The organism is Glaciihabitans sp. INWT7 (genome assembly GCF_014217685.1).
GTDB lineage: Bacteria > Actinomycetota > Actinomycetes > Actinomycetales > Microbacteriaceae > Lacisediminihabitans.
Map to the genome: position 1 here is coordinate 335,788 of NZ_CP043653.1, position 115,343 is coordinate 451,130.

98 protein-coding genes, 1 tRNA gene, 1 other RNA gene and 1 pseudogene (2 of these 101 only partly in view) are annotated in these 115,343 nt (G+C 65.7%); 76 read left to right on the top strand and 25 right to left on the bottom strand.

Features of this window, described 5'->3' with window-relative positions; all coding sequences use genetic code 11:
- On the top strand, nucleotides 1-983 hold the 3' portion of the coding sequence (locus tag F1C58_RS01730) for a sugar phosphate isomerase/epimerase (RefSeq protein ID WP_185202318.1). The gene continues 34 nt to the left of window position 1, outside the view; 983 of the gene's 1,017 nt are visible here — the last part of the coding sequence; its start codon lies beyond the left edge, outside the window; its stop codon occupies nucleotides 981-983.
- Here the strand turns inward: F1C58_RS01730 and F1C58_RS01735 are convergent.
- Both F1C58_RS01735 and F1C58_RS01740 read right to left on the bottom strand, forming a co-directional pair.
- Nucleotides 980-1,645, bottom strand: coding sequence for a DUF5666 domain-containing protein (locus F1C58_RS01735; RefSeq protein WP_185202319.1), 666 nt, complete (start codon nucleotides 1,643-1,645; stop codon nucleotides 980-982). The genes F1C58_RS01730 and F1C58_RS01735 overlap by 4 nt on opposite strands.
- 187 nt (nucleotides 1,646-1,832) lie before the next feature.
- Nucleotides 1,833-2,612, bottom strand: a complete 780-nt coding sequence (locus F1C58_RS01740) for an alpha/beta fold hydrolase (RefSeq protein ID WP_185202320.1) — start codon at nucleotides 2,610-2,612, stop codon at nucleotides 1,833-1,835.
- Nucleotides 2,613-2,761: 149 nt separating this feature from the next.
- Here F1C58_RS01740 and F1C58_RS01745 point away from each other — a divergent pair, with 149 nt between their 5' ends.
- The 6 genes from F1C58_RS01745 to rplL all read left to right on the top strand — a co-directional run bounded on the left by F1C58_RS01745 (nucleotide 2,762) and on the right by rplL (nucleotide 9,461).
- Nucleotides 2,762-3,517, top strand: coding sequence for a response regulator transcription factor (locus tag F1C58_RS01745; RefSeq protein ID WP_185202321.1), 756 nt, complete (start codon nucleotides 2,762-2,764; stop codon nucleotides 3,515-3,517).
- Entirely contained in the window at nucleotides 3,514-5,049 is a 1,536-nt protein-coding gene (locus F1C58_RS01750; RefSeq protein ID WP_219732015.1) for a cell wall metabolism sensor histidine kinase WalK, read from the top strand. The genes F1C58_RS01745 and F1C58_RS01750 overlap by 4 nt, the downstream gene beginning before the upstream one ends.
- Before the next feature lie 70 nt (nucleotides 5,050-5,119).
- Entirely contained in the window at nucleotides 5,120-5,965 is an 846-nt protein-coding gene (locus F1C58_RS01755; protein WP_185202322.1) for an NAD(P)-dependent oxidoreductase, read from the top strand.
- Nucleotides 5,958-7,574 carry a hypothetical protein gene (locus tag F1C58_RS01760; RefSeq protein ID WP_185202323.1) on the top strand — a complete coding sequence of 539 codons (1,617 nt, stop codon included), beginning with the start codon at nucleotides 5,958-5,960 and terminating at the stop codon, nucleotides 7,572-7,574. The genes F1C58_RS01755 and F1C58_RS01760 overlap by 8 nt, the downstream gene beginning before the upstream one ends.
- Before the next feature lie 931 nt (nucleotides 7,575-8,505).
- A complete protein-coding gene (gene rplJ / locus F1C58_RS01765) occupies nucleotides 8,506-9,021 on the top strand; it encodes a 50S ribosomal protein L10 (protein ID WP_185202324.1) in 516 nt (171 codons plus the stop codon).
- A 56-nt stretch (nucleotides 9,022-9,077) separates the two neighbouring features.
- Nucleotides 9,078-9,461: a 50S ribosomal protein L7/L12 gene (gene rplL, locus F1C58_RS01770; RefSeq protein ID WP_185202325.1), complete on the top strand. Its 384-nt coding sequence runs from the start codon at nucleotides 9,078-9,080 to the stop codon at nucleotides 9,459-9,461.
- A gap of 427 nt (nucleotides 9,462-9,888) precedes the next feature.
- Here rplL and F1C58_RS01775 read toward each other — a convergent pair whose 3' ends face one another.
- Nucleotides 9,889-10,902: a LacI family DNA-binding transcriptional regulator gene (locus F1C58_RS01775; RefSeq protein WP_185202326.1), complete on the bottom strand. Its 1,014-nt coding sequence runs from the start codon at nucleotides 10,900-10,902 to the stop codon at nucleotides 9,889-9,891.
- A gap of 306 nt (nucleotides 10,903-11,208) precedes the next feature.
- Between F1C58_RS01775 and F1C58_RS01780 the strand changes: the two genes are divergently transcribed.
- The 21 genes from F1C58_RS01780 (at nucleotide 11,209) to F1C58_RS01880 (ending at nucleotide 39,937) form a co-directional block, all read left to right on the top strand.
- The gene (locus F1C58_RS01780) at nucleotides 11,209-12,585 is read left to right on the top strand and encodes an ABC transporter substrate-binding protein (RefSeq protein WP_185202327.1); all 1,377 of its coding nucleotides are present in this window, start codon (nucleotides 11,209-11,211) and stop codon (nucleotides 12,583-12,585) included.
- A gap of 138 nt (nucleotides 12,586-12,723) precedes the next feature.
- Nucleotides 12,724-13,857, top strand: a complete 1,134-nt coding sequence (locus F1C58_RS01785; protein WP_185202328.1) for a carbohydrate ABC transporter permease — start codon at nucleotides 12,724-12,726, stop codon at nucleotides 13,855-13,857.
- A complete protein-coding gene (locus F1C58_RS01790) occupies nucleotides 13,854-14,831 on the top strand; it encodes a carbohydrate ABC transporter permease (RefSeq protein ID WP_185202329.1) in 978 nt (325 codons plus the stop codon). The genes F1C58_RS01785 and F1C58_RS01790 overlap by 4 nt, the downstream gene beginning before the upstream one ends.
- Before the next feature lie 228 nt (nucleotides 14,832-15,059).
- Entirely contained in the window at nucleotides 15,060-16,898 is a 1,839-nt protein-coding gene (locus tag F1C58_RS01795; protein WP_185202330.1) for an ABC transporter ATP-binding protein, read from the top strand.
- A gap of 108 nt (nucleotides 16,899-17,006) precedes the next feature.
- The gene (locus F1C58_RS01800; RefSeq protein ID WP_185202331.1) at nucleotides 17,007-18,371 is read left to right on the top strand and encodes a cystathionine beta-synthase; all 1,365 of its coding nucleotides are present in this window, start codon (nucleotides 17,007-17,009) and stop codon (nucleotides 18,369-18,371) included.
- A gap of 22 nt (nucleotides 18,372-18,393) precedes the next feature.
- Complete coding sequence (locus tag F1C58_RS01805; RefSeq protein ID WP_370543680.1) at nucleotides 18,394-19,545, top strand: cystathionine gamma-synthase; 1,152 nt, start codon at nucleotides 18,394-18,396, stop codon at nucleotides 19,543-19,545.
- Nucleotides 19,546-19,613: 68 nt separating this feature from the next.
- Nucleotides 19,614-20,849 (top strand): bifunctional glycosyltransferase family 2/GtrA family protein, encoded by a 1,236-nt coding sequence (locus tag F1C58_RS01810; RefSeq protein ID WP_185202332.1) that lies wholly within the window; start codon nucleotides 19,614-19,616, stop codon nucleotides 20,847-20,849.
- Nucleotides 20,846-22,846 (top strand): glycosyltransferase family 39 protein, encoded by a 2,001-nt coding sequence (locus F1C58_RS01815; protein ID WP_185202333.1) that lies wholly within the window; start codon nucleotides 20,846-20,848, stop codon nucleotides 22,844-22,846. The genes F1C58_RS01810 and F1C58_RS01815 overlap by 4 nt, the downstream gene beginning before the upstream one ends.
- Nucleotides 22,847-22,925: 79 nt before the next feature.
- Nucleotides 22,926-23,588: a cyclase family protein gene (locus F1C58_RS01820; protein ID WP_185202334.1), complete on the top strand. Its 663-nt coding sequence runs from the start codon at nucleotides 22,926-22,928 to the stop codon at nucleotides 23,586-23,588.
- A gap of 96 nt (nucleotides 23,589-23,684) precedes the next feature.
- Nucleotides 23,685-24,698 carry a LacI family DNA-binding transcriptional regulator gene (locus tag F1C58_RS01825; RefSeq protein WP_185202335.1) on the top strand — a complete coding sequence of 338 codons (1,014 nt, stop codon included), beginning with the start codon at nucleotides 23,685-23,687 and terminating at the stop codon, nucleotides 24,696-24,698.
- Between the two features lie 204 nt (nucleotides 24,699-24,902).
- The gene (locus F1C58_RS01830; protein WP_185202336.1) at nucleotides 24,903-26,087 is read left to right on the top strand and encodes an ROK family transcriptional regulator; all 1,185 of its coding nucleotides are present in this window, start codon (nucleotides 24,903-24,905) and stop codon (nucleotides 26,085-26,087) included.
- Nucleotides 26,088-26,287: 200 nt separating this feature from the next.
- Nucleotides 26,288-27,835 (top strand): multiple monosaccharide ABC transporter ATP-binding protein, encoded by a 1,548-nt coding sequence (gene mmsA, locus F1C58_RS01835; RefSeq protein ID WP_185202337.1) that lies wholly within the window; start codon nucleotides 26,288-26,290, stop codon nucleotides 27,833-27,835.
- A complete protein-coding gene (gene mmsB, locus F1C58_RS01840; RefSeq protein ID WP_185202338.1) occupies nucleotides 27,835-29,202 on the top strand; it encodes a multiple monosaccharide ABC transporter permease in 1,368 nt (455 codons plus the stop codon). Before mmsA (F1C58_RS01835) ends, mmsB (F1C58_RS01840) begins: the two co-directional genes overlap by 1 nt.
- A gap of 84 nt (nucleotides 29,203-29,286) precedes the next feature.
- Nucleotides 29,287-30,393 carry a sugar-binding protein gene (locus tag F1C58_RS01845; protein WP_185202339.1) on the top strand — a complete coding sequence of 369 codons (1,107 nt, stop codon included), beginning with the start codon at nucleotides 29,287-29,289 and terminating at the stop codon, nucleotides 30,391-30,393.
- A gap of 486 nt (nucleotides 30,394-30,879) precedes the next feature.
- Nucleotides 30,880-32,604 (top strand): ribulokinase, encoded by a 1,725-nt coding sequence (araB, locus tag F1C58_RS01850; protein ID WP_185202340.1) that lies wholly within the window; start codon nucleotides 30,880-30,882, stop codon nucleotides 32,602-32,604.
- Complete coding sequence (locus F1C58_RS01855) at nucleotides 32,601-33,278, top strand: L-ribulose-5-phosphate 4-epimerase (RefSeq protein WP_185202341.1); 678 nt, start codon at nucleotides 32,601-32,603, stop codon at nucleotides 33,276-33,278. The genes araB and F1C58_RS01855 overlap by 4 nt, the downstream gene beginning before the upstream one ends.
- Nucleotides 33,275-34,795: an L-arabinose isomerase gene (gene araA / locus F1C58_RS01860; RefSeq protein ID WP_185202342.1), complete on the top strand. Its 1,521-nt coding sequence runs from the start codon at nucleotides 33,275-33,277 to the stop codon at nucleotides 34,793-34,795. The genes F1C58_RS01855 and araA overlap by 4 nt, the downstream gene beginning before the upstream one ends.
- Nucleotides 34,796-34,919: 124 nt before the next feature.
- The gene (gene chvE / locus F1C58_RS01865) at nucleotides 34,920-36,041 is read left to right on the top strand and encodes a multiple monosaccharide ABC transporter substrate-binding protein (RefSeq protein ID WP_185202343.1); all 1,122 of its coding nucleotides are present in this window, start codon (nucleotides 34,920-34,922) and stop codon (nucleotides 36,039-36,041) included.
- 90 nt (nucleotides 36,042-36,131) lie between these two features.
- Nucleotides 36,132-37,673, top strand: coding sequence for a multiple monosaccharide ABC transporter ATP-binding protein (mmsA, locus tag F1C58_RS01870; protein ID WP_185202344.1), 1,542 nt, complete (start codon nucleotides 36,132-36,134; stop codon nucleotides 37,671-37,673).
- Nucleotides 37,670-38,884 carry a multiple monosaccharide ABC transporter permease gene (mmsB, locus tag F1C58_RS01875; protein WP_185202345.1) on the top strand — a complete coding sequence of 405 codons (1,215 nt, stop codon included), beginning with the start codon at nucleotides 37,670-37,672 and terminating at the stop codon, nucleotides 38,882-38,884. Before mmsA (F1C58_RS01870) ends, mmsB (F1C58_RS01875) begins: the two co-directional genes overlap by 4 nt.
- Nucleotides 38,885-38,950: 66 nt before the next feature.
- Complete coding sequence (locus F1C58_RS01880; RefSeq protein WP_219732016.1) at nucleotides 38,951-39,937, top strand: LacI family DNA-binding transcriptional regulator; 987 nt, start codon at nucleotides 38,951-38,953, stop codon at nucleotides 39,935-39,937.
- A 12-nt stretch (nucleotides 39,938-39,949) separates the two neighbouring features.
- Here F1C58_RS01880 and F1C58_RS01885 read toward each other — a convergent pair whose 3' ends face one another.
- From F1C58_RS01885 to F1C58_RS01895, 3 genes are all read right to left on the bottom strand, one after another.
- The gene (locus F1C58_RS01885) at nucleotides 39,950-40,840 is read right to left on the bottom strand and encodes a carbohydrate ABC transporter permease (protein ID WP_185202346.1); all 891 of its coding nucleotides are present in this window, start codon (nucleotides 40,838-40,840) and stop codon (nucleotides 39,950-39,952) included.
- A complete protein-coding gene (locus F1C58_RS01890) occupies nucleotides 40,837-41,799 on the bottom strand; it encodes a carbohydrate ABC transporter permease (RefSeq protein WP_185202347.1) in 963 nt (320 codons plus the stop codon). The genes F1C58_RS01885 and F1C58_RS01890 overlap by 4 nt, the downstream gene beginning before the upstream one ends.
- A 73-nt stretch (nucleotides 41,800-41,872) precedes the next feature.
- Nucleotides 41,873-43,192 (bottom strand): ABC transporter substrate-binding protein, encoded by a 1,320-nt coding sequence (locus F1C58_RS01895; RefSeq protein ID WP_185202348.1) that lies wholly within the window; start codon nucleotides 43,190-43,192, stop codon nucleotides 41,873-41,875.
- 204 nt (nucleotides 43,193-43,396) lie between these two features.
- Here F1C58_RS01895 and F1C58_RS01900 point away from each other — a divergent pair, with 204 nt between their 5' ends.
- The 5 genes from F1C58_RS01900 (at nucleotide 43,397) to F1C58_RS01920 (ending at nucleotide 48,807) form a co-directional block, all read left to right on the top strand.
- On the top strand, nucleotides 43,397-44,419 hold the full coding sequence (locus tag F1C58_RS01900; protein WP_185202349.1) for a LacI family DNA-binding transcriptional regulator: 1,023 nt from the start codon (nucleotides 43,397-43,399) through the stop codon (nucleotides 44,417-44,419).
- A 138-nt stretch (nucleotides 44,420-44,557) separates the two neighbouring features.
- Nucleotides 44,558-45,751, top strand: coding sequence for a Gfo/Idh/MocA family protein (locus F1C58_RS01905; protein WP_185202350.1), 1,194 nt, complete (start codon nucleotides 44,558-44,560; stop codon nucleotides 45,749-45,751).
- Between the two features lie 31 nt (nucleotides 45,752-45,782).
- Nucleotides 45,783-46,493 carry a ThuA domain-containing protein gene (locus F1C58_RS01910; RefSeq protein WP_185202351.1) on the top strand — a complete coding sequence of 237 codons (711 nt, stop codon included), beginning with the start codon at nucleotides 45,783-45,785 and terminating at the stop codon, nucleotides 46,491-46,493.
- The gene (locus F1C58_RS01915; protein ID WP_255461209.1) at nucleotides 46,478-47,575 is read left to right on the top strand and encodes a Gfo/Idh/MocA family protein; all 1,098 of its coding nucleotides are present in this window, start codon (nucleotides 46,478-46,480) and stop codon (nucleotides 47,573-47,575) included. Before F1C58_RS01910 ends, F1C58_RS01915 begins: the two co-directional genes overlap by 16 nt.
- A 332-nt stretch (nucleotides 47,576-47,907) precedes the next feature.
- Nucleotides 47,908-48,807 (top strand): ice-binding family protein, encoded by a 900-nt coding sequence (locus F1C58_RS01920; RefSeq protein ID WP_185202353.1) that lies wholly within the window; start codon nucleotides 47,908-47,910, stop codon nucleotides 48,805-48,807.
- A gap of 151 nt (nucleotides 48,808-48,958) precedes the next feature.
- On the opposite strand, the gene F1C58_RS01925 is transcribed toward F1C58_RS01920, so the two are convergent.
- The gene (locus tag F1C58_RS01925) at nucleotides 48,959-49,408 is read right to left on the bottom strand and encodes an HTH domain-containing protein (protein WP_185202354.1); all 450 of its coding nucleotides are present in this window, start codon (nucleotides 49,406-49,408) and stop codon (nucleotides 48,959-48,961) included.
- Nucleotides 49,409-49,519: 111 nt separating this feature from the next.
- Nucleotides 49,520-49,886, bottom strand: a pseudogene (locus tag F1C58_RS01930) (VOC family protein).
- 62 nt (nucleotides 49,887-49,948) lie between these two features.
- Here F1C58_RS01930 and F1C58_RS01935 point away from each other — a divergent pair.
- The gene (locus F1C58_RS01935) at nucleotides 49,949-50,404 is read left to right on the top strand and encodes a MarR family winged helix-turn-helix transcriptional regulator (RefSeq protein WP_185202355.1); all 456 of its coding nucleotides are present in this window, start codon (nucleotides 49,949-49,951) and stop codon (nucleotides 50,402-50,404) included.
- 121 nt (nucleotides 50,405-50,525) lie between these two features.
- On the opposite strand, the gene F1C58_RS01940 is transcribed toward F1C58_RS01935, so the two are convergent.
- Both F1C58_RS01940 and F1C58_RS01945 read right to left on the bottom strand, forming a co-directional pair.
- Entirely contained in the window at nucleotides 50,526-50,942 is a 417-nt protein-coding gene (locus F1C58_RS01940; protein WP_185202356.1) for a GNAT family acetyltransferase, read from the bottom strand.
- Nucleotides 50,943-51,191: 249 nt separating this feature from the next.
- On the bottom strand, nucleotides 51,192-51,698 hold the full coding sequence (locus F1C58_RS01945; RefSeq protein WP_185202357.1) for a hypothetical protein: 507 nt from the start codon (nucleotides 51,696-51,698) through the stop codon (nucleotides 51,192-51,194).
- 88 nt (nucleotides 51,699-51,786) lie between these two features.
- Between F1C58_RS01945 and F1C58_RS01950 the strand changes: the two genes are divergently transcribed.
- Entirely contained in the window at nucleotides 51,787-52,086 is a 300-nt protein-coding gene (locus F1C58_RS01950) for a DUF1905 domain-containing protein (RefSeq protein ID WP_185202358.1), read from the top strand.
- Between the two features lie 14 nt (nucleotides 52,087-52,100).
- Here F1C58_RS01950 and xylB read toward each other — a convergent pair whose 3' ends face one another.
- The 3 genes from xylB to F1C58_RS01965 form a co-directional block, all read right to left on the bottom strand.
- Complete coding sequence (gene xylB, locus F1C58_RS01955; protein ID WP_185202359.1) at nucleotides 52,101-53,519, bottom strand: xylulokinase; 1,419 nt, start codon at nucleotides 53,517-53,519, stop codon at nucleotides 52,101-52,103.
- Nucleotides 53,520-53,655: 136 nt separating this feature from the next.
- Complete coding sequence (gene xylA, locus F1C58_RS01960; RefSeq protein ID WP_185202360.1) at nucleotides 53,656-54,846, bottom strand: xylose isomerase; 1,191 nt, start codon at nucleotides 54,844-54,846, stop codon at nucleotides 53,656-53,658.
- Nucleotides 54,847-54,979: 133 nt separating this feature from the next.
- Nucleotides 54,980-56,185 (bottom strand): ROK family transcriptional regulator, encoded by a 1,206-nt coding sequence (locus F1C58_RS01965; RefSeq protein WP_185202361.1) that lies wholly within the window; start codon nucleotides 56,183-56,185, stop codon nucleotides 54,980-54,982.
- 191 nt (nucleotides 56,186-56,376) lie between these two features.
- On the opposite strand from F1C58_RS01965, the gene F1C58_RS01970 reads away from it, so the two are divergent.
- The 8 genes from F1C58_RS01970 (at nucleotide 56,377) to F1C58_RS02005 (ending at nucleotide 66,882) form a co-directional block, all read left to right on the top strand.
- Nucleotides 56,377-57,456, top strand: coding sequence for a sugar ABC transporter substrate-binding protein (locus F1C58_RS01970; protein WP_185202362.1), 1,080 nt, complete (start codon nucleotides 56,377-56,379; stop codon nucleotides 57,454-57,456).
- Between the two features lie 155 nt (nucleotides 57,457-57,611).
- Nucleotides 57,612-58,364, top strand: a complete 753-nt coding sequence (locus F1C58_RS01975; protein ID WP_185202363.1) for an ATP-binding cassette domain-containing protein — start codon at nucleotides 57,612-57,614, stop codon at nucleotides 58,362-58,364.
- Nucleotides 58,361-59,644 (top strand): sugar ABC transporter permease, encoded by a 1,284-nt coding sequence (locus F1C58_RS01980; protein ID WP_255461211.1) that lies wholly within the window; start codon nucleotides 58,361-58,363, stop codon nucleotides 59,642-59,644. The genes F1C58_RS01975 and F1C58_RS01980 overlap by 4 nt, the downstream gene beginning before the upstream one ends.
- Before the next feature lie 100 nt (nucleotides 59,645-59,744).
- The gene (locus F1C58_RS01985) at nucleotides 59,745-60,974 is read left to right on the top strand and encodes a multidrug effflux MFS transporter (protein ID WP_185202364.1); all 1,230 of its coding nucleotides are present in this window, start codon (nucleotides 59,745-59,747) and stop codon (nucleotides 60,972-60,974) included.
- A gap of 48 nt (nucleotides 60,975-61,022) precedes the next feature.
- Entirely contained in the window at nucleotides 61,023-61,736 is a 714-nt protein-coding gene (locus F1C58_RS01990; protein ID WP_185202365.1) for a phosphatase PAP2 family protein, read from the top strand.
- Nucleotides 61,737-61,745: 9 nt separating this feature from the next.
- The gene (locus F1C58_RS01995; RefSeq protein WP_185202366.1) at nucleotides 61,746-63,023 is read left to right on the top strand and encodes a saccharopine dehydrogenase family protein; all 1,278 of its coding nucleotides are present in this window, start codon (nucleotides 61,746-61,748) and stop codon (nucleotides 63,021-63,023) included.
- Nucleotides 63,020-64,132: an o-succinylbenzoate synthase gene (gene menC, locus F1C58_RS02000; RefSeq protein ID WP_185202367.1), complete on the top strand. Its 1,113-nt coding sequence runs from the start codon at nucleotides 63,020-63,022 to the stop codon at nucleotides 64,130-64,132. Before F1C58_RS01995 ends, menC begins: the two co-directional genes overlap by 4 nt.
- Nucleotides 64,133-64,974: 842 nt before the next feature.
- Nucleotides 64,975-66,882 carry a helicase HerA-like domain-containing protein gene (locus tag F1C58_RS02005; RefSeq protein WP_185202368.1) on the top strand — a complete coding sequence of 636 codons (1,908 nt, stop codon included), beginning with the start codon at nucleotides 64,975-64,977 and terminating at the stop codon, nucleotides 66,880-66,882.
- A gap of 18 nt (nucleotides 66,883-66,900) precedes the next feature.
- Here the strand turns inward: F1C58_RS02005 and F1C58_RS02010 are convergent, their stop codons facing one another.
- Together F1C58_RS02010 and F1C58_RS02015 are read right to left on the bottom strand one after the other, a co-directional pair.
- The gene (locus tag F1C58_RS02010) at nucleotides 66,901-67,533 is read right to left on the bottom strand and encodes a hypothetical protein (RefSeq protein WP_185202369.1); all 633 of its coding nucleotides are present in this window, start codon (nucleotides 67,531-67,533) and stop codon (nucleotides 66,901-66,903) included.
- Between the two features lie 117 nt (nucleotides 67,534-67,650).
- A tRNA-Ser gene (locus F1C58_RS02015) sits at nucleotides 67,651-67,735 on the bottom strand.
- Between the two features lie 314 nt (nucleotides 67,736-68,049).
- On the opposite strand from F1C58_RS02015, the gene F1C58_RS02020 reads away from it, so the two are divergent.
- The 5 genes from F1C58_RS02020 to F1C58_RS02040 all read left to right on the top strand — a co-directional run bounded on the left by F1C58_RS02020 (nucleotide 68,050) and on the right by F1C58_RS02040 (nucleotide 74,638).
- Nucleotides 68,050-69,069: an ABC transporter permease gene (locus F1C58_RS02020; RefSeq protein WP_185202370.1), complete on the top strand. Its 1,020-nt coding sequence runs from the start codon at nucleotides 68,050-68,052 to the stop codon at nucleotides 69,067-69,069.
- Nucleotides 69,070-69,152: 83 nt separating this feature from the next.
- The gene (locus F1C58_RS02025) at nucleotides 69,153-70,259 is read left to right on the top strand and encodes a substrate-binding domain-containing protein (protein WP_219732018.1); all 1,107 of its coding nucleotides are present in this window, start codon (nucleotides 69,153-69,155) and stop codon (nucleotides 70,257-70,259) included.
- A 90-nt stretch (nucleotides 70,260-70,349) separates the two neighbouring features.
- Complete coding sequence (locus tag F1C58_RS02030) at nucleotides 70,350-72,884, top strand: ATP-binding cassette domain-containing protein (RefSeq protein WP_255461213.1); 2,535 nt, start codon at nucleotides 70,350-70,352, stop codon at nucleotides 72,882-72,884.
- Between the two features lie 24 nt (nucleotides 72,885-72,908).
- On the top strand, nucleotides 72,909-73,562 hold the full coding sequence (locus F1C58_RS02035; RefSeq protein WP_185202371.1) for a helix-turn-helix domain-containing protein: 654 nt from the start codon (nucleotides 72,909-72,911) through the stop codon (nucleotides 73,560-73,562).
- 17 nt (nucleotides 73,563-73,579) lie between these two features.
- A complete protein-coding gene (locus tag F1C58_RS02040) occupies nucleotides 73,580-74,638 on the top strand; it encodes a 2,3-butanediol dehydrogenase (protein WP_185202372.1) in 1,059 nt (352 codons plus the stop codon).
- Nucleotides 74,639-74,687: 49 nt separating this feature from the next.
- Here the strand turns inward: F1C58_RS02040 and F1C58_RS02045 are convergent, their stop codons facing one another.
- Complete coding sequence (locus F1C58_RS02045) at nucleotides 74,688-75,137, bottom strand: VOC family protein (RefSeq protein ID WP_185202373.1); 450 nt, start codon at nucleotides 75,135-75,137, stop codon at nucleotides 74,688-74,690.
- Nucleotides 75,138-75,328: 191 nt separating this feature from the next.
- Here F1C58_RS02045 and F1C58_RS02050 point away from each other — a divergent pair, with 191 nt between their 5' ends.
- Genes F1C58_RS02050 through F1C58_RS02065 form a run of 4 tightly spaced genes read left to right on the top strand, consistent with a single transcriptional unit; the run spans nucleotide 75,329 to nucleotide 79,627 of the window.
- Nucleotides 75,329-76,108 carry an SDR family NAD(P)-dependent oxidoreductase gene (locus F1C58_RS02050; protein ID WP_185202374.1) on the top strand — a complete coding sequence of 260 codons (780 nt, stop codon included), beginning with the start codon at nucleotides 75,329-75,331 and terminating at the stop codon, nucleotides 76,106-76,108.
- Between the two features lie 40 nt (nucleotides 76,109-76,148).
- Nucleotides 76,149-77,531 carry a Xaa-Pro peptidase family protein gene (locus F1C58_RS02055; protein ID WP_185202375.1) on the top strand — a complete coding sequence of 461 codons (1,383 nt, stop codon included), beginning with the start codon at nucleotides 76,149-76,151 and terminating at the stop codon, nucleotides 77,529-77,531.
- A gap of 33 nt (nucleotides 77,532-77,564) precedes the next feature.
- A complete protein-coding gene (locus F1C58_RS02060; RefSeq protein ID WP_185202376.1) occupies nucleotides 77,565-78,629 on the top strand; it encodes a zinc-binding dehydrogenase in 1,065 nt (354 codons plus the stop codon).
- Between the two features lie 17 nt (nucleotides 78,630-78,646).
- On the top strand, nucleotides 78,647-79,627 hold the full coding sequence (locus F1C58_RS02065; protein ID WP_185202377.1) for a zinc-binding dehydrogenase: 981 nt from the start codon (nucleotides 78,647-78,649) through the stop codon (nucleotides 79,625-79,627).
- A gap of 62 nt (nucleotides 79,628-79,689) precedes the next feature.
- On the opposite strand, the gene F1C58_RS02070 is transcribed toward F1C58_RS02065, so the two are convergent.
- The 3 genes from F1C58_RS02070 to F1C58_RS02080 are packed head-to-tail and all read right to left on the bottom strand — an operon-like array spanning nucleotide 79,690 to nucleotide 83,087.
- Nucleotides 79,690-80,772 (bottom strand): SDR family oxidoreductase, encoded by a 1,083-nt coding sequence (locus tag F1C58_RS02070; protein ID WP_185202378.1) that lies wholly within the window; start codon nucleotides 80,770-80,772, stop codon nucleotides 79,690-79,692.
- Nucleotides 80,773-80,829: 57 nt separating this feature from the next.
- Nucleotides 80,830-81,714, bottom strand: coding sequence for an NAD(P)-dependent oxidoreductase (locus tag F1C58_RS02075; RefSeq protein ID WP_255461214.1), 885 nt, complete (start codon nucleotides 81,712-81,714; stop codon nucleotides 80,830-80,832).
- Nucleotides 81,711-83,087, bottom strand: coding sequence for an NADP-dependent succinic semialdehyde dehydrogenase (locus F1C58_RS02080; protein ID WP_185202379.1), 1,377 nt, complete (start codon nucleotides 83,085-83,087; stop codon nucleotides 81,711-81,713). The genes F1C58_RS02075 and F1C58_RS02080 overlap by 4 nt, the downstream gene beginning before the upstream one ends.
- Nucleotides 83,088-83,338: 251 nt before the next feature.
- Here F1C58_RS02080 and F1C58_RS02085 point away from each other — a divergent pair, with 251 nt between their 5' ends.
- Entirely contained in the window at nucleotides 83,339-83,980 is a 642-nt protein-coding gene (locus tag F1C58_RS02085; RefSeq protein WP_255461215.1) for a helix-turn-helix domain-containing protein, read from the top strand.
- Nucleotides 83,981-83,987: 7 nt separating this feature from the next.
- Here F1C58_RS02085 and F1C58_RS02090 read toward each other — a convergent pair whose 3' ends face one another.
- Entirely contained in the window at nucleotides 83,988-84,614 is a 627-nt protein-coding gene (locus F1C58_RS02090) for a cupin domain-containing protein (protein WP_185202381.1), read from the bottom strand.
- A 181-nt stretch (nucleotides 84,615-84,795) separates the two neighbouring features.
- Here F1C58_RS02090 and eboE point away from each other — a divergent pair, with 181 nt between their 5' ends.
- Genes eboE through F1C58_RS02105 form a run of 3 tightly spaced genes read left to right on the top strand, consistent with a single transcriptional unit; the run spans nucleotide 84,796 to nucleotide 88,104 of the window.
- Nucleotides 84,796-86,004 carry a metabolite traffic protein EboE gene (gene eboE / locus F1C58_RS02095; RefSeq protein WP_185202382.1) on the top strand — a complete coding sequence of 403 codons (1,209 nt, stop codon included), beginning with the start codon at nucleotides 84,796-84,798 and terminating at the stop codon, nucleotides 86,002-86,004.
- Nucleotides 86,001-87,065, top strand: coding sequence for a 2,3-butanediol dehydrogenase (locus F1C58_RS02100; protein ID WP_185202383.1), 1,065 nt, complete (start codon nucleotides 86,001-86,003; stop codon nucleotides 87,063-87,065). Before eboE ends, F1C58_RS02100 begins: the two co-directional genes overlap by 4 nt.
- Nucleotides 87,066-87,081: 16 nt before the next feature.
- Complete coding sequence (locus tag F1C58_RS02105; protein ID WP_185202384.1) at nucleotides 87,082-88,104, top strand: ketopantoate reductase family protein; 1,023 nt, start codon at nucleotides 87,082-87,084, stop codon at nucleotides 88,102-88,104.
- Here F1C58_RS02105 and F1C58_RS02110 read toward each other — a convergent pair.
- Both F1C58_RS02110 and F1C58_RS02115 read right to left on the bottom strand, forming a co-directional pair.
- On the bottom strand, nucleotides 88,101-88,766 hold the full coding sequence (locus F1C58_RS02110; protein WP_185202385.1) for a GntR family transcriptional regulator: 666 nt from the start codon (nucleotides 88,764-88,766) through the stop codon (nucleotides 88,101-88,103). The genes F1C58_RS02105 and F1C58_RS02110 overlap by 4 nt on opposite strands.
- 27 nt (nucleotides 88,767-88,793) lie before the next feature.
- Nucleotides 88,794-89,327, bottom strand: a complete 534-nt coding sequence (locus tag F1C58_RS02115) for a VOC family protein (protein ID WP_185202386.1) — start codon at nucleotides 89,325-89,327, stop codon at nucleotides 88,794-88,796.
- A 162-nt stretch (nucleotides 89,328-89,489) separates the two neighbouring features.
- Between F1C58_RS02115 and F1C58_RS02120 the strand changes: the two genes are divergently transcribed.
- From F1C58_RS02120 to F1C58_RS02140, 5 genes are all read left to right on the top strand, one after another.
- A complete protein-coding gene (locus tag F1C58_RS02120) occupies nucleotides 89,490-91,679 on the top strand; it encodes a thiamine pyrophosphate-dependent enzyme (protein ID WP_185202387.1) in 2,190 nt (729 codons plus the stop codon).
- Entirely contained in the window at nucleotides 91,679-93,103 is a 1,425-nt protein-coding gene (locus F1C58_RS02125; protein WP_185202388.1) for a pyruvate dehydrogenase complex dihydrolipoamide acetyltransferase, read from the top strand. The genes F1C58_RS02120 and F1C58_RS02125 overlap by 1 nt, the downstream gene beginning before the upstream one ends.
- 14 nt (nucleotides 93,104-93,117) lie before the next feature.
- Nucleotides 93,118-93,214: signal recognition particle sRNA small type (ffs, locus tag F1C58_RS02130), an RNA gene on the top strand.
- A 46-nt stretch (nucleotides 93,215-93,260) separates the two neighbouring features.
- Nucleotides 93,261-95,360, top strand: coding sequence for a phosphate acetyltransferase (gene pta, locus F1C58_RS02135; RefSeq protein WP_185202389.1), 2,100 nt, complete (start codon nucleotides 93,261-93,263; stop codon nucleotides 95,358-95,360).
- A gap of 43 nt (nucleotides 95,361-95,403) precedes the next feature.
- Nucleotides 95,404-96,531 carry an acetate/propionate family kinase gene (locus tag F1C58_RS02140; RefSeq protein WP_185202390.1) on the top strand — a complete coding sequence of 376 codons (1,128 nt, stop codon included), beginning with the start codon at nucleotides 95,404-95,406 and terminating at the stop codon, nucleotides 96,529-96,531.
- A gap of 63 nt (nucleotides 96,532-96,594) precedes the next feature.
- On the opposite strand, the gene F1C58_RS02145 is transcribed toward F1C58_RS02140, so the two are convergent.
- Nucleotides 96,595-97,242: an SDR family oxidoreductase gene (locus F1C58_RS02145; RefSeq protein WP_185202391.1), complete on the bottom strand. Its 648-nt coding sequence runs from the start codon at nucleotides 97,240-97,242 to the stop codon at nucleotides 96,595-96,597.
- Nucleotides 97,243-97,528: 286 nt separating this feature from the next.
- Here F1C58_RS02145 and F1C58_RS02150 point away from each other — a divergent pair, with 286 nt between their 5' ends.
- The 9 genes from F1C58_RS02150 to F1C58_RS02190 all read left to right on the top strand — a co-directional run bounded on the left by F1C58_RS02150 (nucleotide 97,529) and on the right by F1C58_RS02190 (nucleotide 106,608).
- Nucleotides 97,529-99,679 (top strand): DNA polymerase III subunit gamma and tau, encoded by a 2,151-nt coding sequence (locus tag F1C58_RS02150; RefSeq protein WP_185202392.1) that lies wholly within the window; start codon nucleotides 97,529-97,531, stop codon nucleotides 99,677-99,679.
- Between the two features lie 2 nt (nucleotides 99,680-99,681).
- Nucleotides 99,682-100,281 carry a recombination mediator RecR gene (gene recR, locus F1C58_RS02155; RefSeq protein WP_185202393.1) on the top strand — a complete coding sequence of 200 codons (600 nt, stop codon included), beginning with the start codon at nucleotides 99,682-99,684 and terminating at the stop codon, nucleotides 100,279-100,281.
- 120 nt (nucleotides 100,282-100,401) lie between these two features.
- On the top strand, nucleotides 100,402-101,667 hold the full coding sequence (locus tag F1C58_RS02160; protein ID WP_185202394.1) for an aspartate kinase: 1,266 nt from the start codon (nucleotides 100,402-100,404) through the stop codon (nucleotides 101,665-101,667).
- Nucleotides 101,664-102,719 carry an aspartate-semialdehyde dehydrogenase gene (locus F1C58_RS02165; RefSeq protein WP_185202395.1) on the top strand — a complete coding sequence of 352 codons (1,056 nt, stop codon included), beginning with the start codon at nucleotides 101,664-101,666 and terminating at the stop codon, nucleotides 102,717-102,719. The genes F1C58_RS02160 and F1C58_RS02165 overlap by 4 nt, the downstream gene beginning before the upstream one ends.
- Before the next feature lie 49 nt (nucleotides 102,720-102,768).
- Nucleotides 102,769-103,446 carry an SGNH/GDSL hydrolase family protein gene (locus F1C58_RS02170; RefSeq protein ID WP_185202396.1) on the top strand — a complete coding sequence of 226 codons (678 nt, stop codon included), beginning with the start codon at nucleotides 102,769-102,771 and terminating at the stop codon, nucleotides 103,444-103,446.
- 78 nt (nucleotides 103,447-103,524) lie between these two features.
- Entirely contained in the window at nucleotides 103,525-103,830 is a 306-nt protein-coding gene (locus F1C58_RS02175) for a putative quinol monooxygenase (RefSeq protein WP_185202397.1), read from the top strand.
- Nucleotides 103,831-103,993: 163 nt separating this feature from the next.
- Nucleotides 103,994-105,424, top strand: a complete 1,431-nt coding sequence (locus F1C58_RS02180) for a malate:quinone oxidoreductase (RefSeq protein ID WP_185203945.1) — start codon at nucleotides 103,994-103,996, stop codon at nucleotides 105,422-105,424.
- Between the two features lie 156 nt (nucleotides 105,425-105,580).
- Entirely contained in the window at nucleotides 105,581-105,787 is a 207-nt protein-coding gene (locus F1C58_RS02185) for an antitoxin VbhA family protein (RefSeq protein WP_185202398.1), read from the top strand.
- 2 nt (nucleotides 105,788-105,789) lie between these two features.
- Nucleotides 105,790-106,608, top strand: a complete 819-nt coding sequence (locus F1C58_RS02190; RefSeq protein ID WP_185202399.1) for a Fic family protein — start codon at nucleotides 105,790-105,792, stop codon at nucleotides 106,606-106,608.
- Nucleotides 106,609-106,741: 133 nt separating this feature from the next.
- Here F1C58_RS02190 and F1C58_RS02195 read toward each other — a convergent pair.
- Nucleotides 106,742-107,886 (bottom strand): IS3 family transposase gene (locus tag F1C58_RS02195; RefSeq protein ID WP_185200817.1). Its coding sequence is split into 2 segments (ribosomal slippage): nucleotides 106,742-107,607 and nucleotides 107,607-107,886, totalling 1,146 coding nucleotides; the frame shifts between segments, so codons are not numbered across the junction.
- Nucleotides 107,887-107,953: 67 nt separating this feature from the next.
- Nucleotides 107,954-109,249: a hypothetical protein gene (locus tag F1C58_RS02200; protein WP_185202400.1), complete on the bottom strand. Its 1,296-nt coding sequence runs from the start codon at nucleotides 109,247-109,249 to the stop codon at nucleotides 107,954-107,956.
- An 80-nt stretch (nucleotides 109,250-109,329) separates the two neighbouring features.
- Here F1C58_RS02200 and F1C58_RS02205 point away from each other — a divergent pair, with 80 nt between their 5' ends.
- The 6 genes from F1C58_RS02205 to F1C58_RS02230 all read left to right on the top strand — a co-directional run.
- Entirely contained in the window at nucleotides 109,330-110,448 is a 1,119-nt protein-coding gene (locus tag F1C58_RS02205) for an Rv2578c family radical SAM protein (protein WP_185202401.1), read from the top strand.
- Nucleotides 110,449-110,636: 188 nt separating this feature from the next.
- A complete protein-coding gene (locus F1C58_RS02210) occupies nucleotides 110,637-111,815 on the top strand; it encodes a sensor histidine kinase (RefSeq protein ID WP_185202402.1) in 1,179 nt (392 codons plus the stop codon).
- Nucleotides 111,812-113,002 (top strand): hypothetical protein, encoded by a 1,191-nt coding sequence (locus F1C58_RS02215; protein ID WP_185202403.1) that lies wholly within the window; start codon nucleotides 111,812-111,814, stop codon nucleotides 113,000-113,002. The genes F1C58_RS02210 and F1C58_RS02215 overlap by 4 nt, the downstream gene beginning before the upstream one ends.
- Nucleotides 112,989-113,663 (top strand): response regulator, encoded by a 675-nt coding sequence (locus F1C58_RS02220; RefSeq protein WP_185202404.1) that lies wholly within the window; start codon nucleotides 112,989-112,991, stop codon nucleotides 113,661-113,663. Before F1C58_RS02215 ends, F1C58_RS02220 begins: the two co-directional genes overlap by 14 nt.
- Complete coding sequence (locus tag F1C58_RS02225; RefSeq protein WP_185202405.1) at nucleotides 113,663-114,343, top strand: thymidine kinase; 681 nt, start codon at nucleotides 113,663-113,665, stop codon at nucleotides 114,341-114,343. The genes F1C58_RS02220 and F1C58_RS02225 overlap by 1 nt, the downstream gene beginning before the upstream one ends.
- A gap of 542 nt (nucleotides 114,344-114,885) precedes the next feature.
- A protein-coding gene (locus F1C58_RS02230) for an aminotransferase class V-fold PLP-dependent enzyme (protein WP_185202406.1) crosses the window boundary here: on the top strand, nucleotides 114,886-115,343 show its start. Its footprint extends 697 nt past the window's final position; only the first 458 of its 1,155 coding nucleotides appear in the window; the start codon lies at nucleotides 114,886-114,888; the stop codon falls past the right edge of the window.

Sequence of the window (115,343 nt, forward strand, 5' to 3'; positions counted from 1 at the left end):
CCGGCCAGTGGGCCGACCTCACCCTCGAGGAGGTGGCGCGGCTCGCGTCGGGCTGGGGCTACGACGGGCTCGAGATCGCGGCATCCGGAGAGCACCTCGACATCGCGCGTGCCGCCGAAGACGACGCGTATCTGCAGGGTCGCCTCGATATCCTCGATCGCTACGGCCTGAAAGCCTGGGCGATCTCCAACCATCTCACGGGCCAGGCCGTGTGTGACGATCCGATCGATTTCCGTCACCAGGCGATCATCCGTCCCGCGGTCTGGGGCGACGGCGATGCCGAAGGGGTACGCCAACGCGCCGCGGAGGAGTTGAAACTCACCGCCGTCGTGGCGCGAAAGATGGGGATCGACACTGTCGTCGGGTTCACCGGATCGAAGATCTGGCAGTACGTGGCGATGTTCCCGCCGGTTCCCGCTTCGGCCATCGATGCCGGTTACCAGGACTTCGCCGACCGGTGGAATCCGATCCTCGACGTATTCGACTCGGAGGGCGTGCGGTTCGCGCACGAGGTGCATCCCTCGGAGATCGCTTACGACTACTGGTCGAGCGTGCGTTCGCTCGAAGCCATCGATCATCGAGCGGCCTTCGGCTTCAACTGGGACCCGAGCCACATGATGTGGCAGGGCATCGATCCGGTCTCGTTCATCACCGAGTTCGCGGACCGGATCTATCACGTCGACTGCAAAGACACCCGGCTGCGCACACCCAACGGGCGCTACGGAATCCTGGGGTCACACCTGCCCTGGGGCGATCCGCATCGCGGCTGGGACTTCGTCTCGACCGGACACGGGGATGTGCCGTGGGAGGACTCCTTCCGCGCGCTGCGGTCGATCGGCTACGGCGGGCCCATCTCGGTCGAGTGGGAGGATGCCGGCATGGACCGGCTCCACGGCGCGGCCGAAGCCATCGGTTTCGTGCGCTCTCTGCTCTGGGAGCTGCCGGCGCAGTCCTTCGACGCCGCCTTCAGCAACCAGGGTTAGCCGTTCGCGCCGGGCCTCGGCGCGAACAGTGGGTTCGCACCCTCGGAGATGGATGTCGCGGAGACGCTGCCGCTGCCGTCTCTCGCCCCGCGAACGGTGATCGTCTCGCCCGCCTTGAGGTCGGCGACCGTACTCGTGGCGCTCTTCGTCACCGTGGTCGTGTCGGTGGTCTTCACCGTGACTGTCGACCCGTCGCGCAGTTTCACCGTGACGGTGTCGCCGTCGACCGACTGGATGGTGCCGGCGGTGATGCCACCGAAGCCGCCGGGCCTGGTCGCGTTGCCCTGCTGGCCGGGGCCGCCCGGTGGCCCTCCCTTGCCTCCGTTCTGACCGCCGTTCTGACCGCCGCCCCGAGGTCCGTTCTGCGGCCCCTGACCGTTCTGCAGCTGCCCGCCGGGCCGGTTGAAACCGGCAGCCTGACCCGCACCCGTGTGCTGGCCGATGAGGATGCCGCCGAAGAGGAAGATGACCGCGACGGCGAGAAAAGCCAGAGTGGGGGTGAGCCAGCGCAGCACGCTGCCCCGCGCCGGGGTTGCCACGACGGGAGCCGCGGGGCCGGCGGAGGAGGGGCCGGTCGAAGCCGGAGCGGGCGGCACCGGATTCAACACCTCGGTCGGTTCGGGGCCGGTGGTCTGATCGCTGGATTCGTCAGGGGTGGTCATGGTGTCTTCCTCGCCGTCATGGATACTGCGCGCGGTCGGGCCGGTCATCCAGCGCGTCGGAGCCCGGGCATCGCCGCGGCAGAGAACGCCCTGGTGCGCCAACCGTGACAGCAGAAGCTATGGAATCCATATGGAAAGGCTGGGTGTGCGGCCCCAATCCCGGTGGCGTTCGTCAGACCGGGGTCGGCTAGGCCGCGTCGAGGAATCGCAGGATCTCCCGTGCAAGGCGCGGGTTGCGAGAGGTGCCGAGGTGGCCGGCGCCCGGATACAGGGCGAGGCGTGCGTTCGGCATCCGCCGGGACGCGTGCTCGAAGAGCTCCGCGGAGTAGAAACGATCGCGTTGACCCCCGGCGATGAGCGTGCGCGCCGCGATGGTGTCGAGGCGGGCATCCAGGTCGAAGCCGTCTTCGGCATCCAGGGTGATGAGCAGGTCGAGATCGCCCCGACCGACGACGGAGCGCGGGGCGAGAAGCCCTGCCACCGAGCGAATCGCGTTACCCAGCGGAGAGGCGCCCGTGTTGCCCAGGAACATCGCCGCTGCACGCCGGTCTTGGCCGGCCCGCAGAAGCTCGGCGACCGATCGCTGCGTCGCTCGTCCGTGCTCGCTCAAGCGGTGGGCGGATGACACGAGCACGAGTCGCCTCAGCAGCTCGGGATGATCCGCGGCCAGCTGCAGCGCGATAGTGCCCCCGGTGGAGATTCCCATGATGTCGACAGGCTCGTCGAACAGCGCGCCGATGGTGCGGGCATACTCCGCCGCGATGTCCGCGATCGATGTTCCGGGCTCGAGGTTGTACCGCCGATCGATGCTGACGACGGTGCGGTCTCCGATGAAGCCGGCGATCTCCTCGTGCTTCATCCAGGTGCGGAGCGCGGCCGGTGAACCCGCACGACCGGAAAGCCCGGGCACCACCACGAGCGGCGCCCCGGCGCCCTTGCGCAGTTGCGGCAGCTCTCCTGAAACCATCCTCCAAGGCAAGCACGGAAATATTGCGGCGAGATGACCATCGTGTGTGGATCCGGTAAGAGCGTTCCGACTCGCCCTCACGGGCAGTGTTCAGGCAAGGTTTGGGTGAAACATAGGCAGTTCATAGGAATGTCGCGATAGTAGGGAGTGTGACCTCCAACAACCACAGTTCCGCAGCCCCCACCACCGGCCCGAAGCTCCGCCGGGCGGACGGCTCACCCGTGCGCGTCGTCGTCGTCGACGACGAAGCGACGCTCAGCGACCTGCTCAGCATGGCGCTGCGGTACGAGGGGTGGGACGTGAGGACCGCGGCCGAGGGCCGAACCGCCATCCAGTTGATCCGCGAATTCCAGCCTGATGTCGTCGTGCTCGACGTGATGCTTCCCGACATCGACGGCCTGGCCGTACTCAAGCGACTGCGGGACGACGGCCAAGACACGCCCATCCTCTTCCTCACCGCGAAGGACGCCCTCGACGACCGCATCGCCGGCCTCACCGCCGGTGGTGACGACTATGTGACCAAACCCTTCAGCCTCGAAGAACTCGTCGCCCGGCTGCGCGGGCTCATCCGCCGCTCGTCTGTAGTGGTCGCGGACTCCTCCGATCCGCTGCTGCGCGTCGGCGACCTGGTGCTCGACGAAGAGAGCTACGAGGTACGTCGAGAAGGACGCCTCATCGAACTGACCGCGACCGAATTCGAGTTGCTGCGCTTCCTCATGCGCAACCCCCGACGCGTGATGAGCAAGGCGCAGATCCTCGACCGCGTCTGGAGCTACGACTTCGGAGGCCGCTCGTCGATCGTCGAGATCTACATCTCCTACCTGCGCAAGAAGATCGACGCGGGGGAGGCCCCGATGATCCATACCGTTCGCGGGGTCGGATACATGATCAAGGCCGCCGGATGACGATTCCGTCGATTCGGCTGGCCAGACCCCGGTGGTCGTTGCGCCGGCGTCTCGTCCTCGCCGTCGTCGGACTGCTGGCGATCGTCGCCATCGTCATCGGCTCGATCAGTGTGCTCGCGCTGCAGGGCTTCCTCATGAATCGTCTGGATGACCAGCTCAGTGCGGCCAACGGCCGATCCCAGACAGGGTTCGGTCCACCCGGCAGTCAGCCGGGGGATGCACCGTCTGACCCATTCACCAACCAGCAACTGCAACGGACTTTCGATCGCCAGGCGCCGGAGACCGTCATCGGTATCATCGCTGGCTCCACCGTCGCCGGGGTGAGGAAGGACCAGAGCGGCACCCCGGTGAACCTCAGCACAGCCCAGAGCAAGCCCCTCGCGACCGTCCCCTCGACCGGATTCGCGACCACGGTCAGTCTGGGAAACGGTCTCGGTTCGTATCGGGCGATTGCCGTGGAATACGCCAACGGGGTTCGTGTCGTCACGGCGCTTCCTCTGGGTGAAGTGCAGACGACTCTGCTGCAGCTCGGACTCATCATCGCCATCGTCACCGCGGCCGGGCTCGTGCTCGCCGCATTCCTCGCCCTCTGGATCGTGCGGGTCGCTCTGAGGCCGCTCGAACGGGTCGTCTCCACGGCCACCCGCGTAGCCGAGCTGCCCCTCGACCGCGGAGAGGTCGCCCTCGGGGTGCGGGTGCCCGACCAGGACTCGGATCCGCGAACGGAAGTCGGGCAGGTCGGGGCCGCGATCAACCGCATGCTCGGGCACGTCGCATCCGCCCTCACCGCCCGCCAGGCCAGTGAGAACAAAGTGCGCCAGTTCGTCGCGGATGCCAGCCATGAGCTGCGCACCCCGCTCGCGGCGATCCGCGGCTATGCCGAGCTCACGAGACGGGGCGACTACGACCTTCCCGACGACGTCGTGCATTCGCTCGGGCGGGTCGAGTCGGAGGCTACCCGAATGACTTCTCTGGTCGAAGACCTGCTGTTGCTCGCCCGCCTCGATGAGGGTCGTGACCTCGAGAGCGACCCGCTCGACCTCTCCCGGCTGCTGATCGATGCCGTGAGCGACGCCCATGCCGCGGGCCCGGAACACGGGTGGTCGCTCGAACTGCCGGAGGAGCCAGTCACGATCCACGGTGACGACGCCCGCCTCCACCAGGTGTTCGCCAACATCCTGGCTAATGCCCGCGTCCACACTCCCGCGGGCACGGATGTTGTCACCGCGGTCGCGATCGATGGCACGAACGCCGTGGTGACCGTGACGGATGACGGCCCGGGCATCCCTCCCGACCTGCTGCCTGTGCTGTTCGAGCGCTTCGCGCGTGCCGACAGCTCCCGTTCCCGCGCCGCGGGCAGCACGGGGCTCGGACTGGCGATAGTCGCCGCCGTCGTCGAAGGTCACGGGGGCGCTGTCGAGGTGCAGAGTGAGCCGGGCAGCACCAGCTTCCGGGTCATCCTGCCCATCACGGCGCCGGTCGACCCCCGACCGGAAGTCGTTCCGATTACTGCGGAGCCGGTCGCGCGCTGAGCGTGCCACTGCCAGAACGGCGCGCAGAGGGATGTCAGACTGGAGACCCCCCCAGTTGTTAGGAAGTCTCGTGCGAATTGCAGTCACAGGCGCCAGCGGGAAGCTCGGACGCGCCGTCGTCGAGCGTCTCCGTGCGTCCGGAAACGCCGTCCATGCCCTCGATGTGGTCGGAGAACGCGGCCCCGGATTCACCCGGGTCGACTTCACCGACTACGGCCAGACCGTGGATGCACTGTTCGGTATCGACGACCGTCACGATGGCCTCGACGCGGTCGTGCATCTCGCCGCGGCGCCGGCTGGCGGAATCCTGCCCGACTCGCAGACCTTCCACAACAACATGTCGGCGACTTTCAACGTGTTCCAGGGCGCTCGACGTGCCGGAATCAAGACCATCGTCTACGCGTCGAGCGAGACGGTACTCGGCATCCCCTTCGAGACACCCCCGCCGTACATCCCCCTCGACGAGGAGTACGACACCCGCCCCGAGAGCATCTACTCGGTCACCAAGCACCTCGAGGAGCAGCTGGCTCAGAAACTGGTGCGCTGGGATCCCGAACTGAGCATCGCCGCGCTGCGGTTCTCCAACGTGATGGACGTCGCCGACTACGCGCCGTTCCCGTCCTTCGACGCCGGTGCCGGCATCCGCAAGTGGAATCTCTGGGGCTACATCGATGCCCGGGATGGCGCCCAGGCCGTCGAGCGCGCTCTGAAGCTCGCCCGGCCGGGCTTCGAGGCCTACATCATCGCTGCGGCCGACACCGTCATGTCCCGCTCGAGTGCGAGCCTCGCCGCCGAGGTCTTCCCCTCCGCCACCATCACTCGCGAACTCGGCGAGCACGAGACGCTGCTGTCCATCGAGAAAGCCCGCCGGGTGCTCGGCTTCGAGCCGGAGCATTCCTGGCGGGACCATGCGTAATGCCGGTCTCGCGCTGAGAAAGGCTGTCGTCGTCGTCGTCCTGGCGGCGGCATCGCTCTTCGCCTCGGTGGGCCCCGCCAGCGCCCTCGATGAACCGCGGGTTCCCGAGAACATCAGCCAGTATTTCGCGGTCAGCCTCGTGCCCCGTCTCGTCGACCTGTTCGGCGCGAAGGCCGGCGCCGAGGTCGTATTCGACGGCACGGCGAAAGTGGGAGCGATCCATCGGGTGCTGTCGTGGACCACGGGCTTCCTCTCCGGTGCGAAGACCGACGAACCGACCCAGATCACCAACACCTGGGTCGCCCCGATCACGGCGGCGGATGGCACGGTAGCCGGTGTCGCCACGGTCTGGATCAATCCCGCGAGCGACCAGCCCGAACTCGCCGACTTCTCCTCCGGTCCGGCCCTGGCAACCGCTCTCGCGACGGCACCGACCGGAACCCTGCTGATCCGGGACGACCCTCACGCGGCCTGGTTCGCCACCGACGGCACGACCCTCACCCCACTGGTGAGCGGCTCTTCCGGGGTCGCCGCACCGACGACTCCGGATGCCTACCAGCGGAAGTTCACCCTCGCCGCGCCAGGCCCCGTCGTGTCATCCCCCAACAGCGGCTTGCTGATCGCGGTGCTCGTGCTCGGCGTCGTTGTCGTCTTGCTCGCCGTGTTCGTGCTGCTCCCGGACCGCCGCCGTCGTGCGGCGGCGGCGGTGCCGGAACAGTCGGGCAACCCCGCCCCTCCCGGTGATGCGACCGACGGGTCGTCGGCGGAATCTTCCGAGGGCGTGCCTTCGCCGGCCGGCGCCGACGATGCGCCGTTTGCGGAAGAGGTGCCTGCGGTGGTGGAGCCTGCGGTTGGGTCTGCGGCCGAGACGCCTGCGGTGGTGGAGCCTGCGGTTGAGTCTGCGGCAGAGACGCTTGCGGTGGTGGAGCCTGCGGTTGGGAAGGTTGCGACGCCGGCAGTGGCGAAGCCTGCGGTGGGGAAGGTTGCGACTGCGAAGCGCGCGGTTGCGAAGTCTGCGGTTGTGAAGTCTGCGGTTGCGAAGCCTCCCGTAGCTCAGCCGGTGATCGTGAACCCGTTAGTCGAGAAGCCTTCGTCGGGACAACCTGCCGCCGCGGAACCGTCTGCCCCGCGCCCCATTCCCGCTAAACGAGCATCCTCCAAGCCCCCAGCTGCGAAGCCGGCGGCGACGAAGCCGAACCCCGCGACGCCGGCGACCGTGGAGCCTCCCGCTGCAAAAATTGCTGCCGCTCCCGCGGAGGCTGCGTCCGGTCGCGTGGCATCCACGAAGCCGGCGGCACCCAAGTCGAGGGCTGCGACCATGAAGCCTCCCGCCGCGAAGCGTGTGGCTACGAAGCCTGGTCTTGTGGGAACTGCTGCCGTGGAACCGGCTTCCGTGGAAGCTGCTGCCGTGGAACCGGCTGCCCCGGGACCTGCTGCCGTGGAAGCTGCTCTAGGGAATCCTGCGTCCGCTCGACCGGCATCCACGAAGCCGGCGACACCCAAGTCGAAGGCTGCGACATCCGCGACAGTGGCCCCGCCTGCGGCGAGCCCGACCACCGCGAAGTCCACGGCAGCGAAGCGTCAGCCGGCTCCCAAGCAGACTCCGTAGGGCAACCGCACCTCAGGGTCGTTCTGCCAGCGTGAAGCTACGTGATCGTTTAGCGGCTTCTCGCCGGGAAGTAGAACGTCTTCTGGCCGGTCCAGAGGGCGCCACCCGTCAGAAAGAGCTTTCTCAGAGGACCGGGCCAGCCGTATGTGACGGGCGGGGGCGGGGCTATCGACGAGGTGCCCCGGGGAGGTGCGGCCACTTGGCCAAAGTGTCCCGCTGGGCGTACGTTGCCGAATGTTCCCTTCGGAGGCGCCCGACCGTCAGAAACTGCCCTGTCGGGGGACCGGGCCAGCCGTATGTGACGGGTGGGCCCCGGCGGAGCGCCGTTTCGCCGGGGTGCCCCGGGATGTCGTTCGCCACCCAGCCACGGCGCCCTGCGAAGCGCGTCCATCCGTCACAGACTGCTGCCAGGGACCGATGGGTCAGCCGAATTTGACGGGTCGCCAGGTCGAGGTCGGCGCCCGCGCCTTGACCACGCCACCACGCGCGGCGCGACCGCGAGGCGACCGCGCCGCCCGCGCGCCGCCCACGCGGCGCGCGGTCGCCCCGCCGCACCGCGACCGCGGCCCCGGGCCACGCCCGCATCGCGACCGCCCCGCCGCACCGCGACCGCCCCGCCCGCACCGAGACCGCCCCCCGCGTCCGCCCGGCCATGGGGCTACCACCCCGTGACTTGCACCGACCCGACACATCCCGTACTCTGAACAGAGCCAAAGACCGCCGGTTATCGGTGTGCCGCGATTCAGCAATGATGAGTAGCCCCGATCGAAGGTTCGAAACATCTGTAGCGGATGCGACGAAAACCTGCGCAGGTGTATTGAGAAGTCCCTTCCGGGTTTTGCTCCGTGCGCTTGCGCCGGAGCCTTTTGCGTTTAATGCGCCGCGGTCCAGGTCGAAGACATAATGCACCACCAATCCACCTAGGAGCCACATGGCGAACAAGGAAGCTTCGGTTGCCGAGCTCACGGACAAGTTCCGCGACTCGACCGCCGTACTGCTCACCGAGTACCGCGGGCTCACTGTTGCTCAGCTGAAGACGCTGCGCACCACCCTCAGTGAGCACGCCACGTATGCCGTGGTGAAGAACACGCTGACCAAGATTGCGGCCAACAACGCGGGGATCTCGTCATTCGACGAGGACCTCGTCGGTCCGTCCGCAATCGCATTCGTACACGGCGACCCGGTCACCGTTGCGAAGGGTCTTCGCGACTTCGCCAAGGCAAACCCCCTGCTCGTGATCAAGGGAGGTTACTTCGACGGTAACCCCCTCACGCCGGCAGAGGTCATCAAGCTCGCCGATCTCGAGACCCGAGAGGTGCTGCTGGGCAAACTGGCCGGCGCCTTCAAGGCTTCGCTGTTCGGTGCTGCCTACATGTTCAACGCACCGCTCGCCAAGGCCGTTCGCACGGTCGACGCGCTGCGCGAGAAGCAGGATTCCGCCTCCTAATTCCCTCACCGGATTAGACAGTGCGGCTTAAACACGAAACAACAAGGAGAAAAATCATGGCAAAGCTTTCAGGCGACGACCTCATCGAAGCATTCAAGGAGCTCACGCTCATTGAGCTCAGCGAGTTCGTCAAGAAGTTCGAAGAGGTCTTCGAGGTCACCGCTGCCGCCCCCGTCGCGGCTGCCGCTGCCGGTGGCGCTGCTGCCGTCGTCGAAGAGGTCGAGGAGAAGGATTCCTTCGACGTCGTCCTCGAGTCGATCGGTGACAAGAAGATCCAGGTCATCAAGGAGGTCCGTGCCCTCACGAGCCTCGGCCTCGGCGAGGCCAAGGCCGTCGTGGACAACGCCCCCGGCGTCGTGCTCGAGGGTGTCAACAAGGAGACCGCCGAGAAGGCCAAGGCTCAGCTCGAAGAGGCCGGCGCCACCGTCACCCTCAAGTAGTCATCCCCGGATGACGCCCCGCGCGGCGTTCTCCGGAGCAGGATAGCGACGGCCCCCGTGCCCGCCCTCGAGGCGCACACGGGGGCCGTTCTTCGTGCCGCGGCAACCAAGATCCGCATAAGTGAGCGTAGTTGCGGTTTCTCGCGGTGTCCACCATAATGAGGACTCGTAAGGGCCGTATCCTTGGGCCTGCGCACCGCACAGAAATCTTTTTGTACCCCACGAAATCTTCATTCTGGACAGCCTTACCCTCTGGCCAGCACACGGATGATCTCGAGAAACCAGCCTCGCGGCGGATGCTCCACAGCAGGTTCTCCGCGGGAGGGGACACGACCACCGTGCACACAGACAGCCCGCGATGGGTGCCCTCGACGAGAGGGCGCCCCTCACCGGTGTCGCGCTGCCGGATGCGAGCGGCGCTTCAGGATCAGTGGGGCGGGGCGGTCGTGCTGCGGCGCACAACGAAGTCGATCGCTACCCCGATCCGCTCGTCGACCGCGAGTGCGGCTTCCGGTCCCAGTCGTTCGAGGATCAGCTGAACGGCATGCGCGCCCTGCTCCCCCGGGTGCTGCTCGAGGGTCGTGAGCCCGAACATCTCGGCGAGGTTGTGCCCGTCGATTCCCACGACCGACAGCTGCGCAGGCACGGCGATCCCGAGCTGGCGCGCGGCGAGGATCACCCCGATCGCGATCTCATCGCAGCCCGCGACGATCGCCGTCGGTCGCGTGGCGGGGTTGGAGAGCACCGCGAGCGCCCCGGAATAGCCCCCCGGAATCGAATAGGGCACGGCGCGAAAGTCGTCGGGATGAGACAGTCCCGCGGCAGCGAGAGCCCGGCGCACACCGGCCAGGCGCCGGGAGTGGACGGCGAAATCCATCTGGTGGTTCTGATCTCCGCCGAGATGCATGATGCGCGTGTGACCGAGGCTCACCAGGTGCTCGGTGAGAAACTGGGTCGCGGCCTCGTCGTCGATGCTCAGGGTCGAGATCGCCGGTATCTCCCCTCCGATCCCCACAATGGGTTTGCCGAGACCCTTCAGCGATCGCACCTCGTGGGCGCTGAGCGAGATGCCGATGGCGATCACGGCATCCACCCGTTTGCGCGCGAGGAAGTAGTCGAACACCCGCTGTCGTCGCACGGGGTCGTCGTGCAGCTGATAGAGCGTGAGGTCGTAGCCCGCCGTGATCAGCGCACTCTCGATTCCTTCGAGCACCTCGGCGAAGAACCAGCGGTTGACGAAGGGGATGACGACCCCGACGGTGCGGGTGAGGCCGGTCGCGAGCCCAGAGGCGATGGATGACGGCACGAAGCCGATCTCGGCCGCGGCGTGCTCGACGCGAGTGCGCGTCTCTTCCGAGACATAGCCGTTGCCGCTGAGCGCGCGCGACGCCGTGGACTTCGACACGCCAGCGAGGCGAGCGACATCAGCGATTGCGCTCAAGAGGACCTCGAATTCGACAACATTGACGAGCGATGGCTCATCCTATGCACACAGGTGCCGTTGTGGGAAACGCACCACATTTCCATGGGTGCGCTCCCACGCTCGATCCCTGTAATGACGGGCTTCGAGGAGAGCGTGACTAAAACGTTAGGTTCTAGCACGGAACAAGCGCTTGCATAACGATCCCATCGCCCGTACCTTGTCCAATGGAACCGGTTCCCCATGGCGAGCGTCCGAGCGTCGATCTCGAAGCGGACTGGATCCACCCGTATGGCCCAATCCCAACCCTCAACGAGGAGGAGTCACATGAGTCCCACCCTGCTCCGCAGCGCAGCACACAGCAAGAAACTCCATCGCCGCATCACCGCACCGATCGTGTTCTTCACGATCGCCGGCCTCGCACTCGCGGGCTGCTCATCGTCCGGCGGGGGAACCGATACCTCCTCCAAGGGCCCCGGCGACGCCGGCAAGGCCGACGGAGTCGTGACCATCTACGGCACGATCGTCGACACCGAGGCAGAGCTCCTGCAGAAGTCCTGGGCGGACTGGGAGAAGAAGAACAAGATCACCATCAAGTACGAGGGCTCCAAGGAGTTCGAGACGCAGATCAGCGTTCGTGCACAGGGTGGTAACGCTCCCGACATCGCGATCTTCCCGCAGCCAGGCCTCCTCAAGGACCTCGCCTCGCGTGACTACATCCAGCCGGAGCCCACTGAAGCAGCGGCCAACGTGAAGAAGAACTGGTCGAAGGACTGGGCCGGCTACGCCTCCTCCGGCGGCACGCTCTACGCGTCGCCGCTCATGGCGAGCGTCAAGGGCTTCATCTGGTACTCCCCGGCGAAGTTCGCCGAGTGGGGCGTTGAAGTTCCCAAGACGTGGGACGAGCTCCTCACCCTGACCAAGACCATCCAGGAGAAGACCGGCACCGCACCGTGGTGCGCCGGCTTCGGATCGGATGCAGCAACGGGATGGCCCGGAACGGACTGGGTGGAAGACCTCGTTCTCCGCCAGGCCGGTGCGGCGACCTACGACAAGTGGGTCAACCACACGATCCCCTTCACCGATCCCGCCATCAAGAAGGCCTTCGACTCGGTCGGGGACATCCTCCTCAACCCGAAGTACGTGAACGCGGGTCTTGGTGACGTCAAGTCGATCAACTCCACGCCGTTCGGCGATGTTGCCCGGGTCATCGGAAACGGCCAGTGCGCAATGACCCACCAGGCATCCTTCTTCGACGGGTTCATCCAGGACCCGAAGAACGGCAACGCGACTGTCGGACCGGACAAGCAGGTCTGGGCCTTCATCACTCCGCCGATCGATGCCAGTGCAGGCCCGGCCGTCACCGGTGGTGGCGAGATGGTTGCCGCGTTCTCCAACGACGCAGACACCAAGAAGGTGCAGGCTTATCTGTCGAGCGGTGACTGGGCGAACAGCCGCGTCAAGCTCGGTGGTGTGATCAGCGCCAACAAGGGACTCGACCCGGCCAACGCGTCGAGCCCGATCCTGCAGGAAGCCATCAAGACGCTTCAGGACCCGAAGACCACCTTCCGCTTCGACGCATCAGACCTGATGCCCGGTGTGGTCGGTGCTGGTTCGTTCTGGACCGGAATGGTCGACTGGATCAACGGCAAGTCGACGGACGAGGTCTTGAAGACCATCGACGCGTCGTGGCCGTCCAAATAGCAGTTCTCGTCATCTAGGTAGTACCCAGCGCGAAAGGCCGGCAGAGAAAACTCTTTGTCGGCCTTTCCGCGCCCCATAGCTCCGGTGTCTAATACATATGCACGCTCATGAGTCCACCGCCGTACTCGAAAGGGCACAATGTCAGATTTCTTCAACTGGATCTCCACGCTTCCCGCGTTAGCTCAGATCCCCCTCGTCGTCGGCGCGTTCGTCGTCGTCGTCGCCGTCATCCTGTTCTTCGTCGAGATCGCTCCGCGATCTGGACGTCGTTACACGATCATCCGTCTCGCGGTCTGCGTCCTCGCGCCGCTGGCGATATTCGTCTTCCTCGGATCCGTAGCCTGGGCCGCCGCTGTCGCCGCGGTTCTCGGCGGGGTCTTCTTCCTCCTCGACTACCGGTCGAAGCAGGGAGCGGGCTACCTCTTCCAGCTGGTCGGATTCCTCGCCCCGGCGCTGATCCTGCTGCTGATCGGCCTCGTCTACCCGACGATCCTCACCGCGATCGCCGCATTCCAGAATAACCGCGGCAACCGGTTCATCGGCTTCGAGAACTTCGTCTGGATCTTCACCCAGCCCACCGGCATCCGGGTCGTGCTGAACACGATCATCTGGGTGCTCATCGTCCCGGCATTCTCGACAGCGATCGGTCTCGCCTATGCGGTGTTCATCGACAAGTCACGCGGTGAGAAGTTCTTCAAGATCCTGGTCTTCATGCCGATGGCGATCTCCTTCGTCGGCGCGTCGATCATCTGGAAGTTCGTCTACACGGCCAGGCCGGCCGGGCAGAACCAGATCGGTCTGCTCAACCAGATCGTGGTGCTCTTCGGTGGCCAGCCGACCGACTTCGTGGCGAATTCGCCCTGGAACACCCTGTTCCTGATCGTCGTACTCGTCTGGATCCAGACCGGATTCGCGATGGTCGTGCTTTCGGCAGCTATCAAGGGCGTGCCGACGGAGCAGTTGGAGGCCGCAGAGCTGGACGGGACGAACGCCTGGGAGCGGTTCATCAACGTGACTGTGCCCGGCATCCGCTCATCCCTCATCGTCGTGCTCACCACGATCTCGATCGCCTCCCTGAAGGTGTTCGACATCGTGCGGACCATGACGGCCGGCGCCAACAGCACGAGCGTCATCGCCAACGAGATGTACACGCAGTGGAAGGGATTCGAGAACGGCCGCTCAGCGGCCTTCGCGCTGGTGCTCTTCGTGCTGGTCTTACCCATCGTCGTCTACAACGCACGGCAGATTCAGAAGCAGAGGGAGATCCGATGAGCGCCGTCTCACCCATCGATGTGCCGATCGACGTCGCGACCAAGCGACAGCTCGGTGCCGGCGAACGCACCGCGGAACGCAGCGTCACCAAGCGCACCAAGAAGCGCCTGACCAGTCGCGGCGCGACGATCGCGTCCCTGATCATCGCGCTGCTCTGGACCGTCCCCACCTTCGGGCTGTTCATCTCCTCGATCCGTCCGGCCGCCCTCATCAACACCACGGGCTGGTGGACCATCTTCCAGAATCCCGGGTTCACCTTCGACAACTATTCGCAGGTTCTGAAGGCCGGCAACAGCCAGCTGAACCTCGGGCAGGCCTTCATCAACTCGATCGCGATCACGCTTCCGGCCACGCTCATCCCGCTCACGCTCGCGAGCCTCGCGGCGTATGGCTTCGCGTGGATGAACTTCAAGGGCAAGAACTGGATGTTCATCGGGGTGTTCGCTCTGCAGATCGTTCCGCTGCAGATGGCTCTCGTTCCGCTGCTCAGCCTCTTCTCCCGAGGCCTCAACATCGGGGGCGTGCAGCTCTTCGCCGGGCTCAACGCGAGCGGCTCGTACACCCAGGTGTGGATCGCCCACACGATCTTCGGGCTCCCGCTCGTGATCTTCCTGCTCCACAACTTCATCGCGGAGCTTCCGGCAGAACTGATCGAGGCGGCGCGAGTGGATGGCGCGGGGCATGGCCAGATCTTCTTCCGCATCGTGCTTCCGCTCACCATGCCGGCCATCGCGTCGATCGCGATCTTCCAGTTCCTCTGGGTCTGGAACGACCTGCTGGTCGCCCTGGTGTTCGCCGACGGTGAGGTCGCTCCGATGACGAAGCTGCTCGCCGAGATCACCGGTGGACGCGGCCAGGACTGGCAGCTGCTCACCTCTGGTGCGTTCATCTCCATCCTCGTTCCGCTCATCGTGTTCTTCGCACTGCAGCGGTTCTTCGTGCGCGGCCTGCTCGCGGGGAGCACGAAGGGCTGAGGCTCCGCTTGCCGACGGCCTCCTTCGAGACCGTGGCAGGTGCACGCGCTTGCGGCGGGAGTGACGACTCCCGCCGCAAGACTCTGCGCCGTCTGGCACGAGTCGCCTCGGTCGCCCCGACGCGCCGCGGCATTCCGCTGGCGGCGAATCCACAGCGGCAGTGTCGCCATCGGTGCGTAAAGTGAGCGAGTGAGCGGAATGCACGGCGGTAGTACCCCAGTGGGGCGGATGGGTAAGCAGCGCACGCGCATCAGCGGTTCCGATCCGGATGCGCAAAAGGCCGAGAACGCGGACGCGCCGCGCATCCCGGACCTGCTCGCCCGCATCGCGCAGCTGTTCCAGCCGCACCGCCGCGCGCTTGCGGTCACGGCCGTACTCGCCATCATCAGTGCCGGGCTCTCGGTTCTGCCCCCACTGCTCACCCGCCAGGCCTTCGATGTCGGCCTGTTCCCGGCCTCCGGTCGCCCTGATGTGCCGGTGCTGCTCGAGATCGTCGGCCTGATGATCGTGATCTACGTCTCCTCTGCGGGGCTCGGCGTCTGGCAGACCTTCCTCACCGCGACCGTCGGCAACCGCGTGATGGGAGCGCTTCGGGTGCGACTGTTCGGGCACCTCCAGAAGATGGAACTGGCGTTCTTCACCCGCACCAAGACCGGCATCATCCAGTCCCGCCTGCAGAACGACGTCGGCGGGGTCTCGAGCGTGCTCACCAACACCGTTGCGAGCGTGCTGGGAAACACGGTCACCGTCGCGGCGGCATTCGTGAGCATGCTGGTGCTGTCGTGGCAGCTCACCATCGTGGCCGTGATCCTCATGCCGATCCTGGTGATCGCCCAGCGCCGGGTCGGGCGGGTGCGCGCCAAGATCGCGACCAAGACCCAGGAGTCGCTCAGCGACATGACCGCCATCACGCAGGAGACCCTGTCGGTGTCGGGCATTCTGCTGGCCAAGAGCTTCAACCAGCAGGGCACGGAGGTCGCACGGTACAGCGACGAGAACGACAACCAGATCCGGCTGCAGGTGCGCGAGCAGATGAGCGGCCAGTGGTTCTTCGCGATGGTGCAGATCTTCCTCGCCATCATCCCTGCGGTCATCTACATCTGTGCCGCCTGGCTGCTCTTCCAGAACGTGGCGGTGACCGCGGGCACGATCGTCGCATTCACCACAGTGCAGGCCCGGCTCATGTGGCCGCTGCTGGGACTCATGCGCGTGGCACTCGACCTGCAGACCTCCCAGGCCCTGTTCGCCCGCATCTTCGAGTACCTCGACCTGCACCCCGCGATCTCGGATGCCCCGAACGCCCACCCCGTGGACCCGGCGCGTCTCGGTCGAGTCGAATTCGACGACGTGGTCTTCGCCTACCCCGACTCCGGAGACGGCACGCCTCCCACCCTCAAGGGCGTGTCCTTCACCATCGAACCGGGTCAGTTCGCCGCTTTCGTCGGGCCGTCCGGGGCGGGCAAGACCACAGTGTCGTACCTGATTCCCCGCTTCCACGAGGTGACCGGCGGGCGCATCCTCTTCGCCGGGGATGACGTGCGCCAGCTCGAGCAGGACTCGCTGGTGGCCAACATCGGAATCGTCAGCCAGGAGACCTATCTGTTCCACGCGACGATCGCGGAGAACCTCCGCTACGCGAAGCCGGGAGCGACGGATGCCGAGCTCCAGCAGGCGGCCAGGGCCGCGAACATCCACGACACCATTGCATCGTTCCCGCTCGGCTACGACACGGTAGTCGGTGAGCGAGGCTATCGCCTGAGCGGAGGGGAGAAGCAGCGGATCGCCATCGCGCGCGTGCTGCTCAAAGATCCGCGGGTGCTCATCCTCGATGAGGCCACCAGTGCGCTCGATTCCCTCTCCGAACGGATCGTGCAGGACGCGCTCGACACCGCCTCCGCTGGCCGCACCACGATCGCGATCGCGCACCGCCTTTCGACCATCGTGTCGGCCGATGTGATCTTCGTGGTCGACGCCGGCCGCATCGTGGAGCACGGCACCCATGCCGAGCTCACGGCCCAGGGTGGCGTGTACGCCCGTCTCTACGCGCAGCAGGTTTCGCAGATCTGAGGGCTGGGGCGCCCCTCTCCCCCCCCCGTCTCGCGGGGGAGCGGAGGATGTCTCGGGCGGCGAATGCGCCGGAAACCCCCTGAGGCCCGCTGGTAGATTGGCGGCACTATGAAGTTCGCCAACACCGTGATCGACCTCGTCGGCAATACCCCTCTCGTGAAGCTCAACCGGGTGACGGAAGGCATCGCCGCCACCGTGCTTGTGAAGGTGGAGTACCTCAACCCCGGTGGGTCGTCCAAGGACCGCATCGCCACCCGCATCATCGACGCGGCGGAACGCGAGGGGCTGCTGAAGCCCGGTGGCACGATCGTCGAACCGACCTCTGGCAACACCGGCATCGGGCTCGCGCTCGTGGCCCAGCAGCGGGGGTACCGGTGCGTCTTCGTGCTGCCAGACAAGGTGGGCGAGGAGAAACGCAACGTGCTTCTGGCGTATGGCGCAGAGATCGTCGTCACTCCGACCGCCGTGGCTCCAGACAGCCCGGAGTCTTACTACTCGGTCTCGGATCGGCTGGCCCGCGAGATCCCTGGGGCGTTCAAGCCCAACCAGTACTCGAATCCCAACGGCCCACTGAGCCACTATGAGACCACCGGCCCGGAGGTCTGGCGCGATACCGAGGGCGAGATCACCCACTTCGTCGCCGGCGTCGGCACCGGTGGCACGATCAGCGGTGTGGGCAAGTACCTCAAGGAGGTCTCGAACGGCGCTGTCACCATCATCGGGGCCGATCCGGAGGGCTCGGTCTACTCCGGCGGCACCGGTCGTCCCTACCTCGTCGAGGGTGTGGGAGAGGACTTCTGGCCCGAGGCCTACGACGGTTCTGTGGTGGACGAGATCATCGCCTCCTCCGATGCCGAGTCCTTCGACATGACGCGACGTCTTGCCCGCGAGGAGGGACTGCTCGTGGGAGGGTCGAGCGGCATGGCCGTGGCATCCGCCCTCAAGGCCGCTCGTACGCTCCCGGCCGACGCGGTGATGGTGATCCTGCTTCCGGACGGCGGCCGCGGCTATCTCAATAAGGTCTTCAGCGAGAAATGGATGCAGTCCTACGGCTTCACGCAGGTCTCCGACGAGAAGACGGTGGGCGATGTCGTCGGCCACAAGAGCGGCTCCCTCCCGGCCCTCGTGCACGTGCATCCCTCCGACACCGTGCGCGACGCCATCCAGATCATGACGAAATACGGCGTCTCCCAGCTGCCCGTGCTGTCGGCCGAGCCGCCTGTCGTCATCGGCGAGGTCGTCGGGGCGATCGAAGAGAAGAGCCTGCTCGAGCAGGTTTTCAGCGGCGATGCGAGCATGACCGACCCGGTGGGGAAATTTATCGGAGCCCCGCTGGGTTTGATCGGTGTGCACGAATCGGTGACCTCCGCACGCACTGCCTTCGGCAAAGCGGATGCACTGCTCGTGACCGAGGACGGCAAGCCCGTCGCTGTCGTCACACGGCACGATCTGCTCACGTTCCTCTCCGACTGACCCCGCCACAGAAAAGACCATCGTGACCGACTTCTCCACCCGCGCCATCCATTCGGGCCAGGCCTTCGACCCCACCACCGGCTCGGTCATCCCGCCGATCTACCAGACCTCCACGTTCGTACAGGAGAGCATCGGCGAACTGCGCGGGGGCTACGAATACGCCAGAAGCGCCAACCCCACCCGGGATTCCCTCCAGCACCTCGTCGCCGACCTCGAGGGGGCGAAGCACGGTTTCAGTTTCTCCTCCGGTCTCGCCGGCGAAGACACGCTCCTGCGCTCGATCCTCGTGCCGGGCGACCACGTGATCATGGGCAATGACGTCTATGGCGGAACCCATCGGCTGGTCAACCGTGTCTTCGTGCCCTGGGGCATCGAACTCGACACCGTGGAGATGACGGATCTCGACGCCGTTCGCGCGTCGATCCGTCCGAACACCCGCGTGCTCTGGGTGGAGACCCCGAGCAACCCGATGATGAAGATCAGCGACATCACGGCTCTCGTGGAGATCGGGCACGCCGCGGGGGTCATCGTCGTCGTGGACAACACCTTCGCATCTCCCTATCTGCAGAACCCGCTCGCCTTCGGGGCCGACGTCGTCACCCACTCGACGACGAAGTATCTCGGCGGCCACTCGGATGTGCTCGGCGGCGCCGTCGTGCTCAACGACGATGAACTCGCCGAGAAGCTCGGCTTCCTGCAGTTCGCCATCGGTCCGGTCTCCGGGCCCATGGATGCGTGGCTCACCGTTCGCGGCATCAAGACGCTCGCCGTGCGCATGGACCGCCACTCCGCGAACGCACAGGCGATAGCGGAAGCGCTGGTCGGTCACCCGGCGATCGAGCGTGTCTACTACCCGGGCCTGTCCGACCATCCCGGCCACGAGCTCGCCGCTCGCCAGATGCGGGGATTCGGCGGGATGCTCTCGGTGCAGCTCGTCGGCGGGCCAACGGCCGCCCGACGCTTCGCCGAGTCGACCGAGCTGTTCCAGCTGGCCGAATCGCTCGGGGGAGTCGAGTCGCTGATCGGGTACCCGACGGAGATGACCCACGCCTCGGTGCGGGGGACGGCGCTCGCTGTGCCGGAGAACCTGGTGCGGTTATCGGTGGGAATCGAAGGTGTCGACGACCTTCTCGACGATGTGCGGGGCGCTCTCGAGCGCGCCACCACCAGCTGAGACACATGCATACCCGGTTCATAGCCGGGGTATAGTCCTCGCCGAGAGCGGCCGCCGAGAGTGTGCGGATGGCACATTCACCCGACTCCCTCGCTCTCGACGTGGCCGTTCCCGTCTACAACGAACAGGCCGCTCTCGAGCGCAGCATCCGGACGTTGCACGCGTACCTCTCGACCCAGCTCGACGTGCCGTGGCGCATCACGATCGCCGACAACGCCTCGACCGATGACACCCCGCAGATCGCCGACCGCCTCGCGGAGAGCCTCGCCGGTGTCGTCGCCGTCCACCTCGCCGAGAAGGGTCGCGGTCGCGCCCTCAAGCAGGTCTGGCTGGCTTCGAAGGCGCACGTGCTCGCCTACGTGGACGTGGATCTCTCCACCGATCTCAGCGCACTTCCTCCCCTGATCGCCCCGTTGCTCTCCGGGCACTCGGATGTCGCTATCGGAACGCGCCTCGCCCGAGGATCGCGCGTGGTGCGGGGAGGCAGGCGCGAATTCGTCTCCCGCAGCTACAACCTGCTGCTCCGCGGCACGATGGCGGTGCGCTTCAGCGATGCCCAGTGCGGATTCAAGGCGGTGCGTCGCGAGGTGGCGCAGGAGCTCGTGCCGCTGATCGAGGACAACGGGTGGTTCTTCGACACAGAACTGCTCATCATCGCCGAGCGCTGCGGCCTTCGTATCCACGAGGTCCCCGTGGACTGGATCGACGACCCCGAGAGCAAGGTCGACATCGTCTCGACCGCACGAGAAGACCTCAAGGGGATGCTGCGGGTCGGGCGGTCGATCATGACCGGGAGGGTGCCGGTCGGATCGATCTACGCCGAGCTCGGCCGACGCACGTTCGAGCAGCCGCGCACTGCCAGTTTCTTCGGCCAGGTCGTCCGCTTCGGCGCAATCGGGGTGTTCTCGACCGCGGCCTACGCGCTGCTCTATCTGCTCTTCCAGGTGGGGATGTCGGCCCAGCTGGCGAACTTCCTCGCGCTTCTGGTGACCGCGGTCGTCAACACCGCCGCCAATCGTCGGTTCACCTTCGGCGTGCGCGGCCGTTCCGGTGCGGCGACCCACCAATTCCAGGGACTCGTCGTGTTCGGCGTCGCGTGGCTGATCACCAGCGGCTCGCTGGTCGGGCTTCACGCCATCGATCCCGGCGCATCGGCTCAGGCCCAGCTGATCGTGCTGACCGTTGCCAACCTCTTCGCCACCCTCGTGCGCTTCGTGCTCCTCCGCCTGTGGGTGTTCCGGCAGCAGCGCCGGCCCGCGGCATCAATCCCCTCTTCCCCCGTTCGGAAAGTGACAGCATCATGACAACCGCCACCGTCCACCACCAGCCCCCGACCCTGCGTGCCACATCGGCCCTCCGCTGGATCGTCCGCGGCCGCGCCGACACCGCCCGGTGGGAGCGTCCTGCACTGCTCGGGCTTCTCGCCGCCATCGCGGTGCTCTACCTGTGGAACCTCGGCGCCAACGGCTGGGCGAACTCGTTCTACTCCGCCGCCGTGCAGGCGGGCACGGTCGACTGGGAGGCGTTCTTCTACGGCAGCTCCGACGCCGCGAACTCGATCACCGTCGACAAGCCACCGGCGAGCCTCTGGCTCATGGCGCTCTCCGCGCGCCTGTTCGGACTCTCGTCGTTCAGCATCCTGCTGCCCGAGGTGATCATGGGGGTCGTCACGGTCGCGCTCGTCTACGTGATCGTGCGGCGGCACTTCTCGGCTCCGACCGCGCTGTTGGCCGGCGCGACCCTCGCCCTCACCCCGGTGGCGGCACTCATGTTCCGCTTCAACAATCCGGATGCACTGCTGGTGCTCCTGATGACGCTCGCGGTCTATTTCACCCTGCGTGGTGTCGAGAGCGGCCGGGTGCGGTGGGTGCTGTGGGCCGGAGCGATGGTGGGACTCGGGTTTCTCACCAAGCAGCTGCAAGCCTTCCTGATCCTCCCCGTGCTCGCCGGCGTCTATTTCTGGGCAGCTCCGATCTCGTGGCGCAAGCGCCTCGCACACCTCTTCGGGGCTCTCGGGGTGATGATCGTCTCCGCGGGCTGGTGGGTCGCGATCGTGGAACTCGTGCCGGCAAGCATGCGTCCGTTCATCGGGGGTTCGCAGAGCAACAGCTTCCTCGAGCTCACCTTCGGCTACAACGGATTCGGCAGGCTCACCGGAAACGAGACCGGAAGCGTCGGAGGCGGGGGAGCGGGAACCGGCATGTGGGGGTCTACCGGCATCCTGCGTCTCTTCGAGGGCGAGATCGGCGGCCAAGTCACCTGGCTGCTGCCTGCCGCGCTGGTCGTCTCGATCGCGGGCTTCGTGATCTTCGGCAAGACCAGACGAACCGATCCCCGGCGCGCGGTGCTCGCGTTGTTCGCGGGCTGGCTTCTCGTCACGGCCCTCGCCTTCAGCTTCATGGCCGGCATCTTCCACGCCTACTACACCGTGGCTTTGGCGCCGCCGCTCGCCGGAAGCCTGGCGATCGGCGCGAGCACGCTCTGGTCCCGCCGCGCGCAACTCTGGGTGCGCATCGTCTCGGCGACGGCCATGCTGTTGACGGCCTTCTGGGCCTTCGCGCTGCTCGGCGAGGCGTCCGACTGGCTGCCCTGGCTCAAGTGGGTGGTTCTCGGGCTCGGTGCCGCCGCCGCTGCGATGCTCCTGCTGCCACGGCGGGGACGGCTGCTCGCTGTCGCAACTCTCGCGGTGACACTCGTCGGTGCCCTCATCGCTCCGACCGCCTACAGTCTCGAGACGGTATCCGCCTCGCACACCGGTTCCATCGTCACTGCGGGCCCCGCGGTGACCGGCTCGATGGGCCGCGCGGGTGGCATGCCTGGCGGGATGATGCGGGGCGGCACCCCTCCCGCCGGCATGACCGCGGGGGGTACCCCTCCCGCCGGGATGGCCGCCGGAGGCATGCCCCCTGCCGGAGCGCGACCCGGCGCTGGGGGTGGGATGGGCGGACTCCTCGGCGGTGGCAGCGTCTCTTCGAAGGTCTCCGCAGTGCTCGCGAGCAACGCCTCGAGCTACTCCTGGGTCGCCGCCTCTGTCGGGTCGAACAATGCCGCGGGCTATCAGCTCGCCACCGGATTCCCCGTGATGGCGATCGGCGGCTTCAACGGCAGTGATCCGTCGCCGACACTCGCCCAGTTGAAGAGCTACGTCGCCTCGGGGCGGATCCATTACTTCGTCGGCGGTGGATCGGTGGGTCAGTCGAGCGGCGGCTCGTCGGCATCGGCGTCCATCGCGGCGTGGGTTGCGCACACCTTCACCGCGTCGACTGTGGACGGCGTGACGATCTACGACCTGACCCGATAGTGCGCTGTTTGGCGGCATCCGCGCGGTGGCTGGCGGAAAAGGGCGGGACACGCGCACCAGCCCCTGCGAGGATGGCGTCATGACCCGACTCATCGACCTCAGCCACAGCATCCGCGCGGGCCTCGTGACCTATCCCGGCCTGCCCGCACCGCAGATCCACCCGTTCCTCACCCGGGAGGACTCGAGAGCGAAGTACGCCGATGGCACGCAGTTCGCCATGGATGTCATCACCATGATCGGCAACACCGGCACCTATATCGATAGTCCGTTCCACCGATTCGAGGGCGGAACCGATCTCGCCGGACTGGATCTCGAGACCCTCGTCGACCAGCCGGCCGAGATATTCCATTTGAGGGATACATCGACGCGCGGTATCGCGCGAGAGTGTTTCGGCGATCGAGATCTCCGAAGTAAGGCCGTGCTGCTGGACACCGGCTGGAGTCGGTTGTTCGGCACGGAGGCCTATGCCTCTCACGCGCCCTTCCTCACCGCGGCTGGCGCCGCCTACCTCGTGGAGCAGGGCGTGACGCTCGTCGGAATCGACTCTCTCAACATCGACGATGTCGAGTCGGGTGGGGAGAGGCCCGCGCATTCGCTGCTGCTCGCGGCGGGGATCCACGTGGTCGAGCACCTGACCGCGCTCGACCGATTGCCAGAGTCGGGAGCGACCGTGACTGTGGTGCCTCCGAAGATCGAGGGTTTCGGAACCTTCCCCGTGAGGGCGTTCGCCCGAATCCCCTGAGTCGCGCGGGCCCGGGCGACGTGGGTGATAATGGTCTGCCGTGCGGCATTTCGTGGCCGCGCCCTCCGATCTCGACGAAGCCGGATACCCCCGTCCATGGAACCAGTGAAGGTTCGCGCCCCCAGCATCCGCGATGTCGCGCGGATCGCCGGAGTTTCGTACCAGACGGTTTCGCGGGCACTCAACAACTCCGAGAACATCCGGAGCTCCACCAAAGATCGCGTGCTCGAGGTGATCGAGCAGCTCGGCTATCGACCGAATCAGGCCGCGCGCGCGCTGGTCACGAGTCGGTCGCGCACCATCGGGGTGCTCACCTCGCAGGTCGCCAACTACGGCCCGGCCACGAGCCTCGCCGCCATCGAGGACGCCGCTCGGGATGCGGGCTACCTCGTGACGACGACCAGCCTTGCGGCCACCGATTCGGAAGCGATCCACGATCGACTCGAATATCTGCTGAGCCAGGCCATCGAGGGACTTGTCGTCATCTCCCCCCAGATGCGCGTCTTCAACGCGATCCGGGATCTGGACATCCGGCTTCCGCTGGTCACTCTCGACTCGACGGGTCGCGACGGCCAGCACAGCCTGTCGGTCGACCAGACCTCCGGGGCGCGACTGGCCACCCGGCACCTCATCGAGCTCGGTCACCGCAAGATCCTGCACCTCGGTGGCCCACAGGACTGGATCGAGGCCGAGGCCCGCATGACAGGTTTCCTCGACGAGCTGATCGAAGCGGATCTCGACGTGCGGGCCCCGATCCTCGGTGACTGGACCGCCGACTTCGGCTACACGGTGGGGCGTGAACTCTCGCGCTATCGTGACTTCTCCGCGGTGTTCGCCGCGAACGACCAGATGGCCCTCGGCCTGATCCACGCCTTCCGCGACGCGGGGCTCGATGTGCCAGGCGACATCAGCGTCGTCGGATTCGATGACGTGCCGGATGCCGCGCACTACTGGCCTCCGCTCACCACCGTGCGACAGGATTTCGCCGAGATCGGGCGCCGCTCGGTCGCCATGCTGCTAGCGGAATTGAACGGCACGCAAAGCCCGGGGCACGAGCCGATCCTGCCCGAACTGATCGTGCGCAGTTCGACGGCGCCGCCCCGCCGGTAGTCGAAGGGCGCTGCCCGTCGAGTTGCACCGGTGTGCGGCTCAGGGCCACTCGCGACCCGCAGAAGAGCACAACTCGAGGCTGCTCTGCCCGAGGCCCGGTGCGCCAAGCACTGGAGAGCAACGGGATGTGACCGCTCTCATTTCTTGGTAACGGTTGCGTTAACTTCTTGACGACAAGACTCACGATGATGCACTCTCGTAGTCATGCCTGCAACGATGCAACCCCTGCCGCGGGGTGCCCGGAATCCCGGATCGCAATCGGCGCTGCGCGAACTCAACCAGAAGCGTGTGATCGACACCCTCCTGGCAAGCGGTCCGCTCACCCAGGCCGAATTGGCCAGGCAGACGGGACTGTCCACGGCGACGGTCTCGAACATCGTGAAGACCATGGCGGCGATCGGATCGATCGAGACCGAGCCGACGACCAGCTCTGGGCGTCGGGCGCTGCTCGTGCGGCTGACCAATAACGGCGCTGTCGCCGTGGGAATCGACTTTGGGCGCAGGCATCTGCGCATCGTCCTCGCCAGTCTCGGCTTCGCCGTCGTGGCGGAGCAGTTCCTGGAGCTTCCGCTCGGTCATCGGGCCGAGGAGAGCATCGATTGTGCGTCGCAGCTGCTCGCCCGGATGCTGGAGGAACGCGACATCGCACCCTCGGCGGTGCTCGGCGTCGGCGTGGGTATCCCCGGGCCGATCGACCAGCGCACCGGCACCGTCGTGCAGGGAGCGATCCTGCCGGAATGGGTGGGCATCCACCTGCAGGACCTCGAGAAACGCCTGCATTTTCCGGTGCTTTTCGACAATGATGCCAACCTCGGCGCCCTCGCCGAAGTCACCTGGGGGCCGCACAACACCGTAGACGACCTGGTCTTCGTCAAGATCGGCAGCGGCATCGGTGCCGGCCTGATCCTGGGCGGCCATCCGTTCTCCGGCAGCCTCGGCATCACCGGGGAGATCGGGCACGAGACCATCACCGACAACGGGGTCGTCTGCCATTGCGGCAACCGGGGATGCCTCGAAACCGTGGCCTCGACCTCGGTGATGATGGCGCTTCTCGGCACCCGGGCGCCCGTGACGACGGCCGACATCGTGCGCAATGCACTCTCCGGGGATGCCGCGACGCTCAGGGTGCTCGATGACGCGGGTGTCGCGATCGGCCGCGGTCTCGCGAGCATTGCGAACCTGATCAATCCGGAGGTGATCGTGATCGGCGGCCCGCTCGCAGAGCTCGGTTCGATTCTGCTCGCCCCGATCGAGCGTGGACTGCTGCGTCACGCGGTTCCGAGCGTCGGCGAGGCGACCGCGCTGGTGATGTCATCGCTGGGCGATCGAGCGGAAGCGCTCGGAGCGGCATCCCTCGTTCTGCAGTCTCCCGGCCTTCGACGGGGCTGATTGTTTCCGAGTCGTTACGTGTTCGTTGCGTTCACAACTTGACGACAAGCCAGCAAACAAGGTTTAGTCTGTTAGCGGGCAATTTCTTCCCCCTAACGAGACAAGGTAGTCCGGCGTGAAACCTCAGGCGGCATTCGCAGTTGTGAACGTACACAACCCGCGCTTCCCAGCGATTTCGGTCGCTATTGCGGGGGTGTCCGATGGCGAGTGAGCCGATCATCCTCGAGATGCGTTCCATCACCAAGGAGTTCCCCGGCGTCAAGGCGTTGGACAAGGTCTCCCTGGTCGTCAAAGCGGGCGAGATCCATTCGATCTGTGGAGAGAACGGCGCCGGCAAGTCGACCCTCATGAAGGTGCTCTCCGGGGTCTATCCCTACGGCACCTACCAAGGCGACATCGTCTTCCAGGGCCACGAGTCGCGCTTCAGGGACATCGGGTCGAGCGAGGCCGCCGGCATCGTGATCATCCACCAGGAGCTCGCGCTGATCCCCGAGCTCTCGATCACCGAGAACATCTTCCTCGGCAACGAACCTCGCCGGTTCGGAGTTATCGACTGGGTGCAGGCGAAGAAGCGTGCGGTTGATCTGCTCGCCCGCGTCGGGCTCGAGGACGACCCGGACACCCAGATCAAGAACATCGGTGTCGGCAAGCAGCAGCTCGTCGAGATCGCGAAAGCGCTCAACAAGTCCGTCAAGCTGCTCATCCTCGACGAACCGACAGCGGCACTCAACGAGGCCGACTCCCAGCATCTCCTCGACCTCATCCTCGGTCTCAAGGGCCGGGGGATCTCGTCGATCATGATCTCCCACAAGCTCAACGAGATCGAGCAGATCTCGGACTCGATCACGATCATCCGAGACGGAAAGACCATCGAGACCCTCGATGTGAAGGGCGACGGCGTCGACGAGGACCGCATCATTCGCGGCATGGTCGGTCGCACGCTGGAGAACCGTTTCCCGGATCGCAATTCCGACATCGGCGAGGTGTTCTTCGAGGTGAAGAACTGGACGGTGCAGCACCCCCTCACCGCCGAGCGGATGGTGGTCAAGAACTCGAGCTTCGTGGTGCGACGCGGCGAGGTGGTCGGCTTCGCCGGCCTCATGGGAGCCGGTCGCACCGAACTGGCGATGAGCCTGTTCGGCCGCTCCTACGGCACCTTCCTCTCCGGCCAGGTCTTCAAGGACGGCAAGGAGATCCAGCTGCGGAACGTGAGCGAGGCGATCAAGAACGGTCTCGGCTACGTGAGCGAGGACCGCAAGGCACTCGGGCTCAACCTGCTCGACGACATCCAGGATTCCGTCGTCTCGGCCAAGCTTTCCAAGATCGCGAAGCTCTCGGTGATCGACAAGGTGGAGGAGCACCGCGTCGCGGACAGCTACCGCAAGAGCCTGCGAATCAAGGCACCGCGCGTGGACGAGGGTGTCAACAAGCTGTCGGGCGGCAACCAGCAGAAGGTCGTCCTGGCCAAGTGGATGTTCACCGACCCCGACCTGCTGATCCTCGACGAACCCACCCGGGGAATCGATGTCGGGGCGAAGACCGAGATCTACGGCATCATCCGAGACCTCGCCGCTTCTGGCAAGGGCATCATCCTCATCTCGTCTGAGCTGCCGGAACTGCTCGGCGTCTCGGATCGCATCTACACGATCTTCGAGGGCGCGATCACCAACGACCTCACTGCTGAAGAAGCAAATCCCGAAACTCTCCTGAGAAGCATGACTTCCGCGAAGAAGAAAGTTAACAGCTAATGAGCGCTACTCCCGAAGCTCCACAGAAGAGCGGCTTCCAGCTGCGCGACATCGGCAAGATGTTCGGTGGCTCGCAGGGCACCGGTCGTCAGATCGGCATCCTCGCCGCGCTCGTCGTGATCATCATCTTCTTCCAGATTTTCACGGGCGGCCTCACGCTCAACCCGATCAACCTGATCAACCTGGTCAACCAGAACGCCTACGTCCTGATCCTGGCGATCGGCATGGTGATGGTGATCATCGCCGGCCACATCGACCTCTCTGTGGGTTCGGTCGCCGCGTTCGTGGGCATCGTGGTCGCGACCGCGATGGTGAGCTGGCACTTCCCGCCGGCGCTCGCCTTCGTGCTCGGAATCGTGCTCGGTGCCGTGATCGGTGCCTGGCAGGGCTGGTGGGTGGCCTACGTCGGAGTGCCCGCCTTCATCGTGACCCTCGCAGGCATGCTGATCTTCCGCGGGGCCAACCAGGCCTTCGGCAGCTCGAACACCATCACCGTGCCGGATGCCTTCACATTCATCGGTGGCGGCTACCTGCCGGACTTCGGGCCCAACGTCGGCTTCAGCAACGGCACCCTGATCCTCGGTCTCCTGGTGGTCGTCGCGTTGGTCTGGCAGGAATTCCGCCAGCGACGCACCCTGAGCCTCATGGGGGCGGAGCCGGCTCCGATCTGGGTGAGCATCGTGAAGACCGTGATCCTGGTGCTGGTCGCCGGCGGTGCGACCTACCTGTTCGCCACCGGCCGCATCGGCACGAGCTACCCGATCTCGGGCATCATCCTGGGTGTCCTCGTGCTCATCTACTCCTTCGTCACCCGCAACACCACGTTCGGCCGCCACATCTACGCGGTCGGCGGCAACTGGCACGCTGCGGAGCTCTCGGGCGTCAAGATCAAGCGAATCAACTTCTTCGTCATGATGAACATGTCGGTGCTCGCATCAATCGCGGGAATGGTGGGAGTGGCGCGAGCCGGAGCGTCCGGCCCGGGTGACGGCACCGGTTGGGAGCTCGACGCGATCGCGGCGGTCTTCATCGGTGGCGCCGCGGTCGCCGGTGGTATCGGAACGGTCGTCGGGTCCATCATCGGAGGTCTCGTCATCGCGATCCTCAACAACGGCCTCCAGCTCCTCAACGTCTCCAACGACCGGGTGCAGATCATCAAGGGCCTCGTGCTCCTGCTCGCCGTGGGCATCGATGTCTACAGCAAGCGCCAGGGCCGCCCTTCCCTGATCGGCATGTTCGTGCGGGGCCCGAAGGCGTCCGGGGGCGACCCTCCTGCCTCAGCGCCGATCGATCGCCCGGATGTCGCACCCGGAGGCGAAAGCGCCGAAGCCTCATCCCGCCCACAATCCACTACTCCGAACGCATAGCAGCGCCGGCGTAGTCACCGGGGAAGACCCGTCTTTCCCACAGCAATCCCCCTGCACAACCACACAACTAAGAAAGTGATCACAATGCGCAAAATCGCAATCACGACTGTGGCAATCGCCGGAGTCGCACTGATGGCCCTCTCGGGCTGCTCGAGCCGCGGCACAGACGCCTCGTCTTCGGGCTCCGCCGCGGGCTTCAAGGCCGGATCCGTCATCGGCGTCGCCCTCCCGGACAAGACCTCGGAAAACTGGGTGCTCGCCGGCAAGCTGTTCACCGACGACCTGACCAAGGCCGGATTCAAGGCCGACGTGCAGTACGCCCCCTCGGCGAACACCGCCTCCGAGCAGGCCGCTCAGATCTCGACCATGAACACCAAGGGTGCCAAGGTCATCATCATCGGTGCGTTCGATGGCAAGCAGCTCGGTTCCCAGGTTAAGGCGGCCCACGACAACGGAGCCGTCGTCATCGCGTACGACCGTCTCATCCAGGACACCAAGGATGTCGACTACTACATCGCGTATGACAACGAGAAGGTCGGCGAGCTCCAGGGCCAGGCCCTCCTCGACGGCATGAAGGCACGCTTCCCCGACGCGACCAACTACAACATCGAGCTGTTCTCGGGCGCGTCCACCGACCCGAACGCTGCCGTGTTCTTCAACGGTGCGATGAAGATCCTGCAGCCGAAGATCGACGATGGAACGCTCAAGGTCGTCTCCGGACAGACCGCGATCGCTCAGACGCAGACCACCGGATGGCTCGCCGCCAACGCGCAGACCCGCATGGACACCCTGCTCGCCGGTAACTACTCGGGTACGGTGCTGAACGGCGTCCTTTCGCCGAACGACACCCTGGCCCGTGCCATCATCACCTCGATCCACGCCGCCGGTAAGGACACCCCCGTCCAGCCCGTCGTCACCGGTCAGGACTCGGAAGCTGCCTCGATCCCGCTGATCATGTCGGGCGTGCAGTACTCCACCATCAACAAGGACACGACGAAGCTCGTCGCCCAGGCCGTTGAGATGGTCAAGCAGCTTGCCTCCGGCAAGAAGGCGACCACCAACGCCGACGCGACGGACAACGGCTCGGTCAAGGTTCCGACCTACTACCTGCCGCCGGAGCTCGTCACCAAGGACAACGCTGCACAGTCCTACGCGAGCAACCCGACCCTCCTGGCGCTCGTCAACAAGTAGTCCGCCTCGATAGTCACGAGCCCGGCCCCCGCGATTTCGCGGGGGCCGGGCTTTTTCGTGCGCGCGGCCGCCGATTCCGTCGCCACCCGCCGCCGTCTATGCGGCAGGCACTGTTCGAAATGCAGGGCTCAGTGTGACGGATGCATGCTGCACGGTCTGACGCGCCACTCCAGTCCCGAGGACTCCTGCATTTCGAGCCGCGAATCAGCAGCACCGCCCGCGGATGAGCCGGTGGCGGGGATGCGGCAGGCATAACTCCTGCAGAATGCCAGGGGTGGGGGAGGCGCCCCCGTGTTCCCGGGGGGCGAGGGCACCGCTGCCCGGGGATGCAGGAGTTATGCGAGGGGGAGTGTGCCCGGGGTTGCGGATTAATGGGAAGGGGCGCTAGTCTTCTGTGAAATGTGATCGCTCACATTCCTAAAAATGTGATCGCTAACATTTTGACCGCACCGAGCCCGTCCCCCAGCATGACAAAGGAGTCCTGAGGTGAGTTCCCCCACGCCCGTCCTCGCAGCCGACCAGTACGTCATCGGCATCGACTTCGGCACCCTGTCCGGTCGGGCCGTCGTAGTGCGCGTCTCGGATGGCGCGGAGCTCGGCACCGGCACGCACGACTACCCGCATGCCGTCATGGACACCGTTCTGGCGTCCACCGGTGCGGTACTCCCTCCCGACTGGGCGCTGCAGGTGCCGGCCGACTACGTCGAGGTGCTCAAGGTCGCCGTGCCCGCCGCCATTGCGGCATCCGGCATCGACCCCGCGCTGGTCATCGGCATCGGTACCGACTTCACGGCGAGCACCCCACTGCCGGTACTCGCCGACGGCACGCCCCTCAACGAGCTGCCGGAATACGCGGATCGCCCTCACGCCTACGTGAAGCTGTGGAAGCATCACGCCGCACAGGGCCAGGCCGACCGCATCAACGAGCTCGCGGCTTCGCGGGGCGAGAGCTGGCTCCCGCGCTACGGCGGGCTCATCTCGAGCGAGTGGGAGTTCGCCAAGGGGCTTCAGCTGCTCGAAGAGGATTCGGAAGCATACGAGCGGATGGACCACTGGGTCGAGGCCGCCGACTGGATCGTCTGGCAGCTGACCGGCCGCTACATCCGTAACGCCTGCACCGCCGGCTACAAGGGCATCCTGCAGGACGGCGCGTACCCGAGTCGCGACTTCCTCGGCGCGCTCAATCCGGCCTTCGCCGGCTTCGCCGAAGACAAGGTCGCGCACGAGATCGGCCAGCTCGGTTCCTCCGCCGGCACCCTGTCGAAGCAGGCGGCCGGCTGGACCGGCCTGCCCGAAGGCATCGCAGTCGCCGTCGGCAACGTCGACGCCCACGTGACGGCGCCCGCCGCCCAGGCCGTCGAGCCCGGACAGATGCTCGCCATCATGGGCACCTCGACCTGCCACGTCATGAACTCCGATGTGCTCACCGAGGTCCCGGGTATGTGCGGTGTCGTGGATGGCGGCATCGTCTCCGGGCTCTACGGCTACGAGGCCGGCCAGTCTGGAGCCGGCGACATCTTCGCCTGGTACGTGAAGAACCAGGTGCCCGGCAGTTACCGGGCGGCGGCGGATGCGGCGGGCCAGGGCATCCATGAATACCTCACCGATCTCGTCAAGGATCAGCCGGTGGGTGGCCACGGGCTCGTCGCCCTCGACTGGCAGAGCGGTAACCGCTCGGTTCTGGTCGATCACGAACTCAGTGGGCTGGTTCTCGGCATGACTCTCACCACGAGACCGGAGGAGATCTACCGCGCCCTCTTCGAGGCGACCGCCTTCGGCACCCGCATTATCGTGGAGACCTTCGCCGCGAGCGGCGTGCCGGTCACGGAGTTCATCGTGGCCGGAGGTCTTCTGCGCAACGCCTTCCTCATGCAGGTCTACAGCGACGTGCTGCGGTTGCCGATCTCGATCATCGCGAGCGAGCAGGGTCCCGCACTCGGCTCTGCCATCCACGCCGCGGTCGCGGCGGGAGCCTACGCGGATGTGCTCGCGGCGGGCCGGGCGATGGGCAAGGTCGATCGCGCCGTCTACACGCCGGACTCCGACGCGGCGGATGCCTACGACCTTCTCTTCGCCGAGTACGCGACACTGCACGACTACTTCGGGCGTGGGGGAAACGACGTGATGCACCGGCTCAAGGCGATCAAGCGGGGGGCCGCTGGTCGAGTAGCGAGCGCCAGCGAGCGTATCGAGACCGGGGCAGGCGCATGACCGCCACCCAGGAAACCATCGACGCGGTCCGCGCCGATGTCGCGAAGCTGCACGAGCTTCTCGTTCGCTACAACCTCGTGATCTGGACCGGCGGCAACATCTCCGGCCGGGTGCCGGGCGCGGAGCTCTTCGTCATCAAGCCGAGCGGTGTCGAGTACGACGACCTCACTCCGGCGAATATGATCCTCTGCGACCTCGACGGCACCGTCATCGAGGGGGCGCATTCGCCGTCGAGCGACACCGCGGCGCACGCCTACGTCTATCGGAACATGCCCGAGGTGAACGGGGTCGTGCACACCCACTCCACCTACGCCACGGCCTGGGCGGCGCGCGGTGAGGCGATCCCCTGCGTCATCACCGGGCAGGCCGACGAGTTCGGCGGCGAGATCCCGGTCGGCCCCTTTGCGATCATCGGAGACGAGTCGATCGGTGAAGGCATCGTCGGCACCCTCACCGGTCACCGATCGCGCGCGGTACTCATGCAGAACCACGGTGTCTTCACCATCGGCTCGAGTCTCCGCGACGCCGTCAAGGCGGCCGTCATGGCCGAGGATGTGGCGCGCACGACGCACATCGCCCGTCAACTGGGCGAGGTCATCCCCATTCCCCCACAGAGCATCGACGCACTGTTCGACCGCTATCAGAACGTCTACGGACAGAAGGACACCCCATGAGCCGCTCGATAGTCCCCGATCTCGCCTCCTCGGAGATCTGGTTCCTCACCGGGAGCCAGGGGCTCTACGGCGAGGAGACCCTCGCCCAGGTGGCGAGCCAGTCGCAGGAGATCGCGGCGGCTCTCGGCGCGGCGACCGACATCCCGGTGACCATCGTCTGGAAGCCGGTGCTCACCGACTCTGACTCGATCCGACGGATGGCTCTCGACGCGAACGCGGCCGACGGCGTCATCGGCGTGATCGCCTGGATGCACACGTTCAGCCCCGCGAAGATGTGGATCACCGGACTGGACCTGCTGCGCAAGCCGCTGTTGCACCTGCACACGCAGGCCAACGTCGAGCTGCCTTGGGACACGCTCGACATGGACTTCATGAATCTCAACCAGGCCGCGCACGGCGACCGGGAGTTCGGATACATCCAGACCCGGCTCTCAGTGGCGCGCAAGACCGTGGTCGGCCACGTGTCGAACCCGCTTGTCACGGCCAAGATCGGCACCTGGAGCCGAGCCGCGGCCGGCTGGGCCGCCACCCACGAGCTCAAGCTCGCCCGCTTCGGGGACAACATGCGATTCGTCGCCGTCACCGAGGGCGACAAGACCGAGGCCGAGCTGCAGTTCGGGGTGCAGGTGAACACCTGGGGAGTCAACGACCTCGTGGAAGCCGTCGATGCGGCATCCGAATCCGACATCGACGACCTCGTCGCCGAGTACGCAGAGCTCTATGAGGTCGCCTCCGAACTGCTGCCCGGTGCAGAGAAGCACGATTCGCTCCGTTACGGCGCGCGCATCGAACTCGGACTGCGATCCTTCCTGGAGGCCGGCGGATTCAGCGCTTTCACGACCAGCTTCGAAGACCTCGGCGGGCTACGCCAGCTGCCCGGACTCGCCGTGCAGCGGTTGATGGCCGACGGCTACGGCTTCGGAGCGGAGGGCGACTGGAAGACCGCGGTGCTCGTGCGCGCGGCGAAGGTGATGGGTGCCGGTCTTCCCGGTGGCGCCTCACTCATGGAGGACTACACCTACGACCTCACCCCCGGTCAGGAGCTCATCCTCGGAGCCCACATGCTCGAGGTCTGCCCGTCACTCACCACCTCGAAGCCGCGACTCGAGGTGCACGCGCTCGGCATCGGCGGTCGCGAAGATCCGGTTCGCCTCGTCTTCGACGCGGATGCCGGACCCGCCGTCGTCGTCGCGCTGAGCGACATGCGTGACCGCTTCCGACTCGTGGCGAATGTCGTCGAGGTCGTCGATCTGCCGCATCCGCTCCCGCAACTGCCGGTGGCGCGTGCCGTGTGGAAGCCAGAACCGGACTTCGCCACGAGCGCCGCCGCCTGGCTGACCGCCGGAGCGGCCCACCACACCGTGATGTCGACGGCGCTCGGTCTCGAGGTGTTCGAGGATTTCGCCGAGATCGCCAAGAACGAACTCGTCGTGATCGACAAGCACACGAACCTGCGCGACTTCGGGCGCGAACTGCGCTGGAACCAGGCCTACTACCGGCTGGCTCAGCGGATGTAGCAACAAGACGTGTCGACCGCCATCCCGGCGGTTCGGCGGGGATCGGGCCGATTTGGGCGGGCCGGATCCTGAAGGCACCACCCCTGACAATGACGTCCAACAAGTAAATCGAAAGGCAATCACAGTGAAGGCTAAAAAAATTCTCATCGGCATCGCCGCCGTCGGGCTCGCATTCTCTCTTGCCGCCTGCTCCGGCGGCCGTGGCGGAACGAGTGGATCGTCCTCATCGGGCAGCAGCAAGGGTGCCCTCATCGGCGTCGCGATGCCGACCAAGACATCCGAGCGCTGGATCAAGGATGGCGACGCCATCAAGTCCGACCTCGAGAAGCTCGGCTACAAGGTCGACCTCGAATACGGTGACGACAAGATCCCGCAGCAGGTTCAGCAGATCAGCAACATGCTGACCAAGGGTGCGAAGGTCCTGATCATCGCGTCGATCGACGGAACGGCACTGAGCGACCAGCTCGACCAGGCCGCGAAGTCCGGCGTCAAGGTCATCGCGTACGACCGCCTCATCAACGGCAACAAGAATGTCGACTACTACACCACCTTCGACAACTACAAGGTCGGCGTCGACCAGGCGACGAGCCTGCTCACGGGCCTCGGAGTGGTCGACAAGGATGGAAAGGACACCGGGAAGAAGGGCCCGTTCAACATCGAGCTCTTCGCCGGCAGCCCCGACGATAACAACGCGACGTTCTTCTTCAACGGCGCGATGGACACGCTCAAGAAGTACATCGATGACGGAACCCTCGTCGTCAAGAGCGGCCAGACCGGATTCACCCAGGTGGCGACCCTTCGCTGGGACCCGGCCACGGCGCAGAAGCGCATGCAGAACCTGATCGCGAGCACCTACTCCGGCGGTGACAAGGTGCAGGGCATCCTGTCGCCGTACGACGGTCTCTCGATCGGAATCATCTCCGCGCTCACCGCATCCGGCTACGCCACCGATGCACTGCCGATCATCACCGGGCAGGACGCGGAGGCGGCATCGGTCAAGTCGATCATCGCCGGCCAGCAGTACTCCACCATCTACAAGGACACCCGCAAGCTGGGTAATGAAGCCGTGAAGATGGCGGATGACCTGCTCAATGGCAAGACGCCAGAGGTCAACGACACCAAGAGCTATGACAACAAGGTCAAGGTAGTTCCGACGTTCCTCTTCCAGCCCACCGTGGTCACGAAGGAGAACTACAAGTCGGTTCTCGTCGACAGCGGCTACTACACCGAGGCAGACCTCCAGTAGGTTCGTCCCGCCCCGGGGGTGGCGTCGGTCTTCCGGCGTCACCCCCGGACTCCCTATTCCTCGTCGCTGTCAACGCAGAAAGAAGCATCGGTGACCACCAACATCCTCGAGATGCGCAACATCACGAAGACCTTCCCCGGCGTCAAGGCGCTGCAGGATGTCTCGATCGGCGTGCAACGCGGCCACATCCACGCGATCTGCGGGGAGAACGGCGCCGGCAAGTCCACGCTGATGAAAGTACTCAGTGGCGTCTACCCGCATGGCAGCTACGACGGCGACATCGTCTTCGAGAACGAGACCGTCGCCTTCCGCATCATCAACGACTCCGAGGCAGCGGGCATCGTCATCATCCACCAGGAGCTGGCGCTCAGCCCATACCTGTCGATCGCGGAGAACATCTTCCTCGGCAACGAGCAGCAGACCGGCGGCTGGATCGACTGGAACAAGACGAACCTCGAAGCGGGAAAACTGCTCGCGAGGGTCGGTCTCAAAGACAATCCCGTCACCAAGATCCGTGACATCGGCGTGGGAAAACAGCAGCTCGTGGAGATCGCCAAGGCGCTCTCTAAGGAGGTGAAGCTCCTCATCCTCGACGAGCCCACCGCGGCGCTCAACGACGAGGATTCGGCGCACCTTCTCGACCTGATCAAGCACCTCAAGGGCCAGGGGATCACGTCGATCATCATCAGTCACAAGCTCAACGAGATCAAAGCGATCGCCGACGAGGTGACGATCATCCGCGACGGCAAGACGATCGAGACGCTCGATATGCACGCCGACGAGGTGACGGAAGAGCGCATCATCAAACTCATGGTCGGGCGCGACCTCGAGAGCCGGTTCCCCGCCCACACGCCGAAGATCGGCGAGGAGCTGTTGCGCATCGAGGACTGGACCGTGCACCATCCTCTCGACCACGAACGAGAGGTGGTGAAAGAGGCCAATCTCTTCGTTCGCGCGGGGGAGATCGTGGGCATAGCCGGGCTCATGGGAGCGGGGCGCACCGAGCTCGCGATGAGTGTCTTCGGCAAGAGCTACGGCTACAACATCTCCGGGACCGTCTACAAGAGCGGCAAGAAGATCGACACGACGACGGTCTCCGCCGCGATCGCCAACGGCATCGCCTACGCCACCGAGGATCGCAAGGTCTACGGCCTCAACCTCATCGACGACATCAAGCGCAACATCTCGGGTGCCGCCCTCAATCTGCTCTCCCGCCGGGGCTGGATCGACGAGAACAGGGAGATCGTGGTGGCCGAGGGCTTCCGCAAGAGCATGAACATCAAGGCACCGAACGTCGAGGTGCTCACGGGAAAGCTGTCGGGGGGAAACCAGCAGAAGGTCGTGCTCTCCAAGTGGATGTACTCGAACCCCGACGTGCTGATCCTCGATGAGCCGACCCGGGGGATCGACGTCGGTGCGAAATACGAGATCTACGGCATCATCAACGCGCTCGCCGACGAAGGCAAGGGAGTGATCGTGATCTCCTCGGAGCTGCCGGAGCTCCTCGGCATCTGCGACCGTATCTACGCCCTCTCGGAGGGAAGAATCACCGCGGATCTGCCGCGCGAAGAAGCGACCGCAGAACGCGTCATGCAACTCATGACCCAGGAAAGGGAGAAGGACCACGAATGAGTGACCTGACCAAGAAACCAGTCGCGCAGAAGAGCGCCTTCGCGTCGGCGACGACCTACCTCGCCAGCCAGCTGCGCCAGATCGGCCTCTTCATCGCCCTGATCGTGATCGTGATCTTCTTCGAGATCACCACCGCGGGGATCACCCTCAAACCGATCAACGTCTCCAACTTGATCGTGCAGAACAGCTACATCCTGATCCTGGCGATCGGTATGGTCATGGTGATCATCGCCGGGCACATCGACCTCTCCGTCGGTTCTGTCGTCGCGTTCGTCGGAGCGATGGCGGGGGTGATGATCACCCAGTGGCACATTCCGTGGGGTCTAGCGATCGTGCTCTGTCTCGTCGTCGGCGCCCTCGTGGGCATGTGGCAGGGCTTCTGGATCGCCTACTTCCGGATACCCGCGTTCATCGTGACCCTGGCGGGGATGCTCACCTTCCGTGGCCTCACCCAGATCGCCCTCGGCAACGCGCAGATCTCGCCCTTCCCCGACGGCTTTCGGGCTCTCGGCTCAGGTTTCCTCCCGGACCTGGGCGGAGGCGTCAGCTTCCTCGAGCCTCTCACCGTCGGTATCGGCATCCTGGCCACGCTGTTGGTCATCGCCCAGGGCATCCGTCAGCGTGCCGCGCGACGCAAGTTCGCGGTGGAGGATGAGCCGCTGCCCTGGTTCATCGCCAAGCTGGTCTTCACCTCCGCACTCATCCTCCTGATCAGCTACCTCCTCGCCAGTTACAACGGAACGCCGATCGTGCTCATCGTGCTCGGTCTGCTCGTCGTGATCTACTCCGCGGTGATGGCGCGGAGTGTCTTCGGACGCCATATCTACGCAATCGGCGGCAATCTCAATGCCGCCGCGCTCTCGGGGATCAAGACCCAGCGGGTCACCTTCCTGCTGTTCGTGAACATGGGTGTGCTCTCGGCGCTCGCCGGACTCGTCTTCACCGCCCAGTTGAACCTGGCGAACCCGAAGGCCGGTGACGGATTCGAGCTCGACGCCATCGCGGCAGTGTTCATCGGTGGAGCGGCGGTGACGGGAGGAATCGGAACGGTGACCGGGGCGATCGTCGGTGGCCTCATCATCGGGATCCTCAACAACGGCATGTCGATCCTCGGCGTCGGGTCCGAGTTCCAGCAGCTGATCAAGGGACTCGTGCTTCTCGCCGCCGTCGCGTTCGACGTGTACAACAAGCGTCGCAACGGTGGTCGGTGACGCTGACAGGAAGGCGCCCAGGGGGGCTGATCGTCGGGAGGCCGGCGATCAGCTAGCCTCGGATTCGTGGCGAACATCATGGAGGTCGCGCGACTCGCGGGCGTCTCCCACCAGACCGTGTCGAGGGTGCTCAACAACGAGAACACGGTGCGCCCGCAGACGCGGGCCAAGGTGGAGGCCGCGATCCGGGAGCTGCGCTACCGACCGAGCTCCGTTGCCCGGGCGCTCGCTACCCGCAAGACCCGCACGCTGGGTCTCGTGAGCACGGGAAATCCCCTCTACGGTCCCGCGAGTATCGCCCTGGCCTTCAACGGGGCGGCACGCGAGGCCGGCTACCAGGTCATCACCGCCAGCATGGCCGAAGCCGATCGGGATGAGATTCTGCAAGCCATCGACGTGCTGCTGAGACAGCAGGTCGAAGCGATAGTGCTCGTCGCCTCCGACCACTCCTCGATCGAGGCGATCGACGGTCTCGAGCTCGACACACCGCTGGTGACCGCGGACTCGAGTGGGCACGGAAGCTTTCCCAGCGTCTCGATCGACCAGTTCTGTGGTGCCGAATTGGCCACAGCCCATCTCGCAGACCTCGGCCACCGGGACATCCTGCACCTCGCCGGTCCCGAGGGATCCCTCGACGCCCGGGAACGCGAGCGTGGCTGGAGGAGCGAGCTTGCCCGTCGGGGTCTTCCGGTGCACGAACCCTTGCACGGAGACTGGACTGCGGACAGCGGACGGTCCATCGGCGAGCACCTCATCGCCGCCGGCATGACCTCCGCGATCTTCGTTGCGAATGACCAGATGACGCTCGGCCTGCTTCATGCGCTGGATGACCACGGCATCGCCGTGCCCGCAGAGGTGAGCATCGTCGGCTTCGACGACATCCCAGAAGCGGCGCACTTCTCACCCCCGCTCTCCACCATCCGACAGGACTTCACCGAGCTCGGTCGCCGGATCATGGGCACGGTGTCGTCAGTGCTCGACGGGCGCGTGCTCACCGATCCGGTGAAGACCGCTCCCCACCTGGTGGAACGCGAATCGGCGATTAGACGCTGAGGCTGCGTGCGCTCAACGCCCGGCGAGCGAACCACCGATCCCGCCGACGCTGAAGTACTTGTTCAGGGCGGCGAAGAGCAGGACCGGCGGCAGCATCATCACCACGGCGACCGCCATCACGAGGCCCCAGTTGGTCTGATTCTGTTGGAAGAACGTCTGCAGGCCGATCTGGAGCGTGTAGTTCTCGTCGGAGCGCAGGAACACGACAGCGACGAGGTAGTCGTTCCAGGCGAGCAGGAAGGCGAAGATCGCGGTGGAGAGCACGCCAGGCAACGAGTTGCGCAGCACGATCCGCGTGAAGCTTCCGAACACCGAGCATCCATCCATCCAGGCCGCCTCTTCGAGGGTGATCGGGATGGAGTCGAAGTAGGCGGCCATCATCCAGATCGCCACCGACATGGTCGAGCCGACATAGATGATCGTGACCCCGACCAGATTGTCGACGAGGCCGATCTGGGCGAACAGGATGAAGAGTGGGATGACCGCGGTGACCACCGGAAGCGACTGCACGATGAACAGGATGAGGGAGTAGCCGGAGACGAGCCTGCTGCGTCCCCGCGAGAGCACATAACCGGCCGGCGCTGCGACCGTCACCGAGATGACGACCGTCACTAGGGTGACCAGGAGGCTGTTGGCGAGCCAGGTACCGACGGAGGTCTCGCTGAAGATCTTTCCGAAGTTCTCGAGCGTGACTCCGCGCGCGGTGCTGCCGAGCGAGGGTTCGAGAGAGAGCAGCACGACGGCGACGATCGGAACGAGAACGATGGCGCAGATGACGAGGATCAGCACGAATCGCCACCACTTGCCCCGCTCCTGGGCCTGGCTCAGGGTGCGGCGCTTGACCGGTCGCGCGGTTGTCTTGAACTGCCCGACTATCGCGGCACTGGAGGTTTCGACGCTCATTCGATGTTCACCTTTCGGATCTGGCGGTACAGCAGCGTGGCGATGATCACGAGCACGATGGTCATCATGAACGCGATCGCAACCCCCGGTCCGGTCTGGAAGTTCTGGAAGACGGTCGAATAGGCCAGCACCACGAGGGTCTGGGTGGAGTTGACCGGCCCGCCGCCGGTGAGCAGGAAGATGCTCGGGAAGTCGTTGACACAGAAGATGGTCATCAGGATCCAGCTGATGTAGGTCGAGCGGGAGATCATCGGGAGGGTGATCCGTCCGAAGGTCTGGAACGCGGAGGCTCCGTCGACCTTGGATGCCTCGTAGACGTTGACGTCGACGGAGGCCAGGGCCGAAGACATCATCATCATCATGAAAGGGAAGCTGATCCATACCTTGAAGACACAGACCGTCACCTGTGCGAGCAGTGGATCGGCGAGGAAGAGCACATTCCCGAGGCCGAGAGCCTGGGCGAGCACGGGGAGTGGTGATTGCGGAGTCGCCACCAGCCAGTTCCACGACGTGGCCGAGACGACGACCGGAACGACCCAGGGCAGGAGCAGCAACACCTTGAACACGCCGCCGGCCGGGATGCGGGTGCGGAGCAGCAGAGCCAACCCGAGCCCGATCGCCCAGCTGCCGAACACCCCGACGAGAGTGAAGACGACGGTGAATCCCGCCGCGTGCCAGAAGGCCGGGGTCTGCACCATGGAGATGTAGTTGTTCAGACCGACGAAATCGCCCGCGCTGAGCAGGTCGCCGTTGCGCAGAGACTGCAGCCCGGCATAGATCACCGGGTACAGGTTCAACAGCACCAGGAGGATCAGCGACGGCAGAACGAAGAAGACGAAAGCCCGCGAGTGGGTGAACCGCCTTCGGCGTTCACGCTCGCCCGCCGGTTTACCCGACCCGGCGTTGCCCACGCCGCTCCGCGCCTTCTTGAGCGCTCCGATCACGGACTCGGTCGTCATGTACTTCTCCTTTGAAGGTGGTCGAATGACACAAGGGTGGGCCCGACTCGCGTCGGACCCACCCGAAGCGGCGTTACTTCATGAGGCCTTCCATCGAGGTCTGCAGCGCGGTGAGAGCAGCCTTCGAAGTCGTGTTGCCGCCGAGGATCGACTGCGCGAAGGTGATCATCGGAGCGGTCCCATCCACGGTGTTCGCGATGTTGTAAAACAGGCCCGATCCACCGGGGGCGGCCCAGGTCTTGAAGATCGGCTGCCATTCCTTGATGATCTTCACGTTGTTCGGGTCCGCCTGGAACTCAGGGGTCTCGGAGATCGACTTGAGCGGCGGAAGACCGATGCCCGTCTTCTTCGTCCACAGCTCCTTCATGTTCTGGTAGTAGTACGTGAGGAATGCCTCTGAACCCTCCTGGCTGGGAGTGTTCTTGTACATCATGATGTTGTTCGGGAAGTACAGGCCGCCCTTCTTGCCGCTCGGGCTGGTGAGCGGGCTGCCGACCACCAGGTCTCCCGCGACGTCGCCGACAGCTCCCGCTGCGAGACCGGCGCCGTCCCATCCGAATCCGAACTTCTTGGCCTTCCACTGCGACTGCACGTTCGCACTCGTGTAGGTGGCGGATGCCGGGTCGCTGTAGCCGCTCTTCACGAGGTCGAGAATGAAGTCCATGGCCTCGATGTTCTCGGGCGTGACGCAGTCGGGCTTCTTGTCTGCGTTGAAGAGTCCGCCGCCGTTGTTGATCATGAATGCCGTGAGGATGTGGCTGCCGGTGAAGCTGCCGGCTCCGGAGCCGAGCCCGAAGCCGTACACCCCGTTCTTCTTGAGCGCCGCACAGACGTTGCGATAGGAATCCCAGTCCGTCGGGGATTCGACTCCGGCCTCCTGCATCAGCGTCTTGTTGTACCAGGAGATGCGCACGTCGAGGTTGTAGGGCACCGCAGCGTAGCCCTTGTCGGTCTTCAGCGTGTCGACGAGGCCGTCGAAGAAGTCGTCATAGATGCCGTCCTTCTTCCAGCTGTCGATGAGGTTGTCGGCGTAGGCGATCTTGCCCTGCTCGGCGAACTGGAATGCCTGCGTGCCGCCGCCGGAGCTCACCGCTGGCCCCGTGTTGGAAGCCACTGCCGAGGAGAAGGTCTGGGTGAAGTTCGCCCACTGGATCTCTTGATAGGTGGCCGCGCCCACACCGGTCTTCGGCTTGTAGGCGAGGGTGATCTTCTTGTCGAGGGGATTGAACTCGGTGCCGCCCCACGGCATGTTCCAGAACTTGATCGCCTTGGCGGAACCTCCGGATCCGCCTCCCGTCGAACACGCGGCGAGGGCGGCGGTCGCTGCCACGCCCCCGGCAATTCCGAGGAACCCCCGCCTCGAGAAGGAAGAACCTGTGGATTGTGACGCCATGACAGTTTCCTTTCCAGCCGCCGTCGCCAATGGCGGCGGCCATGATTCGTCTTTGGATGCATGTGTCGCTCTATGGGTGAAAAGGTTTCGTGGTGCGACGGTGTCAGTATTCAATGCTTCGAGGACGTTGTCAACAGATGGTGAGGGAGAGCGGAGCGCATTCCTCGCCTCAGAACAGCCGCGGATGACCGCTACCATGAGCGCATGAGTCAGCTAAAGGTTTCGCCGGGTCGCGCCACGCTCGCGGAGATCGCGCGGGATGCATCCGTGTCGATGTCCACGGTGTCGAAGGTGCTCAACGGCAGGGCCGGCGTCTCGGATGCCGTGCGCGAAAAAATCGAAGGGCTCTTGCACAGCGCCGGCTACAGCCGGCGGGGCAGCTCTCACGAGCAGGGCAAGCTGATCGAACTCGTCTTCGACAACATCGACAGCGAGTGGTCCCTCCAGATCATCCGTGGGGTCGAGTCGGTGGCGCGGGAGAACGGCCTCAGCGTGATCCTGACCGAGAGCGGTGGTCATCTGCTGGTCGCACCGGACTGGATCGACGGGATCCTGCGACGGCAGCCGGTGGGGGTCGTGCTGCTCTTCTCGAACCTGTCCGTCGACCACAAGCGGCAGCTGGCGACCCGCAACATCCCGTTCGTCGTGCTCGATCCGGCGGGCGATCCCGACCCGGATGTCTCTTCGGTGGGCTCCGGCAACTGGTCGGGAGGCCTCGCAGCGACCAGGCACCTCATCGAGCTTGGGCATCGCCGCATCGCCCTGGTCAGCGGCCCGCAGGAGATGCTCTGCTCGCGAGCGCGCCTGTCCGGCTATCGTTCCGCGCTGGAGGAGGCGGGGATCGCGTTCGATCCGACCCTGATCGACGGGGGCCGGTTCCACTACGAAGATGGCGTCGCTGCCGGCATGAGGCTGCTCACGATGCCGGACCGGCCCACCGCGATCTTCGCGGGCAACGACCTCCAGGCCTTCGGGGTCTACGAAGCCGCGCGACTTCTCGGACTGGTGGTGCCGGATGACATCTCCGTCGTCGGCTTCGACGACGTGCCCAGCGCGAGCTGGATGGGGCCGAAGCTCACGACGGTACGCCAACCCCTGATCGAGATGGCCGAGCAGGCGACGCGACTTGTGCTTGCTCTGCGCGACGACCCGGACCGCAAGCTCGTGCGCATAGACCTGGCGACGAGCCTGGTGGTGCGCGAGAGCACGGCCCCGCCGAAGGCGTAATCCGCCCCGTCACTGGCGACACATTTCTGTGATCTCAGAGAAAACTTGCGTTGATCGTCGCGAGCGGGATAACGTGTCGACACACGCACAACGGCGAGCCAGGCAGTCGTCGCCGAACGGATGAAGGAGTCTGCGGAGATGAGTCGACCCCCCTTCGGTGTGGCGCTCGTCGGCTACGGTTTCATGGGGGCAGCCCATTCCCAGGCGTGGCGCGTCGCACCCCGATTCTTCGACCTTCCGGTCGAGCCGCGGATGACGGTGATCGTCGGTCGTGACGCGTCGCGCGTCGATGCGGCCGCGCAACAGTTCGGCTGGGCCGAGTGGGAGACCGACTGGCGCCGGGTGATCGAGCGCGACGACATCGACCTCGTCGACATCTGCAGCCCGGGTGCCACGCACGTCGAGATCGCGATAGCGGCCCTCGAGGCAGGCAAGCATGTACTCTGCGAAAAACCGCTCGCCAACACGGTCGGCGAGGCGGAGCGGATGGCCGAAGCCGCCCACCGGGCTGCGGAGCGCGGCGTCTACGCCATGGTCGGGTTCAGCTATCGGCGGGTGCCGGCCATCACCTTCGCCCGCGACCTGGTCGCGGCGGGCAAGATCGGCGAGCTCAGGCAGGTGCGGGCGCTCTACCTCCAGGACTGGCTGGTCGACGCGGAAGGTCCTATGACCTGGCGGCTCGACAAGGAGCTTGCGGGTTCCGGGTCGCTCGGTGATATCGGGGCGCACGCGATCGACGCCGTCCAGTTCGTCACGGGTCGGCGGGTGCAGGGCGTCAGCGGAATTCTGCAGACTCTTGTGAACGAGCGTCCGCTGCTCGGCGAATCGATCGGCCTCAGCGGCACCGCCTCCCGGGAACGCGGCGTGGTGACCGTCGACGATGTGGCGCTGTTCACGGCCAGGCTCGAGGGCGGCATCCTCGGTTCCTTCGAGGCCACGAGATACGCGACCGGGCGCAAGAACGCGTTCCGGCTCGAGTTCAGTGGTTCGCTCGGCGCGATGGCATTCGACCTCGAACGGATGAACGAACTCGAGTTCTACGACGGCACCGACCCGGCGGGCCTCCGCGGGTTCCGCCGCATCCTCATGACCGAGCCGGAGCACCCGTACATGGCGGCCTGGTGGCCGACCGGTCACGGCATCGGCTATGAACACCCCTTCTCGCACCAGGTGCGAGACCTACTGGTCGACATCGCCGCGGCCACCCAGCCGCAACCATCCTTCGACGACGGAGTGCAGGTGCAGCGGGTACTCGAGGCGGTCGAGACGAGCTCGGCGAGCGGGAGCTCCTGGATCGAAGTGCACGACGGTTCTGAAACGCGGCAACTGTGAGCGGCAATCGCCCTCCGAGGAGGAGAACTCGATGACATCGGCAACACCACCGGCGCGCAACGCCCTGATCGTGAGGGGCGGGTGGGACGGACACCAGCCCGTCGAGACCACCGACTCGATGATCCCCTTTCTCGAGCGCAACGGGTTCACGGTGCGCGTCGAGGAATCACCAGCCGTCTACACGGATGCGGACTATCTGGCGACCGTCGACCTGATCCTGCAGATCAACACGATGGCATCCATCACGAAAGACGAATTCGCCGGGCTCCAGGCGGCCGTCCTCAACGGCACCGGGATGGGCGGATGGCACGGCGGTATCGCGGATTCTTACCGGGACAACGCGGACTACCTGCACATGATCGGAGGACAGTTCGCCCATCACGCCGGCAAGAATCCCTCCGACCGCACCGGCGAACAGTCCGACAACTACATCCCGTACACCGTGCACATCACCGACCTGGGGCGCTCGCATCCCATCACCCGCGGAATCGAGGACTTCGATCTGGTGACCGAGCAGTACTGGGTGCTGAGCGACGAATACAACGACGTGCTGGCAACGACCACACAGTCGGTTCGTCCCTGGGATGCGTGGAATCGACCGGTCACCGCGCCCGCCATCTGGACGAGGCAATGGGGCAAAGGGCGCATCTTCGTCTCCGCGCCCGGCCATCGGCTCGAGATCCTCGACGACCCGAACGTTCGAACGATTGTGGAGAGAGGCTTACTGTGGGCGGCGCGCTGAATATCGGAATCATCGGGGTCGGCACGATCAGTGCCCAGTATTTCGCAGAGTTCCCGAAGCTCGAGGGTCTGCATCTCGTGGCGGTCGCAGACGTCAACGAGGCTCGAGCGCGGGAGGTGGCGGCCGAGCAGGGCGTGGAGGCGCTGACCGTCGACGCTCTGCTCGCAGACCCGCGAATCGATGCGGTGCTGAACCTCACCATCCCCGCGGCGCACGTGGAGATCGCGACACGAGCTCTCCTTGCAGGCAAGCACGTCTACGGCGAAAAGCCCCTCGCGCTGGATCCTGCCGAGGCGGCGCCCATGCTCGAACTCGCTCGCCAGCGCGGCCTGCGCGTGGGCAGCGCGCCGGACACCGTTCTCGGCACGGGTGTGCAGACCGCGCGTGCGCTGTTGGACTCCGGATCCGTCGGCGACCCCGTCGCCGCGGCGGTGCACTGGAGCTCGCCGGGGCACGAGCTCTGGCATCCGGCGCCGCGGTTCTACTACCAGCCCGGGGGTGGGCCGCTGTTCGATATGGCCCCGTACTATCTCACGACTCTCGTGACGCTATTGGGCCCCGTGATCCGGGTGTCCGGCGTCGCGACGCGGTCGGGTCGGGATCGGTCGATCGCGTCGGGCGGAGATGCTGGCGGCAGCATCCCCGTCGATGTCGAGACCCATGTCAGCGCGATCCTGGAGCACGCGAACGGCGTGACGTCCACGGTGACGGTGAGCTTCGAGGTGTGGGCGTCGCGGGCGCCGCTGTTCGAGGTCTATGGAACCAAGGGCACCATCGCGGTACCGGATCCCAACCGCTTCTCCGACGCCGTGGAGGTCTGGACGGTGGAGACACCGGAATGGACCGAGGTGCCCGTCTCGGCGGGCTATGCGGATGCCGGCCGCGGCGTCGGGCTCGCCGATCTGGCGCGCGCCATCGAGACCGATCGCCCCCACCGGGCGTCGGGGGAGCTGGCGTTCCACGTGCTCGAAATCATGGATGCGGTGCTCTGTGCGGCGAGTGAACACCGGGTGCTAGAGCTCACCAGCACCGTCGAACGACCGGAACCGGTTCCTTCAGGAGCCAGCCCGGCCAGTTGGTGACGAGGGCCGGTAGTGGGCCGCGCTCGGGACTTGTGACATCCACCGCATTCGAGCGCGCTGGCTTGTGAGATCTGCTCTTCGGATGAGGTGCTTCGTCTTGGCCAGAGATGTGCCCTGTTCGGGGGTATACCGGTCTGAAATTTGGCGCGTACGATTAAAAAAAATTACCTGGCGGCCCAGAACCCGTCGTGGCCTAACGGACGGACTCTGGCATGAATTCTGCTCCCACTCTCGCTGCAGGTTCACCGAACCGCTGCCTCTCTCCCGGATTCTCACGCTCTGGCCCCATGCGATCGCTCAGGGGGGCGGCTCTGGGCATCGTACTCCCTGGCATGTTGGTGGTTTCTGGCGCAGGTCAGGCCAATGCGGTGACGCCGCCGTCGGTCGGTCTCGGGACCGCGGACAGTTTCGACGTGCTCGGGGCTTCGACCGTGACGAATACCGGGAATTCGGTTATCAACGACGGTGATGTCGGTTTGTTTCCCGGGAGCGCAGTGGTGGGCTTTCCGCCGGCCATCGTCAGCAACGGGGTGATTCATTCGAGCGATGCCCAGGCTGAGCAGGCCCAAAACGACGTTGTGACGGCGTATAACGATGCCGCTGGGCGAACGCCCGACGAGTCGAACATCATTGATCTCGGGGGGCGGACCTTGGTCCCTGGCGTGTATTCGGGAGATGCGCTCTCGATCACGGGCGACCTTACTCTCGACGGAGACGCATCTTCCGTCTTCATTTTCCAGGCCGCGAGCACGCTCATCACCGGTTCCGCGAGCCGTGTGCTTTTCACGGGCGGAGCGAATCAGTGCAATGTCTTCTGGAAAGTGGGAACCTCAGCGACCTTGGGCAGTAACTCGACCTTCGTCGGCACGATCCTCGCGTTGACTGCGATTTCCGCCGATACCGGAGCCTCCATCACGGGACGCCTATTCGCTCGCACCGCCGCGGTGACGCTGGACGACAACACCATAGTGCGGTCGAGCGATTGTGCGCCGCGGTCGGCAATCGTGGCGAGCACGCCATCATCGATAACGCGAGCCGCGATTGCAGCTGCGGCTGCTGCTGCGGACGCTGCAACTGCACGGGCTGCCGCCATCCGAGCCGCGGAGCTCGCCGCCACGGGAGTCAATTCGGCTCCGCTCGCCATAACGGGGTCCCTCCTTGTCATCTTGGGATCGACGATGGTGATCGGCCGCAGGTTCACCAAAAGATCGCAGCGGCACCGGCTCGGCTGACGTTTCGAATCTCTGGCGGAGCGTTTTCGGCGGCACTGCGAAAAACTCCAGTCGACACAGAGCAAGTGGTGAATCCGGCTTGAATGCAGCAATGGAATCAAGGGAGCGCCGCTCCCTCGGTCCTTCGGGATTCCGCTTCGATGTCGGTGATTCACCGACCGCGGGCGCGGCTGACGGCGTTGATGAGGAACGATCCCCTGATCGCCAGCCCGTACTTGCGCTCGAAGGTTAGGGTGCGTGGGTCGTGCAGGGCCTTCTCCACGTCGTCGACTTCGAGCCCCGTCAACAGGGCGACGTTCCGAACGGTGAGATGACACTCGGCCGTCAACGATCTGAAGATCGCCTTGAGCCGGTCGTCATCGGCGATCTGCAATCCCGTGGTCAGCTGCGCCGCGACAATCGAAAATCTCGAGGTGTCGTCATTCGATGGGGGCTGCGTCTTCGTCGTGACTCGCGCCATCCCGGGCTGTGTGTTTTCGAGCAGGCGGAGAAGGGTGTCGGCCTGGATTCCCGTGATGGCCTGGAGTGCATCCTCGGAGATGCGACCTTCCGCGACGAGGCGCCCCAGTTCCGCCGCGGGATCGTGTGCCTCCACCGTCATGGCTGTTCTCCATTCTCTTCGTTGAACGACGGGAAAAGGCTAGACGGTGTGTCATCCACGCGCATTCCTGGCGCTGGAGCGCGGCTTCGAGCCGGGCACGTCGCATCCGTCCTAGGCACGGTCGTGGAGCGTGATCCGATAGCCGTCGGGATCGGCGAAGGTGAACGTGCGCCCGAATGGTCCGTCGACCGGAGCCGAGACGATCGTGTGACCGTCGGCGAGGAGCGCGTCGTGGATCGCCTGGACGTCGGTGGCGTGGAGCCAGATGGCGACGCCGATTCCGGGCTGACTGACGGATGCGAGATCCGTGCCGGCAATGACGTCGCGGAGCGCGAACGCGATCGGAGTCGTTTCGAACACGACGGCATGGGGAGGGCCGGCCTGGGAGCGGACGAGGCCGAGATAGCGCTCATAGAAGGCTTGCGACGCGTCGAGGTCGCGCCTGAAGGGAGATGAAGTCGGGGCCGGTTGCAGCCATGGTCGTGCTCCTTAGATTGTGTCAGTTTTCTGACACGTCACAATCTATGTCAGACTTCTGACATGAGTCAAGACGGAGTCGCTGTCGACCTGGAGACATCACTGGGGTACCTGCTGAAGGAGGCTTCCAGTGCCCTTCGCTCGGCCATGGAGGCGGTGCTGCGCCCGCTCGGGATGACCGTGACCCACTACTCATGCCTGGAGTTGCTCGCCCAGCGCCCTGGCCTCTCGAACTCCGAACTTGCGAGAGGAGCGTTCGTGACCCGGCAGTCGATGAACGTGCTGCTGCAAGCGTTGGAACGAGACGGCTATGTGACCAGGCCGGCGGAGGCTCCCGTGGGCAAAGTCCTTCCCACACGGCTCACCCCGCGGGGCAGGCGCAGCCTCGATGCGGCGAGCGCCGCAGTGCGATCCGTCGAGATGCGGATGCTGGGCGGCATCACGAAGCCCGAGCAGTCGGAGGCGTTCCGGATCCTCCGGAGCATGATCGATTCACTGCACGACGAAGACGGTGAATGATTTGCCCTGGTCTGCGTGCCGATTTCGGATTCTTCGGGCGGTCGACCGGTCATGATCCCGCCCCGGTAGGGCGGAGCTGGCGTCCGACAGCCATTGCCGCCGGGGGGAGCCGGAAGCCGGGTTAGCGGTCGAGCCATTTCGATCGCACCTGCACGTCGGAGTCTTCGTAACCGAGATGATCGTAGAAACCCAGGACGGCATCGTTGCCGGAACGGATCATGAGCTGCACCTTGACCGCGCCCTCGGCCCGGAGCCACGTTTCGGCGGCCGCCATCAGCTGCCGCCCGAGGCCGGTGCTCCGGTGACCGGAGTCCACCGCGAGGTAGTAGATCCAGCCCCGGTGTCCGTCGTGGCCCACCATTGCGGTTCCCACAAGCCCCCTCTCGCCATCGAAGGCCCCGAGCACCGTGGATGTCGGCCCGTCCAGCGCTCGCTGCAGGTCGGTCTCCGGCGGGTTCCACGGCCGGGTCAGGCCGACACGGCTCCACAGGATGACCGCCGCCGGGATGTCAGCCGAGGTCACATCACGAATCTCCATGCCATCCAGCATGTCAGGCCGAGATCAGCGCCGCGGGCTCGGGCGATCGGCTCAGGACCCACGCTAGTGGCGAACCGGTCTTAGCCGGTGGGGCGCATCCGACACCTTGAGGAACTCGCAGGTGGACTCGCCCGGGTAGCCGAACGCGACGCCTAATACCTTGGTGTTCACCTCCATGCGGATCCGGTAGACGCCCGCGTCATCACCGAAGCCTCGAGTCGGCTGACCGGCACCCGAGGCACCGCAGGCTCAGGGAGTCTCTGTTCCCTTCAGCGCGGCGGCGGTCTGCTCGGCCTCGGAGGCGCTTGCGAAGGCGAGTGTGAGCGGGCCGGCGGTGATCGGTGCTGCAACGAGCGGCGCAGAGAGCACCCGGCCGTCGAGCAGGATCGCCAGCTTCTTGCCGACGGCGCCCCCGGATACCGTGCCGAGGGTGCTGGTGTCGGCGGTGCTCAGCTCGAGGACGACAGAGTTCGCCGATCCCTGGCCCGTGGGGGAGGTGACGGAGGTGGGCGTGACTGCACCAAGCGACTCGCCCAGTTCGTAGGTGATCGTGCCGGCCATGTTGCACGCCGTGCCCGGGTCGTGCGAGGTGAGGGCCCGAGCATCGCAGGCTCCGTCGACCGATGACGTGACGAGACGGAACTCGAGCGGCTTGACCGACGACGGGGTGTCGCCGCCGGCGGCGCTGGTGCAGCCGGTGAGGAGCAAGACCCCCGCGAACAGAGCGCCGGAGCGGACGCCAAAACGAGTATTCATCTTTTTACAGTAGAGGTCTGCGGCGCCCGGGGGAAGGACGAGATCGCGTGGTGAGCGAGACCGGCGCGGCGAGGCCTAGAGTGATCGCATGAGCGGCCGGCTGGATCAACCCATCTCCCTCGACTACGGCTTCCTTGGCGCGATCGGCGTGGATGTCAAGGGTGAGATCTGGTCTGCGGTGGAGGTTCCCGGCAGCAGGGAGCTGTTCGGAAGTCTGCGATCGGTGCGCGTCGACGCGACGGTGGACGGTGTGCTCGTGGAGGACATCGGGCTGATGCCCACAGGCTCAGGCGAGCTGATGCTGTCGGTCAGCGCCCCGCTGCGCAAGAAGCTCAGCAAAGACATCGGGCACGAGGTTCAGGTCGTGCTGGTGCGGCGCCTCACCTGAGGCAGTGGCGCCGATCAGCGCCGCGCGGCGTACTGCTCTCGGATGATCGCCCGGGTGTCGTTGGCCGGGCGTGCTGAGAATTGGAGCGGCCAATCCGGGCGAGTCCCTTTGAGGGCCCACGCGGCCTGGAGCGCGGCACCGAGAGCCACGTACTCTCCCGGGGTGGGCACCTCGACGGGGATGTCGAACACCTGGGCGGCGATCGTCGAGACCGCGTCATTCTGTGCCGCACCGCCGATGAGGAGGATGCGCCGGGCATCGACGCCCTGCGCCCGGATGGCGTCCAGCCCGTCGGCAAGCCCGCACAGCATCCCCTCGATGGCGGATCTGGCAAGGTCGGACCGGGTCGCAGATGTGAGGGTGAGACCGAAGAGCGTCGCCGTGGCGTCGGGCAGGTTGGGGGTGCGCTCGCCCTCGAAATAGGGCTGTAACACCACGCCGCCAGCCCCGGGCGGCGCCTGCAGGGCGAGCATCCCGAGTTCTGCATGGTCGACCCCGAGCAGTCCTGCGACGGAGTCGAGCACGCGGGCCGCGTTCAGGGTGGCCACCAGCGGAAGGAATGCGCCGCTGGCATCCGCGAAACCGGCGACCGTGCCGGAGGAGTCGGCAGACACGGTCTCGGTGACGGCGAAGACCGTGCCGCTCGTGCCGATCGAGACGACGACGTCGCCGGGGCCCGCACCGAGCCCGAGTGCGGCGCCGGCATTGTCGCCCGCGCCCACCCCGATGACACGACCGGCGCGGATGCCGTGGGCGGGCAGTGCAGCGGTCTCTCCGCCGCGCGCTCCCGGCTTCATCACGCGCGGGAGGATCGCCGCATGGCCCAGCGCAAGCTCGAGCAGCTCGCGGTCGTACCGGCCGGTGTTCGGATTCCAATAGCCGGTGCCGCTCGCATCGGAGCGGTCGGTGATCAGCTCTTCGAGCCGCGGTCCGCCGACGGTCTCATCGGCGGGTCCGAAGCCGCGCAGTCGCCAGGTGAGCCAGTCGTGGGGAAGCACCACCGCTTCGACCCGAGCCGCGTTCTCCGGCTCGTTGTCGCGTAGCCACCGCAGTTTGGTCGCCGTGAAGCTCGCGACGGGTACGAGACCGGTGCGCTGCGCATAGTCCTGTGCGCCGACCTCCGCGATGAGATCCGTCGCGGCGCGAGCGGAGCGGGTGTCGTTCCACAGCAGGGCGGGGCGGATGACACGGCCCTCGACATCCAGCACGACCATGCCGTGCTGCTGGCCCGCGATGGAGACGGCGGCGACGTCGGCGAGGCCGCCGGCGTCATCGATCGCCGCGAGCAGCGCATCCCACCAGGCCGCGGGATCCACCTCCGTGCCGTCGGGATGGGTGGCTCGGCCGGAGCGCACCACCTCACCGGTGCCGGCGTCGCGAATCACCACCTTGCAACTCTGGGTCGACGAATCGACTCCGGCGACCAGTGTCATGCGTGTCTACTCCGCTCGTATAGGTGCATTATTCAGGAACCTGTGGTGCAGGGGGTGCTGGCGTGACAGGAGTTCTCCCCACGCGCCTCACCGGCACCATCCGTCCCACAGGTTCCTGAATAATGAAGGTGCGGGGTCAGCGGGCACCGAGCAGGTGTTCGATCGCCAGCTGGTTGAGGCGCACGAAGCCGAAACCCTTGCCACCGAAATACGATTCGGTATCGAAGTCTTCGAACGCGGCGCGGTCGGCGAGCAGCTCGTCGTAGGTCTCCCCGGCGGAGAGGGTCGTCTCCTGGATCTGCGCGACGCGCGATGCCGCGAGGGCATCCTGCACCTCGGGGTCCGCCCGGAACGCCGCCGCGCGCTCCTTGAGCAGGAGGTAGGTGCGCATGTTCGCGGCAGCGGAATCCCAGACGCCGGTGATGTCCTCGGTGCGGGAAGGCTTGTAGTCGAAGTGGCGCGGTCCGTCGTAAGACGGCCCACCATCCGCCCCGCCATTCTCGAGCAGGTCGACGAGGGCGAAGGCGTTTGCCAGGTCGCCGTGGCCGAAGACCAGGTCCTGGTCGTATTTGATGCCCTTCTGGCCATTGAGGTCGATGTGGAAGAGCTTGCCCTGGTAGAGCGCCTGCGCGATTCCCGAGGTGAAGTTGAGGCCGGCCATCTGCTCGTGCCCGACCTCCGGGTTGACGCCGAAGAGCTCAGGGCGCTCGAGCGTCTCGATGAAGGCGATGGCATGACCGACCGTGGGCAGCAGGATGTCGCCGCGCGGCTCATTCGGCTTCGGCTCGATCGCGAAACGGATGTCGTAGCCCTTGTCGGTCACGTACTGCGCAAAGACGTTCACGGCCTCGCGGTATCGCTCGAGGGCGCCACGGATGTCTTTGGCCGAGTCGTACTCCGCACCCTCGCGACCGCCCCACATCACGAAGGTCTTGGCGCCGAGTTCGACGCCGAGCTCGAGCTGCCGCATCGCCTTGCGCATCGCGAAGCGCCGCACGCCGCGGTCGTTGGAGGTGAAGCCGCCGTCTTTGAACACGGGCGCACTGAACAGGTTGGTGGTGACCATCGGGATGATCATCCCGGTGTCGGAGAGTGCCTGCTTGAGGCGGTCGATCTGCTTCTGGCGCTCGGCATCCGATGATCCGAAGGGGAACAGGTCGTCGTCGTGGAAGGTGAGGCCGTAGGCGCCGAGTTCGGCGAGGCGGGTGACGGCCTCGACCACGTCGAGCGGAGGGCGGGTGGGTCCGCCGAAGGGGTCGGATCCGTTGTATCCCACCGTCCACAGGCCGAAGGAGAACTTATCGTCGCGGGTGGGGGTGCTCGTCATGATCGCTATCCTTCAACGTCGGTGGTGATTTGTTGGATCTGTGAACATATTACTGAATTCCTCGTCCCACGCAATCTCGGCGCCGCCCCGCCCTGTCTAGGCTCTGCCGGAACCACCACGCGGAGCCGGATTCCTACGGGGCCGAGCGCAGGGGAAACCCGGCCGGATCCGCGAGCAGCGATTCGAAGGCGAGTTCGCCGGCGCCGATCATGAGGAGGTCATCCGCGAGCTCCGAAGGGATGATCTGCACGCAGTCGAATGAGGCAGCGAGTGCGCTGTTCCGGCCGAAATCCCGCAGTCGCGCCGGCTGGGCCGACTGAAGCGCAGCAAGGAATCCCCCGAGCACGATCAGCTTGGGGTTGAGCAGATTGACCACATTGCGCAGCGCGACGATGAGCATGTCGAGTTGCCGCGTGACTTCGGCAGCCACCCGAGGGTCGGTGCTCGACGCGAGAGCAGCCGCCAACCGGCCGACGGATTGCGACGAGAGGCCGGTGACCTCGAGCAGGCGGTCGCGACGCACCTCGGTCTCCAGGCATCCGAATGCGCCGCAGTGGCAGGCGATGCCGGTGGGATTCACCATGGTGTGGCCGAGCTCGCCGGCGTATCCCGCGGTGCCCAGAAGCGGCACTCCACCGGTGATGATTCCTCCACCGATGCCGCTCGCCCCACCGTTGACGTAGATGAGATCGGAGACCGCCCTTCCGCTTCCGAAAGAGCTTTCCGCCAGCGCGCCGAGATGAGCGTCGTTCGCGGCCCAGACGGGAAGACCCGTCACCTGCTGCAACATCTCGGCGAATGGTTCGCCGCGCCAGCCGAGGTGTGGCGCAAGGCGCACCAGCCCATCGGTCTCACGAACGAGCCCGGGCACGGCCACTCCGACTCCGGCGATGCGGTGCTCGAGAGTGAGCTCGGGCCGCAGGCCGTCGAGGATCTGAGCCGTCACCCGCACGGCGTCGGATGCGGTCGGTGGGCTGGTGAGCTGGTGCCTCTCAGTGCGCAAGACCCTGCCGCCGAGACCGACCACGCCGACGGTTATGGCATCGATCTCGGGGTTCACGGCGATTCCGACCGGGGTGGAACTCGGTCTGACCATCGGGCTGGGTCGCCCGACCTGGTTCGTGGATTCCGCGCTCTCCTCACGCACCAGATCGTGCTCGACCAGTTCGGAGACGAGGGCGGCGATGGTGGATCGGTTGAGACCCATCGCCTGAGTGAGCTGGGAGCGGCTCAACCCCCGCGTGCGGTGAACCAGCCCGAGGATCGTCGAGAGGTTGTGTCGACGCACGTGGTCGTTGCTGTTCCCGCGGGTTCCCGCCGAAGGCTCCGCGAGGCTCATTCCCACAACCTACTCGTTTCATCGAGGACGGGATCCCGCTCGGTCTTGTCCCCGGTCGAAATCGGTTATCAAAACGTTACAGCGGAATATGTTGCGATAGGCGCGATATTGCTTCACACTTCATCTGCCATCGCTCAATGCAGAGTGTGGACACTGAGGAGTGCATTCCTTCCGACCAGAAAGGGAGCGAAATGAAGTCTTCTTCATGGATCTCTGTCGCCGTCGTCGTATCCGCCTCAGCACTGCTGCTCAGCGGGTGTGCCTCGAGCGGAAACAGCAGCGGTGGTTCCGACACCTCCAAGCGCGCGTGCGTCATTCTTCCGGATTCGTCTTCGTCCCCTCGGTGGGAGAACGGCGACCGCCCGGCCCTCGACAAGGCATTCACCGATGCGGGATTCACCGCCGACATCCAGAACGCCCAGGGTGACACCAACAAGTACGCCACTCTCGCCGATCAGGAACTCACCAAGGGCTGCGGCGTGATGATCCTCGTCGACTACAACGGCGCCGCCGTCGCCGTGACGCAGAAAGCCCAGAAGCAGGGCATCCCGGTGATCGCCTACGACCGACCCATCACGACCGGGTCGAAGGACTCGCCCTCGATGCTCGCCGACTACTACGTCTCCTTTGACAACGAGAAGGTCGGTGCCCTCGAGGGTCAGTCGATCGTCGACGGTCTCAAGGCGGCAGGCAAGGACCCCGCGAGCGCGGTGGTGGTGTACATGGGTGGTGACCCGACGGACGGAAACGCGAAGCTGTTCCACGATGGCGCCGCAAAGGTGATGGGCGATGCCGGGATCAAGCCCGCGGCCGAACCGGTCGGAGTCTGGGACGGCGACAAGTCGGCGACCAACTTCGAACAGGCGCTGACCTCGCTCGGTGGCAAAGTCGACGCGGTGTGGGTCGCCAACGACACCAACGCTGCCGGTGTCATCACCATCCTCGACAAGAACGGTCTCACCGTGCCGGTCTCCGGGCAGGATGCATCGGTCGCCGGTTTGCAGAACGTGCTGCTCGGAAAGCAGTCGGCGACGGTGTACAAGCCGTTCAAGCTCGAGGCGAGCGCTGCGTCCGACCTGGCGATCCAGTTGCTGAAGGGCAAGAAGCCGGCTGCCGCCACTCAGCTCTACGGCAAGCCGTTCATCGCTGTCACTCCGATCCTGGTGACCGCCGACAAGGTGCAGAGCGTCGTCGACGCGGGAGACGCGAAGGCGTCCGACATCTGCACCGCTGATGTGGCTGCTGCATGCACAAAGAACGGCGTGAAGTAGGCCCACCACCGACCCCTCAGCGGGTCACCCAACAGGAAGCTCCGCGCCGGGTTCGTGTGGTTCACGGCGCGGGGTCTTTCTGACGCTGCGGCGATGCGATGACCATCGCATCGCCGCAGCACCGACGTCAGCGGTGTCAACGGAAAGGAACTGTCATGGATGAGCCGATCATCGAATTGACGAATGTCAAGAAGAGCTTCGGGCCGGTGAGTGTGCTCAAGGGGGTCTCTCTGAAGGTCTATCCGGGCAAGATCACCGCCCTGGTCGGCGACAACGGCGCGGGTAAATCCACCCTCATCAAAGGGCTGGCCGGTGTTCAGCCCTACGACGAGGGTGAAGTGCGCTTCGAGGGGGTTGAGGTAGCCCTCCACAATCCCCGCGAGGCCACTCATCTCGGCATCGAAGTCGTCTACCAGGACCTGGCGCTGTGCGACAACCTCGACATCGTGCAGAACATGTTCCTCGGTCGTGAAGAGACGGAGTTCGGCACCTTCGATGAGGGGCGGATGGAACGCGAGGCCTCCGAGACGCTTCAGTCCCTCGCAGTTCGCACCGTCAAATCCGTGCGCCAGAAGGTGTCGTCGCTGTCGGGAGGGCAGCGTCAGACCGTCGCGATCGCCCGCTCCGTGCTCAAGTCGGCGAAGGTCGTGATCCTCGATGAACCGACGGCCGCCCTCGGAGTGGCGCAGACCGAACAGGTGCTGGCTCTGGTCACGAGGTTGGCCGAGCGCGGAGTCGGAGTGCTCATGATCAGCCACAATCTGGTCGACGTCTTCCAGGTCGCCGACTACATCAACGTGCTCTATCTGGGGCAGATGGTCGCTTCGGTGGAGACTTCGAAGACGACGAGCGACGATGTCGTCGGATACATCACCGGAAGCAAGACCTACACGGAGGTGCCCGCGTGAGCGCGATCGCTTCGTCCGATGCCCGTGCCGCCGAGGCCAGCGCGCCAGGCCCGATCGGCAGTGGACAGGATGGCGGGCTCCGCGACCAGGCGACCGCCTACTTGCAGCGCATCCGCAGCGGCGAGATGGGGGCGCTTCCCGCGGTCGCCGGATTCGTGGTGCTCTGCGTTCTCTTCACGGTGCTGAGCCCGTACTTCCTCACCGAACGGAACTTCGCCAACCTGCTCACCCAGGCGGCGACACTCGTGATGCTCGCGATGGCCCTGGTCTTCGTGATCTTGCTGGGGGAGATCGACCTCTCGGCCGGAGTCACCTCCGGCGTGGCGATGTCGCTCTTCGTGGTGCTCTCGAACCCCGGCGGAATCGCGATGAACTGGATTCTCGCCCTGCTGATCTCCCTGGTCACCGGATTGGCGATCGGCCTGTTCATCGGGTTCTTCGTCGCGCGGGTCGGGATCCCCTCCTTCGTCGTGACCCTCGGATTGTTCCTCGGCTTCCAGGGGCTCCAGCTGATCATCATCGGCGACGGCGGGCTCTACCGGATTCAGCAGCCCGAGATCCTCGCGATCCAGAACAGCAATCTGCCGGTGTGGGCCGGATGGGTGATGCTCGGCGTCATCCTCGCAATCTCCCTCTTGACGACGCTCCTCGATCGACGTCGACGCACTCGCGCGGGGGTTGCCAACCGCACGATCTCGTTGCTGTGGATCCGTCTCGCCGTGATCGCTGTCATCGGCGGGGTGGTCATCGCCCTGCTCAGCCAGAATCGAGGCACGGGCTTCCTGGCCGTCTCGGGTGTGCCGATAGTGGTGCCGATCACCCTGTTCATCCTTTGGATCGGAACCTTCGTGCTCGACCGGACCAAATTCGGTCGCTACCTCTATGCCGTGGGTGGCAACCCCGAGGCAGCTCGCCGATCCGGGATCAAGGTCGTCGGTATCAAATGGGCTGCCTTCGCCGTCTGTTCGACCCTTGCGGTGATATCGGGGGTCTTCAGCGCGAGCAAGGTCGGATCGGTGGACGCAGCGTTCGGCCGTGACATCGTGCTCAGCGGGGTCGCCGCGGCCGTGGTCGGCGGGGTCAGTCTCTTCGGAGGCCGCGGGCGACTCATCCACGGCGCGATCGGCGCTCTGGTGATCGCGGTGATCACCAACGGGCTTGGGCTGCTCAATCTGCCCGGCGGCGTCAACTTCCTCGTCACCGGCGGGGTGCTCATCCTTGCCGCGACGATCGATGCCGTGTCCCGGGTGAGGGCCGGTGGTTCACTCACGAGGAGGTAGGGCCGATTCGCGATCCCCTACGGCGGCTCAGCCCGCGTCGCCGGCCCGGGGTCTATGCGACTTCGGGAATAGTCTGCGGCCGAGCCTGTTGTCCCTCTAAGTGACCACGACCCTGCACCCCGGCGATTCCCTGTCGCGGCGCCAGCGACTCGTCTACGTGCTCGTGCTCGGAGCGCTCACCGCGCTCGGGCCGTTCACCGTGGATCTGTACCTTCCCGCCTTTCCGGCCCTCCAGAGCGATCTCGGCGTATCGAAAGCACTCATCCAGCTGACGCTCACGGCCACGACCATCGGTTTCGGTGTCGGCCAGCTGCTCGTCGGTCCCTGGAGCGACAAGGTCGGCCGACGCATCCCGCTCATCGTGGCGAGCTCGGTTCACGTGCTCGCCAGTCTCGGCGCGTCGCTCTCACCCGACATCGTCTGGCTGGGCTTCTTCCGGGTGCTGCAGGGGATGGGCGCTGCTGCCGGAGGAGTGGTGGCGATGGCTCTGGTGCGCGACCTCTTTGGAGGTGTGCCCCTCGTGCGGATGCTGTCGAGGCTGGCCCTGGTGAGCGGACTCGCGCCGATCCTCGCGCCCGTCATCGGGTCTCAGCTCTTGCGCTTCGTCGACTGGCGGGGCATCTTCGTCTTCCTCACGGCCTACGGCGTGCTTGTGGTGATCGCCGCGGTGTTCTTCATCGTCGAGACCCTGCCGCGGGATCGACGCACAGACAGGGGGCACAGCACGGCCCGCGAACGATACGGGGCGATCTTCAGCGACCGGGTGTTCGTCGGTGTGGCCATCATCGGGGCGATGAGTTTCTCGGGACTCTTCGCCTACCTCTCCGCGTCATCGTTTCTGTTCCAGGATGTCTACGGGCTCTCCGCCCAGCAGTTCGGTCTGCTATTCGCCATCAACTCGCTCGGAGTCGTCGCCGGGGTGCAGATCAGTTCGCGGCTGGCCCGCCGCATCGGCCCGCAGTGGATCCTCGCCTGCTCGACGGCGGTGCTGCTGGTCTCGTCTCTGACGATCGTGGTACTCGACTCGCTGCACGTCGGGCTGCTCGGCATCCTCATCCCCCTGTGGTTCTTCATCGCCGCCTGCGGGTTCGGCTTTCCGCTCGTGCAGGTGCTCGGACTGGTGAATCACGCCGGGGAGGCTGCGACAGCGGCATCCGTTCTCGGAGCGGTGAACTTCGGGCTCGCCGGCCTGATCTCGCCGATCGTCGGCCTGTTCGGCATCCACAATGCGGTGCCGATGGGAACCGTCATGGCCTCCACGGCCGCGATCTCGGTGCTCGCTCTGTGGTTCGTCGTGCGCCCGCGCACCGTACCGGCACTCGGGCACTGAGAAAGCAAGCCCTCGATCCAGTTCCGGATGGTTCTGTAGCGTTGGAGTATGCCTAACATCGTTCGACCAGAGTCCGCTCCCGAGCAGCAGGCAGCGCGCGTCAGCCGCCGCTGGCCGCTGGTGAGCGGAGGGATGGCGGTGCTGCTCGTCGCCGCTCTCGGCGCGATCATCGCCTACCGCGACAACAACCTGCCGTTCTCATTCGATCTCGCCTTCCTCGGCGAGCTGGTGGAGCATCGCTCGCCCTTCTGGACCGTGCCGGCGCTGGTGATGAACAACATCGGCGCGGGCATCATCGGCGTCTTCATCGTTCCGATCGCCATCTCGCTGCTCTTCCTCCTGTTCCGGATGAAGTGGGCCGCGCTCTACTTCCTGATCGCGACGATCGTGAGCGCCGGTCTCGTGCAGCTGCTCAAGAACACCTTCGATCGCCCGCGGCCGGAGGACATCCTGGTCACCGCGGATCCCGGGTCATTCCCCTCCGGGCATACGGCGAACGCGGCGACGATGGCGGTTGTGCTCGCTCTCGTGCTCCGTCGGGTCTGGATCTGGGCTGCCGGCACCATCTATACGGTCATCATGTTGCTCAGCCGCACCTACCTCGGCGCGCATTGGCTGAGCGACACCATCGGAGGTCTCGTGCTCGGCAGCGCCGTCGCCGTGATCGTCTGGGCACCCCTCGCCCATCGACTGCTCATCGAGCGCGAGGGCCGCATCGGGCCGGTCAAACCCATCGTGACCGAATCTGCCGCCACCCGCTAGCGTTATGACATGAGAATCCTCCTCGTCGGCGCCGGAGGCGTCGGCAACGCGATCGCGAAGATCGCCGCCCGACGTACCTTCTTCGAGACGATGGTCGTGTGCGACTACGACCTCGCCCGCGCCGAGGCGACGATCGCCTGGATCGAGGCGAAGCACGGCCCACAGGGGGACCGTTTCGTCGCCGCGAAGATCGACGCCTCCGACCCGGATGATGTGGCGGCGGTGGCGAGGGCGCACACCATCAGTCACGTGATGAACGCGGTCGAGCCGAAGTTCGTGCCGACGATCTTCGCGGGCGCGCTCGCCGCCGGTGCGGACTACCTCGACATGGCGATGAGCCTGTCGGAGCCGCATCCCACCGAGCCGTATTCCGAGACCGGCGTGAAGCTCGGCGACGACCAGTTCGCGCAGGCACCCGACTGGGAGACGGCCGGTCGCCTCGCCCTCGTGGGCATGGGAGTGGAGCCCGGGCTGAGCGACGTGTTCGCCCGCTATGCCGCCGACCACCTGTTCACCGAGATCGACGAACTCGGGGTGCGTGACGGCGCGAACCTCGTGGTTCGAGACGACCTCGGAAACGAGATCTTCGCGCCGTCTTTCAGCATCTGGACCACGATCGAGGAGTGCCTGAACCCCCCGGTGATCTGGGAGAAGGATCGCGGGTGGTACGCCACCGAGCCTTTCAGCGACCCGGAGGTCTTCGACTTTCCCGGCGGCATCGGCCCGGTCGAGTGCGTGAACGTGGAGCACGAGGAGGTGCTGCTCATGCCGCGATGGGTCGACGCCAAGCGCGCGACCTTCAAGTACGGTCTCGGCAACGAATTCATCGGCATCCTCAAGACGCTGCATCAGCTCGGGCTGGACAAGACCGCGCCGGTGCGCGTGCGGTCAGCTAATGGCCCTGTGGAAGTGGCTCCGCGCGATGTCGTCGCGGCCGGACTGCCCGATCCGGCAAGTCTCGGGCCACGGATGAGCGGCAAGACCTGCGCCGGACTGTGGGTGACCGGACGCGGCCTCGATGGAGAGCCGAAGGCCGTCTACCTCTATCACGTGGCAGACAACGAGTGGACGATGGCCGAATACGAGGCTCAGTGCGTGGTCTGGCAGACCGCGCTGAACCCGGTGATCGCGCTGGAACTGCTCGCGTCCGGAACCTGGTCGGGCACCGGTGTTCTCGGCCCGGAGGCTTTCGACGCCGAGCCCTTCCTCGAGTTGATGGCTCGCCCGGAAGCAGACGACGGATACGGCCAGGAATGGGGCCTCGAGGACCGCACCGTGGCGGTGTGAGGGTCCACGCGCTGGAACTGCACCGTCTGGCCATCCCCCTGGTGCGTCCCTTCGAGACGTCGTTCGGCCGCCAGACCGGCCGCCAGGTGCTCATGGTGCGCGTGAGGACCGATGTGGGAGACGGCTGGGGTGAGTGCGTCGCCGGCACGGATCCGGTGTACTCGAGCGAGTACGTGGACGGGTGCGAAGACGTCATCCGTCACTATCTCGGTCCGGCATTGTTCGCGGCCGATGATGTCACGGCCGAGGGTGTCGCGGCACTCTTCGCCTTCGTGATCGGTCATCGCATGGCGAAGGCTGCTGTCGAGACGGCGGTGCTCGACGCCCAGTTGCGCGCCGTCGACACCAGTTTTGCCAGCTACTTCGGCGCCGAACGTGTCGAGGTGGACTGCGGCGTCTCGGTGGGCATCTCCCCGACCATCCCGGCGCTGCTCGACGAGGTGTCTCTGTATGTGTCGCAGGGATACCGTCGGATCAAGCTCAAGATCAAACCGGGGTGGGACCTCGAACCGGTCGCCGCGGTGCGCGATCTGCTCGGCCCGGATGCCCTGCTCCAGGTCGACGCGAACACCGCGTACACCCTGCTCGACCTCGATCGGCTCCGACGCCTCGACGACTACGACCTGCTGCTCATCGAGCAGCCGTTCGTGGAGGACGACATGCGCTCACACGTCTCTCTGGCCAGGACGATTTCGACTCCGGTGTGCCTAGACGAGTCGATCGTGAACACCGAGCTCGCGCTCGATGCGATCGATCGTGGTGCCACCAGCATCATCAATATCAAGGCGGGCCGCATGGGCGGGTACCTCGAGGCGCTCGCCCTCCACGACGCGTGTGTCGAGCAGGGCGTTCCCGTCTGGTGTGGAGGGATGCTGGAGACCGGGGTGGGTCGGGCCGCGAATGTCGCCCTCGCCGCACTGCCCGGGTTCACGCTGCCGGGTGACACCTCGGCATCCGACCGCTACTTCGCTGAGGACCTCACCGAGCCTTTCGTGCTCCACGACGGTCGGCTGACCGTGCCGACCGGCCCGGGTAGCGGAGTGACGGTGCGGGAAGAGCTGCTGGGCGCCTGGTCGCAGCGTCCCGTAGAGGTGCTGCGCGCGGACTGAGGGAGCTACTCGCCCCCAGCCGTCAGGAGTTGCTCGCTGGGCATCGCGGGGGAGCGGTTTGCGACGGCTCCGCACGGTGGGCGTCGGTGGTAGCGGCCCAGGGGGTTTGCGGCAGTGGTGTGTGTGCGATCCCGTGCCCGTCCGTCACAGGTTGCTCGTTGGGCACTTCTGGGGAGCAGTTTGTGACGGGAGGGCGGCCCTGGCGGGTGACGGTGGGCGTGAAGGGGCGTCCCGTCCGTCGCAGTCTGCTCGTTCGGCGCCGTGGGGGAGCAGTTTGTGGCGGTTGGGCGGCTTTCGCGGGCGGGTGTCGGCGCGAGGGGGCGTCCCGTCCGTCGCGGTCTGCTCGTTCGGCGCCATGAGGAAGCCGTTTGAGTTGGTTGGGGGGGTGGCGCGGGACGCGGCGGCGCCGGAGTCTGTGCGGCAGGAGTGCGCGCGACGCCACGGTGATCCGTCACAGGTTGCTCGTTTGGCACTTCTGGGGAGCCGTTTGCGACGGGCGTCAGTCGGAGCGAGGGGCTGGCCGCGCGAGGGGGTCTCCATCCGTCGCAGTCTGCCCATTCGGCAACCTGGGGGAGCCGTTTGTGACGGGTGGCAGTCGGCGCAAGGGGCTGTCAGGGCGAGGGGCACCCCGTCCGTCGCAGTATGCCCGTTCGGCAACCTGGGGGAGCCGTTTTTGACGGGTGGGCGGCCCTGGCGGGTGTCTGTCGGGGCGAGGGGGTCTCCGTCCGTCGCACTCTGCTCGTTCGGCGCCATGAGGAAGCCGTTTGTGACGGGTGGGTCTGACTGTTTGCGCACGCCTCGCGCTTGTAGAGGCTGACGGGGCGGGTCAGTATCATGGCGACATGACGGATGCTGCTGCCCTGGTCGAAGCTGCGAAGAAGGCTCTTGCGGATGCCGAGGCGGCACTCGCAGCAGAGAAGGCCGGCGCCGAGGTTACCTCTGAGCAGCCGACGGCCGCAGCACCGCAGCCGGCACGCGCGCCCGAGTCGTCGGCCGCGCCCGCGCCGTCCGCCACCGTCGCCCAGTCAGCCACCGTCGCCCAGTCAGCCACAGCCGCCCAGTCCGCCACCGCCGCCCAGTCCGCCACCGCCGCCCAGTCAGCCGCCGCCCCAGCCACCCCTCCCATCGCGCCCCCTTCACCCGACGGCCCCCTCGATGCGGCCGCCGTCGAAGTGATCCGTTCCGGTTATGCGTTCAGCGGCACTGTGCTCGAGATCGGCGCCCTCGTGAACGGCGACGCGCAGCCTCAGGTGCAAGTGCGCATCCCGATCGCCATGCTCAACCGGCACGGCCTCGTCGCGGGGGCGACCGGCACCGGCAAGACCCGAACGCTGCAGGTGCTCGCCGAGCAGCTCGCTGCGGCGGGAGTTCCCGTATTCGCGGCGGACATCAAGGGCGACCTCTCCGGGGTGGCGACGGCGGGCTCGGAGAATCCCAAGCTCATCGATCGCACCAACGGCATCGGGCAGCACTGGACCGGGGCATCCTTTCCCACCGAGTATTTCGCCCTCGGAGGGGTGGGCAAGGGTGTGCCCGTTCGCGCAACGGTCTCTGGTTTCGGCCCGTTGCTGCTGTCGAAGGTGCTCGGTCTCAATGGAACCCAGGAGTCCTCTCTCGGGCTGGTGTTCCACTACGCGGCCCAGGCCGGGCTGCCACTCGTCGATCTCTCCGATCTTCGGGCCGTGCTCAGCTATCTCACGAGTGCCGACGGCAAGGGCGAGCTCACCGGCCTCGGCGGGCTATCGAGCGCGACAGTCGGAGTGATCCTGCGGGAGCTGATCACCTTCGCCGACCAGGGGGCCGACGTGTTCTTCGGCGAGCCGGAGATCGACACCGCCGACTTCCTGCGCACCCACCCGGATGGCCGCGGGATCATCAGCCTGCTCGAGGTTCCGGGGGTGCAGGACAAGCCCGAGCTCTATTCCACCTTCCTGATGTGGCTGCTCGCCGACCTGTTCAACGACCTGCCCGAAGTCGGAGATCTCGACAAGCCCAAGCTCGTGTTCTTCTTCGACGAGGCCCATCTGCTCTTCAAGAACGCATCGAAGGACTTCCTCGACTCGATCACCCAGACTGTGCGGCTCATCCGCTCGAAGGGTGTCGGCATCGTCTTCGTGACGCAGACGCCCAAGGACGTGCCCGGCGATGTGCTCGCCCAGCTCGGATCGCGCATCCAGCATCAGCTGCGGGCGTTCACTCCGGATGACGCGAAGGCTCTCAAGGCGACGGTGTCCACCTACCCGAACTCCGACTACGACCTCGGGAGCGTGCTCACCACCCTCGCCACCGGGGAGGCAATCGTCACCGTCATGGGTGAGAAAGGCGCACCGACACCGGTCGCGTGGACCCGGCTCCGGGCACCGCAGGGCGCGATGTCGCCGAGCGCTCCCGAGCTGATCGAGGCGACTATCGCGGCATCCGCCCTTCTGCCCAAGTACGGCACGGCGATCGACAACGAGTCGGCCAAAGAGATGCTCGGGCGCAAACTCGAGGCGGCGGCGGCGACGGCGGCGGCGGCGAACACCGCGGCCGAGCAGGCGGCCGCGGCGAAACAGCAGCAGGCCGATTACGAGCGGATGCTGCGCGAGGCCAAGAAGTCCCAGCCGCGCGCCTCCTCTTCGACGAGCCGCCGAGCGCCGGCCCCGCGGGCGGAGAAGAATCCGATCACCGACTTCCTCGGATCATCCGCCGGCAAGTCGATAGTGAACTCGGTGGTGAAGGGCATCTTCGGCACACTGCGCCGTCGCTGAGACTGCCGGAGGCTCGTCTCAGGCGACGAAGGGCAGGCCGAGCAGCACCATGAGGCCGAGCACGATTCCGACGCAGACCAGGCCGATGAGCACGATGACCGCGATGGCGAGACCTCGGCGGTTCTCGAACCAGTAGGCGGTTCCGGAATACAGCTCGAAGAACTGTTTCGGGGTGAGCGGCTCGGCCGGTTCCTCGAGCGGCGTGCCGATAGCGGCCGCGGCCTGGCGCATCGATTCCTCCGTCCAGAAGATTCCGCGCATTCGCAGGATCCGCTCCCCGCGAGCATTTCGCAGAATCAGTTGCGGGAGGGTCTCGCTCGACGAGGAACTGAAGGTCTGGGCGAGAACCATCGAACTCACCTCTGAGATGGGCGTGACCACCGGGCGCCGGAAGAATCCACGTTCGGTGAAGTGGTCCGCTGAGATGACCACATACGTCGTCCTCAGGAGGTAGAGACCGACAAAGAACAGGACGATGACGAGCGCCTCGGTGATGGCCGACACCCGCCACGAACCGCTGGGAAGACCGAGGGTGATCAGCGTCGCGACGATCGGGATCGGCACGATGATGAAGATCAGGATGCCGCTCCGCAGGAGGCTGCGCCGGGGTCGAAGCCAGACGTCGCCATTCCTGTCGTTCGCAACCGGCATGCGATCTCCCCGAAAGCGCCGATCACTGGCGCAGCGACAGGACCGTGCCGATTCCAGCGCTCCTAGTAGCGCTGTACTTCCGTCCGATTCCCGTCGGGCGGGGTGACACGTTCTGCGCGGAGAATGGGGGATTCGAACCCCCGAGGGCTTGCACCCAACACGCTTTCCAAGCGTGCGCCATAGGCCACTAGGCGAATTCTCCTGGGCGGCCCGACCCACAAGTGAGGGGAGGCCATGAAGAATCTTACGGGATGATCCATACGGGGCATGACGGCACTCACTGTCGCGGACATCGGTCTGTTCACATCCGCAACGTGATCGGGGCATCCGGTCGCTGGACAGTGTTCAGTGTGTACTCACTGATTTACGGACAGAAGCTCGTGAGAACCGGGAACTCGGCGTATTTCCCGAATCGTTACCGAATCAGCTTGTGAACAACCAGAGAACTTTGTAAAGTGACACTCAACACTCGTCAGGTGACGCCGAAGTCGCCTGAGGAAAAATGTTGGGAGAAGCATGACCGACGCGACGACGCGTGGCACCGCCAGACTTTCGAGTGCCCGATTCGCTGTTTCCAAGGGCTTCGTCACCGTGGGCGTCTCGACGGTTCTCCTTTTCATCGTCTGTGCCGTTGCCGCCCCGTCGAGTGTCGCCCCCGGTGCCGTCCTCGGAATGATCCCCTTCGCTGCGGTACTCGCCATCGTGGGTCTCGGGCAGATGCTGGTCGTGCAGCAGGGGGGCATCGACCTCTCGATTCCGGGTGCAGTATCCCTCGCCATCGTCATCGTCAGCCACGAGCCGAATGGTGACAACAGCAAACTGGTGCCCGCCATCCTGCTTGCCATCGGCTACGCGATCGCCGCCGGATTGCTCAACGGGTTCATGGTCGGACGACTCGGCCTCAACTCGATCATCGCCACGCTGGGCACAAACGCGCTGCTCTATGGCGCCGTGCTCGGAATCTCCGGCGGTACCCCCCGAAGCACCACCCGACTGCTCGCGTCCGTCGCCGGCGGCCTGACCTTCGGCATCCCGAACTCCGCATTCTTTGCGCTCGGCGCGCTCGTGGTCGTCGCCGTGATGGTCAAGCGCACGGTCGCCGGTCGCCGCTTCGAGGCCATCGGCGCGAACCCCTTCACCGCCCGTGCAACCGGACTCCGCGTGCGCGTCCACCAGTCACTGGCTTTCGTCTGGGCACAGCTTCTCTATTGCCTCGCCGGCATTCTTCTCGCGGGGATCACCAACCAGCCGACCGCCTTCCAGGGTGACTCCTACCTACTCCCCGCTGTGGCGGTCGTCGTGCTCGGTGGCACCTCGCTACTGGGCGGTCGCGGATTCCCGATCGCCACGGTGATCGCCGCCATCTTCCTGAGCCAGCTCGACCAGTTCGTGCTGTCCCTCGGAGTGCCCTTCGCGGTGCGCACGCTGGTGCAAGCCGGTGCGCTCGCGGTGGGGGTCGCGCTGTACACCGTGGACTGGCCCGCGATCCGGCAACGGATCCGGCCGAGGTCCCCCCGAATCACCGCGCCGGCCTGATCGGTCGGCGCGCACAGAATTTCGACGGAGCGGTCGAAAACACGCGACAGAGGCGTCGCAATCAACCCAGGAGGAAAGTGCACATGAAACGTCGCAATACATTCGCCATGCTTGCCACGACTGTCGTGGCGGTATCACTGGCGCTCGCCGGCTGCAGCAGCTCGTCTACCGACAGCGGCTCGACCTCGGGTGCAGGAAAGGCCCCGGCGGGCGCACCGTCGTGGTGTGGCCCCAAGAAGATCACCCTCGGACTTCTCGACGGATTCGGCGGCAACAGCTGGCGACTCGTCACGACTGCCGCCGGTGCTGACGAGGTCAAGAAGTGCGCGAGCGTCACCAAGTACGAGTACGCGGACGGCCAGGGCGACACGCAGAAGTCGATCTCGGACATCCAGGGAATGGTCGCGAAGGGCGTCGACGCTCTCGTGGTATTCCCGGACGCGGGCCAGGCCATGCTTCCCGCCCTCCGCAGCGCCTACAAGGCCGGCGTCGTGACGGTGCCGTACCGCGTCTTCCCCGGTGGTAAAGACGGCGTGGACTACACCGCATGGATCGGAGCCGACTTCACGACCGACGGCAAGAACTGGGGCAACTGGATCAAGACCAACCTGCCCGACGGTGGCAACATCCTCTTCGTCAGCGGGCCGAAGGGCAACAGCCAGGCCACCGACGAGCTGAAGGGCCTCAAGTCGGTGCTCACCGACTCGAAGTACAAGTACATCGGTGAGACGCCAGAGGTCACGAACTGGGACCCGGCGCTGACGCAGCAGGTGCTCACCGCAGACATCGCCAAGTACCCGAAGATCGACGTGATCGTCTCCGACTTCGGACCGTCCCTGGTGGGAGCACTTCCCGCCTTCGCCAAGGGTGGACGCTCGATTCCGGCACTCGTGACATCCGACGGCAACTCGCTCGGCTGCTTCTACGAGGACAACAAGGCAGCCAACCCCGATTTCAAGCTGATGACTGTAGCGACGGGCAACGACAACGTGCGTCTCGCCGTCCAGTACGCCGTCGCGAAGGCAACCGGTGGAAAGCTTCCCGCAGACAAGGTCTTCAAGGCTCCGGCCTTCGAGGACTCGGTGAGCGGAACGCCGAGCCAGGTGCAGTGCGAGAAGGACCTGCCGGGTGACATCTACCTGTCGGCCCAGATGTCGCCGACCGACCAGGCGGCGCTGCTCAAGAAGTAGGACTGTCGGGCCGGCCGCGACACTTCGTCGTGGCCGGCCCCTAGCCCGTTCCACCCTGAATCACCGCATCGACTGCAAAGGCGCACACTCGTGAACAACCAGGACACCATCGACGTGACCACCCCAGACAGGGTTCCCGCCCTTGCCCCGGCGACCCTCACGATGTCGCATATCTCCAAGCTCTACTCGGGCGTCGCTGCACTCTCAGACGTCTCGGTCACGATCTCACCGGGCGAGGTCCACGCCATCCTCGGCGAGAACGGGGCCGGCAAATCCACCCTGATGAACGTCGCATCCGGTACCGCACAGCCCGACGGCGGCACCATCGAATTCGAAGGCACTCCGACCGGCGTGCTGAGCCCCGTGATCGCGGGGCAGCTCGGCATCGCGATCGTGCACCAGCATCCAGCCGTGCTCCCCGACATGACCGTGCTCGAGAACCTGCAAGTGGCGCTGCCGGCGTCGGTCTTCTCGACCGGCAGCAGTGTGGATGCTACGGCTGCCGCGCTCCTCGCGGACGTCGGCCTCTCCGTGCACCTGCGCGACCGGGTCGAACTGCTCACGGTGGCCCAGAAGCACCTGTTGGAGATCGCGAAGGCTCTCGCCCTCAAGCCAAAGCTGCTCATCCTCGACGAGCCGACCGCCCCCCTGGGGCAGGACTCCGTCACGCTGCTCTTCGACCGCGTGCGGGCAGTCGTGGCGGCGGGCACCGCCGTCGTCTACATCACCCACCGCCTCGCGGAGGTGCGAGAGCTCGCCGACCGTGTCACCGTGCTGCGGGATGGGCGGGTTCGCGGTTCGGTACCGGTCGACCAGATCACCGACGACGAACTCCTCGCCATGATCGTGGGTCGGCAACTCGAATCCACCTTCCCCGCGAAACACGTTCCAGCGCCGGACGACGAGGTCAACTTCACGCTGGATGGCCTCACCGGCCCGGGCTTCGCCAAGATCTCGATCGAGGCAGTCCGGGGAGAGATCGTCGGAATCGCGGGAGTCGTGGGGAATGGCCAGAGCGAGCTCATGCGCGCTCTCGCCGGCCTCGAGGATTTCACGGGAACGGTGCGGGTCGCGGATGCGACCCTGACCTCCCGGGACCTCCTGCGCGATGCCGCCTTCATGCCTGCAGACCGCCATCGCGAGGGCCTGATGATGTCGCTCTCGGTGCGCGAGAACGCCGCGGTCTCCGCGCTCACGAAGTTCCGCCGCTGGCGACTTCTCAGCCGCAAAAGAGAACTCGGAACCGTCGGACAGACGCTCGGATCACTCGCGGTCAAGGCAGCATCGATGGATGCCGTCGTCTCCTCGCTCTCGGGCGGTAACCAACAGAAGGTGGTGATGGCCCGTGCGCTGCTCTCCGAACCGCGGATGGTCATCGCCGACGAGCCGACGCAGGGGGTGGATGTCGGAGCCCGCGCCGAGATCTACGGCATCCTTCGCGAGGTATCCGCCTCCGGAATCCCGGTGGTGGTCGCCTCCTCCGATGCGAAGGAACTCGAGGGACTCTGCGACCGAGTGATCGTCATGTCGCGCGGACACGCTGTGGAAGTGCTTCGCGGCAGCGAGATCAGCGAAGAACGGATGATCACGGCGGCGGTGCGTTCGACGACGCGGTCGGTCTCCGTGGATTCGGTGACCGACGCCTCGAAGTCCTCGGGGCTGCGACGATTCGTGCAGGGGGACTACGCACCGGCGGTGCTGCTCGTGGGCGTGATCGCGCTGCTCGGCTCCTTCATCTTCAGCCAGAACGCCCGCTACCTCTCCGACTTCAATATCTATTCCGTGCTCACACTGGTGAGCGCGCTCGGGTTCATCGCGCTCGGGCAGACGATGTCCCTGTTGATCGGCGGGATCGACCTGTCCGTCGGGCCCCTCGCCGGATTCCTGGTCGTGATCGCGTCGTTCTTCATCAACGACGGAAAGCCCCCACTGGCGATAGTCCTCGGTTTCGTCCTGATGGTCGTGGTCGCGGGCGCGGTGGGCCTCGTGAACGGCTCGCTCATCCGGTTCGCCAAGTTCACGCCGATCGCGGCGACCCTCACCATGTACATCGCCCTCCAGGGGCTCAGCTTCATCCTGAGGGACGGGCCGGATGGATACATCAATTCGACTGTCACCGCGGTGATCGGGTGGCAGATCGGTCCGGTTCCCGGCGCTTTCCTCGTGCTCGTGATCGCGACCCTTGTTGCCGAGTTCTTCCTGCGCAAGAGAAGGTGGGGCTGGCGTCTGCGGGCGACCGGATCGAGCGAAGAGTCGGCGCGCCGGTCCGGTGTCGGCATCAATCGCACCGTGATCCTCGCGTACGTTGCGACGTCGCTCTTCACCTTCGCCGGGGCGGTCATGCTCATGGCGCAGATCGGCGTGGGGGATCCCGCCCAGGGAGTCGGATACACCCTCACCAGCATCACCGCCGTCGTGCTCGGCGGCACCAGCCTTCTCGGCGGGCGTGGCACCTTCGTCGGCACCCTTCTCGGCTCGATCCTGCTCGTGCAGGTGCTCAATGCGACGAGCTTCCTTGGGCTGTCGCAGATGTGGCAGTACATCTTCCAGGGACTGCTCATCCTCGCGGCAGCCATCCTCTTCTCTGTGGTGCGAGCGCGCAAACAGAAACGTGAAGTCGTATGACCCGACTCCGGCGGGGGTAGCCGGATGGACACGCTCGGCACCCGCCTCAAGGAGCTCCGACGGAAGTCCGGACTGAGCCTGCGCGAGCTCGCTCGCCAGGTGGATGTGTCGCCGTCCTTCGTCTCCCAGATCGAGAATGGCAAATCGCAGCCCTCCGTCGCGACCCTCTACGCGTTCTCCCGCCGCTTGAATGTCACGGTCGACGAACTCTTCGAGGGACGCCTCGCGCCCACCGCGGAGGAGACGGTGCCGGCAGAAAACGGGCTGACGGACCCGGCTTCGGCGTGGCGCCCCTCGGAGTTCGCCAACCGGATCTCGGTAGTGCATCCGAGCCACCGCTCACGCCTCGACATGGCCGCGGGGGTGGTCTGGGAACGACTGGCGGCGACGCCCGAGACATCGGTGAGCTTCATGAAGATCCTCTACAAGCCCGGCGCCTCGTCCGCCGACACCGAAGAACTCTCCCGGCACGCGGGCTATGAATACGGGTACGTCACCGCCGGGCAGCTCGAGGTGAGGATCGGGGAGGAGGTATTCGTGCTGAACGAAGGCGAATCCCTCGGCTTCGACTCGTCGATACCGCACCTGTTCCGCAACCCCGGGACCGTGGAGATGCACGGCATCTGGTTTGTGCACGGCCGGGGCGACCATGCCGAACCGACTATTTCAGAACACTAGACACAGGGAAACAGAACATGCGCGCAGCCGTCTTCCATGGAGCACACGACATCCGTATCGAGCAGGTCGATGCGCCCACCGGTGCTGGCCCCGGCGAGGTGCTGCTTCGCCCATTCTGGTGCGGCATCTGCGGCACCGATCTGCACGAATACGCCGCCGGCCCCATCGTGATCCCCACGCACCCGCATCCCCTCACCGGGGCATCGGCTCCCCAGATCCTGGGCCACGAATTCTCCGCCGAGGTTCTCGAGATCGGTGCGGGGGTCACGAACGTGTCGGTCGGGCAGCGCGTCTCGGTCATGCCGATCATCTCCTGTGGGCGGTGCTATTTCTGCCGGCGAGGCCTCAACCACCTCTGTGTGGACATGGGATGCGTCGGCTTGAGCTTCGCCTGGGGTGGCATCGCCGAACTGGCCCTTGTGCCGGCCAGCCAGGTGTATGCGCTGCCGGATGCGTTGTCGGAGATCCAGGGCGCGCTCGTGGAACCCACTGCTGTTGCCGCCTACGGGGTGGACACCGCGGGGGTGCGCCCGGGAGACACCGTGCTGATCACGGGTGCCGGGCCCATCGGGGCGCTCGCCTCGATCTACGCGAACTCCATCGGCGCGCGGGTGTTCGTCTCCGAGGTCAACCCGGTGAGGGCTGCGCTGGCTCGTTCCCTCGATGTGGGCGAGGTGCTCGATCCCTCCGCCATGGACGTCGTCGGCTACCTGAGGGACGCCACCGCCGGCATCGGTGTGGATGCGGTGGTCGAGTGCTCAGGCAACGAACGTGCGCTGCAGACGGGCTTCGGTGCTGTTCGGTCCGCCGGAACGATCACGCAGACCGGCCTGCACACTCGCCCCGCTTCGATCGATCCGATGCAGGTCTCGCTGCGGGAGATCACCTACAACGGCACGTGGTGCTATCCGCTCACCGACTGGCCGCGCGTGATCGACCTCATCGCCCGCAAGGGGCTGCCGGTCGAACGGGTCGTCACGGCGGAGATCGCGGTGGCTGATCTGGTGGAGAAGGGATTCGACACCCTGCTCGACCCGAGCGGCAACGAGGTGAAAGTACTCGTCAACGCGCGCTGACCTTCCTGAGAGAGTAGAGCGCCACTGAACAGTGTGGCGCTCTACCGGGTCATGCGGAGGGGGACTGCCAGATCTCCAGCTGGATGCCGTCGGGGTCGCGGAGATAGGCCCACTTGGATCCCGCGTGGACGCCGGACTCGAGGGTGATCGGCGGGGCGTTGAAGACGGCCCCCTTCGCGGTCAGGTCTGCGTACGCGGCATCGAGGTTCGACACCTCCAGGCAGATATGAGCAGACCCGATGTCGCCATTGGTCCGGTCGAATTGGCGGCCGACCGGATGCTGGTACTCGAGGAATTCGATGCGCGTGCTTCCCAATGAAATCATGGCGAAGGAGAGATGTGCTTCGGGAACCTGGAGGGCCTCGGAGAGTGCTTCGCCCGATCCGTCGGTCACGTCTCCCGGGGTGAGCCCGAACATGCGCGAATACCACTCGAACGACTGTTTGATGTCGCTGACCGAAAGGCCGATGTGGTGCACTCCCGAGATGGCGAAACTCATTGCAACTCCTTTGTTGGCGTGGGTGGAACGTCAGGCACGAATACGACCAGAACACGAATCTGCATCGATCCGGGCAGCAACAGTTTGACTCATCGCGAACGAACTGTACAGTGAGACTATACAAACGCGACGCCGGGGTGACTCAGTGCACACACTGGACAACGGCTCGCATCTGCAAGGGAGCAGAGTAGATGAGCGATCGATTGGCCGGGCGCACCATTGTCGTCACCGGCGGCGGTTCCGGCATCGGTGCCGGCATCAGCCGCGGCTTCGCGGCCGAGGGGGCGAACGTCGTGATCGCTGACCTCAACCTCGAGGCCGGACAGGCCGTCGCGAACGAGATCACCGCCTCCCAGGGATCCGCCTTCGCGACCCGCGTCGATATCACCGACCGCGCGACCGTCGCCCAGGGGATCGCGGATGCGGTGGCTCGGTTCGGCAGGATCGACGCCTACTTCAACAACGCCGGAATGAACTCCCCCATGAAGTTCCTGGAGATCACCGAGCAGAATTTCGAGCTGATCATGCGGGTGAACGCGCTCGGAGTGCTCATCGGGATCCAGGAGGCAGCGAAGCAGTTCCTTGCCCAGGGGGGCGGGGGCAAGATCGTGAACACCGCCTCCATCGCGGGCCGCACCGGATTCCCCAGCTTCGCGCCGTACAGCGCGGCGAAGGCTGCCGTGATCTCCCTCACTCAGGCCGGCGCCCGGTCGCTGGCATCGCACGGGATCACGGTCAATGCCTTCGCTCCGGGAGTCGTGGCGACCCCCCTCTGGACAAAGCTCGATGCCGACCTGGAGAAAATGGGCGAAGGCGACTCGGGGTTCGACTCGATGGCGAGCGACATCCTGCTCGGTCGCCCCGCCCAACCCGAAGACATCGCCCCGACGGCGATCTTTCTCGCGAGCTCTGATTCCGACTACATCACCGGCCAGGTCATCGCGATCGAAGGCGGAATGATCCTCGTCTGATGTGCACCCTCGACTTCAACCGGCCCGGAAAGGACCACCGATGACCACAGCAACCTTTGGCACCAACGCCGTCGATTGGGAGACCAGGATCGACTTCGACCGGCTTCGCGAGGAACGTCTCGCCCGGCTGCGGGTGAAGCTCGAGGAGTCGGATCTTGGCTCCTTGCTCGCCTTCGACTTCGCGAACATCCGCTACATGTCCAGCACCCACATCGGCACGTGGGCGATGGACAAGCTCATCCGCTTCTCGCTGATCACCCGCAACAGCGACCCCATCGTGTGGGACTTCGGCTCGGCGGCAAAACACCACTCCCTCTCCAACCCGTGGCTCGACACCACCACGTCGGAGATGGATGCAGACCCGCACGCGCCTCATCACGGAGCGGTGCGCCCCCGCGCGGAGTCGGGCTCCCGCGCGGGGATCTCCACTCTCCGTGGCGCATTCAACCCCAATGCGGGCATCGCCGAAGAGCTGGCTCGCAAGATCAAGCGCGAGCTCGAGAAGTTCGGCGTGGCGAACGAACCGCTCGGGGTCGATGTCATCGAGCTCCCCGTGCTCTTCGCCCTGAAGTCGCTCGGCATCGATGTCGTCGACGGGCAGCAGGTCTTCCTCGAGGCGCGGGCGATCAAGGGGCGGGACGAGATCTCCCTCCTGACGCAGGCCGCATCGATGGTGGACTCCGCCTACGAGACCCTGTACGAGTTCCTGCGCCCCGGTGTTCGAGAGAACGAGACCGTCGGTCTCGTCTCGAAGACGCTGTACGACCTCGGCTCGGAGTACGTGGAGGGCGTGAATGCGATCTCGGGCGAGCGCTGCTCACCGCATCCCCACGTCTTCTCAGACCGCCTCATCCGGCCGGGAGATCCGGCATTCTTCGACATCCTGCACAGCTACCAGGGCTACCGCACCTGCTACTACCGCACCTTCGCTGTCGGTTCCGCGTCTTCGGCGCAGAACGATGCCTACACCCGCGCCCGGGAATACATGGATCGGGCGATCGCGCTGGTGCGTCCGGGGGCTACGACGGCGGACATCGTCAAGGTCTGGCCGAAGGCGCAGGAATTCGGATTCCCCGACGAAGAGGCGGCTTTCGCCCTCCAGTACGGTCACGGAGTCGGACTCTCGATCTGGGAGAAGCCGATCTTCTCTCGCCTGGTCTCGCTCGAACACCCCGAGGTGCTCGAGGAGGGGATGGTTTTCGCCCTCGAAACGTACTGGCCCTCGGCGGACGGCATCGGGGCGGCTCGCATCGAGGAAGAGCTGGTGGTCACGGCGACCGGCTGCGAGGTGATCACGAAGTTTCCGGCGGAGAAGCTCCTGGTGGCCGGACAGCGCTACTTCAGCGTGGATGGACCACTCCCGACCCTGCGGAACGCGCAGTCCCACCTCAATACACCCGAGGGTCGCGGCGACATCGCCTGAGCGATCGCAACCGAGAACAGCCGGAGGACGACGATGAAAGCGGCCCTGTATTACGGCACCCACGATGTGCGCATCGAGCAGGTGCCCGATCCCGTCAGAAGGCCGGGAGAAGCCCTGCTGCGCATTCTGCGCAGCGGGATGTGCGGAACGGATGCCACGGAGTGGAAAGCCGGCCCGCACACCTTCCCCGTGCCCGGACCCCATCCGCGCACGGGACACAGCGGTCCGATGATCCTCGGCCACGAGTTCATCGGTGAGGTGCTGGAAGTCGACAGCGGAGGCCGGTTCGCTGTCGGGGACATCGTCGCGAGCGGCGCCGGCGTCTGGTGCGGGGAGTGCGTGAGGTGCCGAGAGGGCCGCACCAACCTGTGTCTCAACTACTACACCCTCGGTCTCAACACCGACGGGGGAATGGCCGAGTTCGTCTCCTGCCCCGAGCGCGCACTGGTGCCCGTGCCGACGGGGCTCTCCCTCGACCTCGCGGGACTCTCGCAACCCTTGGCGGTCGGCCTTCATGCCGCCCGGCGGTCAGGGGTGAAGGACGGCGAGTCCGTCGTCATCATCGGAGCGGGCGCCATCGGATCCTTCGTGCTTGCGGGGCTGAAGTCGCTCGCCGACATCGACCTCACCGTCGTCGACTTCGCCGGGGCACGCCTCGATCGCGCCCTGCGGTTGGGGGCGAACCGCGTGATCGCGGTGGACGACGAGACGCGAGAGGCAGTGCTCGCCGCGGTCGGGGAGCGCGGCGCCGATCGTGTGGTCGAAGCGAGCGGAGCTCCCGGGCAACTGAACAACGCGATCTCGCTCGTGCGCACCGGAGGCACCATCCTGCAGGTCGGCCTGCCGTCGAAGGAACAGTCCGTAGACATCCATTCGCTCGTCATGCGGGAGATCACCGTGCGAACGACCCTCGCGCACGTGTGCGGCGAAGACCTCGAGCCCGCGCTGCGCATCCTGGCGACCACCGAGCTCGGCACCGAGCTCCTCGACACCGACACCGCGGGCGGTGTGCTGCCGCTCGACAGGCTCGCTGAGCAACTCGAACGCCTCGCGACCGGCACGCTCGAAGGCAAAGTGCTCTTCGACCCCTCCCTCTAAACCCGAAGGATCCCCTCATGAAGGCATTGCAATTCTCCGCCCAGGATGTTCCAGAGATCGCAGAACTCCCCATCCCCGACATCGCGGACGATGAAGTTCTGGTCGCGGCCCGATCCGTGGGCGTCTGCCACTCCGACATCGACCTGTTGGAGGGCCGGTACATCATCCCCTTCAGCTACCCGATCATCCCCGGACACGAGTGGTCGGGAGAGATCGTGAAGGTGGGACGCAAGGTCACTGGCTTTTCCGTGGGGGACCGGGTGGTGGGGGAATGCGTGATCGCAGCCGATCACTTCGGTTTCTCGATCAGCGGTGCTGCGGCAGAGTTCTTCGTTGCCAAGCCGTCGTGGTTGCATAAGCTTCCCGACCAGATCTCCTTCACCGTCGGTGCACTCGTCGAGCCCTTCAGCGTCGCGTACTACGCACTCGTGCGGGCCGGGGGAGTGGATGCGAGCGACACCGTCGTGGTGCTGGGCGCCGGGCCGGTCGGACTCGCCGTCACTGCCGCGGCTGCCGCGATGGGCGCGGTCACGGTCGTGGTCGAGCCGGCCGAGGGCCGTCGTGGGATCGCACTGTCACTCGGAGCGAAGCACGCGGTGCATCCGGACGACGTCGTCGCCCTCCTGGCCGACATCACCGCCGGTCGGGGCGCCGATCTCGTGGTCGAGGCATCCGGTCGCCCGGCGGTGATGGCCACCGCTCTGGAGCTCGTCGCGTTCCAGGGCCGCATCGCCTATATCGGTATCGATGTGGGGCGCGAAGCGTCCGCGAAGCTCGGGCTGATCCAGTCGAAGGAATTGCGGATCACCGGATCCATCGGCTCCCCCGGCGTCTGGCCGGAGACCCTGCGCTTCCTTGCGAACAGCGGGATCGACCTCAGCCCTCTCGTGACCCAGCACTTCGGTGTCGATGAGGCACTCGATGCGCTGGATGCCGCGCACCATCCGGAGTCGACGATCAAGGCGCACATCGACCTGGTCGGCACGCTTCCGGCCTGACGAATAGGGCCGCCCCTCCGGCGGAAGCGGGAGGGACGGCCCGGAGTAGCCGGATTCGCCCGTTACGGAATGATCCGCGCAGCCCGGTAGCGGTCGACCTTGTCGAAGAAGCTGTCCGGGGTTCCTCGGAAGTTCAAGAAACCGGCCTTCCGGCTCTTGGTCATATCGGTGAGGCACTCGATCTCGCGCCCGAGGTCGCCGTCGGAATGCCACCAGGAGGCAAGCCGCCCGAGGTCCGTCTCGACGAGTCCGTTCTTCTCGGCGATGCCGGCCCAGGTCTGCTCCATCCCGCGCATCTGGTCCGCGAGGAGGCGGGGTTCGCCCTCGAATCCCTCCCAGTCGAGACCGAAGTGCTCGGCGATACGAGGCCACAGCCAGCGCCAGCGGAAGACGTCGCCGTTGGCGATGTTGAAGGCCTCGTTCTCGGCCTCTGGATGGGTGCCGGCCCAGATCAACTGCTCTCCGAGCAGGTCGGCATCCGTCACATCGGTGAGGCCGTTCCACTGCGTGGCGGAGCCGGGAAAGACGAAGGGGAGGCCGAGTTCCTTGCAGATGGTGGCGTACACCGACAGGGTGAGCGCCATGTTCATGGCGTTTCCGGTGGCGAAACCGAAGACGGTGTGGGCGCGGTGCACGCTCCAGGTGAACCCGTTGCGCTCGGCCGAGCTGAACACCTCGTCCTCCTGCGCGTAATAGAAGTTCGGGAAGTCGAGGCGCGGCTCCTCCTCGTGGAATGGGGTATCCGCCATCACGCCCTGCCCGTAGAACTCGAATGGCCCGAGGTAGTGCTTGAGCCCGGTGAGCAGCGAGACATGGCGCACCGACTTCTCGGGCTCGAGAGCGGCGAGCACGTTGCGAACCGTGGCGCTGTTCACTTCGATGTTCTGAGCCTCCGTGTCGTGTCGCATCCAGGCGGTGATGATCACAAGCTCCGGCGCCGATCCGGCGAGGGCCGAGGCGAGACCGTCCGGGTCGAGCAGGTCGGCGACCGCGTTGGTCACTCCGGGGATCTGCACGGATCCGCTGCGGGACAGACCGGTGACCTGCCAGCCCTGCTCGGCGAGCTGGCGGCTCACCGTCTGGCCGGCGATGCCGGTGGAACCGACGACGAGCGCTCTGCGCTGATCCGTCTGTGTAGTTGTCATGGGGCTGTGGACCTCTCTGTTGATCGTGTGTGACCGTGATGGTGATGCATGGCGCAATCAGTCGGGCTGTACGAGCCCGCGGGTGACCTCGGCGATAGCCGACCAGTCGAGACCGGCCAGCGCCGGATCGGCCAGCGCCGACTCGAAGACGTCTCTCAGCACCGGAGCCGATGGCAGCGTGACGCCATGGGCGGCCGCGGCCTGTTCGGTGAGTGCGAGATCCTTGAGTCCGAGCGCGACAGTGAATCCGGGGGGCGAGTACGCCTTGCGCGCGATGAGAGCGCCATAGCCGGTGTATGCCGCCCCGGTGAACGCGGCGTCGGTGAGGATCTCGACGAAAGTCTCACCGTCGACCCCTCCCCGCTCGATGAGCGTCACCGACTCGGCGAGGGCCTGCAGGGCGTGGATCAGGTTGTAGTTCACGCCGATCTTCACCAGGTTCGCGTTCCTCGGCTGGGCCCCGACCACCCAGGTGCGCTTGCCCAGGATGTCGAGATAGGGCTTGGCGCGCTCGACGGCGCTGGCACTGCCCGCCGCAACGATGTTGAGGGTGCCGCTCGCGGCGAGGTTCGCGCGGCCGAGGACAGGAGCGGCCACATACTCCACGCCAGCCTGTCGATGCACCTCGACCAACCGGTCCGTCGCCGCGAGACTGAGGGTGGAATGGCAGACGTGCAGCGACCCTGCTGGCGCCGCCGTAAGCGACTCGGCGGTGAAGGTCGCTTCCGCGGCATCGTCGTTGGAGAGCATCGAGAAGAACAAGCCGGTGGCGATCGCCTCGCCGGCGTTCTCAGCGCGCTCGGCCCCGGCGTCCACAACCGCATCGGCGGCAGAGGCAGTGCGATTCCACACCCGGATGGAATGTCCGGAGTCGAGCAGGTGGCGGGCCATCGCCGCGCCCATCGTGCCGAGTCCGAGGAAGCCGAGTTGCGGCATTGTCATCCCTCCCAGATCGTCTTGAGGTTGCAGAACTCACGGATTCCCGCCGCGGCGAGTTCCCGTCCGTATCCGGACACCTTGATGCCACCGAACGGCAATTCGGGGTAGGAGATCGTCATGTCGTTGACGAACACCGCTCCCGCCTGGAGTTCGCGCGTGAAGTAGGCGCGCTCGCCCTCATCCGTGGTCCACACGTTCGAGCTGAGGCCGAAGTCGGTGCCGTTGGCGATGGCGAGGGCCTCCGCCGCATCCGCCACCCGGTAGAGGCTTGCGACCGGGCCGAAGGTCTCCTCGAGATACAGGCGCATCTCCCGAGTGATGCCCTCGATGATGGTGGGCGGGTAGAACCATCCCGGTCCAGGGGGCATCGCGCCTCCGACGAGGGCGGTTGCCCCTTTGCCGAGCGCGTCGTCAACGAGCGCGGCCAGATCCCGGCGCCCTCCCTCGGTGGAGACCGGGCCGACCTCGGTGTCGGGGTCCATTGGATCGCCGACGCGCAGTGCTGCCATCCGGGAGACAAACAGCTCGCGGAACTCGTCGTACACGTCCGAGTGCACGATGAATCGCTTGGCGGCGATGCAGGACTGACCGTTATTGCCGGTGCGCGAGGTGACGGCGAGCGCCACTGCCGCGGGAACATCCGCGCTCGGCATGACGATGAATGGATCAGACCCGCCGAGCTCCAGAACCGCTTTCTTGATGCTGCCGCCCGCGATGGAGGCGACTGATCGACCCGCGGGCTCCGAGCCGGTCAGCGTCACTGCCACCACCCGTCGGTCTTCGATGACCGTTTTGACCTCTGCGGAGCCGATCAGCAGCGTGGAGAACGCACCCTCCGGGAATCCGCCGCGGGTGAACAGGGTGTCGAGGTACAGGGCAGTCTGCGGAACGTTCGACGCGTGCTTCAGCAAGCCGATGTTCCCCGCCATCAGGGCCGGCGCTGCGAAGCGGATGACCTGCCAGAGTGGGTAGTTCCAGGGCATGACGGCGAGCACGATCCCGAGCGGCTGGTAGATGGCTCGTGCGGAGCTCGCGCCGACAGAAGAGGGATCGTCAAGCACCTCGTCGGCGAGAAAGCCTTCGGCATTCGCGGCGTAGAAGCGCATGTTTTTTGCGCATTTGAGCGCCTCAGCCCGCGCGGAGGCCAGGGTCTTGCCCATCTCGATGGTGAGGATGCGGGCGATCATCTCCACCTCGGACTCGAGCAACTCCGCGGTGGCGATCATCCACTCCGCCCGCTGGGCGAAGGTGGTCGCGTGCAACGTCTCGAACGCACGACTTGCCGTCACGAGCCGAGTCTCGACCTCCTCCGGCGTGTGGGCCGTGAAGCTGCGCTCGGTGAGTCCGGTGGTGGGGTTGACAGTGGCGATCGCCATGAGATTGCTCCTGAAAGACGGGATGGCCCCTGGCCGATTTCCCGACATCCGCACGGATGCGCACTTCCGACCCTGGACATGTGCAGTTACAGTGAACACTACAGGGGTTCAGCGCGGCGCTCAATGCCACCCCGCCAGGCCCTGTGTATATTGGTCCCACCCCGATCAGGGGTTCGAGCAGCCTCATCAGAGCCCGTCACCCGGCCCCGTGCCGGTCGTCCTGCCCGAGCTGGACATTCGTGAAGGTATCCATGGAGAGTTTGGGTTCGCGCCTGAAGGACATCAGGCTCAAGGCGGGGCTCACCCTGCGCGAATTGGCCCGACAGGCCGAAGTGTCGCCGTCGTTCGTCTCGCAGATCGAGAATGGCAAGTCGCAACCCTCAGTGGCCACCCTCTACGTCTTCTCGCAGTTGCTCGACGTGTCGGTCGACGAGCTCTTCGAGGCGCGAGATCCCCATCCTCAGCCCGCCCGGTTCGTCGGACAGGAGGAAGGGTGGGAGCCCGGGGGACCGAAGAATCCCACCAGCGCGTGGCCACCGACCGCGTACTCCAACCGGGTTTCCGTGGTGCACCCGACCCATCGGCCGCATCTCAACATGGCTGAGGGAGTGGTCTGGGAGAGGCTGGCGGCGACCCCTGAACACGCCGCCAACTTCATGAAGATCACCTACGCGCCGGGGGCGACCTCGACCGCTGGCGGCGACCTCGTGAGCCATGTCGGGTGGGAGTACGGCTACGTGCTCGAGGGCGAGCTCGAGGTCACGATCGGAGAAGAGGTCTTCCACCTGCATTCGGGCGAATCACTCGGATTCGATTCGGCCATCCCCCATGTGCTCCGCAACCCGGGCGAGACGGAGTTCGTGGGCCTGTGGTTCGTGCACGGCACGTCCTGACGGCGAATCAGACCTCGCCGCTCACCTTCAGCCAGATGCCGCTGGCGGGCTCAACGCCGGAGTTGTGGAAGCGATGCGGTCGCGCGGGATCGAAGCTGAACGAGTCGCCGGCGCGGAGCTTGACCGTGGAGTCTTCCAGCTCGAGATCGAGTTCGCCGGCGACGAGGTAGGCGTTCTCGCTGCCCGGGTGAGTCATCAACGATCCGTCGGACGAGCTCGATGCGCCCGGCTCGTACGTCACGAGCACTGCTTCTGCGAGGCTGAGCGGGGCTGAAGCGACCAGTTCCCAGCGCACACCATTTCCGATCTCGAGGATCGGCCGCGCGCCGGATGCCCGGTGCTCGAGTCGTGCACCGGAGGCGAGCGCGTCCGCCTCCGCTCTGCCGGGTGCTCCCGTATCGGTAGCCGCTCCGGGGACGCGACTCACGGTGAGGGGGAGACCCATCACCTGGTCGAGGGAGATTCCGAAGAAGTTCACCAGGGCGTACAACGTGCTCACCGAGGGTTGCGTGTGGCCGAGCTCGATCTGGGAGATGAGGGCAGCCGAGACGCCGATCTCGGCGGCGACTCCACGCAGGCTCAACCCGCGGTCGGTACGGGCTGCCTTGAGGCGCAGGGCGAGATCGGAAGCCATCCGAATCCTCCAGTCTTGTAAAGCTTGACTTTACAACACGCGCGCACGACCATGGAGGAGATCGTTAACAGTCACTAAACACATGCGCGAATGCCCGAACCGAAAAGTCCCTCGCGGGACGGCTTCGGCATTCGCAGGCGCGACACTCTCGTCATCGGGGACGAGGAGAAAGAAGCTTCCCATGGATCTCGGCAACGGCCTCGGCCACCTCACCTACTCGACCCTGGTTCACGCGGGGGACACCTGGGATGAGATGAAAAACAGCCTCCACTCTTTCGTGCCCGCCGTGAAGGAGCGAGTCGCGCCCGACCAGCGTTTCGGTGTCTCGCTCCGCATCTCGGCGGCATCCGCCCGTACTCTCACCGAGCAACCGGCCGAGCGTGCAGAACTCACGCAGTTTCTCGACGACCACGACCTCTACGTCTACACGGTCAACGCGTTCCCGTACGGTCCGTTCAAGGGCGACCTCGTGATGGAGCGGGTCTACGAGCCCGATTGGGCCACGGATGACCGGGTCGCCTACACGAACTCGGTCGCCGACATCCTCGCGGAGATCGCGCCGACGGATATCAGCCCCAGCATCCAGACTGCCCCGCTCGCCTTCGCGCCGAACGTGGTCGACGACGACTACATCACCCACTTCACCACCAATCTGCTGCGGGTCGTCGCTCACCTCTCCGAGCTGGAGGCGAGCTCGGGCCGCCGGGTGAAGCTCGCGTTGGAACCCGAACCCGCCTGCTTCCTCGAGACCACCGCGGAAACCGTGGAGTACTTCACCACCCGGATCTACTCGACGGCCGGCATCTCCGAGCTCGCCCGGCTCACCGGACTGCCGATGTCAGAGGCGGAGGGAGCCATGCGCCGCTATCTCGGTGTCGTCTTCGACATCGGGCACCAGGCGGTCGGCTTCGAGGACATCCCGGCGTCGCTGCGCAGTCTCGTCGAGGCGGGCATCCCGATCTTCAAACTGCAGGAGGCGGCGGCGCTCTGGGTGAAGGACCTGACTCTCGACATCGTTCCCCAGTTGCGCGTCTTCACCGACACGATCTATCTGAGCCAGACCACGATGCGCCGCGGGGGAGAGGTGACGAAGTTCCTCACGCTGGGTGAAGCGCTCGATGCATTCGAGGCCGATCCCCGCCCCACCGAGATCCGCACTCACTTTCACGTGCCCGTGTTCCTCGAGGAACTCGGCCCGTTCGTCACGACCAGGTTCGCCGTGCAGGAGGCTCTGGCGATGCACCGCGAGACGCCGCTCTCCGATCACCTCGAGATCGAGACCTACACCTGGGACGTGCTTCCCGCCGATCTCAAGACCGGAGACATCACCGACTACGTCACGCGCGAGCTCGAGTTCGTGCGCGGCGAACTGCTGGACCCGCGTCCGTGAGGGCCGCGGTCTTCCATGCCGCCGGCGACATCCGTGTCGAGGATGTCGACCGCCCCGCCGGTCCGGCCGCCGGCCAGGTGCTCGTCGCACCCCTGTGGTGCGGCATCTGCGGCACCGACCTGCACGAGTATGCGCAGGGCCCGATCGTGATCCCGACCACGCCGCATCCTCTCACTGCGGCGTGCGGAGCCCAGATCCTCGGTCACGAGTTCTCGGCCACGGTGATCGAGACCGGTGCGGGGGTCACCAACGTCGTCGCCGGCCAGCGGGTGTCGATCATGCCGCTGCTCTCCTGCGGGGAGTGCTATTTCTGCCGTCGCGGTCTCAACCACCTCTGCCGCGTCATGGCGGCGGTCGGACTCAGCTACCAGTCCGGCGGCATCGCCGAACTGGCCATCGTGCCCGCTGCCAACGTCTTCGCGCTGCCCGACGGCGTCTCCGATCTGCAGGGCGCGGTTGTGGAGCCGGGAGCGGTGGCGGCCTACGGCGTCGACACGGCGGGCGTCCGTCCGGGCGACACGGTGCTCATCACCGGTGCCGGGCCGATCGGCGCCCTCGCGTCGCTGTACGCGGCATCCCTCGGGGCGAAGGTCTTCGTGTCGGAGATGAACCCGGTGCGCGCGGCTCTCGTGCGCGGCTTCGACATCGGCACGGTTCTCGACCCCGGCGCGATCGACGTGCCGGCCTACCTGCGTGATGCGACCGACGGCATCGGGGTGGATGCCGTGATCGAGTGCTCGGGAAACGAACGCGCGCTCCAGGCGGCCATCGCCTCGGTGCGGTCCGCCGGCCGCATCTCGCAGACGGGACTGCACACCAAGCCGGCGTCGATCGACCCGATGGTGCTCTCGGAGCACGACATCACACTCTCGGGCACCTGGTGCTTTCCGGTGACCGACTGGCCGCGCATCATCGACCTGATCGAGCGTGGCCGCTACCCGGTGGAGAAGATCGTCACCGCGCAGATCGCCATGGCAGACGTCGTCGAGCGCGGCTTCGAGACCCTGCTCTCACCCGTCGGCGACCAGGTGAAGGTGCTCGTGAGCGCCGCATCCCTCTAAAGTCTCGGAGAATCTCATGACCGACCAGAAGATCGCCGTGCTCGGCACCGGAGCCAATGGAGCGTCCATCGGCGCGGACCTCACGCGCGCCGGCCTCGACGTGACCCTCATCGAGCAGTGGCCTGCCCACGTCGAGGCGATGCGCAGGCACGGCATCCGGGTGCAGCTGCCGGAAGAGACCATCACGACCCCGGTGACCGTCATCAACCTGTGTGAGGTCGCGACTCTTCGCGAGAAGTTCGACGTGGTGCTTGTGCTCATGAAGGCCTATGACACCACCTGGGCAACCGAGCTGATCAAGCCATATGTCGCCTCGGACGGGCTCGTCGTGGGTGTACAGAACGGCATGACCGTCGACGACATCGCGCGCGTGGTGGGCGTCGAACGCACGCTCGGCGCCGTGATCGAGATCTCGTCGAACATGTTCGAACCCGGCATCGTCGAGCGGCAGAGTCCGCACGCGCGCTCCTGGTTCGCGGTCGGCGGCATCGACCCGTCCACGCGCGGCCGGGAACACGAGGCCGCCGACCTGCTTCGCCACTCCGGCACGGTCGAGGTCACCGACGACATCCGTTCGTCCAAGTGGATGAAGCTCGTCGTCAACGCCGCGGAGCTCGTGCCCTCGGCGATCCTCGGTCTGCCGCTCGCCGAGGCGGTGCGGGTGCCGGGAATGCGGGAGTACATGATCGAGGCCGGGCAGGAGGCAGTGCGCACGACCCTCGCCATCGGTAACCGCGTCGTGCCGATCTTCGGCATGTCCGCCGACGACGTGACGAGCCCGGAACAGTTCACGGAGGTGCTCCTGGATGCCGTGCTCAACGACTACACGCTGCCGTCGACCCGGACCACGGTGCTGCAGGACTGGATGAAGGGACGTCGAAGCGAGGTCGACCAGATCAACGGACTGGTCGTCGACGAGCAGCGCAGGATGGGTGGCCGGGCCCCGGCCAACCAGATCGCCGTGGAGCTTGCGCACCGCATCGAGAGTGGCGAGCTGGAGGCCAGTCCGGCGAACGCGGCATTGCTCACCGGCCACTAACCCTGTGCGAAGAGCTCCGGGTGCCGGCCGAGCTCGAGGCGCGTGCGACGGATGTGCCCGGCGAGAACGCGCTCGGCATCCGTGCTGTCGCCACGCCGGATCGCGCCGACCAGCAACTGGTGTTCATAGTGCACCGCCCGGTTGCCGTCGGGTCCGATCAGCAGGGTGAACGCCCGGCGATAGTGCTGGGTCGAGTTCCAGAGCCGGTGCACCGTGTCGCCGAGGATCGAGGTGGTTGCGCCGGTGTAGGAGAGCAGGTGGAACTCCCGGTCGAGATGAAGGAAGGTCTCGACATCCGATCCGGCCTGCATCTCGTCGGCGAGCTGCTGCAGGCGGTCGAGAGTCTCGGTCGAGAGATGCGGCAGGCTGTACCGCAGCAGCAGCGGCTCGATGCGCTCCCTGATCTGGTAGACCTCCTCGCATTCGGCGAGGCTCAGGTGGGCGACCCACGCACCGGTGTTCGCGATGAGAGTGACAAGGCCGTCCGCCTCGAGAATGCGGAGCGCTTCCCGCACCGGGATGCGGCTCGCGCCGAACTCCTCGGCAATGTCCTCCTGCCGGATGCGCGCACCCGGCGCGTACTCGCCGCTCAGGATGGCGTCCCGCACCCGCGCCGCGATGCGGTTGCCGGCGGAGCCGTCGCGGCTGGCGGTGGGGATCATGGGCGCCTCAGGACGAAGGAGATCGGACTATTCGGACGGGTGCGCCGGATGCCACAGTTTAACCGCGGCATCCCGCTCATAGGCCTTCCCGTCCGGGTAGCTCACGAGTTCGAACTGCATTCCCCAGGGGCTGCGGAAATAGACCCAGCGCTGGCCGGTGCTCCAGCTCGATGATTGCGTCGGTTCGGCCATGATCTCGACTCCGTTGGAGCGCAGGTGGTCGAGAGCCAGGTCGAAGTCGTCGACATAGAACGCCAGGTGGTGGCCGCCGATGTCGCTGTTGCGGGGTTCGGGGGCTGCGCCATCCGCGGAGTCGTATTGGAAGATCTCGAAATTCGGGCCGTGGCCGCAGCGGAAGAAGCGCAGTTCGCGCATCACGGTGCGCGGGTGCACGCCGAGGTGGTCGAGCATCCAGTCGTCGTGCTCATGCGCGAAGGGTCCGAGCGAGTAGATGAGCTGGCAGCCGATGATGTCGACGAAGAAGCGTTCGGCCTCGTCGAGATCCGGCACAGTGAATCCGATGTGCTCGGTGCCTCTCAAGCCCGGGATACCTATGCCCATGACCGACTCCTTCGTCTCGTGTTGTATCCAAAATAGTACGCAATCCGGTCTTCCGCTCAGAAATGAGGGCAATTTCGTATCAATTGGATGCAATCGGCGCTATCGTGTGAAGGACATGGAGCCGATTCGCGTGAATCGGCGCGACCGATGGAGACTGTGCACATGGCGAAACAACGACGTTTGGATCCACAGGCTCCCTGGGTGCAGCTCACCACGAGTGCCCAGGACTGGAAGAACGCGGATCCGGCGCTCCTCGCGACGATGCTTGGCCAGCTCCACCTCATCCGTGCCTTCGAAGAAACGGTGCTCGAACTCGCCGGTGAGGGCCTCGTTCACGGACCCGCGCATTCGAGCATCGGCCAGGAGGGTGGCGCGGTCGGCTCGATCGTCGGCCTCGGCTCCGCGGACGCCATCAACGGTTCCCACCGGGGGCACCACCAGTTCCTGGCCAAGGCGGTCAACCACGTCTCCGGCGGCACACTCGACCTCGCCGCGCTCGTCACCGAAGACATCCAGACGGTGCTGCAGCGAACCCTCGCCGAGATCCTCGGTCTCGCCCAGGGCTACTGCCGCGGTCGAGGAGGATCGATGCACCTGCAGTGGTTCGAGGCCGGGGCGCTCGGAACCAACGCGATAGTCGGCGGCGGCGTTCCGCTGGCAGCGGGGAACGCGTGGGCGCAGAAGCACGCCGGCACCGCTGACGTCACGGTCTCCTATTTCGGCGACGGGGCCACCAATATCGGCTCGGTGCTCGAGACGATGAACCTCGCCTCTGCCTGGAAGCTGCCGATCTCCTTCTTCATCGAGAACAACCTCTACGCCGTCTCGACCACCGTGGAGGAGGCCACCGGCGAGCCGCGCCTCTCGGCCCGTGCGCTGGGCTTCGGCATCCCCTCCTGGCGCGTCGACGGCATGGATCCGCTTGCCGTCCACCTCGCCATGAAAGCCGCCGAGGAGATCATGCGTTCCGGAGGCGGTCCGACCGTGATCGAGGCGGAGGTCTACCGCTTCTTCCACCAGAACGGGCCGTACCCGGGGAGCGCATTCGGCTATCGCACCAAGGAGGAAGAGGCGGCTTGGCGCGCCCGAGATCCCCTCGACCGGGTGGCGCGCGAAATGATCGCGCTCGCACAGATCGACGAGCGCGGCGTCGCGTCGGTGCGCGAGCAGGCGCAGTCCGCCATGCGGGATGCGGTGGGGCAGCTGCTCGAGGCCGATCCGGAGACCGCCGGTAAGCGCCGCATTCGTCCGGAGCTCTGGCCCGACGTCGACTTCGTCAACGTGGGTGTGCGCGGTGACGCCAGCGAGCTCGCCGGACTGCGCACCCTCGAGCCGAGTACGGCCACTGCGGCGACTGAGAAGACCAAGTTCGTGGATGCCGTCGCCAGCGTCATGGATCGACGCATGGCCGAAGACGAGCGAATCATCGTGCTCGGAGAAGACGTGCATCGCCTCAACGGAGGCACCAACGGAGCCACCAAGGGTCTCGCCAAGAAGTTCGCCGACCGGGTGCTCGGCACCCCGATCAGCGAGAACGCCTTCGCGGGACTCGGCGGCGGGATGGCCCTCGACGGTCGCTATCGACCCGTCGTGGAATTCATGTACCCCGACTTCATGTGGGTCGCCGCCGACCAGGTGTTCAACCAGATCGGCAAGGCCCGCCACATGTTCGGCGGCGAGAACCCAGTGCCGCTCGTGCTGCGCACCAAGGTCGCCATGGGTTCCGGTTACGGTTCACAGCACCTCATGGACCCGGCCGGGATCTTCGCGACCAGTCCCGGCTGGCGTATCGTGGCGCCGTCGTGCCCTGCCGACTACATCGGCCTGATGAACACGGCGCTCGCCCTGCAGGATCCGGTGCTCGTGATCGAGCATGTCGACCTCTATGCCGACAGCGGCGAGGTTCCCGTCGGTGACCTCGACTACTGCATCCCGCTCGGCACGGCAGCAATTCGGCGCACCGGCAGCGACGTCACGGTGATCAGCTACCTCAATATGGTCAAGCACTCCCTCGAAGCGGTGGAGCAGACCGGGATGGACGCCGAGGTGATCGATCTGCGCTGGCTGGATCGGGCATCCCTCGACTGGGACACCATCGGTGAGAGTATCCGCAAGACGAACGCCGTGCTGATCGTCGAACAGGGCGCTCGCGGCACGTCCTACGGCGGATGGCTCTCCGACGAGATCCAGCGCCGATTCTTCGACTACCTCGACCAGCCGGTCGAACGGGTCACCGGCGGCGAGGCGAGCCCGAGCATCTCCCGAGTGCTCGAGCGCGCGGCGATCGCCCGAACGGAAGAGGTCGTCCTCGGCCTCGAGAAGATCAAGCGTGGACTGGGCGGTAGCCGCTGATGGCCACGATCGTGCGGATGCCCGAGGTGCTCGCCAACGCCACGGAAGCCGCGATCCAGGGCTGGCTCGTCTCCGAAGGCGACAGCATCGAGGTGGGTCAGCCGCTCGCCGAGATCGAGACCGAGAAGGCGATGGTGGAGTTTAATTCCGAGGTGGCGGGCGTGCTCGTCCGCCTTCTGGTCGGTGAGGGGGACTCCGTGGACGTCGGAGCCCCGATCGGCGTGATCGCCGCGCCGGGGGAAACGGATGTCGACGTCGCGGCCCTCCTCGCCGGCGAGAATTCTCCGACCGCCACACCGTCGTCCGACACCGCGCCGCCGGTACCGGATGACGGAGCCACCGCGCTCGAGAGTGAGGACTCGCATGCCGCGGCCGCCGGCGATTTGCCGTCTGCTCCGCCCAGCGCTGCCCCCGCGATCGACCTGCGCGCCCCGGCTTCGCCTGCGCCTGCTGCGGCCGCGCCCGCTTCGACTGTGCCCGCTTCGGCCGCGCCTACCTCACCTGCGCCCGCCGATTCCGATCCTCGGCGGTTTGCGAGCCCTCTCGTCCGTCGTCTCGCCCGGGAGCGCTCGCTCGACCTCGGGGCAGTCGTCGGGTCCGGGCCCAACGGACGGATCGTCCGTCGCGACCTCGATGGTCTCGTGGCGCCGGCAGTCACCGCGTCCGCGATCCCCGCGGTGTCGGCCGCCCGCCCGGTGGTGGTCGCTGCCCCGGCCTCATCGCCCGCAACCCCCGATTCGGCGTACGGATTCACGGACATCCCGCACACCGGGATGCGCCGGGCGATAGCGCGACGCCTGACCGAGAGCAAGTCGTCGGTTCCCCACTTCTACGTGACAGCGGACTGCCGGGTCGACCGCCTGCTCGCGCTTCGAGCTGAAATCAACGCCACTGCGCCACGCAAGATCTCGGTCAACGATTTCATCGTGAAGGCCGTCGCCGCGGCGCTCCTCGATGTTCCCGCGGCCAATGCCACCTGGGGAGAGGAATCGACGCGGCGATACGAGCACGTCGACCTCTCGGTGGCGGTCTCCACCGAGGGAGGTCTGCTCACTCCCGTGCTTCGGGGCGTGGACTCCCTCAGCCTGTCGGCGATCAGCGCAGCCATCGCAGACCTCGCAGAGAGGGCGCGAGCAGGCAAGCTGCGCCAGCAGGAGCTCGAGGGCGGCAGCTTTGCCGTCTCGAACCTCGGGATGTACGGTGTGGACGAGTTCTCGGCCATCCTGAACCCGCCACAGTCAGGCATCCTCGCGGTGGGAGCGGCCAAGCAACGAGCCGTGGTGGAGGATGGCCAGCTCGTGGTCGGCACCGTCATGACCGTGACACTCTCGGCGGATCACCGAGTGGTCGACGGCGCGGTCGCGGCCGAGTGGCTCTCCGCCTTCGTGCGGCACATCGAGAACCCGCTCTCGATGCTGATCTGACCGGCTAAACTATCGGTGGCTCCTCGCGTGGCGCCATCCAGGCCAACTCCCCCAGGACGGAAACGTAGCAAGGGTAACCGGGCTCTGGCGGGTGCGCGAGGAGTCACTTAAGTTAAGGGCACGGCCACCGCACACCTGCGGAGCCTAGGCTGGGCTCGTGACCCGCAGCATCTACATCACCTCCGTCGAAGGGCATGCCGGCAAGTCGACGGTCGCCCTCGGAATGCTCGACACCCTCAGCCATGAGACCGAGCGGGTCGGAGCGTTCCGCCCGGTCGCTCGCTCGAGCGACGAGCGCGACTACGTGCTCGAGATGCTCCTCTCCCACGATGGCGTCGACCTGGACTACGACGAGTGCGTCGGTGTGAGCTACGACGACGTGCACACCGATCCGGAGGCGGCCCTCAGCGAGATCGTCTCTCGCTTCAAGGCGGTAGAGCGCCAGTGTGACGCCGTCGTCATCCTCGGCTCCGATTACACGGATGTCGGCAGCCCCACCGAACTCGGATTCAATGCGCGCATCGCGGCCAACCTCGGGGCACCGGTGCTCCTCGTCCTCGGCGGACAGCAGTCTGATGCCGCGGGCAGTCGCAGCCCGGACGACCTGCGCCAGGTCTTCACCCTCGCCCGCCAAGAGCTGGACAGCGCCCACGCCCATGTGCTCGGCATCGTGGTCAACCGCGCCGACCCCGATCGTCTCGATCAGATCATCGCCGCGGTGGAGGAGGAGAGCGATCGGCTGCCTGTGTGGGCCATCCCGGAAGACCGCTTCCTCATCGCGCCGAGCATCGCCTCGCTCATGGAGGCCGTCGACGGCACCCTGATCAAGGGAGACCCCGCGCTCCTCGGCCGGGAATCGCTCGGAGTCGTCGTCGCCGCCATGTCGATGGAGAACGTGCTCACTCGCCTCATCGAAGGCGGTGTGGTCGTGGTGCCGGGGGACCGGTCCGACGTGCTGCTTGCGGTGCTCATGGCGAACGCCGCCGAGACCTTCCCGTCCGTCTCCGCGATCATCCTCAACGGCGGGTTCGAGCTGCTGCCCCAGATCGCCCTGCTTATCGACGGTCTCGACAACACCCTGCCGATCATCCGCAACTCGCTCGGAACGTATGACACCGCCTTGCGGATCACGCAGACCCGCGGGAGGCTCGCCCCGGAATCGCCTCGCAAGTACGACACCGCCCTTGCCCTCTTCGAGCAGCATGTCGACGCCGATGTGCTGCTGCGCCTGCTCGATGTGAGTCGTTCCGATGTGGTGACGCCGCTCATGTTCGAATACGACCTCCTCGACCGGGCCAGGTCCAATCCCCAGCACATCGTCTTGCCCGAGGGCAGTGACGACCGCATCCTGCGGGCCGCCTCCACACTGTTGCGCCGCGGGGTCGCCCGCCTCACGATCCTCGGTGACGAGTCGGAGATCCGGGCCCGCGCCACCGATCTGGGACTCGACATCGCGGATGCCGACATCCTCAGTCCTTTCGACCCGGAGTTGCGGGAGCAATTCGCCGAGGAATACACCCGGTTGCGCGCGCACAAGGGACTGCAGCTCGAGGAGGCTCGCGAGACCGTCACCGATGTCTCCTACTTCGGCACGATGATGGTGCACCTCGGGCTCGCCGATGGCATGGTCTCGGGGGCCGCGCACACCACTGCCCACACCATCCGGCCCGGTTTCGAGATCATCAAGACCAATCCCGGGGTCTCGGTCGTCTCGAGTGTGTTCCTGATGTGTCTCGAGGATCGCGTTCTCGTCTACGGCGACTGTGCGGTGAACCCGGATCCGAATTCCGACCAGCTCGCCGACATCGCGATCTCCTCCGCGACCACCGCCCAGCAGTTCCAGATCGAGCCGCGCATAGCGATGCTGTCGTACTCCACCGGAGCATCCGGCGCCGGGGCCGACGTCGACAAGGTGCGCACGGCAACGGAACTGGTGCGCTCGCGCAGGCCGGACCTGCTCGTGGAGGGGCCGATCCAGTACGACGCCGCAGTCGACATCGCCGTCGGCAAATCGAAGATGCCGGATTCGCAAGTGGCAGGCCGGGCGACGGTCTTCATCTTCCCCGACCTCAACACCGGCAACAACACCTATAAGGCGGTTCAGCGCAGCGCCGGTGCGGTGGCCATCGGCCCCGTGCTTCAGGGCCTTCGCAAACCCATCAACGACCTGTCCCGTGGTGCGCTCGTCCAGGACATCGTGAACACCGTGGCCATCACGGCGATCCAGGCTCAGACCCTCCAGCTGGTCGAGCAGTGAGCGCTGGCGAGCGCATCGAGACCCCCATCCGAACGGACACCGCGTGACCCAGATCTTCGTCGTCAATTCCGGCTCGTCTTCGATCAAATACCAGCTCATCGACGTCGAGACCGAGCACGTCGCCCTCAGCGGCCTCATCGAGCGGATCGGCGAGCCCGGTTCCGGAGTCGAGGACCATGAGGCCGGGATGCGGCAGGTGCTCGCGAGGCTGGGATCGGCGGATCAGATCGTCGCCGTCGGACACCGGGTGGTTCATGGCGGATCGATCTTCGACCGCGCGACGGTCGTGACCGCCGAGGTGGAGTCGCAGATCGACCAACTCTCCGCGCTCGCGCCGCTCCATAATCCGGCGAACCTGCAGGGCATCCGGGCGGCGCGAAAGGCGCTGCCGGAGGTGCCGCAGGTGGCCGTCTTCGACACCGCGTTCCACCAGACGCTGCCTCCCGCCGCCTACACGTACGCCATCGATGCCGAGCTCGCTGAGGAACATCAGGTGCGGCGCTACGGATTCCACGGCACATCCCACAAGTACGTCTCCGAGCAGGCGGCGCTCTTCCTCGACCGGCCACTCGGCGAACTCAAGACCATCGTGCTCCACCTCGGCAACGGGGCATCCGTCGCCGCAATCGACAGGGGGATCTCGGTCGAGACCAGCATGGGGATGACGCCGCTTGAGGGCCTGGTGATGGGCACGCGCTCCGGGGACATCGATGCCGCGGTACTGATCCACCTGCACCGTCACGCCGGCCTAGACTTCGACGACCTGGATACTCTCCTCAATCGCCGGAGCGGCCTCCTCGGCCTCACCGGCACCAGCGACATGCGCGACGTGCAGGATGCCGCGTCGAAGGGTGACGCGACTGCGGAAGCCGCGCTTGCGGTCTACCGTCACCGCGTTCGCCGGTACATCGGGGCGTACATCGCGCATCTCGGCGGCCTCGACGCCCTCGTGTTCACCGCCGGAGTCGGGGAGAACAACGTGCTGCTTCGGCGCCGGACTCTGGCCGGGCTCGAGTTTCTCGGAATCTCGATCGACCACGACCGCAACGAGCTCATCTGCAAGAAGCCGCGTTTCATCTCCCCTGACGGTTCCCCCGTCGCTGTGCTGGTGATCCCCACCAACGAGGAGCTCGAGATCGCACGCCAGGTCCAGGAACTGGTGGCACGGTAGCGCGACCCTTACCGATGAATCGATCGCCGACGCGGGTCATCGGTAGCGCTTTCGCGCGCCCGGCTACAGCTCGGCGAGGGCGTCAGCGAGGGGCGTCTGCCCAGAGATGGCTTCGAATTGCCTTCCGACTGCGGTGTCACCGATGAGCAGCGCCGCAAGGAGAGCGGCGACATCCGCTCGAGGGATGCTGCCGCGACCGACCGACTCGCCCAGGGTCACGACACCGGTGGGTTCCGAATCGGTGAGGCTGCCCGGGCGCACGATGGTCCAGTCGAGGTCGCGCTCGCGAACCGCGGCATCCGCCTCACTCTTCGCCCGGAGATAGACCTGGAATCCGTCATCGGAGGGGGCGTCGAAGGTGTCGGCGCCCATCGATGAAACGACGATCATCCGGCGCACCCCGGCTCGAACAGAGGCATCGGCGAGAAGGATCGCGCCGTCACGATCCAGGGTCAGCTTGCGATCGGGGCCGCTGTCCGGTCCTGCTCCGGCGGCGAAGACGGTGGCATCTGCGCCCGTGAGCGCACCAGCCAGTTCGTCGATGGTCGAATGTTCGAGGTCGAGCAGCAGTGGAGTGGCGCCGACGGCGCGAAGATCGTCAGCCTGTTCCGGATTCCGGATGATTCCGACCGGTTCGTGCCCGGCCTCGGCGAGTTTGCGGGCGAGGAGCAGGGCGATCTTTCCGTGCCCTCCGGCAATGACTATGCGCATGCCTCCACCGTACGCCTCTGCATAATTCCTGCAATCCGTGCGATCGGGCCGGGATGTCCCCGAGATATCGGGACCGGGATCCCGGCCGGCGAATTCTGCAGGAGTTGTGCGGGGGAGCCGGAGCAGGCTGCAGGAGTTGTGCGGGGGAGCCGGAGCAGTCCGCAGGAGTTGTGCGGGGGAGCCGGAGCAGTCAGCAGGCGGATGGGGTGGGCGGCGACCTCGGAGCGGCCAGCGGCCGATGGCGAACACCGGGGGCCGGGTCGGTGGCTGCCGGTAGTCTTGGCTGGTGGTCACCGCCCTGTATCGCCGTTATCGGCCAGAGACTTTCGCCGAGCTGATCGGGCAGTCGCAGGTGACCGATCCGCTGCGCACGGCGCTGCGAAACGACCGGGTCAACCACGCCTATCTATTCAGCGGACCGCGCGGCTGCGGCAAGACGACATCCGCCCGCATCCTTGCCCGGTGCCTCAACTGCGTCGAGGGCCCCACCGATACTCCGTGCGGCGTCTGCCCGAGCTGCATCGAGCTGAGCCGCGACGGCGGCGGGTCGATGGATGTCGTGGAGATCGATGCCGCAAGCCACAACGGTGTCGACGACGCACGCGACCTGCGGGAGCGCGCAGTGTTCGCGCCGGCCCGGGATCGCTACAAGATCTTCATCCTCGACGAAGCGCACATGGTGACGCCCCAGGGCTTCAACGCGCTGCTGAAGATCGTCGAAGAGCCGCCGGAGCACGTCAAGTTCATCTTCGCGACGACGGAGCCCGAGAAGGTGATCGGCACCATCCGGTCGCGAACCCACCACTACCCGTTCCGTCTCGTTCCTCCCGCGCAGATGCTCGAGTATGTGCAGTCGCTCTGCGCGAGCGAGAAGGTGGACGTCGAAGCCGGCGTGCTGCCACTCGTCGTTCGGGCGGGTGGCGGTTCGGTGCGCGACACGCTTTCGCTTCTCGATCAGCTCATCGCCGGTTCCGAGGGTTCATCCGTGCAGTACGAGCGCGCTGTGGCGCTGCTCGGCTACACCCATGGCGCTCTGCTCGGTGAGGTCGTCGATGCTCTCGGAGCCCGGGATGCCTCGGCCGCCTTCGCCGCGATCGACCGCGTGATCCAGACCGGCCAAGACCCGCGTCGGTTCGTCGAAGACCTCCTCGAACGACTGCGCGACCTCATCATCGTGAGCGCCACCGGCGAGGGGGCAGCGGCCGTCCTGCGCGGAGTGCAGCCCGACGAGCTCGACCGCATGGCGCAGCAGGCCTCGAGGTTCGGAACAGCCGAGCTCTCTCGGGCCGCGGATGTCGCGAACTCGGCTCTCACCGAGATGACCGGTGCGACCTCCCCCCGTCTTCACCTCGAGCTCATGATCGCGCGCGTGCTCGTGCCAGCGAGCGACGAGACCAACCGCGGAGCCCTCGCGAGGGTCGAGCGCCTGGAACGACGCATCGGTATGGACAGTCCAGACGGTCGAGCAGCGATCGCCAGCGAGCGTATCGAGACCGCCGCACCGCCCGCCGGTCCAGTAGCGAGCGCTAGCGAGCGTATCGAGACCCCCGCCGTTCAGCCGACGGGGCTCGATGCAGGCGCCGAGCGTTCTACTAGACCCGCGGTGCCCTCCGCCGGTCTGGATACGGGCGCTGAGCGCCCTGCTCAACCCGCGGAACCGTCCGCCAGCGAGCGCATCGAGGCCTCTGCGCCTCCGGTCGGCCCTGTCTACGGCTTCGGCGCCGCCGCACAGACTGCCGAGCCGGTCATGGAACCCCCGATCGTCCCGAGCGTCGTCACCTTCCAGCAGGTGAAGGACAGCTGGCCCGAGATCCTCGAGCGCGTGGAAAAAGCCAAGCGGACCGCCTGGATGGTCGTCTACACCGCTACTCCGCTCGCGCTGCGTGACGGCAACATCCTCGATCTGTCCTTCGCCAGCCAGACCGATGTCGACGCTCTCAAGCAGCGCACCACCCCCGGCGAGGGAATCTCGGACTACCTCAAGCAGGCTGTCTACGACGTGCTAGGGTTCCGTCCGTTGCTGACCGCCCGCGCGGAGACCCCCCGCACGGAGCCGGCTCGCGCGGAGGCGCCGCCCGCGCCCCATGCAGCGCGACCCCCCGTCGCCGATGGCCCGACCACCTCGCAGGAGCCCCCCGAGCAGACCGAGCCCGACATCGAACCACCGGCTCCCTCCGGTGCCACCTGGGAGACTGCGGTCATCACCGACTCGGAGCCGGAGACCAAGCCCAAACCCGTGCCCGAGAAGAAGCGGATGCCCGAGCCCGTGATCGCGCCGCCCGAGCCGGCCGAGCCCGCGGCTCCGAAACGCCCCGCACCGGTCGCAATGGCCGACGGCAAGCAGCGTTATGGGGAATCCGTGGTGCGGGAGATCCTCGGTGCGAGCTTCATCGAAGAACAGACCGTGGCCCCCCGGGTCGCCCCGAGAGAGCAGTAGGCGTGTACGACGGAATCGTCCAGGAACTGATCGACGAACTCGGGCGCCTGCCCGGTATCGGGCCGAAATCGGCACAGCGCATCGCTTTCCACATTTTGCAGACCGAGACCTTCGACGTCACCCACCTCGCGGAGGTGCTGATGACGGTGAAGGAGAAGGTGCGCTTCTGCGACATCTGTGGCAACGTCACGGAGCAGGAGCTCTGCAACATCTGTCGCGATCCGCGTCGTTCTCCCGCCACGATCTGTGTGGTCGAAGAGGCGAAGGATGTCGTTGCGATCGAGCGCACCCGCGAGTTCAAGGGGCTCTATCACGTGCTCGGCGGCGCCATCAGTCCCATCGACGGCATCGGACCGGACGACCTGCGCATCCGCCAGTTGATGCAGCGCCTCGCCGACGGCGTGGTCACCGAGGTGATCATCGCCACCGATCCCAATCTGGAGGGGGAGGCGACGGCGACCTATCTCTCTCGCATGCTGATGCATCTCGATCTTCGCGTCACGCGGCTCGCCTCCGGACTCCCCGTGGGCGGCGACCTCGAATACGCCGACGAGGTCACCCTCGGGCGCGCGTTCGAAGGCCGAAGGCTCGTCGAGAACTAGCCTCCGCGCCGCCGAGCGCAACAGAACAGGGTCTCCGCGTCACAGAGCAGCCGCGCCCACGCCCAGCATTTAGGATGGGGAGTCGGCCAGCAGTCGGCATCCCGATCCCCAGGAGTACCAGTGAGCTTGATCGTGCAGAAGTACGGCGGCTCGTCGCTCGCCGATGCGGAGAGCGTCAAGCGAGTGGCGAAGCGCATCGTCGAGACCCGCAAGGCGGGCAACGAGGTGGTCGTCGTGGTCTCGGCCATGGGAGACACCACCGATGAACTCCTCGACCTGGCCAACGAGGTCACGCCACTCGCCACCGGACGCGAACTCGACATGCTTCTCACGGCGGGGGAGCGCATCTCGATGGCTCTTCTCGCCATGGCGATCAAGAGCATGGGTCAGGAGGCGCGCTCCTACACAGGAAGCCAGGCCGGGCTCAGCACCGATGCCAAACACGGCAGCGCCCGGATCGTGGATGTCGCCCCCACCCGCGTGCGCGCCGCTCTCGATGCCGGGGCCATCGCCATCGTCGCCGGATTCCAGGGCTTCAACCGCGGGACCGGGGACATCACCACTTTGGGTCGTGGAGGATCCGACACGACCGCAGTGGCTCTCGCTGCCGCTCTCGATGCGGACGTGTGCGAGATCTACACGGATGTCGACGGTATCTTCACCGCGGACCCCCGAGTCGTGCCGGCCGCGCGCAAGATCGATCGCATCACCAGCGAGGAGATGCTCGAACTCGCGGCTGCCGGGGCGAAGGTCCTCTATATTCGCGCAGTGGAATATGCCAGACGGCACGGGGTTACGCTTCATGTGCGGTCATCGTTCAACAACAACGAGGGCACGCTCGTGGTCAATCCGAAAGAAGGCGAAAACGTGGAAGAGCCCATCATCTCCGGGGTGGCAGCCGACCTGAGCGAAGCGAAGATCACGGTAGTCGGCGTGCCGGATGTGCCCGGAAAAGCCGCCCAGATCTTCACGATCGTCGCCGCCACCGAGGCCAACATCGACATGATCGTGCAGAACGTCTCCACCGCCGCGACCGGGCTCGCCGACATCTCCTTCACCCTTCCCAAGTCCGACGGAGCCCGTGTTCTCAAGGCGCTTGAAGACAGCAGGGGCGAGACCGGGTTCCACTCCCTCCAGTACGACGACCAGATCGGCAAGCTCGCTCTCGTCGGAGCCGGCATGCGCACCAACGCCGGTGTCTCCGCCAAGCTGTTCACCGCCCTGTTCGACGCCGGAATCAACATCGAGATGATCTCCACCAGCGAGATCCGCATCAGCGTCGTCACGCGTGCCGACACCATCAACGAGGCCGTGCGGGTCGTGCACAACGCCTTCGGCCTCGACGCCGACGAGGTCGCGAAGGTTCACGGGGGTACGGGACGATGACTGTCGGAGTGAACATCGCGGTAGTCGGAGCCACCGGTCAGGTCGGCGCGGTGGTGCGTCGGCTCCTGGAGGAGCGGGACTTCCCCGTGGCGGGCATCCGATTCTTCGCGTCGGCGCGTTCCGCCGGCAGCACCCTGCCCTGGAAGGGCGAGGACATCGTCGTGGAAGACGCGTCGACCGCCGATCCCTCCGGCATCGACATCGCTATCTTCTCCGCGGGAGCCACGACGTCTAAGGCGCAGGCCCCCCGCTTCGCCGCAGCCGGTGTGACGGTCATCGACAACTCGTCCGGATTCCGGATGGATCCCGACGTGCCGCTCGTCGTGAGCGAGGTCAACCCTCACGCGATCTCCGAGGCGCGCAAGGGCATCATCGCCAACCCGAACTGCACGACCATGGCGGCCATGCCCATCCTCAAGGTGCTGGATGCCGAGGCGGGCCTCCAGAGACTGATCGTGAGCACCTACCAAGCGGTGTCCGGAGCCGGTCTGGTCGGCGGAGAAGAACTCTACGAGCAGGCGAAGGCGGCGATCGAACAGGATCCGCGCAGTCTCGTGCACGACGGCTCGTCCATCGACTTTCCCTCAGCCGCCACCTTCCCGAAGACGATCGCCTTCGACGTGATCCCCTTCGCCGGAAACCTGGTGGACGACGGTCTCTTCGAGACCGACGAGGAGAAGAAGCTGCGCAACGAGAGCCGCAAGATCCTCGAGCTGCCGGATCTGCTGGTCAGCGGCACCTGTGTGCGCGTGCCGGTCTTCACCGGCCACTCGCTCTCGATCAACGCGGAGTTCGCGAACCCCCTCACGGTGGAGCGCGCGAAACAGCTGCTGGCGGATGCCCCGGGCGTCGAGCTCAGCGACATCCCGACCCCGCTCGCCGCAGCCGGCACCGATCCCTCGTACGTCGGCCGCATCCGCCAAGATGAGGGAGTGCCGCACAACCGTGGCCTCGCGCTGTTCATCAGCAACGACAACCTGCGCAAGGGTGCGGCTCTCAACGCCGTGCAGATCGCGGAACTCGTCGCAGCCCAGCTTCCCGTCTCGCAGTAACCCCGACGGCGGTACCAAGCCGCGGACGGGACCGCGCCGAACCACCGGTATGAGTCGGATCACCCTCCTGATCGCAGCGTCGTGCGCTGCGGTCCTGGTCATTGCGGCATTCGTTGCGATCTCGATCGGCTCCGGGCAGCGCGGAGCCGACCGGCCGGAGTCCACCGGAACGGGCACTCGAGTGTCGTTCTACGGCGATTCGTACACTCTCGGTACGGGCGCGAGCGACCCCGGCAAGCGCTGGTCGACGGTGATCTCGAAGGCGCGCAACTGGAAGGAGTTCAACCCGAGCGTGAATGGGCTCGGCTTCGTCAACAACCGCTCGAGCGCGATCGACGAGCCCGGCGAGGTGATCGCGTCGAAGCCCGAGATCGTCTTCATCACCATGGGGCTCAACGACAACTTCACCTACGACATCGCCGCCGATCGCATCAAGGCCCAGATCACCACGGATTTCCAGCGCCTCGAGGCCGCGCTGCCCCAGGCGCGATTCATCGTCGTGGAGCCGTTCTGGTATACGGATGCCCGGCCGGCGTCACTCGCGGTGATCTCGGGTTGGGTGGAGGACGCGGCAGCGGCCATCCACGCGGACTACATCCCGGGGGCCTCGCACTGGATCGAGCACCACCCGGAATGGATGGCCAGCGACGGCCTGCACCCCAACGACACCGGTTACGCACAGATGGCACAGCGCATGGAGTCGGAGTTGCGCCGGCTCGGCCTCTGACCCGGCGCCAGAGCGGAGCACGATTCTCCCCGGGTCGTGGGGGAAGATGGCACTAGCCATCATTCGAAGGAGAACAGCATGTCTATCGTCGTCATCGCCACCATCACCCCGCAGGACGGCAAATTGCCCGAGCTGACCGCCGCCTTCGAAGAGGCGACCCCGCTCGTGCAACAGGAACCGGGGTGCGAACAGTACGCGCTCTACTCGGATGGCTCGGTCATAGTGACCATCGAGCGCTGGGCGAGCCCTGAGGCACTCGAGGCCCACCTTGCCGCGCCGGCCGTGACGGCGCTGCTCGCTCGAGCCGGCTCGCTCCTCGCCGCCGCACCGGAGATCCGCACCATCGAAGCGCTCGGTTTCGGCGACGCCGTCAAGGGCGACTGAGGCGCAGCTGGAGCGTCGACCTCACGAGGGCGATTTTAAGAATCCACGGCTTTAACACCCCCGCGCGGCCGCTCAGGGAGAGCGGGCAGATTCGCCGCCGTAAACTGGATGCGTGACTCTACCAGGCAGACCAGTCGACGTCGCGCTGATTGGCGGCGGCATCATGAGCGCCACCCTCGGCGCCTTCATCAAGCAGCTCCAGCCCGACTGGAGCATCCAGATCTTCGAGAGACTCGGCGATGTCGCTCTCGAGAGCTCCAACCCGTGGAACAACGCGGGCACCGGTCACTCCGCCCTGTGTGAGCTCAACTACACGCCCGAGAAGGCGGACGGCACCATCGAGATCGCCAGCGCCGTAAAGGTGAACGAGCAGTTTCAGGTGTCGCGCCAGTTCTGGTCCTACCTCGTCGGCAAGGACCTGCTTCCCGATCCGCAGGCCTTCATCAACCCCGTGCCGCACATGAGCTTCGTCTGGGGTGCCGAGAACGTCGACTATTTGCGTCGTCGGCAGGAGGCGCTCGCCGGGCATCCGCTGTTCGCGGGCATGGAGTTCAGCGACGACCCGGCCGTGATCCGTTCGTGGGCTCCCGCCATGATCCCGGGGCGCCGCAAGGACCAGCCCATCGCCGCCACCCGCATTGACGCGGGCACCGACGTCGACTTCGGCGCTCTCACCAACGGACTGATGGACTACCTCACGTCCAACGGCGCCGCGCTGCTCACCGAGCACAGCATCAAGAACATCACGCGCCAGAAGGACGGCCTGTGGCGTCTGCACGTCGTTCACGAGGTCGGGGGCACGCCCCAGGATGTGCGCGCCCGATTCGTCTTCGTTGGTGCGGGAGGTGGAGCGCTCAAGTTGCTCCAGAAGTCCGGGATCCCCGAGATCCGTGGCTTCGGCGGTTTCCCGGTGAGCGGGGAGTTCCTCCGCACCGACAATCCCGAGGTGGTGGCACGCCACCAGGCGAAGGTCTACGGCAAGCCGGCTCTCGGCGCGCCGCCGATGTCGATGCCGCACCTCGACACCCGGGTCGTCGACGGAGAGGCGAGTCTCATGTTCGGGCCCTACGCGGGGTTCAACACCAAGTTCCTCAAGAACGGCTCGTGGTTCGACCTCTTCGCCACGATCCGTCCGCATAACCTCATTCCCATGCTCGCGGCCGGTGCATCGAATCTCGGACTCGTGCGCTATCTGGTCGCCCAGCTCGCCGCCTCGAAGTCCGCGAAGTTCAAGGAACTGCAGGAGTTCATGCCCACTGCCGATCCGAAGGACTGGTACAGCATCACCGCCGGGCAGCGCGTGCAGGTGATCAAGAAGGACAAGCAGAAGGGTGGCGTGCTGCAGTTCGGCACCGAGGTGATCAGCTCTGCCGACGGATCCATCGCCGGTCTTCTCGGGGCATCGCCGGGCGCGTCCACGGCAGTCCCGATCATGCTTGACGTGCTCAAGCGTTGCTTCCCGGATCGAATCGAGGCGTGGACGCCGAAGCTCCGGGAGATGGTGCCGACCTATGGCACGCTGCTTTCGGATGATCCGAAGCTCGCGAAGAAGACCCTCGGATCGACTGAGAAGGTGCTCGAGATCGCCCAGTAGTACCTGCCGTTGACAGATATTCGAACATATGTCGGCCTTACGATTCCAGTGAGATAGAGACTGATTTCTGAGCTTGATGGAGCACGACAATCGCGGCGGCGACCTCCCCGTGCCACCTGCCGCGCATAGAGGTTGCGGAGGTAGAATCTGATGACCATGACGAAAGCGACCGCAGCGCACACGCAACTCACCGAGGCCGAGGTGGAGCACCGTCTCCAGACAGCCGAAGGTATTAGCGCCGTTGCTGGCCATTACCTCGACGACGCAGGACGTGACCTTGTACGTAGGTCTATTCGCGGCGATATCACGCCAGAGGAAGTCGCTGACCTGGCATACGCGCGCATCACAGCGGTCCGCGACTAGCAGTGGCTCGCAAGTTCACGTCCTGGGACGACTACGTCTATCCGGGGACTAAGGTGCTCCGAAACATCCGCAACATCCGGGACGGTTCAGAGCTCGAAGCGTTCGAGAGCGTCGTCACCGTCGTCCGGATTGACGAAGCGCTCGTGTCTCTATCGACGGAGACCTACGATTTCGACTTCATGAAGTCGGTGCACCGTTGGATCTTCCAGGACGTTTACGAGTGGGCGGGTGAAAGCCGCGTCGGCCCGCCATTCCCGAGTCTGATGGTCAAGGGTGGTCCCGACGTTTCGGCTGGGCCAGGAGTCGACCCCGGCGACACCGACACGGGCCACACATACGAATCTGATGTGGCCCTCGAATCCACAGCGGATCGCGCCTATCGATTGATCACCGACCACCAGAATCTGGTGGGTCTTGAATTTGATCCATTCTTGACTGACTTGGCTGAGGCATGGTCCGAGGTCAACTTCGTGCACGCATTCCGCGAGGGCAACACCCGTAGCCAGTTCGTGTTTTTCAAATTGTTGGCGGCGGATGCAGGCTACGAGCTCGACATGACCAAATTTGCTACGGGTGCGGAGCTGCGGGAAGAGTTCAATAAGGCGAGGTTTTTCGCCCTCAAGCACAACAGCAGCTGGATGAAGACCGTGCTATCAGAAGCGGTCCAGCCCCTGCCCCGGGACGACGGTACCCGGGCGCTTCAACTCCCCGACGAGCCACCTAGGCCCGGAAGCCAGCCGCGCTTGGGTGACCGAGGGATCCCCAAAAACCGCGGACGATTCACCGACCGACGCCGTGGCGAGTCGTCAACCAGTCTTTGAAGTTTTAGAGGCAGAGCTGCACAGCGCGTACTTCACCGAAGCCGATGTGTTGCCTCACGAGCGGAACGGACGGAACTCTTCCTCGCTCGGTCGGGACTGCCCCGAGTTCAGTTGACTCGGTGGGTTAGTGGTTTCACGCGGCGTTGAGGGCCATGTTTATTGTCTCAAACTCGATCGGGGTGAGTTTGCCGAGGCGGCGTTGCCGACGCTTGCGATGGTAGGTTCGCTCGATCCAGACCACGATCGCGAGGCGTAGCTCTTCCCTCGTGGCCCATCGTTGCCGGTCGAGGACGTTCTTTTGCAGGAGGGCGAAGAAGGACTCCATCGCGGCGTTGTCGCCGCATGCGCCGACGCGGCCCATCGACCCGGTGATGGCGTTGTTCTTCAACACCCGCACGAAGGCGTTGGAGCGGAATTGAGAGCCGCGGTCGGAGTGCAGAATCGTGCCGGCGATGTCGCGTTGCCCGATTGCGTTGCGGGCCGCAGCGACCGCCAGGGATGCTTTCATTCGGGAGTCGATGGAGTAGCCGACGATCTTGTTCGACCACACGTCCTTGATCGCGCAGAGGTAGATTTTGCCTTCGTCGGTGCGATGCTCGGTGATGTCCGTCAACCACAGCTGGTTAGGGCGTGTCGCGGTGAAGTTCCGCTGGACATGGTCGTCATGCACGGGCGGGCCGGCTTTGCCCCTCAGGCCGCGTTTCTTCGCGAACACGGACCAGAGCCGCTGCTGGGAGCAGAGCCGCCAAACCCGGTTCTCGCCCGCCTTCAGGCCAGCCTGGTTGAGTTCGTCGCTGATGAACCGGTAGCCGAACGCGGGGTCGTCCCGGTGGGCGTCCCACGCCGCGTTGGTCAGGTGAGCGTCGTCCCAATCACGTTGCGAGACGGGGTTTCGGAGCCACTGATAGAAGGCTTGTTTGGAGAAGCGCAATACCCGGCAGGTCACCGTGACGGGGACTCCGTCGACGGCCAGTTCGCGGACCAGCGGGTACATCATTTTGGGTTGACATCCCGGGAGAGGTAGGCGACGGCGCGGCGCATTACCTCGGCTTCCTGCTCCAGCAGCCGGATCCGTTTCCGCGCCTCCCGCAGCTCAGCCGACTCCTTCTCCGTCACGCCAGGCTTCACCCCCTCTTCGACGTCGGCTTTCTTCAGCCAGTACGCCAGACACGACTCCGAAATTCCGAAGTCCTTCGCGATCTGGTTCAGCGGGGCTTCGTGCTTGCGAGCGACCGCGACAACATCGCGGCGGAACTCGGGCGGGTAGGGCTTGGGCATGGTGACATCCTTCCAGCGGAGACGAATCTCCACAGGTCAAGAGTCAACCAAACCGGGGGCAGTCCCGTCATGTAGAACCCTTCTTTCGTATCTGCGCTTCGCGGATGGCGATCTGCGCCGAGACACCCCAGAGGCTATTGAACTGCTGGGTTCCGGCCCTATCGAACTGCGGGTCGTAGGCCTCCCGGTAGCTCCGCTTGGGTCTACCGTTATGTGCTTCGAGGTAGCCGCGGATGTCCGTTGAGTAGCCTCCGACTCGGTCGACCTTCTGATACGACAGGCGCATCAGTTCCAGGAGGTTGTTGAGCCTGCCCCGGTTGCGGAACGAGTAGACACGACTTTCCAGGGCGCTGCGAAAATCGCGGAGTGGTTGCTCGACCGCGCTGTTGGAGTACACGGGTGGGATGTTTTCACGAGTGAAGGTTTGCACCCTCAGCTTGATTGCGTTCAGGTCCAGCCAATTGTTGGAGTTCAGCAGTTCCGGCCGGCCCCGCACCTCGGTCTCGAAAGCATCCCAGCGTTCACGCGATCTCAGCGCGCCATGAAAGAGCTGGCGCGCGGGATCCTCGCGGTCCAGTTTGTCGCTGTTCATCCGGCTGGTGCCCCGGGCGCTGAGGTGGTATTCACAGTGATGGACGAGGTTCACCGCGGCCCACTGGCCCCAGTGCTTCTCGATGCCGCCGCTGATGGCTTTGTCCTGGTCGCAGACGATCGACTCGGGCTTGCCGGGTAAGGATCCGAGAAACTCCGCCCAGCTCGCGGCGTCGCCGGACGGTGTGGCTTCCAGCTTCCAGAGCCGCCCGTTCTTGCCGTCCTTGTCGTACCCGTACGCGGCGAGGATCGAGTAGAGCATGAGATTGCTCTTTGGCGTGGTTGAGTGGTCGGTCCACCGGAAGGAGATCGAGTCCAGGACCAGAACAGCAGGCCACTCGGTCGGCCTCCACCGCTGAGAGACGACGGGCACGAAGTCGGCCATCCACTCTGCGACCGTCTGGCCATTGATCACCTCGCGGTACTTCGCGGTCTTGCCGTAATTGGCCTGCGCGCGAACTCGTTTGGCGGCATCCGTGTAGGTGGATCCGCGGCCAAGGTCGACGAGCGCGCTGGCGATCTCTTTCACCAGGTACTCGAACTCAGCCGGCGCCTGCGGGCCCTGATGCGCGTGGAGGTGGTTCTCGCACTCCTCGCAGGTGCCGTCGACCGTGCGTGTCCTGCTCAACGGACCGAGGAAACGGTGGTGTACTCCCTCTGGAGAGATGCAGCGCCAACGCTGCTTCTCCCGGCCGCCCATGCGCTGAATGCCATCGCGGACGATACGAGTACCTGTATGCCCACGCGAGCAGGGCATGACGTCGACGCTCACATTGAGTCCGGCCTACTCATGGGATCACCCTATGGCTATCTCACTGGAATCGTAAGGCTGACATATGTTCGAATGGTGCGATGCGATGGAGTGGTCAAGAACTGGCGGTGGAAGCCCCCACCGCCTTGCCCGGACTGGTGAGACTCTCCAACCTGGTGCGCAGTGTGCAGACTCCGGAATTCGCCGGCATCACCTTTCACGAGGTGCTCTCCAAGAGCGCCCTCAATCGGGTTCCCGGGGAGACGAAGGCATTGCCCTTCGGGTGGACGATCAACCCCTACCGCGGATGCAGCCACGCCTGCACCTACTGCTTCGCCCGCCGCACGCACGAGTATCTCGATCTCGACTCCGGTAAGGATTTCGACAGCGAGATCATCGTCAAGGTGAACGTCGCCGAGGTGCTGGCGAAGGAGCTGGCCAAGCCGGCCTGGCTGCGGCATCCGGTCGCCCTCGGCACCAACACGGATCCATACCAGCGTGCAGAAGGGAGCTATCGCCTGATGCCCGGCATCATCTCGGCCCTCGTCCGGTCGGGCACGCCGTTCAGCATCCTCACCAAGGGCACGCTCCTTCGTCGAGACCTCGCCCTCCTGGCGGAGGCGAATGAGCGGGTGCCCGTCGATCTCGCGCTGTCGATCGCCATCTTCGACGACGACCTTCAGCAATCCGTCGAGCCGGGCACGCCGAGTACGGAAGCGCGACTCGCGACGGTGACCGCCGCCCGGCAACTCGGCCTGGACTGCTCGGTGTTCATGATGCCCATCCTGCCCTTCCTCACTGATTCCCGGCAGCAGCTGGATGAGGCACTCGGGCGTATCGCGGGCGCCGGTGCGAGTTCGGTGATGTTCACCGCGCTCCACCTGCGCCCGGGCGCCCGGGAGTGGTACCTCGCCTGGCTCGGCCGGGCTCACCCCGATCTCGTCCCGCGCTATCGGGAGCTCTACGGATCCGGCGCTTACGCGGCCGAGCAGTATCGACGACGACTCACCGATGTGATCTCCCCGCTCATTCGAGCCCACGGGCTGGAGCGAGGTCGGGTGGACCCGACTACCGGTGCCATCCGGTCGAGTGCCGCTCTGCGCACGATGGCCCTGCGCACGACCGCGCTGGGGCGGGCGGCGGGCGCCGTCCCGATGATCGACGCGCAGGGCGCCGACTGGCCGGCAGGGTCGCCCGCCGAGCAACCGATGCTCTTCTGAACCTGAGGACTATTTCCGGTTCCCGGCGACAGAAGGGGACATTTTCGTCACATCGAGCCGGTATTTGCAAGAATCATCCGCGCAACGGGGTACAAGTGCGGGGGAGGCGATGAGATACTGAACCACTGGCGGCCGACGGAGGGAATTGCATGTCCCTCGGATTGCCGTCCCATCTAGCAACGCGCACGGTGAGCCGATCGTTTGGCCGCTCGCTCAATGCGGTCGCCTATACCTGCCTGTTCGCCGCCCTCGTGAGCGTCGCGGCCTTCCAGTTCTCCCGCCCCTCGGCGGTGCTGTGGCCCGCGATGGTGGCGATCGTCCCGATGCTGGTGCTGCTCTATCTGAGTGCGCGCACCCGCGATACCCTCTATTCGGTCGCCTACCTCGTGGTGGGTGCCGCGTGCACCTACTGGTTCGTTCTCACCTTCTACTCCCAGAGTCCCCCGATCCTCGAAAGCGATGCGCTGTCGCTCGCCCTCCCCAAGATCGCGCTCGTGATGGTGGGCGGCTCCGCGCCCCATATCGTGCCGCGGCTGGCGTGGTGCACCGCGGGCTATCTCGCCGCAGAGCTCTCCGCGGGCGCCGCGATGGTTGTGGCGGGCCAGCGTTGGGAGTTCTTCCTCACGACCTTCCTTGCCTATGCGGTCACCGCGATCATCTTCATCGTCGGCAGCCTCAGCCGCCGCAGCTCGCGCCGGACCCAGCCGATGCTCCATCGGGCGGCCCGAGATGAGCAGCTTGCGGCCATGCGCCATCGCATCGAGGTCAAGGCCGCCTCGCTGCTCCATGACACCGTGCTGAGCCACCTTGCCGCAATCGCGGGCTCGGTCGGGGACAGCCTCGATCCGCACCTGCGCAACCTCGTGCAGCGGGATCTCGAGATCCTGGTGGGGGAGGAGTGGCTGACCGAGCCGGAGCCCGTTGTCGACCCGGCGCTCCGGCACCGATGGGAGCAGACCCCGCTCTTCGGCGCGATCGCCGAGTCGCGACTTCTCGGGCTCGACATCGAGTCCACCGGAGACTTCGACGCGATCTCCGAGCTCGATGCGGAGACCTCCGTCTCCCTCGGGCTTGCGGTGAAACAGTGCCTCGTCAACGTGCTTCGGCACTCGGGTCTCACCCGGGCGGAGGTAGCGGTCTTCGGTTCGGAGTCGGATGTCTCGGTGATGGTCATCGACGCCGGTCGAGGCTTCACCGAGGCGGAGACCGCACCCGACCGGCTCGGCATCAGGCACTCGGTGCGCCAGCGCATCGAAGAGGTGGGAGGGGCGGTGCAGATCTGGTCGACTCCCGGACGGGGCACGTCGATCATGATCCGCGTGCCGGCGCGATCCTCCGAAAGATCGTCCGAGGTGGATGCCTCGTGACCACCGTCGAACGTACCCGACAGCAGCTCGACCCGGCCGGTACCACCGGGGTCGGTCCGGTCGCGATCTTCCTCGCCGTCGGAGCGTTCCTCTACGCGGTCGTCATGACGATCGGGGGTCGGGCCGAAATCTCCCACCCGCTGTTCGCCGTCCTGGCCCTCGCCTTCCTCGCCATCGCCGGTGCGATCCTCATCGCGTGCTCGAGCCCCAACCGTGCCCCCCTCACCGCGGCCAGCCACGCCGCAGTGCACTCGACGGCAATGGCGGCCATCGTCTGCGAGGCGATCGGCCAAGCCGGATCGAACGCATACATCCGCGACGACTGGGGCCCGGCCACGCTGGGGATCCTGCTGGTGGCGCTCGGCCCGTATCGGCCCGCGCGGGAGATCGCGGGCGGCGGTCTGATCTCGGCGATCTCCATCGGGATCATCACCTACTTCGAGGTTCCGTCGCTTGTCACCCCCGGTCCGCCGCTGGCCTTCATCGTGCTGGCCGTCACGCCGATGCTCGCGCTCAGCCTCTCGGCGGCGATGTTCTCCAAGGGGGTCGTCGCCTCCATCGAGCGCTGGCAGCAACGGGCGCAGGCGGCATCCGTGAGTCTGGTTCGGGAGTTCCGGGACGGGATCGCCCGATCGGTGCAACAGGACCGTGTCACCATTCTGAATCGAGACGTGCTGCCGTTCTTCACCGAGGTGCTTGCCAGCGACACGATCACCGAGGTGCTTGCCAGCGACACGATCACCGATGCGGATAGGGAGCGCGCGCGCTCGATCGCCGACTCGATTCGCAGTGTGATGGTCGAAGAGGTCGACCGCTCCTGGCTGGAGTCGCTCATGGAGCTCACCGGGGTGGAGCGCACGAGTCGGCGCGGAGCCGCGGGAGTGGTGGTGGAAGATCCGAGTCGGGTCGCCGGGGCGATGAGCATCGGCCAGCGCACCGCGATTCGCGCTCTGCTCGTGGCCCTCACCAACATCCCCGGGTTCACCCGTGACCACTTGCGAATCGTGCTCTCTGACTACGGTGGGCGCGGTCACGGCGTCATCACCGCCCACCTGCCCCTCGGCGACTCTGTCCTGCGCTCTACCTTCGCCCCATTCCTGGCGGTATTGCGTGCTGTTTTCACTCAATTGGAGGTCGATTTCGTGCACCCCGAACTCACCCTGAGGTTCTCCTATGACCGCGATTAGCCCGGTCACCGGTCGCACCGGGCGCCGAGTGCGGCTTGCGATCCTCGACGACCACGAGGTTCTCCTCGACAGCCTGTCGAGCTGGATCAGTGCCAATGCTCCCGACTTCGACCTCGTGTTGAGCGCGGGCACCTGGCTTCAGCTCGTGCACAGCGAGAACTTCCCGACGGAACTGGTCTTCATCGACTTCCAGCTCAAAGAGTCGGTCTCCATCGAGGCGCGAGTGCGCACCTGCCGCGCAGCCGGGGCGAAGGTGATCGTGCTCTCGAGCCTCGACACGCGAGAGGCCCGCGAGCGGGCGCTGGATGCCGGGGCATCCGCCTTCCTTTCCAAGGCCATCCCGATGCGCGAGGTCATGGACAGCGCGCGGGAGGTGATGGGCGTGGAGACCGGGGAGAACCTGCAGAAGGACTGGCGTCCGCTGCCTGTCGGTGCGATGCACCAGTCCCGTCCCAAGTTGAGCCATGGCGAGGAGGAGGCATTTAAGCTCTATGTTGTCGGCTTCAGCACCACCGAGGTCGCCAGTCAGATGAACGTTCAGTACGAGACCGCCAAGACCTACCTGCGTCGGGTGCGGGAGAAATACGCCAAAGCAAACAGACCGGCGAGCAAGAAGGCGGATCTCATCCGCCGCGCAGCCGAGGACGGATACCTCCAGTAGTGGCAAAGCTCTATTTTCGCTATGGCGCGATGAACAGTGGCAAGAGCACCGCGATGCTCCAGGCCGCCTACAACTACGAGGAGCGCGGGCAGCAGGTGCTGTTGGCGAAGCCGTCGGTCGATACGCGCGGGGAGGGAGACATCGTCTCCCGCCTCGGCGTGACGCGTCCAGTGGACTTCGTGATCGCACCGGACGACGACGTGTACTCCCTGTTCGAGCGCGAGCGCGCCCGGGTGCTCGCGCAGACCGGGGTGAACGTGAGTTGTCTCCTCGTCGACGAGGCGCAGTTTCTGAGCGAGACGCAGGTGGATGACCTGTTGCGCATCGCGATCGTGGAGGCGGTGCCGGTGATGGCGTACGGCATCCGCACCGACTTCCAGACCGTCGCGTTTCCGGGGAGCCGGCGCTTGCTCGAGGTCGCGCACTCGCTCGAGGAGCTCAAGACGATCTGCCGGTGTGGTCGCAAGGCGATGTTCAATGCGCGCAAGATCGACGGCCGGTTCATCTTCGACGGGGACCAGGTGGCGATAGACGGGGCGCTCGAGGTGACCTACGAGTCGCTCTGCGGAGCCTGTTACCTCGACGAGAGCCACGGCCTGCTCGGCAGCGGTCGACGGCGTGTGCTCGTCGACCAGCCTGATACGGCCTACGGCTCCGCCCCGGACGCCGACTTCGAGTAGGCGCTGGCCTCTCGCGCAGGCGGCATGCTGGCGCGCCTGCGCGCTCGACTGCCTGCGTGCCTGCGCGCTCGACTGCCTGCGTGCCTGCGCGCTCGACTGCCTCCGTGCTCGAAATGCAGGAGTCCAAGCGACAGGTGTGGCGCATGGGCCTCACCCATAACATCCGTCACACCCCGTCCTGCATTTCGAACCAGGTTGACGGAAAGAGAGGCCCAAAGACCCCGACAGGGTCGCACACTGTTGTGCTATTCCGGCAATTGTGTGGGGCTGTCGTGACTCAAGATTGCGCCGGAACGCCTGGCCCCTCCGAAGCAGGGAGTGGATATTCCGGGCAAGGCCAAGAACCCGCTATCTAACTTCCGCTATTGGGAAGTCTGTGAGAGTCGCGATCGCCCGGCCGCTGTCACGGATGGAGACGAGTACCGCGGCGTTCCGAGACTCTTTCGAAGAGTGTTCCCTCAGTGACCCCGTGTGCATTCCCGGGCCACGGACCCTCTTCCGAACGCGCGACCCCCGGCCTGAGAACCTGCGAGAGTAGTTCGATGGTGACTGCACAGGACGTGGATGGAGGGCTGGACCTCGAGTCAGTTCGGGCTCTTTTTCCCGCCACGCGAAATCTGACCTACTTGGATCCCGCTGCGGTGGGCATCATGTCACGTTGGAGCGTGCACGCGATGGGGGAAATCGCACAATCGCACGCCGACAACGGGATCGTTGCCACAGCGGCGTGGGGCGAGATGATCGAGGGGGCGCGTCGGAGTCTTGCCGAAATGATTGGCGGGTCCGCGGAGCGCCTGGCCTTCACCCAGAACACCGCCACCGCCCTTGCGCTGGTGGTGAACGGCCTCACGTGGCGAGACGGCGACAACGTGGTCGTGCCTTCGGGGGAATTTCCGTCCAACTTCTATCCGTGGTTACAGCTTCGCAGCAAGGGTGTCCACATCCGGGAAGTGCCCATGGTCGAAGGCCACGGCGACCTCGTCGAGCTCGATCGGATGAT

Excerpts from the sequence above, each read along its gene's own strand:
- F1C58_RS01735 (WP_185202319.1), bottom strand. The coding sequence starts at position 1,645 with ATGACCACCCCTGACGAATCCAGCGATCAGACCACCGGCCCCGAACCG.
- F1C58_RS01740 (WP_185202320.1), bottom strand. The coding sequence starts at position 2,612 with ATGGTTTCAGGAGAGCTGCCGCAACTGCGCAAGGGCGCCGGGGCGCCG.
- F1C58_RS01750 (WP_219732015.1), top strand. The coding sequence starts at position 3,514 with ATGACGATTCCGTCGATTCGGCTGGCCAGACCCCGGTGGTCGTTGCGC.
- F1C58_RS01760 (WP_185202323.1), top strand. The coding sequence starts at position 5,958 with ATGCGTAATGCCGGTCTCGCGCTGAGAAAGGCTGTCGTCGTCGTCGTC.
- rplJ (WP_185202324.1), top strand. The coding sequence starts at position 8,506 with ATGGCGAACAAGGAAGCTTCGGTTGCCGAGCTCACGGACAAGTTCCGC.
- rplL (WP_185202325.1), top strand. The coding sequence starts at position 9,078 with ATGGCAAAGCTTTCAGGCGACGACCTCATCGAAGCATTCAAGGAGCTC.
- F1C58_RS01780 (WP_185202327.1), top strand. The coding sequence starts at position 11,209 with ATGAGTCCCACCCTGCTCCGCAGCGCAGCACACAGCAAGAAACTCCAT.
- F1C58_RS01785 (WP_185202328.1), top strand. The coding sequence starts at position 12,724 with ATGTCAGATTTCTTCAACTGGATCTCCACGCTTCCCGCGTTAGCTCAG.
- F1C58_RS01790 (WP_185202329.1), top strand. The coding sequence starts at position 13,854 with ATGAGCGCCGTCTCACCCATCGATGTGCCGATCGACGTCGCGACCAAG.
- F1C58_RS01795 (WP_185202330.1), top strand. The coding sequence starts at position 15,060 with ATGGGTAAGCAGCGCACGCGCATCAGCGGTTCCGATCCGGATGCGCAA.
- F1C58_RS01800 (WP_185202331.1), top strand. The coding sequence starts at position 17,007 with ATGAAGTTCGCCAACACCGTGATCGACCTCGTCGGCAATACCCCTCTC.
- F1C58_RS01810 (WP_185202332.1), top strand. The coding sequence starts at position 19,614 with ATGGCACATTCACCCGACTCCCTCGCTCTCGACGTGGCCGTTCCCGTC.
- F1C58_RS01815 (WP_185202333.1), top strand. The coding sequence starts at position 20,846 with ATGACAACCGCCACCGTCCACCACCAGCCCCCGACCCTGCGTGCCACA.
- F1C58_RS01820 (WP_185202334.1), top strand. The coding sequence starts at position 22,926 with ATGACCCGACTCATCGACCTCAGCCACAGCATCCGCGCGGGCCTCGTG.
- F1C58_RS01825 (WP_185202335.1), top strand. The coding sequence starts at position 23,685 with ATGGAACCAGTGAAGGTTCGCGCCCCCAGCATCCGCGATGTCGCGCGG.
- F1C58_RS01830 (WP_185202336.1), top strand. The coding sequence starts at position 24,903 with ATGCCTGCAACGATGCAACCCCTGCCGCGGGGTGCCCGGAATCCCGGA.
- mmsA (WP_185202337.1), top strand. The coding sequence starts at position 26,288 with ATGGCGAGTGAGCCGATCATCCTCGAGATGCGTTCCATCACCAAGGAG.
- mmsB (WP_185202338.1), top strand. The coding sequence starts at position 27,835 with ATGAGCGCTACTCCCGAAGCTCCACAGAAGAGCGGCTTCCAGCTGCGC.
- F1C58_RS01845 (WP_185202339.1), top strand. The coding sequence starts at position 29,287 with ATGCGCAAAATCGCAATCACGACTGTGGCAATCGCCGGAGTCGCACTG.
- F1C58_RS01855 (WP_185202341.1), top strand. The coding sequence starts at position 32,601 with ATGACCGCCACCCAGGAAACCATCGACGCGGTCCGCGCCGATGTCGCG.
- araA (WP_185202342.1), top strand. The coding sequence starts at position 33,275 with ATGAGCCGCTCGATAGTCCCCGATCTCGCCTCCTCGGAGATCTGGTTC.
- mmsB (WP_185202345.1), top strand. The coding sequence starts at position 37,670 with ATGAGTGACCTGACCAAGAAACCAGTCGCGCAGAAGAGCGCCTTCGCG.
- F1C58_RS01885 (WP_185202346.1), bottom strand. The coding sequence starts at position 40,840 with ATGAGCGTCGAAACCTCCAGTGCCGCGATAGTCGGGCAGTTCAAGACA.
- F1C58_RS01890 (WP_185202347.1), bottom strand. The coding sequence starts at position 41,799 with ATGACGACCGAGTCCGTGATCGGAGCGCTCAAGAAGGCGCGGAGCGGC.
- F1C58_RS01895 (WP_185202348.1), bottom strand. The coding sequence starts at position 43,192 with ATGGCGTCACAATCCACAGGTTCTTCCTTCTCGAGGCGGGGGTTCCTC.
- F1C58_RS01900 (WP_185202349.1), top strand. The coding sequence starts at position 43,397 with ATGAGTCAGCTAAAGGTTTCGCCGGGTCGCGCCACGCTCGCGGAGATC.
- F1C58_RS01905 (WP_185202350.1), top strand. The coding sequence starts at position 44,558 with ATGAGTCGACCCCCCTTCGGTGTGGCGCTCGTCGGCTACGGTTTCATG.
- F1C58_RS01910 (WP_185202351.1), top strand. The coding sequence starts at position 45,783 with ATGACATCGGCAACACCACCGGCGCGCAACGCCCTGATCGTGAGGGGC.
- F1C58_RS01920 (WP_185202353.1), top strand. The coding sequence starts at position 47,908 with ATGTTGGTGGTTTCTGGCGCAGGTCAGGCCAATGCGGTGACGCCGCCG.
- F1C58_RS01925 (WP_185202354.1), bottom strand. The coding sequence starts at position 49,408 with ATGACGGTGGAGGCACACGATCCCGCGGCGGAACTGGGGCGCCTCGTC.
- F1C58_RS01935 (WP_185202355.1), top strand. The coding sequence starts at position 49,949 with ATGAGTCAAGACGGAGTCGCTGTCGACCTGGAGACATCACTGGGGTAC.
- F1C58_RS01940 (WP_185202356.1), bottom strand. The coding sequence starts at position 50,942 with ATGGAGATTCGTGATGTGACCTCGGCTGACATCCCGGCGGCGGTCATC.
- F1C58_RS01945 (WP_185202357.1), bottom strand. The coding sequence starts at position 51,698 with ATGAATACTCGTTTTGGCGTCCGCTCCGGCGCTCTGTTCGCGGGGGTC.
- F1C58_RS01950 (WP_185202358.1), top strand. The coding sequence starts at position 51,787 with ATGAGCGGCCGGCTGGATCAACCCATCTCCCTCGACTACGGCTTCCTT.
- xylB (WP_185202359.1), bottom strand. The coding sequence starts at position 53,519 with ATGACACTGGTCGCCGGAGTCGATTCGTCGACCCAGAGTTGCAAGGTG.
- xylA (WP_185202360.1), bottom strand. The coding sequence starts at position 54,846 with ATGACGAGCACCCCCACCCGCGACGATAAGTTCTCCTTCGGCCTGTGG.
- F1C58_RS01965 (WP_185202361.1), bottom strand. The coding sequence starts at position 56,185 with ATGAGCCTCGCGGAGCCTTCGGCGGGAACCCGCGGGAACAGCAACGAC.
- F1C58_RS01970 (WP_185202362.1), top strand. The coding sequence starts at position 56,377 with ATGAAGTCTTCTTCATGGATCTCTGTCGCCGTCGTCGTATCCGCCTCA.
- F1C58_RS01975 (WP_185202363.1), top strand. The coding sequence starts at position 57,612 with ATGGATGAGCCGATCATCGAATTGACGAATGTCAAGAAGAGCTTCGGG.
- F1C58_RS01990 (WP_185202365.1), top strand. The coding sequence starts at position 61,023 with ATGCCTAACATCGTTCGACCAGAGTCCGCTCCCGAGCAGCAGGCAGCG.
- F1C58_RS01995 (WP_185202366.1), top strand. The coding sequence starts at position 61,746 with ATGAGAATCCTCCTCGTCGGCGCCGGAGGCGTCGGCAACGCGATCGCG.
- F1C58_RS02005 (WP_185202368.1), top strand. The coding sequence starts at position 64,975 with ATGACGGATGCTGCTGCCCTGGTCGAAGCTGCGAAGAAGGCTCTTGCG.
- F1C58_RS02010 (WP_185202369.1), bottom strand. The coding sequence starts at position 67,533 with ATGCCGGTTGCGAACGACAGGAATGGCGACGTCTGGCTTCGACCCCGG.
- F1C58_RS02020 (WP_185202370.1), top strand. The coding sequence starts at position 68,050 with ATGACCGACGCGACGACGCGTGGCACCGCCAGACTTTCGAGTGCCCGA.
- F1C58_RS02025 (WP_219732018.1), top strand. The coding sequence starts at position 69,153 with ATGAAACGTCGCAATACATTCGCCATGCTTGCCACGACTGTCGTGGCG.
- F1C58_RS02035 (WP_185202371.1), top strand. The coding sequence starts at position 72,909 with ATGGACACGCTCGGCACCCGCCTCAAGGAGCTCCGACGGAAGTCCGGA.
- F1C58_RS02040 (WP_185202372.1), top strand. The coding sequence starts at position 73,580 with ATGCGCGCAGCCGTCTTCCATGGAGCACACGACATCCGTATCGAGCAG.
- F1C58_RS02045 (WP_185202373.1), bottom strand. The coding sequence starts at position 75,137 with ATGAGTTTCGCCATCTCGGGAGTGCACCACATCGGCCTTTCGGTCAGC.
- F1C58_RS02050 (WP_185202374.1), top strand. The coding sequence starts at position 75,329 with ATGAGCGATCGATTGGCCGGGCGCACCATTGTCGTCACCGGCGGCGGT.
- F1C58_RS02055 (WP_185202375.1), top strand. The coding sequence starts at position 76,149 with ATGACCACAGCAACCTTTGGCACCAACGCCGTCGATTGGGAGACCAGG.
- F1C58_RS02060 (WP_185202376.1), top strand. The coding sequence starts at position 77,565 with ATGAAAGCGGCCCTGTATTACGGCACCCACGATGTGCGCATCGAGCAG.
- F1C58_RS02065 (WP_185202377.1), top strand. The coding sequence starts at position 78,647 with ATGAAGGCATTGCAATTCTCCGCCCAGGATGTTCCAGAGATCGCAGAA.
- F1C58_RS02070 (WP_185202378.1), bottom strand. The coding sequence starts at position 80,772 with ATGACAACTACACAGACGGATCAGCGCAGAGCGCTCGTCGTCGGTTCC.
- F1C58_RS02075 (WP_255461214.1), bottom strand. The coding sequence starts at position 81,714 with ATGACAATGCCGCAACTCGGCTTCCTCGGACTCGGCACGATGGGCGCG.
- F1C58_RS02080 (WP_185202379.1), bottom strand. The coding sequence starts at position 83,087 with ATGGCGATCGCCACTGTCAACCCCACCACCGGACTCACCGAGCGCAGC.
- F1C58_RS02085 (WP_255461215.1), top strand. The coding sequence starts at position 83,339 with ATGGAGAGTTTGGGTTCGCGCCTGAAGGACATCAGGCTCAAGGCGGGG.
- F1C58_RS02090 (WP_185202381.1), bottom strand. The coding sequence starts at position 84,614 with ATGGCTTCCGATCTCGCCCTGCGCCTCAAGGCAGCCCGTACCGACCGC.
- eboE (WP_185202382.1), top strand. The coding sequence starts at position 84,796 with ATGGATCTCGGCAACGGCCTCGGCCACCTCACCTACTCGACCCTGGTT.
- F1C58_RS02105 (WP_185202384.1), top strand. The coding sequence starts at position 87,082 with ATGACCGACCAGAAGATCGCCGTGCTCGGCACCGGAGCCAATGGAGCG.
- F1C58_RS02110 (WP_185202385.1), bottom strand. The coding sequence starts at position 88,766 with ATGATCCCCACCGCCAGCCGCGACGGCTCCGCCGGCAACCGCATCGCG.
- F1C58_RS02115 (WP_185202386.1), bottom strand. The coding sequence starts at position 89,327 with ATGGGCATAGGTATCCCGGGCTTGAGAGGCACCGAGCACATCGGATTC.
- F1C58_RS02120 (WP_185202387.1), top strand. The coding sequence starts at position 89,490 with ATGGCGAAACAACGACGTTTGGATCCACAGGCTCCCTGGGTGCAGCTC.
- F1C58_RS02125 (WP_185202388.1), top strand. The coding sequence starts at position 91,679 with ATGGCCACGATCGTGCGGATGCCCGAGGTGCTCGCCAACGCCACGGAA.
- F1C58_RS02145 (WP_185202391.1), bottom strand. The coding sequence starts at position 97,242 with ATGCGCATAGTCATTGCCGGAGGGCACGGAAAGATCGCCCTGCTCCTC.
- F1C58_RS02165 (WP_185202395.1), top strand. The coding sequence starts at position 101,664 with ATGACTGTCGGAGTGAACATCGCGGTAGTCGGAGCCACCGGTCAGGTC.
- F1C58_RS02170 (WP_185202396.1), top strand. The coding sequence starts at position 102,769 with ATGAGTCGGATCACCCTCCTGATCGCAGCGTCGTGCGCTGCGGTCCTG.
- F1C58_RS02175 (WP_185202397.1), top strand. The coding sequence starts at position 103,525 with ATGTCTATCGTCGTCATCGCCACCATCACCCCGCAGGACGGCAAATTG.
- F1C58_RS02180 (WP_185203945.1), top strand. The coding sequence starts at position 103,994 with ATGAGCGCCACCCTCGGCGCCTTCATCAAGCAGCTCCAGCCCGACTGG.
- F1C58_RS02185 (WP_185202398.1), top strand. The coding sequence starts at position 105,581 with ATGACGAAAGCGACCGCAGCGCACACGCAACTCACCGAGGCCGAGGTG.
- F1C58_RS02205 (WP_185202401.1), top strand. The coding sequence starts at position 109,330 with ATGCGATGGAGTGGTCAAGAACTGGCGGTGGAAGCCCCCACCGCCTTG.
- F1C58_RS02220 (WP_185202404.1), top strand. The coding sequence starts at position 112,989 with ATGACCGCGATTAGCCCGGTCACCGGTCGCACCGGGCGCCGAGTGCGG.